General features: G+C 39.6%; 105 protein-coding genes, 2 pseudogenes and 2 riboswitches (2 of these 109 running past the window's edge). Of the genes and pseudogenes, 30 read left to right on the top strand and 77 right to left on the bottom strand.

The window, feature by feature from the left end; all coding sequences use genetic code 11:
• From RCG21_RS06500 to cax, 5 genes are all read right to left on the bottom strand, one after another.
• Positions 1-756, bottom strand: partial view of a nuclease-related domain-containing protein gene (locus tag RCG21_RS06500; RefSeq protein WP_308913004.1) — the 5' portion only. It extends 210 nt beyond the left edge of the window; the window shows 756 of its 966 coding nt (coding positions 1-756); the start codon lies at positions 754-756; its stop codon lies beyond the left edge, outside the window.
• Positions 757-1035: 279 nt separating this feature from the next.
• The gene (locus tag RCG21_RS06495; RefSeq protein WP_133337645.1) at positions 1036-2580 is read right to left on the bottom strand and encodes a fumarate hydratase; all 1545 of its coding nucleotides are present in this window, start codon (positions 2578-2580) and stop codon (positions 1036-1038) included.
• Positions 2581-2751: 171 nt separating this feature from the next.
• Positions 2752-2949 (bottom strand): SE1561 family protein, encoded by a 198-nt coding sequence (locus RCG21_RS06490; protein WP_133337591.1) that lies wholly within the window; start codon positions 2947-2949, stop codon positions 2752-2754.
• Positions 2950-3211: 262 nt separating this feature from the next.
• The gene (locus RCG21_RS06485; RefSeq protein ID WP_372512748.1) at positions 3212-3979 is read right to left on the bottom strand and encodes a YfkD famly protein; all 768 of its coding nucleotides are present in this window, start codon (positions 3977-3979) and stop codon (positions 3212-3214) included.
• 593 nt (positions 3980-4572) lie between these two features.
• Positions 4573-5631 (bottom strand): calcium/proton exchanger, encoded by a 1059-nt coding sequence (gene cax, locus RCG21_RS06480; protein ID WP_133337595.1) that lies wholly within the window; start codon positions 5629-5631, stop codon positions 4573-4575.
• 189 nt (positions 5632-5820) lie between these two features.
• Here cax and RCG21_RS06475 point away from each other — a divergent pair, with 189 nt between their 5' ends.
• Together RCG21_RS06475 and RCG21_RS06470 are read left to right on the top strand one after the other, a co-directional pair.
• Positions 5821-6999, top strand: a complete 1179-nt coding sequence (locus RCG21_RS06475) for an MFS transporter (protein ID WP_133337597.1) — start codon at positions 5821-5823, stop codon at positions 6997-6999.
• Between the two features lie 253 nt (positions 7000-7252).
• Positions 7253-9169 carry a heavy metal translocating P-type ATPase gene (locus RCG21_RS06470; protein WP_133337599.1) on the top strand — a complete coding sequence of 639 codons (1917 nt, stop codon included), beginning with the start codon at positions 7253-7255 and terminating at the stop codon, positions 9167-9169.
• 261 nt (positions 9170-9430) lie between these two features.
• Here RCG21_RS06470 and RCG21_RS06465 read toward each other — a convergent pair whose 3' ends face one another.
• A complete protein-coding gene (locus RCG21_RS06465) occupies positions 9431-10267 on the bottom strand; it encodes a YihY/virulence factor BrkB family protein (protein ID WP_133337601.1) in 837 nt (278 codons plus the stop codon).
• A 21-nt stretch (positions 10268-10288) separates the two neighbouring features.
• A complete protein-coding gene (locus tag RCG21_RS06460; RefSeq protein WP_133337603.1) occupies positions 10289-10648 on the bottom strand; it encodes a YtxH domain-containing protein in 360 nt (119 codons plus the stop codon).
• Between the two features lie 203 nt (positions 10649-10851).
• On the opposite strand from RCG21_RS06460, the gene RCG21_RS06455 reads away from it, so the two are divergent.
• The gene (locus RCG21_RS06455; protein WP_308913002.1) at positions 10852-11124 is read left to right on the top strand and encodes a DUF1128 domain-containing protein; all 273 of its coding nucleotides are present in this window, start codon (positions 10852-10854) and stop codon (positions 11122-11124) included.
• On the opposite strand, the gene map is transcribed toward RCG21_RS06455, so the two are convergent.
• Positions 11102-11851, bottom strand: a complete 750-nt coding sequence (map, locus tag RCG21_RS06450) for a type I methionyl aminopeptidase (protein WP_133337647.1) — start codon at positions 11849-11851, stop codon at positions 11102-11104. The genes RCG21_RS06455 and map overlap by 23 nt on opposite strands.
• 215 nt (positions 11852-12066) lie before the next feature.
• Here map and RCG21_RS06445 point away from each other — a divergent pair, with 215 nt between their 5' ends.
• Positions 12067-12390, top strand: coding sequence for a helix-turn-helix domain-containing protein (locus RCG21_RS06445; RefSeq protein ID WP_026573952.1), 324 nt, complete (start codon positions 12067-12069; stop codon positions 12388-12390).
• 75 nt (positions 12391-12465) lie between these two features.
• Here RCG21_RS06445 and RCG21_RS06440 read toward each other — a convergent pair whose 3' ends face one another.
• The 3 genes from RCG21_RS06440 to RCG21_RS06430 all read right to left on the bottom strand — a co-directional run bounded on the left by RCG21_RS06440 (position 12466) and on the right by RCG21_RS06430 (position 15732).
• Positions 12466-12615 (bottom strand): anti-repressor SinI family protein, encoded by a 150-nt coding sequence (locus RCG21_RS06440; protein WP_235824892.1) that lies wholly within the window; start codon positions 12613-12615, stop codon positions 12466-12468.
• A 31-nt stretch (positions 12616-12646) separates the two neighbouring features.
• A riboswitch (cyclic di-GMP riboswitch) is annotated at positions 12647-12736 on the bottom strand.
• Between the two features lie 265 nt (positions 12737-13001).
• On the bottom strand, positions 13002-13973 hold the full coding sequence (locus RCG21_RS06435; RefSeq protein ID WP_308913001.1) for a carbohydrate kinase family protein: 972 nt from the start codon (positions 13971-13973) through the stop codon (positions 13002-13004).
• Positions 13974-14670: 697 nt separating this feature from the next.
• Positions 14671-15732, bottom strand: a complete 1062-nt coding sequence (locus tag RCG21_RS06430) for a YeiH family protein (protein ID WP_308913000.1) — start codon at positions 15730-15732, stop codon at positions 14671-14673.
• A 125-nt stretch (positions 15733-15857) separates the two neighbouring features.
• Between RCG21_RS06430 and RCG21_RS06425 the strand changes: the two genes are divergently transcribed.
• Positions 15858-16748 (top strand): LysR family transcriptional regulator, encoded by an 891-nt coding sequence (locus RCG21_RS06425; protein ID WP_133337611.1) that lies wholly within the window; start codon positions 15858-15860, stop codon positions 16746-16748.
• A 547-nt stretch (positions 16749-17295) separates the two neighbouring features.
• On the opposite strand, the gene RCG21_RS06420 is transcribed toward RCG21_RS06425, so the two are convergent.
• Positions 17296-17670 carry a DnaJ family domain-containing protein gene (locus RCG21_RS06420; RefSeq protein ID WP_133337613.1) on the bottom strand — a complete coding sequence of 125 codons (375 nt, stop codon included), beginning with the start codon at positions 17668-17670 and terminating at the stop codon, positions 17296-17298.
• A gap of 132 nt (positions 17671-17802) precedes the next feature.
• On the opposite strand from RCG21_RS06420, the gene RCG21_RS06415 reads away from it, so the two are divergent.
• Complete coding sequence (locus RCG21_RS06415) at positions 17803-17961, top strand: hypothetical protein (RefSeq protein WP_165976330.1); 159 nt, start codon at positions 17803-17805, stop codon at positions 17959-17961.
• A gap of 32 nt (positions 17962-17993) precedes the next feature.
• Here the strand turns inward: RCG21_RS06415 and hutH are convergent, their stop codons facing one another.
• Positions 17994-19505 (bottom strand): histidine ammonia-lyase, encoded by a 1512-nt coding sequence (gene hutH / locus RCG21_RS06410; RefSeq protein WP_308912999.1) that lies wholly within the window; start codon positions 19503-19505, stop codon positions 17994-17996.
• A gap of 395 nt (positions 19506-19900) precedes the next feature.
• On the opposite strand from hutH, the gene RCG21_RS06405 reads away from it, so the two are divergent.
• On the top strand, positions 19901-21604 hold the full coding sequence (locus RCG21_RS06405; protein ID WP_133340457.1) for a sigma-54 interaction domain-containing protein: 1704 nt from the start codon (positions 19901-19903) through the stop codon (positions 21602-21604).
• Between the two features lie 152 nt (positions 21605-21756).
• Here the strand turns inward: RCG21_RS06405 and RCG21_RS06400 are convergent, their stop codons facing one another.
• The 3 genes from RCG21_RS06400 to pruA all read right to left on the bottom strand — a co-directional run bounded on the left by RCG21_RS06400 (position 21757) and on the right by pruA (position 24580).
• Positions 21757-22737, bottom strand: a complete 981-nt coding sequence (locus RCG21_RS06400; RefSeq protein ID WP_308912998.1) for a proline dehydrogenase family protein — start codon at positions 22735-22737, stop codon at positions 21757-21759.
• Between the two features lie 73 nt (positions 22738-22810).
• Positions 22811-22966: a hypothetical protein gene (locus tag RCG21_RS06395; RefSeq protein ID WP_308912997.1), complete on the bottom strand. Its 156-nt coding sequence runs from the start codon at positions 22964-22966 to the stop codon at positions 22811-22813.
• Between the two features lie 45 nt (positions 22967-23011).
• Positions 23012-24580 carry an L-glutamate gamma-semialdehyde dehydrogenase gene (pruA, locus tag RCG21_RS06390; protein WP_308912996.1) on the bottom strand — a complete coding sequence of 523 codons (1569 nt, stop codon included), beginning with the start codon at positions 24578-24580 and terminating at the stop codon, positions 23012-23014.
• Between the two features lie 481 nt (positions 24581-25061).
• Between pruA and RCG21_RS06385 the strand changes: the two genes are divergently transcribed.
• Positions 25062-26471, top strand: coding sequence for an amino acid permease (locus RCG21_RS06385; RefSeq protein WP_133340463.1), 1410 nt, complete (start codon positions 25062-25064; stop codon positions 26469-26471).
• Between the two features lie 25 nt (positions 26472-26496).
• Positions 26497-27981 carry a sodium/proline symporter PutP gene (gene putP, locus RCG21_RS06380; RefSeq protein ID WP_308912995.1) on the top strand — a complete coding sequence of 495 codons (1485 nt, stop codon included), beginning with the start codon at positions 26497-26499 and terminating at the stop codon, positions 27979-27981.
• A gap of 74 nt (positions 27982-28055) precedes the next feature.
• Here the strand turns inward: putP and RCG21_RS06375 are convergent, their stop codons facing one another.
• The gene (locus tag RCG21_RS06375) at positions 28056-30245 is read right to left on the bottom strand and encodes a DNA topoisomerase III (protein ID WP_133336219.1); all 2190 of its coding nucleotides are present in this window, start codon (positions 30243-30245) and stop codon (positions 28056-28058) included.
• A 157-nt stretch (positions 30246-30402) separates the two neighbouring features.
• Between RCG21_RS06375 and RCG21_RS06370 the strand changes: the two genes are divergently transcribed.
• Together RCG21_RS06370 and RCG21_RS06365 are read left to right on the top strand one after the other, a co-directional pair.
• Positions 30403-31686 (top strand): MDR family MFS transporter, encoded by a 1284-nt coding sequence (locus RCG21_RS06370; protein WP_308912994.1) that lies wholly within the window; start codon positions 30403-30405, stop codon positions 31684-31686.
• 318 nt (positions 31687-32004) lie between these two features.
• On the top strand, positions 32005-33237 hold the full coding sequence (locus RCG21_RS06365; RefSeq protein WP_308912993.1) for an aminopeptidase: 1233 nt from the start codon (positions 32005-32007) through the stop codon (positions 33235-33237).
• A gap of 561 nt (positions 33238-33798) precedes the next feature.
• Here the strand turns inward: RCG21_RS06365 and RCG21_RS06360 are convergent.
• The 3 genes from RCG21_RS06360 to RCG21_RS06350 are packed head-to-tail and all read right to left on the bottom strand — an operon-like array spanning position 33799 to position 35930.
• On the bottom strand, positions 33799-34941 hold the full coding sequence (locus tag RCG21_RS06360; protein ID WP_308912992.1) for a hypothetical protein: 1143 nt from the start codon (positions 34939-34941) through the stop codon (positions 33799-33801).
• 14 nt (positions 34942-34955) lie between these two features.
• The gene (locus RCG21_RS06355; protein WP_235824840.1) at positions 34956-35342 is read right to left on the bottom strand and encodes a DUF6114 domain-containing protein; all 387 of its coding nucleotides are present in this window, start codon (positions 35340-35342) and stop codon (positions 34956-34958) included.
• A 15-nt stretch (positions 35343-35357) separates the two neighbouring features.
• Entirely contained in the window at positions 35358-35930 is a 573-nt protein-coding gene (locus RCG21_RS06350) for a DUF6230 family protein (protein WP_133336229.1), read from the bottom strand.
• A 205-nt stretch (positions 35931-36135) separates the two neighbouring features.
• Between RCG21_RS06350 and RCG21_RS06345 the strand changes: the two genes are divergently transcribed.
• From RCG21_RS06345 to RCG21_RS06335, 3 genes are all read left to right on the top strand, one after another.
• The gene (locus RCG21_RS06345) at positions 36136-37638 is read left to right on the top strand and encodes a response regulator transcription factor (RefSeq protein ID WP_133336231.1); all 1503 of its coding nucleotides are present in this window, start codon (positions 36136-36138) and stop codon (positions 37636-37638) included.
• Positions 37639-37738: 100 nt separating this feature from the next.
• Positions 37739-38134, top strand: a complete 396-nt coding sequence (gene mscL, locus RCG21_RS06340; protein WP_133336233.1) for a large-conductance mechanosensitive channel protein MscL — start codon at positions 37739-37741, stop codon at positions 38132-38134.
• Between the two features lie 75 nt (positions 38135-38209).
• Positions 38210-38818, top strand: a complete 609-nt coding sequence (locus RCG21_RS06335) for a Bax inhibitor-1/YccA family protein (protein ID WP_133336762.1) — start codon at positions 38210-38212, stop codon at positions 38816-38818.
• A gap of 37 nt (positions 38819-38855) precedes the next feature.
• Here RCG21_RS06335 and RCG21_RS06330 read toward each other — a convergent pair whose 3' ends face one another.
• From RCG21_RS06330 to RCG21_RS06320, 3 genes are all read right to left on the bottom strand, one after another.
• The gene (locus tag RCG21_RS06330) at positions 38856-40595 is read right to left on the bottom strand and encodes an aromatic amino acid hydroxylase (RefSeq protein WP_235824841.1); all 1740 of its coding nucleotides are present in this window, start codon (positions 40593-40595) and stop codon (positions 38856-38858) included.
• Positions 40596-40672: 77 nt separating this feature from the next.
• On the bottom strand, positions 40673-41995 hold the full coding sequence (locus tag RCG21_RS06325; protein WP_133336235.1) for an oligosaccharide flippase family protein: 1323 nt from the start codon (positions 41993-41995) through the stop codon (positions 40673-40675).
• A 174-nt stretch (positions 41996-42169) separates the two neighbouring features.
• Positions 42170-43417 (bottom strand): cation:dicarboxylate symporter family transporter, encoded by a 1248-nt coding sequence (locus tag RCG21_RS06320; protein WP_133336237.1) that lies wholly within the window; start codon positions 43415-43417, stop codon positions 42170-42172.
• 217 nt (positions 43418-43634) lie between these two features.
• Between RCG21_RS06320 and RCG21_RS06315 the strand changes: the two genes are divergently transcribed.
• Positions 43635-44867, top strand: a complete 1233-nt coding sequence (locus tag RCG21_RS06315) for a sensor histidine kinase (protein WP_235824842.1) — start codon at positions 43635-43637, stop codon at positions 44865-44867.
• Positions 44868-44943: 76 nt separating this feature from the next.
• Positions 44944-45864, top strand: a complete 921-nt coding sequence (locus tag RCG21_RS06310) for a response regulator (RefSeq protein WP_133336239.1) — start codon at positions 44944-44946, stop codon at positions 45862-45864.
• 244 nt (positions 45865-46108) lie between these two features.
• Here the strand turns inward: RCG21_RS06310 and RCG21_RS06305 are convergent, their stop codons facing one another.
• From RCG21_RS06305 to safA, 9 genes are all read right to left on the bottom strand, one after another.
• On the bottom strand, positions 46109-47866 hold the full coding sequence (locus RCG21_RS06305) for an FTR1 family iron permease (protein ID WP_308912991.1): 1758 nt from the start codon (positions 47864-47866) through the stop codon (positions 46109-46111).
• Between the two features lie 29 nt (positions 47867-47895).
• Positions 47896-49188, bottom strand: a complete 1293-nt coding sequence (gene efeB / locus RCG21_RS06300; RefSeq protein WP_308912990.1) for an iron uptake transporter deferrochelatase/peroxidase subunit — start codon at positions 49186-49188, stop codon at positions 47896-47898.
• Positions 49189-50034 carry an iron uptake system protein EfeO gene (efeO, locus tag RCG21_RS06295; RefSeq protein WP_133336243.1) on the bottom strand — a complete coding sequence of 282 codons (846 nt, stop codon included), beginning with the start codon at positions 50032-50034 and terminating at the stop codon, positions 49189-49191.
• A 353-nt stretch (positions 50035-50387) separates the two neighbouring features.
• Complete coding sequence (locus RCG21_RS06290; RefSeq protein WP_133336770.1) at positions 50388-51020, bottom strand: response regulator transcription factor; 633 nt, start codon at positions 51018-51020, stop codon at positions 50388-50390.
• Positions 51013-52065, bottom strand: a complete 1053-nt coding sequence (locus RCG21_RS06285; RefSeq protein WP_133336245.1) for a sensor histidine kinase — start codon at positions 52063-52065, stop codon at positions 51013-51015. Before RCG21_RS06285 ends, RCG21_RS06290 begins: the two co-directional genes overlap by 8 nt.
• Positions 52062-52796: a cell wall-active antibiotics response protein LiaF gene (gene liaF, locus RCG21_RS06280; protein WP_026573177.1), complete on the bottom strand. Its 735-nt coding sequence runs from the start codon at positions 52794-52796 to the stop codon at positions 52062-52064. The genes RCG21_RS06285 and liaF overlap by 4 nt, the downstream gene beginning before the upstream one ends.
• A gap of 105 nt (positions 52797-52901) precedes the next feature.
• Complete coding sequence (locus RCG21_RS06275) at positions 52902-53549, bottom strand: PspA/IM30 family protein (RefSeq protein WP_133336247.1); 648 nt, start codon at positions 53547-53549, stop codon at positions 52902-52904.
• 21 nt (positions 53550-53570) lie between these two features.
• Positions 53571-53921, bottom strand: a complete 351-nt coding sequence (locus RCG21_RS06270) for a lmo0954 family membrane protein (protein WP_133336249.1) — start codon at positions 53919-53921, stop codon at positions 53571-53573.
• 138 nt (positions 53922-54059) lie between these two features.
• A complete protein-coding gene (safA, locus tag RCG21_RS06265) occupies positions 54060-54674 on the bottom strand; it encodes a SafA/ExsA family spore coat assembly protein (protein ID WP_372512586.1) in 615 nt (204 codons plus the stop codon).
• A gap of 92 nt (positions 54675-54766) precedes the next feature.
• Here safA and RCG21_RS06260 point away from each other — a divergent pair, with 92 nt between their 5' ends.
• Positions 54767-55141 (top strand): DUF1360 domain-containing protein, encoded by a 375-nt coding sequence (locus RCG21_RS06260; protein ID WP_208025379.1) that lies wholly within the window; start codon positions 54767-54769, stop codon positions 55139-55141.
• Between the two features lie 73 nt (positions 55142-55214).
• Positions 55215-55376, top strand: a complete 162-nt coding sequence (locus tag RCG21_RS06255) for a hypothetical protein (RefSeq protein WP_165976306.1) — start codon at positions 55215-55217, stop codon at positions 55374-55376.
• Between the two features lie 50 nt (positions 55377-55426).
• Here the strand turns inward: RCG21_RS06255 and RCG21_RS06250 are convergent, their stop codons facing one another.
• A complete protein-coding gene (locus RCG21_RS06250) occupies positions 55427-56566 on the bottom strand; it encodes a trans-sulfuration enzyme family protein (RefSeq protein WP_308912989.1) in 1140 nt (379 codons plus the stop codon).
• Between the two features lie 239 nt (positions 56567-56805).
• Between RCG21_RS06250 and RCG21_RS06245 the strand changes: the two genes are divergently transcribed.
• A complete protein-coding gene (locus RCG21_RS06245) occupies positions 56806-58347 on the top strand; it encodes an FAD-dependent oxidoreductase (protein WP_308912988.1) in 1542 nt (513 codons plus the stop codon).
• Between the two features lie 362 nt (positions 58348-58709).
• Here RCG21_RS06245 and ypzF read toward each other — a convergent pair whose 3' ends face one another.
• The 6 genes from ypzF to RCG21_RS06215 all read right to left on the bottom strand — a co-directional run bounded on the left by ypzF (position 58710) and on the right by RCG21_RS06215 (position 63202).
• On the bottom strand, positions 58710-58844 hold the full coding sequence (gene ypzF, locus RCG21_RS06240) for a protein YpzF (RefSeq protein WP_268884108.1): 135 nt from the start codon (positions 58842-58844) through the stop codon (positions 58710-58712).
• A 62-nt stretch (positions 58845-58906) separates the two neighbouring features.
• Positions 58907-60364, bottom strand: coding sequence for an amidase family protein (locus tag RCG21_RS06235; protein ID WP_308912987.1), 1458 nt, complete (start codon positions 60362-60364; stop codon positions 58907-58909).
• A gap of 85 nt (positions 60365-60449) precedes the next feature.
• Positions 60450-61586, bottom strand: a complete 1137-nt coding sequence (locus RCG21_RS06230) for a DEAD/DEAH box helicase (RefSeq protein ID WP_133336260.1) — start codon at positions 61584-61586, stop codon at positions 60450-60452.
• Positions 61587-61667: 81 nt separating this feature from the next.
• Positions 61668-61967 carry a DUF5658 family protein gene (locus RCG21_RS06225; RefSeq protein ID WP_133336262.1) on the bottom strand — a complete coding sequence of 100 codons (300 nt, stop codon included), beginning with the start codon at positions 61965-61967 and terminating at the stop codon, positions 61668-61670.
• 125 nt (positions 61968-62092) lie between these two features.
• A complete protein-coding gene (locus tag RCG21_RS06220; RefSeq protein WP_372512585.1) occupies positions 62093-62932 on the bottom strand; it encodes an MBL fold metallo-hydrolase in 840 nt (279 codons plus the stop codon).
• A 60-nt stretch (positions 62933-62992) separates the two neighbouring features.
• The gene (locus tag RCG21_RS06215; protein WP_133336266.1) at positions 62993-63202 is read right to left on the bottom strand and encodes a cation transporter; all 210 of its coding nucleotides are present in this window, start codon (positions 63200-63202) and stop codon (positions 62993-62995) included.
• Positions 63203-63353: 151 nt separating this feature from the next.
• Between RCG21_RS06215 and RCG21_RS06210 the strand changes: the two genes are divergently transcribed.
• On the top strand, positions 63354-64055 hold the full coding sequence (locus RCG21_RS06210) for a Crp/Fnr family transcriptional regulator (protein WP_308912986.1): 702 nt from the start codon (positions 63354-63356) through the stop codon (positions 64053-64055).
• Here the strand turns inward: RCG21_RS06210 and RCG21_RS06205 are convergent.
• Positions 64052-64303 (bottom strand): amino acid decarboxylase, encoded by a 252-nt coding sequence (locus RCG21_RS06205; RefSeq protein WP_133336270.1) that lies wholly within the window; start codon positions 64301-64303, stop codon positions 64052-64054. The genes RCG21_RS06210 and RCG21_RS06205 overlap by 4 nt on opposite strands.
• Before the next feature lie 191 nt (positions 64304-64494).
• Here RCG21_RS06205 and RCG21_RS06200 point away from each other — a divergent pair, with 191 nt between their 5' ends.
• Positions 64495-64734 carry a hypothetical protein gene (locus RCG21_RS06200; protein ID WP_133336272.1) on the top strand — a complete coding sequence of 80 codons (240 nt, stop codon included), beginning with the start codon at positions 64495-64497 and terminating at the stop codon, positions 64732-64734.
• 43 nt (positions 64735-64777) lie between these two features.
• Here the strand turns inward: RCG21_RS06200 and RCG21_RS06195 are convergent, their stop codons facing one another.
• The 3 genes from RCG21_RS06195 to RCG21_RS06185 all read right to left on the bottom strand — a co-directional run bounded on the left by RCG21_RS06195 (position 64778) and on the right by RCG21_RS06185 (position 70147).
• Positions 64778-67144 (bottom strand): WG repeat-containing protein, encoded by a 2367-nt coding sequence (locus RCG21_RS06195; RefSeq protein WP_308912985.1) that lies wholly within the window; start codon positions 67142-67144, stop codon positions 64778-64780.
• A 267-nt stretch (positions 67145-67411) separates the two neighbouring features.
• The gene (locus RCG21_RS06190; RefSeq protein ID WP_133336276.1) at positions 67412-68830 is read right to left on the bottom strand and encodes a sodium:solute symporter family protein; all 1419 of its coding nucleotides are present in this window, start codon (positions 68828-68830) and stop codon (positions 67412-67414) included.
• Positions 68831-70147 carry an aspartate aminotransferase family protein gene (locus RCG21_RS06185; protein ID WP_308912984.1) on the bottom strand — a complete coding sequence of 439 codons (1317 nt, stop codon included), beginning with the start codon at positions 70145-70147 and terminating at the stop codon, positions 68831-68833.
• A gap of 419 nt (positions 70148-70566) precedes the next feature.
• On the opposite strand from RCG21_RS06185, the gene RCG21_RS06180 reads away from it, so the two are divergent.
• The gene (locus tag RCG21_RS06180) at positions 70567-71442 is read left to right on the top strand and encodes a LysR family transcriptional regulator (protein ID WP_133336280.1); all 876 of its coding nucleotides are present in this window, start codon (positions 70567-70569) and stop codon (positions 71440-71442) included.
• A 50-nt stretch (positions 71443-71492) separates the two neighbouring features.
• Here the strand turns inward: RCG21_RS06180 and RCG21_RS06175 are convergent, their stop codons facing one another.
• From RCG21_RS06175 to RCG21_RS06165, 3 genes are all read right to left on the bottom strand, one after another.
• Positions 71493-71858 carry an SCP2 sterol-binding domain-containing protein gene (locus tag RCG21_RS06175; protein WP_133336282.1) on the bottom strand — a complete coding sequence of 122 codons (366 nt, stop codon included), beginning with the start codon at positions 71856-71858 and terminating at the stop codon, positions 71493-71495.
• 112 nt (positions 71859-71970) lie between these two features.
• Positions 71971-72990, bottom strand: a complete 1020-nt coding sequence (locus RCG21_RS06170) for a 4Fe-4S binding protein (protein ID WP_308912983.1) — start codon at positions 72988-72990, stop codon at positions 71971-71973.
• 156 nt (positions 72991-73146) lie between these two features.
• A complete protein-coding gene (locus tag RCG21_RS06165; protein ID WP_308912982.1) occupies positions 73147-74133 on the bottom strand; it encodes a Gfo/Idh/MocA family protein in 987 nt (328 codons plus the stop codon).
• 175 nt (positions 74134-74308) lie between these two features.
• Here RCG21_RS06165 and RCG21_RS06160 point away from each other — a divergent pair, with 175 nt between their 5' ends.
• Entirely contained in the window at positions 74309-75964 is a 1656-nt protein-coding gene (locus RCG21_RS06160) for a glutamine--tRNA ligase/YqeY domain fusion protein (RefSeq protein WP_308912981.1), read from the top strand.
• 755 nt (positions 75965-76719) lie between these two features.
• Here the strand turns inward: RCG21_RS06160 and RCG21_RS06155 are convergent.
• The 17 genes from RCG21_RS06155 to RCG21_RS06075 all read right to left on the bottom strand — a co-directional run bounded on the left by RCG21_RS06155 (position 76720) and on the right by RCG21_RS06075 (position 92883).
• Complete coding sequence (locus tag RCG21_RS06155) at positions 76720-77736, bottom strand: sensor histidine kinase (RefSeq protein WP_133336292.1); 1017 nt, start codon at positions 77734-77736, stop codon at positions 76720-76722.
• A gap of 12 nt (positions 77737-77748) precedes the next feature.
• Positions 77749-78201 carry a GAF domain-containing protein gene (locus tag RCG21_RS06150; RefSeq protein WP_133336294.1) on the bottom strand — a complete coding sequence of 151 codons (453 nt, stop codon included), beginning with the start codon at positions 78199-78201 and terminating at the stop codon, positions 77749-77751.
• A 15-nt stretch (positions 78202-78216) separates the two neighbouring features.
• Entirely contained in the window at positions 78217-78870 is a 654-nt protein-coding gene (locus RCG21_RS06145) for a response regulator (RefSeq protein ID WP_133336296.1), read from the bottom strand.
• A 21-nt stretch (positions 78871-78891) separates the two neighbouring features.
• Positions 78892-79548, bottom strand: a complete 657-nt coding sequence (locus tag RCG21_RS06140) for a sensor histidine kinase (protein WP_133336298.1) — start codon at positions 79546-79548, stop codon at positions 78892-78894.
• A 238-nt stretch (positions 79549-79786) separates the two neighbouring features.
• Positions 79787-80068, bottom strand: a complete 282-nt coding sequence (locus RCG21_RS06135) for a hypothetical protein (protein WP_133336300.1) — start codon at positions 80066-80068, stop codon at positions 79787-79789.
• Positions 80055-80366, bottom strand: coding sequence for a hypothetical protein (locus RCG21_RS06130; protein ID WP_133336302.1), 312 nt, complete (start codon positions 80364-80366; stop codon positions 80055-80057). The genes RCG21_RS06135 and RCG21_RS06130 overlap by 14 nt, the downstream gene beginning before the upstream one ends.
• A complete protein-coding gene (locus RCG21_RS06125) occupies positions 80359-80550 on the bottom strand; it encodes a hypothetical protein (protein WP_308912980.1) in 192 nt (63 codons plus the stop codon). The genes RCG21_RS06130 and RCG21_RS06125 overlap by 8 nt, the downstream gene beginning before the upstream one ends.
• On the bottom strand, positions 80540-81064 hold the full coding sequence (locus RCG21_RS06120) for a Rieske (2Fe-2S) protein (RefSeq protein ID WP_133336306.1): 525 nt from the start codon (positions 81062-81064) through the stop codon (positions 80540-80542). The genes RCG21_RS06125 and RCG21_RS06120 overlap by 11 nt, the downstream gene beginning before the upstream one ends.
• Before the next feature lie 11 nt (positions 81065-81075).
• On the bottom strand, positions 81076-81639 hold the full coding sequence (locus RCG21_RS06115; protein WP_308912979.1) for a 4Fe-4S dicluster domain-containing protein: 564 nt from the start codon (positions 81637-81639) through the stop codon (positions 81076-81078).
• Positions 81640-83808, bottom strand: coding sequence for a molybdopterin oxidoreductase family protein (locus RCG21_RS06110; protein WP_308912978.1), 2169 nt, complete (start codon positions 83806-83808; stop codon positions 81640-81642).
• Complete coding sequence (locus tag RCG21_RS06105; RefSeq protein WP_026573148.1) at positions 83795-84877, bottom strand: membrane protein; 1083 nt, start codon at positions 84875-84877, stop codon at positions 83795-83797. The genes RCG21_RS06110 and RCG21_RS06105 overlap by 14 nt, the downstream gene beginning before the upstream one ends.
• A 141-nt stretch (positions 84878-85018) precedes the next feature.
• On the bottom strand, positions 85019-86209 hold the full coding sequence (locus RCG21_RS06100; protein ID WP_133336310.1) for a hypothetical protein: 1191 nt from the start codon (positions 86207-86209) through the stop codon (positions 85019-85021).
• Between the two features lie 127 nt (positions 86210-86336).
• Positions 86337-87548 carry an HD-GYP domain-containing protein gene (locus RCG21_RS06095; RefSeq protein ID WP_133336312.1) on the bottom strand — a complete coding sequence of 404 codons (1212 nt, stop codon included), beginning with the start codon at positions 87546-87548 and terminating at the stop codon, positions 86337-86339.
• Between the two features lie 212 nt (positions 87549-87760).
• Complete coding sequence (locus RCG21_RS06090) at positions 87761-89005, bottom strand: ATP-binding protein (RefSeq protein WP_133336314.1); 1245 nt, start codon at positions 89003-89005, stop codon at positions 87761-87763.
• Positions 89006-89194: 189 nt separating this feature from the next.
• On the bottom strand, positions 89195-90610 hold the full coding sequence (gene bcaP, locus RCG21_RS06085) for a branched-chain amino acid transporter BcaP (protein WP_308912977.1): 1416 nt from the start codon (positions 90608-90610) through the stop codon (positions 89195-89197).
• 449 nt (positions 90611-91059) lie between these two features.
• Positions 91060-92328 (bottom strand): ATP-binding protein, encoded by a 1269-nt coding sequence (locus RCG21_RS06080; protein ID WP_308912976.1) that lies wholly within the window; start codon positions 92326-92328, stop codon positions 91060-91062.
• A 105-nt stretch (positions 92329-92433) separates the two neighbouring features.
• Positions 92434-92883, bottom strand: coding sequence for a hypothetical protein (locus RCG21_RS06075; protein WP_133336320.1), 450 nt, complete (start codon positions 92881-92883; stop codon positions 92434-92436).
• A gap of 92 nt (positions 92884-92975) precedes the next feature.
• On the opposite strand from RCG21_RS06075, the gene RCG21_RS06070 reads away from it, so the two are divergent.
• Genes RCG21_RS06070 through RCG21_RS06060 form a run of 3 tightly spaced genes read left to right on the top strand, consistent with a single transcriptional unit; the run spans position 92976 to position 94908 of the window.
• The gene (locus tag RCG21_RS06070; protein WP_133336322.1) at positions 92976-93287 is read left to right on the top strand and encodes a hypothetical protein; all 312 of its coding nucleotides are present in this window, start codon (positions 92976-92978) and stop codon (positions 93285-93287) included.
• A gap of 2 nt (positions 93288-93289) precedes the next feature.
• Positions 93290-94510 (top strand): glutathionylspermidine synthase family protein, encoded by a 1221-nt coding sequence (locus RCG21_RS06065; RefSeq protein WP_133336324.1) that lies wholly within the window; start codon positions 93290-93292, stop codon positions 94508-94510.
• A gap of 11 nt (positions 94511-94521) precedes the next feature.
• Complete coding sequence (locus tag RCG21_RS06060; RefSeq protein WP_133336326.1) at positions 94522-94908, top strand: DUF350 domain-containing protein; 387 nt, start codon at positions 94522-94524, stop codon at positions 94906-94908.
• Positions 94909-95168: 260 nt separating this feature from the next.
• Here RCG21_RS06060 and RCG21_RS06055 read toward each other — a convergent pair whose 3' ends face one another.
• Complete coding sequence (locus RCG21_RS06055; protein WP_133336328.1) at positions 95169-96263, bottom strand: ion channel; 1095 nt, start codon at positions 96261-96263, stop codon at positions 95169-95171.
• 206 nt (positions 96264-96469) lie between these two features.
• Between RCG21_RS06055 and RCG21_RS06050 the strand changes: the two genes are divergently transcribed.
• A complete protein-coding gene (locus RCG21_RS06050) occupies positions 96470-97870 on the top strand; it encodes an amino acid permease (RefSeq protein ID WP_133336330.1) in 1401 nt (466 codons plus the stop codon).
• Between the two features lie 414 nt (positions 97871-98284).
• Here RCG21_RS06050 and RCG21_RS06045 read toward each other — a convergent pair whose 3' ends face one another.
• From RCG21_RS06045 to RCG21_RS06010, 8 genes and pseudogenes are all read right to left on the bottom strand, one after another.
• Positions 98285-98737 (bottom strand): threonine/serine exporter family protein, encoded by a 453-nt coding sequence (locus RCG21_RS06045; RefSeq protein ID WP_026573137.1) that lies wholly within the window; start codon positions 98735-98737, stop codon positions 98285-98287.
• An 18-nt stretch (positions 98738-98755) separates the two neighbouring features.
• On the bottom strand, positions 98756-99517 hold the full coding sequence (locus RCG21_RS06040; RefSeq protein WP_133336332.1) for a threonine/serine exporter family protein: 762 nt from the start codon (positions 99515-99517) through the stop codon (positions 98756-98758).
• Positions 99518-99571: 54 nt separating this feature from the next.
• Positions 99572-99898, bottom strand: coding sequence for a hypothetical protein (locus tag RCG21_RS06035; RefSeq protein ID WP_133336334.1), 327 nt, complete (start codon positions 99896-99898; stop codon positions 99572-99574).
• Positions 99879-100001 (bottom strand): hypothetical protein, encoded by a 123-nt coding sequence (locus tag RCG21_RS06030; RefSeq protein ID WP_268884109.1) that lies wholly within the window; start codon positions 99999-100001, stop codon positions 99879-99881. Before RCG21_RS06030 ends, RCG21_RS06035 begins: the two co-directional genes overlap by 20 nt.
• 40 nt (positions 100002-100041) lie before the next feature.
• Positions 100042-100272, bottom strand: coding sequence for a hypothetical protein (locus RCG21_RS06025; protein ID WP_026573135.1), 231 nt, complete (start codon positions 100270-100272; stop codon positions 100042-100044).
• An 84-nt stretch (positions 100273-100356) separates the two neighbouring features.
• Positions 100357-101355, bottom strand: a complete 999-nt coding sequence (locus RCG21_RS06020) for an ABC transporter permease (protein ID WP_308912975.1) — start codon at positions 101353-101355, stop codon at positions 100357-100359.
• A gap of 2 nt (positions 101356-101357) precedes the next feature.
• A complete protein-coding gene (locus RCG21_RS06015) occupies positions 101358-102842 on the bottom strand; it encodes a sugar ABC transporter ATP-binding protein (RefSeq protein WP_308914251.1) in 1485 nt (494 codons plus the stop codon).
• 89 nt (positions 102843-102931) lie between these two features.
• A pseudogene (locus RCG21_RS06010) lies at positions 102932-104046 on the bottom strand (sugar ABC transporter substrate-binding protein).
• A 119-nt stretch (positions 104047-104165) separates the two neighbouring features.
• A riboswitch (SAM riboswitch) is annotated at positions 104166-104274 on the bottom strand.
• 630 nt (positions 104275-104904) lie between these two features.
• Here RCG21_RS06010 and RCG21_RS06005 point away from each other — a divergent pair.
• Positions 104905-106079, top strand: a pseudogene (locus RCG21_RS06005) (MFS transporter).
• Positions 106080-106113: 34 nt separating this feature from the next.
• Here the strand turns inward: RCG21_RS06005 and yfkAB are convergent.
• Positions 106114-107232 (bottom strand): radical SAM/CxCxxxxC motif protein YfkAB, encoded by a 1119-nt coding sequence (gene yfkAB, locus RCG21_RS06000; RefSeq protein WP_133336342.1) that lies wholly within the window; start codon positions 107230-107232, stop codon positions 106114-106116.
• Positions 107233-107399: 167 nt separating this feature from the next.
• Positions 107400-109529 (bottom strand): DNA helicase RecQ, encoded by a 2130-nt coding sequence (gene recQ / locus RCG21_RS05995; protein ID WP_308912974.1) that lies wholly within the window; start codon positions 109527-109529, stop codon positions 107400-107402.
• A 197-nt stretch (positions 109530-109726) separates the two neighbouring features.
• Between recQ and RCG21_RS05990 the strand changes: the two genes are divergently transcribed.
• Positions 109727-109900 (top strand): hypothetical protein, encoded by a 174-nt coding sequence (locus RCG21_RS05990; RefSeq protein ID WP_308912973.1) that lies wholly within the window; start codon positions 109727-109729, stop codon positions 109898-109900.
• A gap of 47 nt (positions 109901-109947) precedes the next feature.
• Here RCG21_RS05990 and RCG21_RS05985 read toward each other — a convergent pair whose 3' ends face one another.
• The 3 genes from RCG21_RS05985 to RCG21_RS05975 are packed head-to-tail and all read right to left on the bottom strand — an operon-like array spanning position 109948 to position 113873.
• A complete protein-coding gene (locus tag RCG21_RS05985; RefSeq protein WP_308912972.1) occupies positions 109948-111531 on the bottom strand; it encodes a fatty acid--CoA ligase in 1584 nt (527 codons plus the stop codon).
• A gap of 18 nt (positions 111532-111549) precedes the next feature.
• On the bottom strand, positions 111550-112707 hold the full coding sequence (locus tag RCG21_RS05980; RefSeq protein WP_308912971.1) for a thiolase family protein: 1158 nt from the start codon (positions 112705-112707) through the stop codon (positions 111550-111552).
• 20 nt (positions 112708-112727) lie between these two features.
• Positions 112728-113873, bottom strand: a complete 1146-nt coding sequence (locus RCG21_RS05975) for an acyl-CoA dehydrogenase family protein (RefSeq protein WP_308912970.1) — start codon at positions 113871-113873, stop codon at positions 112728-112730.
• Between the two features lie 216 nt (positions 113874-114089).
• On the opposite strand from RCG21_RS05975, the gene RCG21_RS05970 reads away from it, so the two are divergent.
• Positions 114090-115343, top strand: the 5' portion of a protein-coding gene (locus tag RCG21_RS05970) for an SGNH/GDSL hydrolase family protein (RefSeq protein WP_308912969.1). 378 nt of this gene lie beyond the right edge of the window; 1254 of the gene's 1632 nt are visible here — the first part of the coding sequence; its start codon is at positions 114090-114092; the stop codon falls past the right edge of the window.

Here is a 115343-nt window from a genome sequence, read left to right as displayed (position 1 = left end):
AGGGCACCGCCACTTTCTTCCTTTATAGTGCATAGGAAGATATAAACATTTTGGACATAGAACCCCCGGTATTAATTCTCTAGGGCAAATATTGTACATTTGGAGAATATCACTTTGAAGTGGTGTTTGTTTATTCAAAATTTGTTTTTTTATTTTTCCCATTTGTTTTGGATCAAGACAGTCCTTTTTATAAAACTTTTCATATTCAGCAATCTTCATTAAAAGGTTTTCAGATCTGCAAACTTTCTTTTCTGCCTCTATGTATCCAGGGGTAATGTGCAAAGTGGCTTTTGAGTTTGTAAAACAAACAAGATAATCTAAGGGGACGAATGGTAATTGATTTTTTTCAAAAAAATAATTTAATAAAATTTTATGGCGGGCGACTTGAGAAAGAGGATTAGAATATACCCTTTTATTTTCATTTACCTCTTGAGTCAGTTGATGACGCTCCAAAAGAAGCGAACCGGAATAGTTTTTGCTATCAATGATGAGCCCGGATTTTTCGGTATGAAGGAAAGCATCAATTTGGAAAAAGGAATCTCCATGCGGGAGTCGTATGTCGTGGAAAATGTGGTATTTTTTTGTTGGAAGCAAGCTTAAATAGTAGTGCAGGTTCTTTTCTCCTCGGTACCCCGATCTTAGATTTGTTAGTTTTTCTTCAATATCTTGCTTACTTGGATGATTTTTAACTGTTCTTCGCTCAAGGGCCTCATGTTGTGCCAGTAAAATCGGTTTGGTCAGGTCTTTTTCAAACAAAAATATCACTCCTTTGTCTTTTGAATTTAATTTTATCGAAATTTGAGGTATTTTTGCTTTATAAATTAGACAACTTTTTGACTATTTTATTTTATCAACACTTTTTGGGAGGATATCAACAATTTTTGGAATATATCAACACTTTCTGTGCCGATATCAACACTTTTTCAGCATATATCAACACTTTTTAGCAGGATATCAACAATTTCCGCCAAAACCGAGTACTCGGTCCCAATGAAAAAGGGACAAGCGCAAGCGCCCGTCCCCCAAACTACACAATTATTTAAAAACCGGTTCCTTAAACTGAGCCAATTTTTCCAATGAAGACTTATCCACATCAGCATGCAAGCTGTTTCCGTGAGAGTCCATTGTTACAACAGCAGTGAACCCTTCAACACGTAAATGCCACATCGCTTCTGGAATACCAAATTCCATAAGGTCAACGCCTTCAACAGACTTAATACAATCAGCATAATACTGAGCCGCGCCACCGATTGCATTTAAGTACACGCCGCCATGTTCTTCTAATGCTGCCAAAGTTTTTGGACCCATACCGCCTTTACCGATAACAGCACGAATACCGAACTTCTTCATGATATCGCCTTGGTAAGGCTCCTCACGAATACTTGTTGTTGGGCCAGCAGCCTTCACATGCCACTCACCTGCTTCGTCTTTTTGCATAACAGGACCGCAGTGATAAATGACTTGTCCATTTAAATCAACTGGTGCATCGTGATCCATTAAATGTTTGTGAATCGCATCACGGCCTGTGTACATCATTCCCGTAATTTGAACCACGTCACCAACCTTCAAATCGCGAATTTGATCTTCAGTGATTGGTGCTGTTAACGTAATTACGTCTTCAGATTTAGCGGCAGCCGTTTCCTTTTCCGCCTCAGCCTGAGCAAAATCAATGAATTCTCCATCTTGATACATCCACTCATTGATTTCCCCTGTTTCAGGATTTACCGCAACACCCATGCGGCGGAATGCCCAACAGTTATAAGCAACAGAAACATAGAAGCTGGCAGGAATACGGTTCATCACGCCGATTTTACAACCTAGAAGAGTTGCCTCGCCGCCGAAGCCCATTGTACCAATACCAAGTTTATTTGCATTTTCCATTACATACTCTTCTAATTTACGAAGATCTTCGTTCGGATTTACATCTTCAACTGAACGGAATAACTGTTCTTTAGCTAAATCATAGCCAGAAGAACGGTCGCCGCCGATACCAACGCCAATGAAGCCGGCGCTGCAGCCTTGTCCTTGTGCTTGGTAAACAGAATGCATGATGCATTTGCGGATACCGTCAAGGTCACGACCGGCACGGCCTAGGCCTTCAAGTTCGCATGGAAGGCTATATTGAATATTTTTATTTTCACAGCCGCCGCCCTTTAAGATCAAGCGCACATCAATATAATCCTTTTCCCATTGGTCAAACTTGATGACTGGTAATCCTGCACCAAGATTGTCACCACTGTTTTTACCCGTTAAGGAATCAACAGAGTTTGGACGTAATTTTGCTTCTTTTGTTGCTAAAACAATCGCATTGCGAATCGCTTCTTTTAATTCTAGTTGGTTCACCCCAACTGGAGTTTTAATTTTAAAGGTAGGAAGACCTGTATCTTGGCAAATTGGTGAAACTTGATCATCTGCCATTTTAATGTTGTTTGTAATCGTTGCAAGGCTCATTGCCGCACTTGTGCCGGCATTTTCCTGTTCCTTGGCAGCTTTAACTGCACGGCGAACGTCTTTTGGAAGTTTCGTAGAAGTTTCTACAACCAGCTTGTACATGCTTTCTTGAAATTTTTCAATATTCAATTCGAGTACCCCTTTCCCTTTGTCCCACTGATTTATCTTTTTTAATTTTATAACTATTCGACGCACTCCATTATACTCCTATACGCCTAAGAATTAAAGAATAAGCTTGAAATCGGTTACTTGGTATTATGAGGTAAATCGCTTAAAAACCATATAAAAATGAGTCTGCTATTAAACAGACTCATTCGTTTCACGATTATTGAATTCTCGGCATTTTGATTCCATATCATCAAGCATGGAAAGTAAGCGGTCAATATCCTCAAGGTCCGTATCTTCCGGATCAATTGCATCTAATACATCAAGGAACATATTTAATCGTTGTTTTAAAAAGGTCACTTGCAGATTTTTATCTTGTACAGGATTACCCATATATTTTTCTCTCCTTTAATGAACGTTTATATCCCGCATTAACGGGCAGTAAGCCCCCTTTTAAAGACTTAAGTACCCTTTAAAAAATAAGTGGGGCAACTGCCCGTAAAAGCCCGATTGGTTCAACTAACAATCAGTGGGGGATGGAAAACTCCCCCACTGATTGAAGTTTCACCTTATCCTACCGAAAAAAATACAGTTTGGCAATTTTTTATAAAAAAGACCCCTACCGAACCAATCTGTAGGAGTCTCCTGTGCTAAATCAACGTGGGTGTTCAGGTGCTATGAACCCAAAAGATACAAAATCTTGAACCGGAATCCACGCGCCAATGCCCTGAGAGGTAACATTTTTAACAACAATAAACTTTTTATTTCCTTTTAACATGAGATAGACTTCCCCATACGTAACTTTCCCTTTTTCACTTACCCCTGGTGCATAAGCAAATAAATAGCCTAAGCGGTTAGCTGGAATGTTATAAACATGATCATTTTTCGTTCCACCGCCAATAACCGTTTCAAACGCAAGTGGCAGGCGGGTTTTCTCCATCGCCGTGAGCAGCATCATTTTCTTAACCATTTCTGCATCCGGGATTTTAGAGGTCAAACCGCCACGGACGATTTTTTGCGATTCTTGGACATAGTGAATCTTGTAGGGTGCCTTGCCGCCACGATTATCAAAAAAGTTGGTATTGATTTTTTGATACTCCCAATTCGGCGAGGTTTCCGTTGATTCATAGTTCAGCGGCCATTGCCCTAAATAAACGATGGCACGATAGCCAATCGCAAATGGAGTACTATTAATGCTGGACTCATTAAGCATGCGAATCAAATCAGGATTTTGAATCTTGATCTTCGAAGAGTCAATTAATTTCTTTGTCAAATCACTTGGCTGTAAAAGCGGCAAATCCTGTGTCGAATTCGGATAAGTATTTTCCTTTGAGATATTTCGAACAGAGGATGGGACAGTATATTTAACTGCCTCTCTTTTTACCGTAGCTTTTTCAGCAAAAGCAGTTGGCAAAATTGTCATGATTAATAGCATTGACATAAGGACAGGGGCAAATTTTTTCACTAAAAAAACTCCTTTCAACATATCGCATTACACCGTCTGCTCATAGTTTTTTCGGAGTTCCTAAATATTATCCATTTCAAAAAATAATTTCTGGTCAAGCCTCTGAATTCCTGTTAATTTTTGAACGTTTATAAAGAAATGATACAAAAATGTAATAATCAGAACATTTACAAAATTCTATCATTCATTTATAATAAACTTAACCTTTTAATAAAGGAGGGCAGCAATCAATCTGCTAACCAATTATCATTTAAGGAGGTTGGGATCCCCGACTTATATGAATTTTCAACACTCGTGTTTTTTTCAGGTTCGTTCTTAACTAACATGAAGGTTGGTGATTGATGGTCCCATTTAAAAGCGAGATTGATTTTAGCCTAATTTAAAAATGTCACTATAGCACATGAAGTGTGAATTACCCGTACATGAGAATTAAGTAAAAAGAAGACTCTAAGTCATTTGACTTAGAGTCTTTCCTGGCTGGTAAGAAAGTATAAGTGCAACTATGCCTCATGAACCGCCTTTAAGGCTCGCCAATCGGCGAGTTTTCTTTATTAAAGAAGGAAAAATCCAATCCCCAATATCACATAGGCGGCGATTAAGGTCAATCCCTCGAACCAGTTGGATTCCCCATCATTGGAGATCACAACCATTAGCAAAACGGATGAGACCATTGCGATGAGTTCCTGCCAGCTAAATAAGAGCGGCATCGAGGTTTCAAAGAACAGCGAGATAATAACCAGAACAGGAAGAACAAACATCGCAACCTGTAGTGTCGAGCCGATTGCGATTTCTACTGCAATATCCATTTTATTTTTGAAAGCCATTAAAACTGCCGAAGCATGCTCTGCCGCATTTCCGACAATCGCAACGATGATAATTCCAATGAACATCTCTGTCCAGCCAAAGGATTCCGCCACAACCTCAAAGGTATGAACAAGATGTTCAGAGATATAGGCAACCGCAACAGTGGCAATGGCTAAAACGGCAATCGCTTTTCCTTTTCCCCATTCCGGAGCCTCTTCATCATGAACGACATTTTCTGTGTCATGTTGATAAACCCCCCGATGCGTAACGAGCTTGAAAAATAGTGCAGCTAAATAAAGAATAATCAGGATAATCGAAATTCCAACGCTTAATGTTAGTTTTTTGTCTTCATTCATGTTCATTGAAAAAACTTCTGGAATGACAAAAGCAATCATCACTGCGAACATCAAGAGTCCGGAATTATGTCGGGCATCGTAAATATTAAATTCCTGACGTTTGTATTTAAGACCGCCGACAAAAAAGGATAATCCGGCAACCAGGAGCAGATTCCCTAGTACGGAACCCGTTAGCGAGGCAAGAACAATCCCAACAAGGCCGGCCTTTAAAGAAAAGATTGAAATAATTAACTCAACTGCATTACCAAAGGTTGCATTTAAGAGGCCGCCAATTCGTGGCCCGGCCACAATCGCTAAACTTTCAGTGGCTCTGCCCATATAGCTTGCCAGTGCAATAATCGTTAAACAATAAATAATAAATAAAAGGATACTAGACCAATGTAATAGTGTGCCAATAATTGAAAGAGGCACTCCAATAAATGTCAAGAGCATAAATATTTTATTTGTCACGGCGTTCCCTCCAAATTAAATTTTCCCACAATTTCCACTATTCCCCTGTTAAAAACCCCATCAATGAGAATACACTATTTTGCATCTTATTAAAAGTTTGGATTAATTTTTTGCTTGCAAATACTGGATTTTCTCGTTACCATCATTTAGATACGATTATTTCAGATTAGTAAGTAAGAGGTTAATTTTATGCAAAAAAATCATTTTCATTTTTCGATTTTAGTTAGTATTGTTGCCATCTCCGGGTTTTCTCAAGGAATGCTGCTGCCGCTAATTGCAGTCATCTTTGAAAAAAGTGGTGTTTCTTCCTCATTAAACGGACTAAATGCCACAGCACTTTATATTGGAATTCTCCTCGTCTCTCCTTTTATGGAGATGCCATTACGAAAGTATGGTTACAAACCGGTGATTTTAATAGGAGGAGGAATAGTCGTTGCCGCACTCGCCCTTTTTCCCGTTTGGCAATCCTTTTGGTTTTGGTTTGTTTTGCGTTTACTAATTGGAATCGGCGACCATTCGCTCCATTTTGCCACCCAAACCTGGATTACTTCTTCCTCGCCACTTCATAAACGTGGAAGAAACGTTGCCTTGTACGGATTATTTTTCGGAATTGGCTTTGCAGCTGGTCCGCTGATGACCCCATTGGTTAACATAAATAAGTCTCTTCCGTTCATCGTTTCGTCTGTCCTTTGCTTGATTGGCTGGTTCTTTTTATTGGCTCTAAAGAATGAATACCCAGAACCGGATGCAGGAATCAATTCATTGTTAAGAACGATTAAACGGTTCAGCCAAGCATTGAAATATGGCTGGGTTGCCTTTTTACCCCCCTTTTCATATGGTTTCTTAGAATCATCCTTAAACGGCAGTTTTCCCGTATATGCCTTGCGGACGGACATCAATGTAGCCAGTGTCTCCATTGTGTTATCGGGATTTGCCATCGGCAGTATCTTGACCCAACTTCCTTTAGGCATGATAAGTGACCGCTATGGACGAAGAAATGTGTTAATCACCGTTCTATTTTTGGGATTTTTAAGTTTTACTGTCGCAAGCTTCCTAGAGCATTCCTTAATTGGCCTATTTATTTGTTTTCTTTTTTCCGGAATGGCCGTCGGTTCCACGTTCTCTCTCGGGATTAGCTTTATGACAGACCTGGTTCCAAAAAACCTTTTAGCAACAGGAAATTTGTTATGCGGAATCTTTTTCAGCCTGGGAAGCTTAAGCGGCCCAATTATTGGCGGCCTGTTTATCCAATTTTTCCAAAACGTTAATTTCTTCTATATTATTAGTACGATGCTCCTTGTTCTATCCCTGATTATTTATCTTTTTGGAAAAAGAACCGTTCCGATGCTGGAAGGCCAAAAAAATTAAGGAACGAATCTTCCTATATTCACGGAGCAAATTCATATCGGACGCATAGAATATGTGGTAAAATAAAGTAAATTTAGGATATCCTTAAAAATAAGTGTTCGCTGTCATCATTTGATGACAGCTTTCGTGTTTTTTAAGGGTGCTGAGTTTGATTATTCTTCTCAATAAGAAAAGAAGAAAAGCCTCGAGCGAAAATTAACAACCAAGTTTAACATAGCCAAAAATATTAATCCGGATTATGGAGGGGGAAAAGATGAGTTCAGAAGCGAAATCACTTACACAAGAAATACAAAAGGTTTCTTTCATTGAAAAAATTAAGCCTCACGCAGAGCTAATTGCCGCTGCGGTAAGCGGGCTTTTAATTGTTGCAGGGTGGCTGTTTGATAAATACGATAACGAAGTAGATTCCATCATCGCTTATTTGCTTGCTTTTGTGATTGGAGGCTTTGCCAAGGCGAAAGAAGGGATCGAGGAAACCTATGAAAATAAAGAACTGAATGTCGAAATGCTGATGATTTTTGCCGCAATTGGTTCAGCGATTATTGGCTACTGGACAGAAGGAGCCGTGTTAATTTTTATTTTTGCAGTCAGTGGTGCTTTAGAAACCTATACGATGAATAAGAGTCATAAAGAAATTTCTTCGTTAATGGAGCTTCAGCCTGAAGAAGCCCTCCTCATTAAGAACGGGGTCGAAAAAAGAATTCCAACCTCTGAGCTGCAGGTAGGGGATCAAATTCTTGTAAAACCCGGCGAGCGGATCCCTTCAGACGGGATGATCGTAAAAGGAAAAACCAATATCGATGAAGCAGCCATCACCGGGGAATCGATGCCTGTTTCGAAAGGGGATCAGGAGGAAGTCTTTGCCGGAACAGTTAATCTAACAGGTTCCATTACGGTTCAAGTAACCAAAGCAAGCAGTGACACCCTTTTTCAAAAAATCATTCAGCTTGTTCAATCGGCCCAAAGCGAAAAATCTCCTTCCCAGCTTTTTATTGAACGCTTCGAAGGAACTTATGTAAAGGCTGTTCTGGCTGTAGTAATCCTGATGTTTTTCATTCCGCACTTTCTACTGGACTGGAGCTGGCATGAATCCTTTTACAGAGCAATGATTTTGTTAGTGGTTGCCTCCCCATGTGCATTGGTGGCATCCATCATGCCTGCCACCTTATCCGCCATATCCAATGGAGCGAAGCATGGAATCTTGGTAAAGGGCGGTGTTCATCTCGAGAATTTGAGCTCTTTAGAAGCCATTGCCTTTGATAAAACCGGAACTCTCACAAAAGGAAGACCCGAGGTAACCGAGGTTATAGTAAATGATGGCTTGGATCGGGAGGATCTTTTATGGAAAGCGGCTTCGATTGAGAACCATTCGAACCATCCGCTTGCACAAGCCATTGTCAAATATGCAAAACAACAGCTGAATAGGGAACTTCTTCATCCTGATTCTCTTGAAGACCTACCTGGCTGGGGTGTAAAAGCAAGTATTGGCCTTGAACATTGGAAAATTGGGAAAGCCGATTTTGTTGGAAAAGAAATGGCAGATGCATTTGCAAATGGAAAAGCAAAAGAATTGGCCAGCCTTGGAAATACCCTTGTTTTCGTTGAAATCAATGGTGCTCTTTCCGCCATGATTGCCTTGAAGGATGTAGTCAGGGAAGAAACTAAAATAGCCATTGATCAATTAAAACAAAAAGGAATTTATACTGTCATGCTTACAGGGGACAGTCAAACAACAGCGAGCGCCATTGCTGCTGAAAGTCATGTTGATCAATTTTTTGCTGAATGCTTACCAGAAGAAAAAGTAGAGCAGTTGAAAGAATTAAAGAACAAGTTTAAAACTGTGGCAATGGTGGGTGACGGGATTAATGATGCCCCTGCCCTAGCCATTGCAAATGTTGGAATTGCCATGGGTGAGGGTACAGATGTTGCGCTAGAAACAGCAGATATTGTCTTAATGAAAAATGATTTACCAAGGATTGCGGAAGCTGTTCGCCTCTCGCAAAGAATGAATAAAATTATCAAGCAAAATGTTATTTTTTCTATATCTGTCATCATGCTTTTAATTGCTTCGAACTTTTTCCAGCTGCTTGATTTGCCATTCGGAGTAATTGGCCATGAAGGAAGCACAATTTTGGTCATTCTAAATAGCTTAAGGCTTCTAAAGTCATAAGGAAGACCGGGATGATATCCCGGCCTTTTTTTATTTGTCCAGTAAGCACCAAGATGCTTCCGCTTTTTAGTGATATCCGTTTGAACCGTTTGCAGACCCAGAAGTTTTTTGTTTTGGATGATTCTTTTTCCCTTTTTGTTTTGTTCCGCCATCTTTTTTCGTCGCTTTAGTCATGGTGTAAGCCTCCCTTAAGATTGTAGGTAACCCCCAATTATAGTTTGAGCAAATCCCACGTTTTCATAAAGGAAAAATGAGGAGCACTTAACAGTTTTTCTTACTTCTTTCACTATAAAACGCGTTAATTTCCCCACCTAAAACGATGATGAAGGCCGATAAATACAGCCATATCATTAACACAATGATCGCTCCAATACTTCCGTAGGTCAGTGAAAAATTACTAAAATTCTCAACATAAAAGCGTAATCCCATAGAAGTAACAATCCAGCCGACTGTGGCAAAGGCCGCACCCGGAAATGCGCTTCTGCACCGCAATTTCACATTCGGAGCAATCCAATATAAACCTGTAAAAATCAAGAACAAAATAATCGCACTCACAAGATAGCTTAGAGTGTCCCAAATCTTACCAAACTCGTCCGAAAATCCTACCTGTGAAAATAAAAATACGCCAATTTCTCTCCCAAAAACCGGTAAAATAATGGCAAGGAGAAAAACAAAAATCATTCCCAGAGTTAAGAGAATCGCCACTCCTCTTGCAACAATAAAGGAACGGTTTTCTTTCGCATTGTAGGCTTTATTAAAAGCCCTGACTACTGCATTAATTCCGTTTGAAGCTGACCAGATGGTACCGATTATACCAAACGATAGCAGCCCGCCATTACGGTGATTCATGATATATTTCACATTTTTCTCAATTAAATCCATTGCTTCTACCGGAGCAAAACCTTTGATCACTCCAAGAACATCTTGATGTGGGATAGGGATATATGGAAGTAATGTAAAAAGAACAATGAGGAGAGGAAACAAGGAAAGGAGAAAAAAATAGGCGAGCTGGGCACTTAAACCATTCAAATCATCTTCTTCAATCCTGTGCCATAGTAATCGAATTAAAGATGAACGAACATTTCCTCCCTTTTCCACGCTTATCCCTCCTTCATGATTTTAATCTTCTTTAATAACGACATCCATAACGTCTGAGTCTTCATGATCGATAAAGGCATCTTTTGTTTCTTTTACCATATCGGTTACCTTCGGGGTGAGTTCGCGAAGTTCCTCCACTTTCTCAGTGATATAGGAAATATCCTCGCTCATTTCCTCTACCGTTTCTTTTATTCTGATTGCTGTTTCTTTTATTTGTCCTGCAACCTCCTGCGGATGCTTTACTATATAGAGTCCTTTGCTGGAAACCTTTAAAACATTTTCCTTCATTACTTCCCTAGTATCTTTATCTAAAAGGCTGATTACACCACCCGCTAATGCTCCATATAGCATTCCTTTCCAAAATTGATTCCTCTTTGTCACTTTAAACTCTCCTTCTTTGCTACAATTTATCATCTTTACTCCCATTTTGCGATAAGCCCATTCCCTATGCAAGTTTAAATGGTAATAATTAATATTCTTTCATAAACATTCCCCTTTTGTAAAAGAACAAAACACTATTTTTATTGACATCTACCCATTATAATGAAAAGATGAGGATAAAAATTCAAAAGAGGGGGTCCGGGATGAATTTAGCAGAAAGATCGACTGAAAATGTTGAATATATGATTGAACAAATTAAAGAAAAATTAAAGGTCCTAAACTTGGGCGCCATAAAACCATCTCATTTCGATGAAGAAATGTACGAAGATCTAAAAGAAATTTATGAACTGGTCATGAAGAAAAATTCCTTCAGTCCAAATGAAATGCAGGCGCTCGTAGAGGAATTAGGAAACCTTCAAAAAAATAAAAAAGCAGACCCTGTGGGTTTGCTTTTTATTTTTGTTCTGTCAAGATGATTGGGCCATCCTTTGTAATCGCAATGGTATGTTCATATTGGGCAGAATAAGTTCCATCAACGGTTCTTGCCGTCCAGCCGTTCAAATCCATTTTTGTATGGTACATACCGATATTTACCATTGGTTCAATCGTGAACACCATTCCTTCTTTAATGCGAGGTCCTTTTCCCGGAAGGCCGTAATGTGGAACATCCGGTTTCTCGTGAATGACAGTTCCAATTCCATGTCCAATGAAATCCCGTACAACCGATAGACCTTCACTTTCAACATATTTTTGAATTGCGTGTCCGATATCTCCAATTCGATTCCCTGGAACCGATTGTTCAATTCCTTTATAAAGTGCCTCTTTTGTTACTTTTAATAAGTGGTCGGTTTCAGGAGAGACATTGCCCACAGCATAGGACCATGCTGAATCGGCCAATGCTCCATTATAGTTGACCACCATATCGATCGTGACAATATCTCCATCTTTCAAGGGTTCTTTTCTTGGGAATCCATGACAGATTTCATCATTAATACTTGCACATGTGGCAAATTCATACCCTTTATAACCCTTTTGCTCCGGTGAAGCGTTATTTTTCCGTAAAAAATCATCAACGAATTCTTCAATTTCCCAGGTCGTAATACCTGGTTTAATTAATTTGGCAATTTCTTTATGGCATGAAGCAAGAATTTCTCCCGCTTTCTTCATTGCTTCAATTTCTCTTTGTGATTTTAAGACAATCATTGTTTTCCCTGCCTTTTTATATTTTTCAGTATTCACTCTAAAAACATCTTATCTCTATCCAAGCTTTTTTTCAAAGAAGTGATTTAAGAATTTATTAATTCTTTGTTAACTTCGAGCGTATATTGTAAAAAATACGCCGTTCGTAATATGGAACTTTTTTCTCCCTTTTGGTAATATTATAATATAGATTATCTTTATTAGGTGTGTGAGATGCCATGATTGGAGAACGAGTAAAAAAACTGCGGTTAGAAAAGAAAATGTCCCTTTCCGAACTTGCTGAACAGGCAGGAGTCGCAAAGTCTTATTTGAGTTCCCTAGAAAGAAACTTACAAACAAATCCTTCTATTCAATTTCTCGAAAAAATTTCAGCAGTCTTAAATGTCCCTGTTGATTATTTAATCCATGAACGAATTGATCAAGAGGAATTGGACAGCGAGTGGATGAAGATTGTAAAAGAAGCAATGAATTCTGGAGTTTCCAAACAACAATTCCGTGATTTTCTTGAATTTAACAAGTGGCGGGCTGACCAAAATAAGTAGTATTACTTTTTAAAAAAAGAAAGCATTCCCAAAAGGATTATTCATCTTTTTAGGAATGCCTTTTTTGTATGTACCTTAACATTGCTTAACCAACTGCTCCTTCATATCATTTTGATTTAGAAATGTTCGAACTGTTTCCTTGTCAATTCCAAGTTTTTTTGCTTCGAGTATTAGAGCAATCCATTCTTCATCCATAACTTCAACGATACATTCTGTGTTTCTCAACTAAATTCACCCCTAAAATACTTATCGTATTCCAGGTAGCCCGGCCATCATAGCAAGATTCACTTACCTTAGATCCTCGGCTTTGCGTCCCTCTTTTTCAAAAGGTTTGCCTTTTTCTGATTGTATTGTTCATAGAATAAATAATTATTTATTACTTAGGACTAAATACTTAACCCTTAACGATACGTTTATTATAAATAGTTCTTTTTTAGTAGGGTGTTAGATTTTGTCAGTTTAATCCTATTTTCAAATTACTTTTTATCACAAATTATTCCTTTTTTTGACAAAAGACTGCCAATACATAAAGAAACATATCATTTATATACAAAAAATCCATATTTTCGAATAAAAAAGAGGGAATTTTTGTCGAATTCCCTCCCTTTTCCTTATCTTTGAAATGCAAAAGTAGATTTAAATCCTTTTTGCCCTGGTCCCCTGCAGAAATATCGTTGAAATGAATCCGTTAAGTTTTGATTGTTTAGTTCTGGATTTACAGTTTCTTTCGACCGAATGGTTAAATAGGAACAAGAAAGACCTATTTTGCAAGAGTCCTCTGTATTTAACCCCTTTAAATCCGCATATATTATTCCAGCAATAAGCGAATCACCTGCACCTGTTACGTCCGTAACCGGCACCTCAGGGGCAACCAATGCTCCGGCTTCCCCGTCTTTGGTAAAATAAATTAATCCCTTATCGCCTCTACTGATAACGACCTTTTTAACGCCCTTGTTTAGAATCTCTACAGCCGCCTTAAAGAAGTCCCCCTCAGTCTTTATTTTAATATTGGACAATGCTTCTGCCTCTTTTTCATTTGCAACGAGCCATGTAATTCCTTCAAGCGAACGTGGTAATTTTTCAGACTTTGCTACTGAAACCGTAGCAATGCAAATAGGAATATTTTCACTCCTGCAATGTTGAATAACGAGCTCAATGATTACTGCAGGTAGATTTGTATCAAGTAATACGATGGCTGGCCGGTCTTGTGGCCATTTTTTTTCAATAAAATCCTCTTCCACATGATCATAAATAGCCATATCAGCCAACGCGATTGCCATTTCGCCTTCTTCATCTAGGACAGCTGTATAGGTACCCGTTGACTTTCCAGGCAGTGCCTCCAAAAGGCTTACATCGACATATTCTCCTGTTGTTTTACGAAGCCATTTTCCTTCAGGGTCATCTCCTATATAGCCAAGTAAGGAACTATTAAGACCGAGACGCCCAAGGTTTTCAGCAATATTTCTTGCTACTCCGCCACAGGACATCGTACTCTTTGCAGGATTCGATGTTTTAAAGGTAAGGTGATTTATCGTTTGTATTTTGCGATCTATATTGGCTCCGCCAATACAAAGAACATTCATGGTTTCAAACACTCCTCTGGACAGGTAACTAAGAATCAGGATTCGACAAAAATCCTCTCCACTATAACTAGTACGATACAAACCTAATAAAATCCTTTGGATAAAATTGTATTTCGTTGCATTTTGTGCAAACGTTTTCCTTGAAAAGTTGATAAACCAAGGCCTCATTAGCTCTTATATTTTTTTAGGCTGTGTTAAAGGACAATGTTGATTTTGAACAACGTTGATTGGTTCAGAAGGCATGAAGACTCCTCGAAAATGCTAACGCATTTTCTTCGTGCGTGGGCGGATTCAAGGAAGCAATTCAGTGTCCTGTGGGAGCACGGGACAGGGGAGACACCGCAGGAGCGAAGCGACGATGAGGCTCCCCGAACCGCCCACGAACCGCTTGTGCCTGGAGCGGAAATCAACAACCAGGTTTAACAGAGCCTTTTTTTAATTTCTTAGACCAAAAAATTTGTCTGAATTGTGACATTTAGCATATAATGCAAATAATATATAAATATTCTAAATATTATAAAAATATGGGTGGTATAGGAAAATATGACTATTCTTCATATATTGAATTACTCTATTCCCATTGGTTTTATTGTGTTCTTTGGTTTTCTCCTTGACCATATGTGCAAACCTGGTAATCCAGAACAAAAAGCTGGCGATGAATGAAGTCTAGTCAATAGATTTCACCAAAGCCAGCTTTTTACGAGATAAAAAAGGTAACGATTGAAAGTACCACAGACGTAATCAGCATTGCAATTAGCGGGCGGGCTGCTTTTGTTCGGAGATCCCGCAGGCTAACATTTAAACCGAGACCGACCATGGCAGAAGTCAAAATAAAAGTAGTAGCCGTTGCGACCCCGTCTAACGCTGTTTTTGAAACTGGAATCGACTTACCGAAGACATAGCTTCCAAGCAAACTCATTAAAATAAAACCAATTAAAAACCATGGAAATTCAATTTTTGTATCTCCTGGATTCGAAGTATTTTTCCGTTTCATCCAATACATAAGTATAAAAGATAATGGAACTAGCAGCAGTACCCTGCCTAATTTCGCCAGTAGGGCAATCGCTAAGCCATCAGGACCAGCAGGAGCTCCTGCCAAAGCGACATGGGCAATTTCATGTAGGCTGGTACCGCTCCAAATTCCATATTCAATCGCCGATAATGGAAGAAAAGGTCTTAGGATGGTATAAACGATGGAAAATATCGTTCCAACTAATGCAATAATCCCTACTCCTATCGCGGTATCTTCATCCTTTGCTTTGATAATAGGTGAAACGGCTGCAATGGCTGCTGCCCCGCATACTCCAGTACCAACTCCCAAGAGAAGAGAAAGAGTTGATTCTGCTTTCAATAATTTTCCGAGCCAAACGGTTAATACTATAGCAAAAGCAATAACACCCACATCGCGTGCAAGTAGTCCAAGCCCTTGATGCAGTACAATATCAATATTTAGTTTTAAGCCGTACAAAATGATGGCAAAGCGCAAAAAACGTTTCGCGGAAAATTGAATACCGGCGCGCAGTTTTTCTGGATATCCGAAAAATTGCCGGTAGAATACCGCAATAACGATTGCACAAGCCAGCGGGCCAACATGATCAAAACCAGGGACTTTTGATAAAGCATAGCCAAGCTCTGCAACAACAATCGTAAAGGCGATTCCACCTAACCATAAACCGCCGGAAGGCTTAGGTTCCAGATTTTTTTGCTGAAGATCGGCCTGTTCAGTGACAGATAATGCTTTAGCATTTAGGTTCCCCATATTTATCACCTCATTTAATTTCTAATTTTAGAATACTCCTGGTTCATGTATAAGGAAAATAAAGATATATAATAGGTATGATAAGTAAATTTATATACATAAGGAACCGACGCGGGGGTAATCGGATGGATCAACATTTAGAGGTGTTTATAAAGGTTGTGGAAAAGGAGAATTTTTCGAAAGCTGCAGAAGATCTGCATATGACACAGCCTGCGGTCAGTCAATATATCAGGACTTTAGAAGAATCGGTCGGCGCTAGACTGCTTGAAAGGAGTAATAAATATGTGCGCCTCAATAAGGCAGGGGAAATTGTTTATCATCATGCAAAAGAAATTTTGGCACTTCACACAAAAATGCAATCATTAGTCGATGATCTGACCAATAAGGCAAGCGGGCAGATTTCAATTGGTGCGAGCTATACATTTGGTGAATATATTCTGCCGCATATTATATCGAGAATGCAGTGGCAATATCCCTTGATTCGTCCATCAATCAAGATTCAAAATACAAAGGAAGTGATCGAGCTCGTAAGAATGCATCAATTGGATATAGGAATAATCGAGGGTATTTTGAAGGATGATCATTTAAGTTCAGAAGTCATTTCGGAAGATAAAATGGTGGTTGTTGCTTCGCCCACTCATCATCTTTTATCGAAACTTGGTGAAAAACGAATTTCTGATTTGGTGGATGAAACATGGATTTTAAGAGAGGAAGGTTCCGGTACAAGGGAAGCTGCGGAAAACTTTTTTCGCTTACATAACTTTACGCCAAAAAAAATTATGGAATTTGGAAGTACTCAGGTGATAAAAGAGTCCGTTGAGGCAGGTCTGGGGATCAGCCTATTGTCACGCTGGGCTATTGAGAAAGAGGTTGTTCATAGCTACATCCGGATCATTCATATTGAGGGTCTGCCTTTCAAACGGAATTTTTCGATGATTACTCAGTCCGCCTATCAAACAAAAGCCTTAAAGACATTTATTGAAATTGTGAGGGAGTATTTGTCGGATTTTAGTTAGTTTCGTCTAAATAGGAGGTTGGAAGGACACTTTCTAGGGTTTCTTCTTGATTTTGTCTTTCTAACTGCTCTAGAAAGACACTTTCTCGCGTTTCTTCCGTGATTTTGTCTTTCTAGCTGCTCTGGAAAGACACTTTCTCGCGTTTCTTCCGTGATTTTGTCTTTCTAGCTGCTCTGGAAAGACACTTTCTCGCGTTTCTTCCGTGATTTTGTCTTTCTAACTGCTCTAGAAAGACACTTTCTCGCGTTTCTTCCGTGATTTTGTCTTTCTAGCTGCTCTGGAAGGACACTTTCTCGCGTTTCTTCCGTGATTTTGTCTTTCTAACTGCTCTAGAAAGACACTTTCTCGCGTTTCTTCCGTGATTTTGTCTTTCTAGTTGCTCTGGAAAGACACTTTCTACAGTTTCTTCCGTGATTATGTCTTTCTAGCTGCTCTAGAAAGACACTTTCTACAGTTTCTTCCGTGATTATGTCTTTCTAGCTGCTCAGGAAGGACACTTTTACCCATACTTTTTAGTAATTTGTCCTTCCAGCGCCTCTGAAAGGGGTTATTTCAACTTATTGTGCACCTTATGTTCATAGTTTTTGAAAAAAGAGGAATTCGTTTTAACGCCTCGTTTGGACATCATTTGATTGAATCGTAAAAGTTTTTCATTTAGCTTTTTTCTAAGACCTTCCCGCTCCCTCGGGTCATCACATTTTTTCATTAAATCCTCAATTGTCGTCAGTTCCCTGCGCAAATGGCTTTCTTCCTCGGTATACCCAGCATTTTTTAACAGTTTATAAGCCATGCGCAATTCCTCAGGAACTCCTGCGAGGTCATCGAGCGGAAGCGGCTTGCCCATCCCAGGGAGATTTTCAAACTCTCCATCCTCATATGCTTTTTTTATCCGTTCTTCTGAGACAATATGAAATAGATCCATGTTATAGCCTCCTTTTACCATACCTACTATGTAAAGTATATCAACTATCCATTTATATGCCTATCAGCCAAAATGTAATTTTTTATCTTCATTGGGGGAATGCTACAAGCGTAAACGAAAGGAGTGTTGAGTTTGGCACGCGGAGAACATTTTAATCATAAAAAGAAAAACCACCCAGGTGATTTTCCAAAAAATAGCCTGACCGCAAAACATACTAGAGAAGTCATTGAAGATGAAGAACTAATCGTCACCCAGGAGGCATTCAAAAATAGAGTCGAAGAGGAAGAATAAAAAGCGTGAGGGACACCTCACGCTTTTTCATATTACAATACTACTGATTGTGTTAATTCAGCAAAATCCATTGTTTTGAGGCCTTCTGCTGCTCTTTCAATATCCTTCGAGAAAATACGGTCCTTTGTAATAGAAGGAACAATTTCTCTTCCCTTTTCGTAAAGTCTTCTTGTTTGTGTAGCCATTTTATCCACACCACGGTATTCTACAGCCTGCATGGCACAAATCAATTCAATCGCAAGAACTCTTCTTGCATTTTGAATAATTTGATGAGCGTGTCTTGAGCCAATGGTTCCCATACTTACATGATCCTCTTGGTTTGCAGAAGATGGAATGGAATCGACACTTGCAGGGTGTGCCAATGTTTTATTTTCAGAAACAAGCGCTGCTGCCACATATTGCATAATCATCGCACCAGATTGTAGACCTGGCTCTGGGCTTAAGAAAGGCGGCAGATCATTTAATTGTGGATTGATTAACCGTTCAATGCGTCGTTCTGAAATATTAGCCATTTCCGCAACGGCAATTTTCATAAAGTCCATGGCAAACGCAATTGGCTGACCATGGAAGTTACCGCCAGAGATAACCTTATCACCATCATCAAAAATTAATGGATTATCTGTTGCTGCATTCATTTCAATTTCTAATTTTTCTTTTACATAATCAAGTGCCTGCCATGAAGCTCCATGAACCTGTGGGATACAACGAAGTGAATAAGCATCCTGCACTCGAAGCTCGCCTTGTTGGGTAGTCAGCAAGCTGTCACTTAAATAGCTGCGGATTCTTGCTGCTGTATCGATTTGCTGCTGGTAACCGCGGGCAACATGAATGTCTTCGTCAAATGCATCGATAATTCCAGTTAAACCTTCAATCGTCATTGAAGAAATAAGCTCACTTTCAAACGCAAGCTGTTCTGCTTCTAAGTAGCCGACAACGCCCATTGCTGTCATCGCCTGTGTTCCATTGATAATTCCTAATCCTTCTTTTGCCTCTAATGTAATCGGCTGAATTCCTTCGATTTGGAACGCTGTTAAAGAATCCATACGATTTCCTTGGTAAAATACCTCTCCCTCACCAACAAGTGCTAAGGCTAGGTGGGAAAGTGGTGCTAAATCTCCACTTGCGCCAAGTGAACCTTGCTGCGGAATAACAGGTACAATATCATGATTCACAAGCTTTAATAATGTTTCAATTACCACTGGACGTACGCCAGAAAAACCCTTTAAAAGTGCATTGGCACGAAGAAGTACCATTGCTTTTGCTACATCCACAGGGAATGGTTCGCCGACACCGCATGCATGAGAACGGATCAAGTTCAACTGAAGGTCTTGAACATCGTTCTGATCGATGAACACATCACTAAATTTACCGAATCCAGTTGTAATCCCGTAGATCACTCTTCCTTCTGAAACGATTCGATCTACTGCTTCCCTGCTCTTTTTTACTGCTTCCATGCTTTTATCTGATGCTTGGACCTTTTGACCACCATATAATACTTCTTTCATTTCCTTTAACGTTAAACCTTGGCCAGTTAATGTAATCATTTATTATCTCTCCTCTACCACTTTAGTATAATAAAGAAAGAGGCTGGATTCCTTTTCACTTAGTTTAGGAGTCCAGCCTCTTTAATAATCATAATAGAATATTTAATTTTTATTATTGGATGTATAAACCGTCTCATTTGTCTCATTCTCCTTTTAAAAATATAAATATTCCTATTCCTATGATAATTATTTTATGTGAAGCAAGCCCTTACTGTCAATGAAATTTTCTGAATTTTAGCACGATAACACTTTAGCACAATAATAAATGAAAGATGGTAATGGTTCTAGACTGTACCTTTTTAATTTAAACACATTTGTTTTATGATACTTTTAGTAGATAATACTGTAGAAAACATGATACATTTAAAAAAAGCACATAATGAAAGGGGTTTATTATGTTCAATATTGGGCAGATGCAATTAAATAACTCCTTTACTTTAGTTGAGCCGCATACATCTTTGATACATATAAAAAACGAACTTTTAGAGCATGATTTTGTTTTTGTTTCCGGTGAAACCTACTACGGAATCTCAAATAGTGAATACAACCTTATAGCAATAGATGAGGATTCGCTTCCTGTAATCAACTGGATTGAAAAGGTAAATTGGCTCCCTTCTAAAGTTTCTACTATCAATGAACTTTCTACATCAACAACAGATTGGAGACGGCCAGTTCTTATTAAAGATAAAGATAAGGGAGATATTATCGGGGTTGTGACTGCTAACCAATGGTTTCAGCAACTTGAAGGGGAAAATAAGAAACTCTCTTCTTACTTTTATACATTGGCCGAAACAATTAATGATGCAGTCACAGCTGTAGATCAGGAAGGAACTGTTATTTGTTGGAATTCTGTAGCTGAGAGGACATATAAAATTAAGCGAGAGAATATCCTTGGGCAAAAGATTGGAGAACATTTTAAAGCGGAATCCCTTATATTACACCATATATTAAATGAGGGACGGACTGTTCGCGGCGCCTATCATCGCCCGAATAACGATACTCACGTACTGATAAATGCTTCTCCTATTATAAAGGATAATACCATTATTGGGGGTATTGCGATCGAGCGCGATATCACTGGATTCGTTCGATTAAACGAGGAACTTGACTCGTCGCTTCCTTCGCTAATTGATCAAGAAAAGCCTTTTGATTCAATCATTGGAGTTAGTTCAGAAATTCAACAAGCATTGCAAATTGCACAAAAAGTTGCCTCTGCTGATATTCCCGTTCTGTTAACCGGTGAACCTGGTACGGGAAAAGAGATGCTGGCCCATGCGATCCATTATGGCGGTTCAAAAAACACTGGACCTTTTGTAACTGTCAATTGTTCAACGATTCCTTCAGGCCTTTTAGAGGCTGAATTATTCGGATACCAGGAAGGAGTTTTTACATCCGATCGAAAGGTCGGACAAGCCGGAAAAATCGAACAAGCATGTAATGGAACTTTGTTTCTTGAAGAAGTTGACAAAATGCCATTAGATATTCAAGAAAAATTCCTAAATTACGTGGAACATCAATCCTTTTATCGAGTGGGTGGATCTGAATTAATTACAACAAACACAAGGATTATTGCTTCTACTTCTCAACCATTAGAGTCCATGGCAAAGGATGGGGAATTTAACGAAACCCTTTATTATCGTTTAACTGTAATTAACATTGATATCCCTCCTTTGCGTAAAAGAACAGAGGATATTATTAAACTTGTTCAACAATTTATACATGAATTTAGTTCTAAGTATAAGAAACCCATTCCAGAAATTACGCCTAAGGTAATGACCCTTTTGATGAACTATGATTGGCCAGGAAATATCCGCGAGCTCCGCAATGTCATTGAACGCTTTATTATTCTTAATGATGAAAATATAATTACACTTCATCATCTTCCCAAAAATATAGTTGACACTTATTCTGGAGATAACAGCAAGGTTCCAAGCCAAAACGAAACATCACTAAAGGAACATGCACCTATAAAAGAAGAGGCATTGATCATTGAGGAAGCTTTACGGAAAACTTATGGAAACAAGAGTGCAGCTGCCAAATTACTCGGTATCTCAAGGGGAACACTTTATAATAAGATTAAAGAGTATGAGCTTAACTAAGGTAAGGTTAAAAACAAGAGATATTCCCAATTCCATGGCCGATGTTCCCGCATCGGTCATTATTTGTTTTAGATGTCTTATAAGCGGAGAAATCCAAGCAAAAAAAAGACGCTTTCTGTATTCAGAAAAGCGCCAAAAACGGAACAAAGTATTTATTTCCTTTTTTTATTACCCACAGTCAATCTACCCATAAAAAATGCTCCTGCGGCTAAGCCAACCATTGTGTTGGTTTTTTTGTTAAATACTTGTTTAGCAACAAGATTTAAGTTTTGCGGTCTTTCAGCAAGACGGCGCATGAAGTAACCGTACCAGTCTTTACCGAAAGGCACATAGGTACAGAAATTGTAGCCTTCATTTGCTAATTTTAGCTGAAGGTCTTTTCTAAAACCATAAAGCATTTGGAATTCAAAATTTTCATTCGGAATATCATTCTTTTTAACAAATTGTTTCACATGGTTAATGATTTTATGGTCATGTGTCGCAATGGATGTGAATTTTCCATTTAATAAATGCCATTCAATTAGCTTAATAAAGTTTTTATCGATCTCTTTCTTATCCTGATAAGCATATTGTTCCGGTTCTTTATATGCACCTTTTACAATACGAAGACGATAATTTTTATATTTTTCAAGATTTTCTTGTGCATTAAAGAAATAGGCCTGAATGACCGTTCCAACATTATCATATTCCAATGATAATTCTTCTAAAATATCAAAAGAAGGCTGTAGATGTCCATAATCCTCCATATCAAAATTAACAAAAATGCCATAATTGCTAGCCTGATGAACGATTTCTTTAAGATTTTCCAAGCAGAAGTTGTAATCAATATCTAATCCTAATTGTGTTGGTTTTAAAGAGATATGTGCATCTACGTTATTCTTATGAATCGCTTCGATTACCTTTAAAATTTGGTCTCTAGCGGCGATCGCCTCTTCCTTTTTAAAGACAAACTCTCCCAAGTTATCGACCGTGCAAGAGATTCCATTTGCGTTAAGCTCTTTAATGCTTTTAATCGTTTCTTCAATATTTGTACCTGCAACAACACTTTGTGCCCCTAGTTTCAATCCATACTTTTTAGCCGCGCTATTAAGAAATTGGTTTTGGGATAATCCTATAAAAATATCTTTTAACATCTCCATTACTCCTTCTTGTTGTTATATATTAGGGTATCACTTTCAACAAATTATACTTTTATTATTTGTTATTTTAGTAGGATTCAACTAAATAAGAATCATTAAAATAAACAATATTTGAAAGGATTTTATAACCTTGAATTTTCCCTAAAGCCTCATCTGCTTCTTTTTCAGTGTCAAACTCAAACATTTGAATATTGTTCTTTGAATAAGAAGTAATGATCCACATGGAATATTCCCTCCAGGTTAAATGACTCTAAGGGCTGAACCCTTCTTAAAGTGTTTCGCTCGTTGTTTTTGCCTGCATGTGAAGGATCAGATAATCAGGGCCTCCTGCCTTTGAGTCCGTTCCTGACATATTAAATCCGCCAAATGGCTGATAACCGACAATCGCTCCCGTACAGCCGCGATTGAAATAAAGATTTCCTACATGGAATTCACGTTTTGCCCGCTCAATATGTTCACGATTGTTCGTGATTAATGCACCAGTTAGGCCGTAATCAGTATTATTTGCAATTTCCATCATATGGTCGAAATCTCTCGCCTTGCAAATAGCAAGAACCGGTCCAAAGATTTCTTCCTGCATCAGACGTGCTTTTTCGTGCATATCTGCAATAACGGTTGGCTGAATAAAGTACCCTTTGGAGTCGTCCCCTTCTCCTCCTGTCATTAATCTGCCTTCTTCCTTACCAATTCCGATATATTTCATGATTTTGTTATAAGAAGACTGGCTGATCACAGGGCCCATATAGGAATTGACATCTTCCGGGTTTCCGACGGTTAGCGTGTTGGTTAATGCCACTGCCTTTTCCAGCACCTCATCATAAACATCCTGATGTACAACCGCTCGGGAGCCCGCTGAACACTTTTGTCCAGAGAATCCAAAAGCCGAATACACAATCGAAGAAGCTGCAAGATCCAAATCAGCATCTTTATCCACAACAACTGTATCTTTTCCACCCATTTCTGCAATCACACGCTTTATCCAAATTTGGTCTGGCTGTACTTTTGCAGCACGCTCATAAATTCTGCAGCCAACTTCACGAGAACCTGTAAACGAGATGAAGCGGGTTTTCGGGTGATCAATAAGGTAATCCCCCATTTCAGAACTATCTCCAGGAACAAAGTTCAGCACCCCTTGAGGCAAACCAGCTTCTTCCATGACCTCAACAAATTTTGCTGCGACAACAGGTGTATTAGCAGATGGTTTAAGAAGTACAGTGTTTCCTGCTACAATCGCTGCCGTCACTGTTCCTGCCATAATCGCTAATGGGAAGTTAAACGGTGAAATGATTATACCTACACCAAGTGGTATGTAATGAAACTTGTTAATTTCTCCGTCCCGGCTGTTAACTGGTACCCCATCTTTTAATTGCACCATCTGACGGGCATAGAATTCAAGAAAATCTATCGCTTCCGCTGTATCTGCATCCGCTTCTCTCCAAGGCTTCCCGGCTTCCTTAACAAGGTAGGCTGAAAATTCATGTTTACGACGGCGAAGGATTCCTGCTGCACGGAATAAGATGTTTGCCCGTTCTTCTGGATCATGGTTTTTCCATGTTTCAAACGTTGAAAGGGCGGCTTGCATTGCTTTTTCAGCCAACTCTTGATTCGCTTTTGAAACCGTTCCAATGACTTCTTCCTTATTACTTGGATTTACCGATATTGTTTTTTTATCCGTTCTAATACGTTCTCCTCCGATGACAAGCGGATACTCACCGCCTAATTGTGATTGGACGAACATCAATGCATCTTCAAACGCTTGCTTGTTTTCTTTTATTGTGAAATCCGTAAACGGTTCATGTTTATAGGGTGCAATCGTATTTTGATAATCTGTAATCATTTGATTCTCTCCCTTATTACAAGATTTTTAATATATTTAATATTCACATTTAACACAAATATATTATAAACACCTTTTTACACATTTGTATATTACTTTTTACGAAAATTGTATAAATTAATTTATTTTATACAATTTTGTTTAAATCGAAATAGTTTTTTAAACATAATTGTATAAAATGAAAACTCTCCATCTAAATTCACACCATAAAATCACTTTTAAATTAAAAAAGTATTCAATTTTATAATTAAAAGTTAACAAAAATGTATTGGATAATTTACAGATTGACAACCTTGGACAACAATGTATAAAATGTGTTCATATAAAAGACTATAAATTTATAATTCTCTGAAATATCAAATTGATTTATAGGGTATTTTAATTAGAATTTGGAAGGGTTTTCATTTGCCTTTTCTGCGATAAAGAAATTGAACACCTTTCAATTATTTTTGGATAATCGGTTAATTAAGGAGGATGATTAATGCATCATCAACAAACAGAGTTACAGAAAGGGTTAAAAATTCGGCATATTACAATGATTTCTCTGGGGGGAATTATTGGGGCTGGATTGTTTATTGGAAGTGGATCCTTAATTAATATGGCTGGACCAGCCTCCATCTTCTCCTATGCATTCGCAGGGCTGCTTGTGGTTTTGGTGATGCGGATGCTGGGAGAAATGTCCATAGTCAATCCATCAAGTGGTTCTTTTGCTACCTATGCCCGGGAAGCGCTTGGCCAATGGGCTGGCTACACAATTGGGTGGCTATACTGGTTCTTCTGGGTAATCGTCATTGCAGTTGAATCGATTGCAGGTGCAAATATTATCCAATACTGGTTTCCTTCTTTGCCTTCTTGGTCGCTTAGCCTTTTGCTTACCTTTTTATTAACGTTGACAAATATGTACTCTGTTAAATCGTTTGGTGAGTTTGAGTACTGGTTTTCTCTTATCAAAGTAGTGAGTATTGCTTTATTTTTGATTCTTGGCGGGGCTATTATATTCGGACTTATACCAGGGGTCGAATCCCCCGGAACTTCAAACCTTCTACATCGAGGCGGATTCTTACCGAATGGAATTAGTTCTATATTTTTGGGAATTACTCTTGTTATGTTTTCTTTTATGGGAAGTGAAATTGTCGCAACCGCTGCAGGAGAAACAAAAAATCCTGAAAAGGCTATTACTGTTGCAACAAACAGCGTTATTTATCGGATTCTCATTTTTTATCTGGGTTCAATTTTAGTGCTGGTTACGATTCTCCCATGGGATTCTCATACCCTGCTGAAAAATCCTTTTGTTTCCGTACTTGAGATTTTAAAAATACCTGCTGCAGCTCAAATCATGAATTTTATTGTGTTGACTGCTGTACTTTCCTGTTTGAATTCTGGTCTTTACTCGAGCTCGCGTATGTTGCTTACGATGGCACAAAACGGAGACGCACCCCGAATGTTTTTAAAGATCAACAAAAAGGGCGTACCGCTTCAAGCCATCTTGGGCTGTACCGCGATCTCCTATATTAGCGTAGGATTTAATTACCTTTCTCCTGATAAAATATTTCTTTTCTTAGTCAATGCTTCCGGAGGAGTTGCGCTTCTTGTTTATCTAGTAATCGCCTTCTCACACCTGCGTATGAGAAGAAAATATGAAAAAGAGAACCCTGAAGCACTGAAAATAAAAATGTGGTTATTTCCTTATTTGACATACGCTACTATTCTTGCAATCATTGTTCTTTTTATCGCGATGGCATTTATTGATTCACTACGTTCACAATTCTTTTTAACGACCCTCATCGCTCTAAGTGTAATCGGTTCTTTCTTTGTCAGCAAAAATAAAAAATCAATAGATTTATTACCAGAAGAACAAAATCAAATGTCTCTCCATTCGAAAGCGGAGTAGATGTTAAAAACAAGGGGGAAAATGTATGAACCATGAAACGTTACAATTGATCTCAATAGGGATTTACTTAGCTGGGATGCTGTTAATCGGTTGGTATGCCTATCGAAAAACCAGCAACTTGACAGATTATATGCTTGGCGGCCGTTCTTTAGGACCAGCAGTAACCGCTTTAAGTGCCGGCGCTGCAGATATGAGCGGCTGGTTACTAATGGGTCTGCCTGGCGGTATCTATGTTACCGGTCTTGCAAGCGCATGGATTGCTATCGGGCTAACCATTGGTGCTTACCTAAACTGGAAACTCGTTGCACCACGCCTGCGCTCATACACACAAGTCGCAAATGATTCCATCACCATTCCAAGCTTCTTAGAAAACCGTTTTAAAGACAACACAAAATTACTCCGGATTGTTTCTGGTATTGTTATTCTTATTTTCTTTACTTTTTATGTATCATCTGGGATGGTTTCCGGTGCTGTCTTTTTCCAAAGCTCTTTTGGGACTAGCTACCATACGGGTCTTTATATCGTTGCCGGCGTTGTTGTTGCCTACACTTTATTCGGCGGCTTCCTTGCCGTAAGTTATACAGACTTTATTCAAGGATTAATGATGCTTCTTGCCTTATTATTCGTTCCACTTCTTGGCATTTTTAAAACAGGAGGACCGGCGGAAACGTTTGAAACCATCCGCCATATTGACCCAACATTACTCGATTGGTTCAAAGGTACAACATTCGTTGGAATCATTTCTGCAATGGCTTGGGGCCTCGGATACTTTGGCCAGCCGCATATTATTGTGCGCTTTATGGCAATTAGTACGGTTAAAGAAACAAAAAGCGCCCGCCGTATTGGGATGAGCTGGATGATTATCACATTAATCGGGACAATCTTCACTGGTTTAATTGGTAAAGCTTATTTCTATCATAATGCTGCACATAAACTGGATAATCCAGAAGCTGTATTTATTTCATTGAGCCAGATCTTCTTCCATCCATTATTTGCAGGATTTGCTTTAGCCGCAATTCTTGCCGCTGTTATGAGTACGATTTCTTCACAATTAATCGTTACCTCTAGTGCGCTAATTGAGGACTTATATAAGGTTGTTGTCCGTAAAGGCGCTAAGGATAAAGAACTTGTATTCTTAGGAAGAATGGCAGTGCTAATTGTCGCTGTTGTTGCTTCCGCTCTTGCCTTCAAGCAAAATAGTACAATTTTAAGCCTTGTTGCTTATGCCTGGGCAGGATTTGGAGCTTCTTTCGGTCCAATCATTCTTTTAAGTTTATTCTGGAAAAAAATGAACAACTGGGGTGCCCTCTTTGGAATGATCGTTGGTGCCGTTACCGTAATCATATGGAAAAATGTTGGCCTTGGGGACACCCTTTATGAAATCGTTCCAGGCTTCGTCCTTAACTTTATCGTTTCTGTTATCGTCAGCTTGGCTACTCATAAGAAAAACGATGAAATTGAAAAAGAATTTGATGAAAGTGTCCGTTTGTTGAAGCAAGAATCAGCGTAATTAACCCTTACTACTTAAAATTGATAAAGGGGGCTATTCATAATCTTTATGAATAGCCCCCTTTAGTATGATACTTAATCAAACTTCAACCCTTTTAATGCTTCTGCCAATGCATTATTCAACGGTTCGTCCTCTTTGTTTTGATTTTTTAGATACTTTTGTACTGTGCGTTTATCTACTTTACCGCCAGATTCCTTTTTGCGGCGTGCTTCGAAAGCAGATAATTTTTCACGGTATCCACATTTACATGCGAAAATTTGTCCCTCGCCTTCGCCGCGTAGCTCTAATTTTTTATGGCATTGCGGGCAGCGTGCATTGGTGACGCGCGAGACATTTTTACGATGTCCACATTCACGGTCTTGACATACGAGCATTTTGCCTTTTTTCCCGTTAACTTCCAGCATTGGTTTTCCACAGTCCGGACAATTTTTTGTAGAGATATTGTCATGCTTGTATTTTTTATTACTTGCTTTAATTTCAGCCACAATCTCTTTTGTGTAGTTTTTCATTTCGCCGATAAACACATCTTTTTTCAGCTTGCCATGGGCAATTTGATCAAGCTTTTGTTCCCACTCCGCAGTCAAGGTAGGAGACTTTAGCTCTTCAGGCACTAGATCCAACAATTGACGGCCTTTAGACGTAATATGAATGTCTTTGCCACGTTTTTCGATTAAGAATGAATTAAATAATTTATCAATAATGTCTGCACGCGTAGCAACCGTACCTAATCCACCTGTCGATTTTAATGTTTCTGCCAGTTGTTTATTTTTTGTTTCCATATACTTCGTAGGGTTTTCCATAGCCGAAAGTAATGTTGCTTCATTAAAACGTGCAGGCGGATTGGTTTGACCAGATGTTTGGGCGATTAGTTTTACGTTTAATGTGTCGCCTTTTTCGATGCGAGGTAATATCTGTTCCTTTAGGTCATCTGCTGCATCCTCATCTTCAAAGCGATTTTCGTATACTTCTTTCCAGCCAGTCGCTAAAATCGTTTTTCCCCTTGCAACGAAGTTCTCATCCCCGATTTTCGCACGAAGTGTTAATTGCTCATATTCGAATGCCGGGAATAAAACGGCCAAGAATCGTTTCACCACTAAGTCATAAATTTTCCGCTCTTTATCCGTGAAGGCAGAGAAGTTTACATAGCCTTCTGTTGGAATAATGGCATGGTGATCGGATACTTTGCTGTCATCAACAAATGCCTTCGAGGCTTTGATTGGCTTGCTTAAGATTTTATTGGTTAAAGGACGATATTCCCCTATTCCACATGCTCGCAAACGTTCTGGAAGCGTTCCTACAATATCCGAAGAAAGGTAACGCGAGTCTGTTCGGGGATACGTTAAGACTTTATGTTGCTCGTACAGTTTTTGCATAATGTTTAACGTTTCCTTAGCAGAGTAACCAAAGATTTTATTCGCGTCACGCTGTAATTCCGTTAAATCATAAAGACCCGGTGAAAATGACTTCTTTGGTTTCTTCTCAATTTCTTTTACAATCGCATTTTGTTTACCTAGTTTTCCCACAATCGCATCAATTTTCTCTTTATCAAAGCTGCGGCTGTTCCCCTTCACATCTTGCCACGTCAGCTTTAAATGATCTGCTGTTTGGGCTTCGATACCGTAATAGGTTTGCGCTTTAAAGGTTTTGATTTCGTCCTCACGTGCTGCAATCATCGCAACAGTAGGTGTTTGAACGCGGCCGCAGTTTAGTTGGGCATTGAATCTGGTGGTTAAAGCCCGGGTTGCATTAAGGCCGATATACCAATCCGCTTCTGAGCGCGCGACCGCTGAAGCATATAAATTGTCATACGACTTGCCAGGCTTCAAATTGGCGAAGCCGTCTTTAATCGCTTTATCGGTAACAGAAGAGATCCATAGCCGCTTAATCGGCTTATTGACTTTTACTTTATCAATAATCCAGCGTGCGACTAATTCTCCTTCTCTCCCCGCATCTGTAGCCACGATGATTTCTTTGACATCATTTCTAGTTAGTTGGCTTTTAACCGCATTAAACTGTTTGCCTGTTTGCTTAATGACAGTCAACTTCAAACGATCCGGCAGCATCGGCAGATCTTCTAAATTCCAAGTTTTATATTTCACATCGTAGCTTTCGGGGTCAGCAAGTGTGACTAAATGTCCGAGTGCCCACGTAACAATGTATTTATCTCCTTCAAGGTATCCGTTTCCTTTTTTATTACAATTCAGCACGCGAGCAATATCACGTGCGACAGAAGGTTTTTCAGCAATAACAACACTTTTTGCCATTTTTTAAACATCCTTTCGAATTTCAGGTAAGTTAACTATAGCATACGTTTCAAATGGATTCAGGTATTCCGAAGATTCCAATACATAAAGGTATTGAAACTAATTCCAATAGGATAGTATGATGTAATGGCTTACATGAAAGAAATGGAGATTTTTTATGAGAATTAGAGATTGGGACCGAAATTTAAAGGTCCGTTTATTTGCAGAAGCAATGATGAATATTACCTTTTGGATGTTCTTTCCGTTTTTGACAATTTACTTTGCAGATGAATTTGGTAAAAATAAAGCCGGGATTTTATTGGTATTTTCGCAAGTTTTCTCGGTTCTGGCCAATCTGATGGGAGGCTATTGTGCCGACCGCTTTGGCCGAAAACGAATGATGGTTCTTTCTGCAATTGGTCAAGGTCTTTCTTTTATCATATTTGGAGCTTCCAGCTCACCGTGGCTTGACTCGCCATGGATTGGCTTTATTTCCTTTGCGATTGCCGGAGTTTTTGGTGCTTTCTATTGGCCCGCAAGCCAGGCGATGGTAGCAGATGTCGTCGAAGAGAAAGATAGAGGGAATGTCTTTGCGATTTTTTATACTTCGATTAATATCGCCGTCGTTATTGGACCGATCTTAGGAGCAATTTTTTATGTAAATTACCGCTTTCAGATTTTACTTGTTGCTGGTATTGTCTGTATTATGCTAGGGTTAATCCTGGCAAAATGGACCCGGGAAACTGCACCATTAAAGAAAACAACTTCTATTGATGTGGATGGGAAATGGTATTACTTTTTACAAAACCAGCTTCGCGACTATTCACTGATTATAAAAGATAAAACGTTTCTATTGTTTATTCTTGCAGGCGTACTGGCTGGGCAAACCTTTATGCAGTTGGATTTATTAATTCCCATTTATATGAAAGATGTTATCAAAAATCAAAGCCTGATTTCGTTCGGCAGCTGGTCCTTTTCTATTAAAGGGGAGCAGGCATTTGGGATTGTATTAGCGGAAAACGGGCTCCTTGTCGCATTATTGACCGTTTACGTTACGAATTGGATGAGCAAATACAAAGAACGTAATGTATTTATTCTTTCTTCTATTATGTATGCCATTGCGATTTTGCTCTTTAGCGGAACAGAGTGGATCTGGGGATTCATTTTTGCAATGGCGATTTTCACATTTGGTGAATTAATGGCCGCCGGACTTCAGCAAAGCTTTGTTTCCAAGCTTGCACCCGAACATATGAGGGGACAATATTTCGCTGCTGCCAGTTTACGGTTTACAATTAGCCGCACCATTGCCCCAATCTTTATCCCGATGACGGTGTGGATTGGGTATCACTGGACATTCTTCTTCCTATCGATTGTGGCTTTAATAAGCGCTGGTTTCTATTGGCTCATGTTTTATTTTTTTGAAAAACAAATAAAACAAAAACGTTCAAAAAACTTTCTATAAATTGTACTAAAATGTTCACATTCCCCTCTTTTACTATTATAATTAACTTGTAAAGGTTTTCTATTATTAAAGGCGGTGGAATGTATGGATGGATCACAATTTTTGTCTCCAACATCAATTTCAGGCATTATTACTTTTCTAGTTCTATTTTCCGCAGGGGTTTATTTTAATATAAAAGTATACGGTTCTAAACTGCAGTAGAGATGTAAAATCTTTACTGTTTTTTTATGCCTTTTGGTCAAAATGGCTGCTAGTTTCTTTTTCCAATTAAACAAGCTACAATATATATGAAGATTTTGGTAAAGGAGAATACATAATATGAGTGAATTTCAGAAGAACCTTGAAAAATATGCTGAGCTTGCGGTTAAAGTGGGAGTTAATGTTCAAAAGGGCCAAACATTAGTGGTGAATGCTTCCTTAGATGCGGCTGAATTTGTTCGTCTTGTGGTAAAGAAAGCCTATGAAGTTGGGGCATTCAATGTTGTGGTCAATTGGGCTGATGACTTCGTTTCTCGTACAAAATATGATTTAGCACCTGATGAAGCCTTTCAAGAATATCCTGCCTGGCGTGCAAAAGAGACAGAAGAACTTGCCGAAAAAGGCGCAGCTTTTATGTCTGTTATTTCTTCTAGCCCAGACCTTTTAAAAGGAGTCAATCCTGAACGAATCTCCAATTTCCAAAAAGCGGCCGGTACCGCATTAGCCAAATACCGCCAGGCGATTCAATCCGATAAAGTAAGCTGGACCGTTGTTGCCGCGGCATCTCCTGCATGGGCTGCAAAAGTATTCCCAGATGTTCGAAGCGAACAGCAAGTTGAAAAACTATGGGAAGCAATTTTTAAAGCAACTCGCGCAGATGTTGAAAATCCTGTGGATGCCTGGAAAAAGCATGACGAAAATTTACATGAAAAGGTTCATTATTTAAATGAAAAGAAATATTTGAAACTACATTATAAAGCTCCTAGTACCGATTTAACGATTGAGCTTCCGAAAAACCATCTTTGGGTTGGGGCGGGAAGTATTAATGAAAACGGTCATGAGTTTATGGCAAACATGCCGACGGAGGAAGTTTTTACGGTTCCGCTTAAAACAGGTGTGAATGGTACAGTTGCAAGCACGAAACCGCTTAGCTACGGCGGCAATATTATTGATCGCTTTTCGATTACGTTTGAAAATGGAAAAATTGTTGGCGTAAAAGCAGAAGAAGGCGAAGAAATTCTGAAGCGTTTGGTTGAGACAGATGAAGGCTCGCATTATCTTGGCGAAGTAGCCCTTGTTCCATTTAACTCACCGATTTCACAGTCCAATATTTTGTTCTTTAATACCCTGTTTGATGAGAATGCCTCGAATCATTTAGCAATTGGCAGTGCGTATGCATTCTGTATTGAGGGCGGCAAGAAGATGTCTGCTGATGAATTAAAGGAAAATGGTCTGAACCAAAGTATTACCCACGTTGATTTCATGATCGGTTCGGCTGAAATGGATATTGACGGCATTACTGCTGATGGCAAATCAGAGCCAGTATTCCGCGGCGGAAACTGGGCGTTCTAATTGAATATTTGAATGATGAAAAAATGTCCTTCGATTTTTAGTGTTGAAGGACATTTTTTCTTTAGAGTCTCTCTCGGTTACCGCTACTGCTCTTTTTTTGCTTGATTGGGCACCTAGAACCTCTCTCGATTACCGATACTGCTCTTTTTTTGCTTGATTGGGCATCTAGAGCCTCTCTCGATTACCGCAACAGCCTTTTTTTGCTCGCCCGGGCATCTAGAACCTCTCTCGGTTACCGCTACTGCTCTTTTTTTGCTTGCTCGGGCATCTAGAACCTCTCTTGGTTACCGATACTGTTCTTTTTTTGCTTGCTCGGGCATCTAGTGCCTCTTTCGGTTACCGATACTGCTCTTTTTTTACTTACCCGGGCATCTAGAACCTCTCTCGGTTACCTCAACAGCCTTTTTCTGCTCGCATGGGCATCTAGAGCCTCTCTCGGTTACCGCAACAACCCTTTTTTTGCTCGCACGGACATCTAGAACCTCTCTCGATTTCCGCTACTGCTCTTTTTTCCTTGCATGGGCATCTAAAGCCTCTCTAAGTTACCGCTCCTGTACTTTTCTACGGCCTAAACAGAATCACCCCGTCTTTCACCTTTGACACATTATCACGCATCTTTTCCAGCTGTTCCACAAGGTCATCAAGCTTTATTCTTCCCAACAAATCCAGCAACCCCAGCGATTTTAGCAGCCCATCATTCCATTTTTCAAGCCATTCCGTCTCGGTAGCATTATCAGAACAAACAGCCCCTAAAGCTACCTGCTTTTTGTGTGCTTCATCGATTAAATTCAAAGCAAGTTCTTTCGATATAACCCCTTTAGCATCATTAAGCCGTTCACATACTGATTGGACAGTCCCTTCTACCTTCTTCTTTGTATCCGTAACCACTGGTTCAACTGTCTTCACAACACGTTCCACTGGTTTAACTACTGGCTCCAACGGTTTTGTCACCGGCTCCAATGGCTTCGTCACCGAATCCACCACATCCGTCACTGGGTCCAACGGCTTCGTCACCGGCTCCAGCGGTTTCGTCCCCACACCGACAACATCGTTTACCGGATCCGTTATTTTACCGTTCTTCCCCTGCTCAGCCGCTCCTTCCTCACATGTGAGCGGCAAATGTCCCTTTGAAATCCTTTCAATTTCCTGATCCAACTTCTGTTCAGAAAGCTTCCCCAATCCTTGAAGGATTCCTAATTTACCTGGCTGAGGGCCACCTACCTGCCCCGAAATCGTATTCAGAACAAGCTGCTTTATACTGCTATCCTCATTATTCATATAGTGTGCGACCATTACCACATTTTCCATCGCTAATTTCGGAACCATTTCCGATGCTTTAATACATACACCTTGAAAAGAAATCGCTGTCGTATCAACCGTCATTCCTTTCACCGTTACCGGACCATCGGCCTTTAACGTGATGCTGACGGGACCTTTGGGACTATTCACTTGTTTTACTAAACTCATCCCATAAATGGTGGCTGAATCATAGTGGAACCTAAGCATTATTTTTCCATCATTCGTGGAGGTTTCTTGTTTTACAATGGAAGCGGTCATGCCTGTTCCAATCACCCGGTCGGCTTTAATGATAAAACCATCCGCCTCATTCGTTTCAGCTTTAACTTTTCCACTAATGGAGAATATGGTTAAAAACATGATATGGAGACATACACTGCACAAGAAAAGCCTGCTTTTCCACCACATATTTTGATTCTCCTTTAGAGTGTTTGTGCCGCTTTTTCCGTATTGCTTGGCGGTGTAACCTTCACCTTTGCAGGACCGAGCCTCCAAGCCATTAGTAAGGCCCCGCCGATAATGCCAAGAAGTGTCCCGAAGAGAAAACCGCCCAAGGCACCTATCACAGATAAAATTGATAAAAAGATTGTAAAGATTCCCAGAACCTTGGAGGCATTTGGAAAAAATAAAGCACAGATTCCTATCAATGTAATCGCCCCGCCGAACAGCAGACCAATCGTCGCAATTGATCCAGGCAGGAAGGTGCTTAAATAAAGATTTAACGGGATCCATAAGATTAATAAGCCGCTAATAATGGTAATGATGGCACCCCATAAGGGTCTTTTCTTCCGCCACTGTTTAAATCCCACCCTGTTCATCCTTTCCTACTTTTTGATTCTTTCCACTGTTAATCTCATTCCGTTCATATTAATTGTTTTTTGAAATAGGTAATGGGTTTTTAATTTTGCATGTTCAAGAGTAATAGTTGAAGAGGTTTGTTTAAATTGTTTTTGCCAATCATCACTATGATGTTCTTTAAGAGCAAGATTAGTGAATTTCGCGTCCGCTTGAATCAGACTTGCATCATGCTGCAGCCCGGTAATTTGAACTGGTTTTGATGCCGTTATTTTCACGCGGATCCATTGCCCGCCAACCTTGAAATCCTTGTATAACTGAAGATTATCAATAACAAGATTATCCATAATATTGGTTCCTTGGGGGGCAGAATCTTCACTGCTCGTTTCTCCCAATTTTGGATAAAACGTATAGCCATTTCCTACAAGTTTATCAAACTCAACATAAAAGTCTCCAACTCCCGCAATGGGTACGGCATAGGCCACCCCAGATAAACCAAAAGAAACTAGCAGCAGCCCCAAAATTAAAACCCCAGAAGCTAACGCTGACCAGAAAACTTTTTTACTCGTTGCCCCTTCTACAAGCTGAATCGAACTTTCCATTCACACGCCTCCCTATTTTTTTAATTTTTAGAAATTATACCATTTCCTTAACATTACTTCGAAAACCCTGCAACTACAATCACGGAAAATATCGTGATTATCTGACACCCCCGTCAAATGTCGGGTGAAGGTTAGTACTACGGACATATTGGAAACCCCAAAAACGAACTGTATAATAAGAGAGACCGTGCGGGGGTGTAAAATAATGGAACAAAAAGTGGAGCAGTTGCTACTTAAAGGTCTTAACATCCTATTTGAATATAAAGAACCATTTTTAAAAGAATGGAAAAAGCTTGTTTCGTCAGCGAAATTCCAGCATACCACACTTGCATCAGAATTTGACTCCATGATTCAACTTGCCATTCAGCAAGTATCCAAACAAGAAACTTCAACTGTTGACACCTTAATTCTCTCACTCCTTGATGAATGGCAGAATCGTTTTTCTTCCATCCATGATGAATATGAATCTATCTTTCTGCTTTCTTCCATAGAAAATATGTTTCATAAACTGTTAGTAAAAAATCCAATGGCAACTGAGCATGAACATCAGGCAATCCAAGCATTTTTTTCAAGAATACTTGATCATGCTTTATTAACCCATGACCTGCAGGACCGGACAGAGAAATGGTTAAAAATGATTTTAGCCACAAAGGTCATTCCGATTAAGTGGATTGCCCTTGCTAGAAAAGAAGCCCAAGATTTTCAGATTTCCAGGGTCGTTTGTTCCTCCAAATTTTCTGTCGAGGCTCACTTGCTTGAAATTTGCTTAAATCTAAAATCGAAGGAAATCAATCACCTGTCGAATGCCCTTTCTAGATTAATCGATTCAAATTCACCAGAGGCTACCATCCTGCAAATTAGCTGTTTTAATGAAACCCTACTCCTTTGTCTTCAAGAAAAAGATTTTCCGGTGACCCACCAGCAAACGGAGTTTATTAAAGGGATGTATCTCCGTCAATTAAAGCTTCACCATCTTGAAAGCAAGCTTGAATGGAAGGACGCTTCCCTGCTGTTTTTACAGAGTTTGCTTAAGTCGAGGAGTGTCGATCGTGCTGTTCAGGCGATTACAAAAGGATTAACTGATTTTATGCCCTTTAAGCGCTGCGCCCTTTTTTTGTATAATCACTATGAAGATAAAGGGATTGGGGTTTGCGGTTATAATGTAAATAATTCCTCCCTTCAGCAAATTAGGGAGACTATTTTTAAGCTGCCATTAATAAAAAAATATCTAAATTCATTAAATTATTCACAGCCTCTTTATTTTTCGAATGCGCTGGAAGTTCTGCCAAAGAGATATGTCCGCGAGTTTCGTTTAAAATCCTTTGTGGTATTGCCCATCCTTACAGCAACAGAAGGAAATTTACTTGGAATTGCCATTTTAGACCAGGGAGAGGATTCACAATTTGAGGTTTCAACCCCAACCTTAACCACGTTAATAAAGTTTGGACAATATGCGGGCGAATTACTCCATTCAATATGGGATGAAACCCTGCAGCAGTATGGCAGCAGCAATAGCGTGTTAACAACACGTGAAAAAGAAGTCTTAAAGCTGATTGCTGAGGGTGCTTCCATTAATGAAGCAGCACAAGAGCTCCATCTCAGCAGCTATACGGTTCGTGATTATGTTTCCGTAATTATTCAAAAGCTTGCGGCAAAGAATCGAACAGATGCCGCTGTAAAGGCAATTAAAATGAAGCTAATTTCATAAATAAAGAGCAGTTCATAGAGGGACTGCTCTTCTTTTGTTGGTTGATAAGGTACCAATGAAAATTGTAAAATGAGAACGAATAGATTATGGAGGTTTTTATATGTGGAATGAATTTAAACAATTTGCAATGAAAGGGAACGTCATTGACCTAGCAGTCGGTGTAATTATTGGCGGGGCCTTTGGAAAAATTGTTACTTCCCTCGTTAATGATGTTATTATGCCCTTAATCAGCTTGCTGATTGGCGGGGTTGGGTTCGATTTTACAAAACTTAAAGTTGGTACTCTTAAATACGGCTTATTTCTTCAATCCGTGCTCGACTTCTTTATTATCGCTTTTTGCATCTTCCTTTTTGTCAAATTCATTAATCGCTTTAAAAAGAAAGAGGAACCTGTAAAGGAAGTGGTAAAAGTGGACCGCTCCGAAGAACTTTTAGCGGAAATCCGTGACATTTTAAAAGAAGATAAAGATTTTTTAAGAAAAAATGAAACATCTTGACCACTTCCTCGTATTAATTAATAAGAAACTATTTTGAGGTGAAGAAATTTGTACACACAAACATCTACTGAATTTATGCCATCTGTTTTAAGGACGTTTGCACTTTCGCTTGCTTTCGCCTTTATTGGCACAATGGCAGGTGTATTTGTACCAACTAGTTTATTTTTACCTTTGTCAATCCTTGAATTGGTCATGCTTTTCGCCGCTTTCTTCTTTAGAAGAAAAAAAGCGATTTCCTATTCGTTCCTTTACATTTTTACATTTATTTCCGGGATTACCCTATACCCAATTGTCGCTCACTATATGGCAACAACCGGGGCAAATACCGTTATCATGGCCTTTGCTACCACAACGGTAGTGTTCACGGGGATTGCGATTTATGCATCAAAATCAAAACGGAATTTCTCCTTTTTAGGCGGATTTCTGTTAGCTGCCCTGCTTGCTCTTGTGGCGATTTCAATCTTTAACATCTTCTGGCCGCTTAGCACAACAGGAATGCTAGCTTACTCCTTTATCGGGGTCATGGTCTTCAGCGGTTATGTACTCTTTGATTTTAGCAGGATGAAGCATTACGGGGTAAGTGCGGAAGATGTTCCATTGATGGCATTAAGCTTATACTTGGATTTCATTAACCTATTCATCAGCATTCTGAGGATTTTTGGGATTCTTCAAAGTAAAGACTAACGATTAAAGGAGCTTGGATTACCCAAGCTCCTTTTGCTTATGATTCATTGATCAGCATTAACCCTCGTTCAATCATTTGGCTGATGGATTTTTCCCAGTCGGTATTTTTTAAGGATTCTACAACATGCGTAACAGTGGTTTCGGCTGTATTGTATTTTTTTAATAATTCCAGTATTTCTAACCGGAGAAGCCAATCATTTGGATATTGATGATCTATTAGTGTTAAGATTTCATTTATTTGTAAAAGGCTCTCTTGATTCCATTGATCCTGCTCTCGAATCTTGCGGACTTCCGCGTATAAATGCTCTAATTCTGTTAGGCTTCTCATTTCAACCAATCCCTCTACCTCTTTTTCATTCTGCAAATCAAAATAGGCATTTGGGTCGGCAGCACCGGCATATACCGATGTAATTTTTCCCCCGACCGGCATATCAAAAATGCCCCATCCTTTGTCAAATAGGACTTGTTCCTGATAGGTAACCATACAATCCTTGAAAGATATTACGATCGGGTGACCACTAGACCACAAGATTTCTTTAACTGTCCCCTCTACTTTTACCCCGCTTTCAAAGTTTAAACAAGCTTTCCCCCTTTCTACGATTTCGAGTTCTTCTAATTGCTGACTCGTGCAATTTTCAAGCAATCGGTTTCCTTCTAACACTCCAATCGGAGCACCAAATCCTTTATAATGGGTTTCCTTGCCATGACTTGGTAATTGCTGATTATTTATAGATAAGGCAGTCGGTCCTTTTGTTCGGATATACACCGCTTCCCCATTTCTATCCTTAATGATGGTCGATAAAGTCCCGGTCACCTGTAGACCGGATGAATATACTATCGTTGCAGTATAATCAGATTGAAGCGCTTTTTCAAGACTTTCTGTTCCACCCTTTCGAAATGCCATTGTGGCAGCAAACTTTTCAATTTCCTCTACTAACCCTTCAAAATTTCTGCAGACAAATAATTGCGGCTGCGGCTTTGTAACGTCATAAGAGGTTTTGATACATTCTTCAACAGAGAAAGGGATTTTCCTTACGTCATCCGCTAAACAGCTTTGACTTTCTCCAACAGAAGATAGTAAACCTGCACCATATATTTTAGGATTATTCAATTCGCCAACTAAGCCATATTCTACCGTCCACCAAAACAAGCGCGAGATATAGTCGGCCTCCGCCAAGCTTTTTACCTTTTTCCTCGCCTCAGCAACCATAACCTCTGCTAGTTTAACCTGTTCCGGGGTTGACACTGGGTCCTCTGCGACAATGGTTAACTGTCGAACAGCTCGAAAAACGTCTAGCTTTTCCTTACTTGAAAGGGCAAAGGATCCCATCATGCCGATCTTTTTTACATATTCACGATAGGTCTGATCTAACAGAATCGGGGCGTGTCCTGCCGCTTCATGCAGCATATCCGGAGCAGGAGTATAGGCGATATTCTGCAGTTTCCGAACCTCGGTTGCAATCGGTAATATCCCATTCGCTAAAAAACTGTAGAAGGCAGAGCCTGGGATTAACCCGTCAATCGAAACAGCACCCCACCCAACGCAGGCAAGGCTCGCATCCATTTCCTCTACCTTTGGAATCGATTCAGTTTTGATTCCCGATTGCGCCAGCCCATTTACATAGGCAGGGTGTGCGATTTTTTTCAAGAAAAAATGATTTTGCTTCATGACGAAACGCCATACCGCATGATCTATCGGGGTATAGCTTTTGTAATGTTGCTGCGAAATATAGGGTTTTAAATGGGCAGGGACATTCATTGTCTTTTTTCTATTCATCTGAGACCGACCTCCTTGGTATCATATTTATTTGATTCCAATAAAAATAGACCCAAGGAACGGGTCAAAATAAGCAATTATCGCTGAACTGCTCCCTTTAAAAAAACGGATATTCCAATTTTTTTGCAGATGGTTAGATAATGCATAAGCGCGAGGAGGACAGCACCTGTATTCATCCCGATGATGACCCCTTCCATTCTCCATTCCGGATAGGAGCCGAGCCAGACGATAATGGTAAATGATACAATAACAGACCAAATGATATGGAAAAAGGTATCTTTAATCATATCAAGTCCAATCAGAAAGGCCTGAAATGGCATGATAAAAAAGTGGAATAAAAAATACGGCCAGAGCAATTGTAGAAATACAGCAGGCGTCGATGATTTAAAGAACAAAGAAGTCAGTTGTGGTGCAAAAAAGTAAAAGACTCCTACCGCCGCAACTCCATAAATAAAGGTCATGAACATAACCTGCTGGAGCATTTTTTGCAGGCTCGAATAATCTCCAGCAGCATGGGTTTTCGATACCCCTGGAATTAGGACAATCATTAAGGAATGGGCAATAAAAGCAGGGAAAAAACCAATCGACATTGCCACCCCCATCAGCATCCCAAAATGCTCTGTAGCGACTGTGGCGGACAAACCGGACCGAACTAGTGCCGCCTTAATCAGAAAAGGCTGGATAGCTCCCGTTACGGCAGAAAACAATCGCATCCCCGTTGTTGGAATCGACACCGCCATTAAGTTTTTCCGGACTAATTTCCGATTTAAATTGGAAAAAGGTACCCGTTTTACGTGTTGGAACTGAACGATAAACATATAGAATAAATAAAGGAAGACGACCACCTCACTGCCAATCAAGGCCGTAATGGCAATCAACAAGGCACTTTCTGTTTTATATTGAAACAGTCGAAATAAAACAAATAGGGCTGCAAGCTGGAAAACCTTTCGCAGAAAGTTGGCGACAGCAATTTTTCCCATATGATGCATCCCCATAAAATATCCCCTTGCCACAGAGGTAAATGAAATAACCGGGATTAGTATGAGAACCAGCCATCTTACATAGGGATGATACCCATTAAAGATTGGGATAAACTGCATAATGCTAGTGGCTAAGAGTAGCAAAATACTTGTAAAAATGATGGTAATGGTGAGAGCGTGGTAAAGGATATTGCGATGGTACCTGTCCTCTTTTTCAGCAATAAATTTGGAAATGGACACCTGCAATTCGAAACTTGAGAGCAACACAATTAAAAAAATAGTCGGCAAAATCGACATATAAAGCCCTAACCCGTGACTTCCAAGTTCCCGGGCCAAAATCATATTAACAAAAAATTCAATGCCTTCACCTAGAAAAGCGGATGCCGCTAGAAAGAAGATTCCCTTGTAGTAAATAGCCATTTTTTCATTTCCCCTTCAATAGATCTCACTTCTATAAACCTATGAGACAAGTCCGTTGAATAGTAGGGAAACTTTTTTACATTTTCCGAATTACATTTTTTCACTCCGCCCAATTCCTTACCAAAAAAGGCACATCCAGCTATCCGCCAGTTGTGCCTTTTTTTGTATAACCGCCTATGCGGCTTGCTCTTCGTGATGATCTCTAACTTTGTGACCTTCCCATTTGGAAATAACAATCGCCGCAAGTGAGTTACCGACAATGTTTACACATGTACGGGCCATGTCCAGCAACCTGTCTACGCCTAAAATAAACGCTAGTCCTTCGACCGGAATACCGACACTACCTAAGGTTGAAAGCAGAACAACAATTGAAACGCCAGGGACACCTGCGATCCCTTTTGATGTAACCATTAAAATAAGAACCAATGTAATCTGTTGTCCAATGCCCATATGAATGCCATACATTTGGGCGATGAATAAAGCCGCAATGGCCTGATACAAGGTAGATCCATCAAGATTAAAGGAATAACCAGTCGGAATGACGAATGAAGTAATCCCTTTTGGACATCCGATTCGCTCCATTTTTTCCATAATTTTCGGAAGAACGGTTTCCGAACTCGCTGTGGAATAGCCCAAAATTAATTCGTCTTTCAGATAAGCTAAAAGCTTAAAAATGTTGTAGCCACAAATTTTCGCTACAATGCCGAGCACGACAATAATAAAGAAAGCCATCGCGCCATATACGGTAATAACTAATTTTCCAAGCGGTATTAATGATTCCAACCCAAATTTTGAAACGGTAACCCCAATTAAGGCAAACACCCCTAATGGAGCAATCTTCATAATCTGATTGGTTACATAGAACATCGCATCGGCTGTACCTCTAAAAAATTCAATGATCGGTTTGCCTTTTTCACCAATTGCTGCAACACCAAGACCAAACATAACGGAGAAGAAAATAATCGCCAGCATATCTCCATTTGCAAACGCCTGAACCACATTGGTCGGTACAATATTTACAAGTGTATCAATATGAGAGTGTGACTCCGTTGCTTTTTCAGTCGTAACATAGGAACTGATATCTGATTTAACCAGTTGCGAACGATCCACGCCAGTACCTGGATGAAAAATATTAGCAACTAACAGGCCGACAACAATCGCGATCGTTGTAATGATTTCAAAATATAGAAGCGTTTTGCCTCCTAGTTTCCCTAGCGATTTCATATCGCCGGCACCTGCAACACCAACTACGAGACATGAGATGACAATCGGCACAACAATCATTTTAATTAATCGTAAAAAGATGTTTCCAATTGGCTGTAAGAATTGCTCGATATGTGGATTTCCATAAAAAATGGCTCCTAAAATAATCCCAAGAATTAATCCAATAAAAATTTGCCATGCTAAACTAATTTTTTTCACTCGCTTCTCTCCCATCGATAAGTTTTTTGATTTTTGATAATATTATAGTAGGAATATAGTTTGTAAACGATTACAGTTTATATCATAACGGTTGACCTACGATAACCTACAAAAAACTACAAAGTGGGTTAAAAAAATTTTTACAATTGAAAATAATTTTTTTACTATAGATAGGGGGGGTGATCGTATTCGCGATAAAATATTAGCCTATTTGTTTATGATCATTGCCGTTCCTATAGCCGGAGAAATAAAATTTTATCCTTTAACCGGTGCTGATTTAAGAATCAGCATGAGTACACCTGTATTCTTTTTTATATTGCTATGGTCACGTAAAATCCATCCAGTTGCGGCGGGCTTTTTAACCGGAAGTGCTGTCGTTTGTTTCCGGGTTATTCTGGACAAGCTTCAAGTTGGCTCCTTTGATTTCCCTGACCATTTTCCCGTGTTTTTCTATTACATGGTCTTTGCTGCATTTTTTCATGTTTTTAAAGTAAAAAAATTATATCATCGCCCGCTGCTCATTGGTCTAGTTGGAATGGTGCTCGAAATTATGGGCAATTTTTCAGAAATGACCATTCGCCATTACACAACTGATATGAAAATGACAACCTCTGGCTTCTTAATTATTGTTGGGGTAGCCATCATTCGCAGCTTCTTTGTACTTGGTTTTTTCAATACAATTTTAGTACGTGAGACAAGGTTGGCTGAAGAACAGCAACGAAAACGGACCGAAGAGGTTTTACTTTTAGTCTCAAATTTATATGTGGAAATGTTTCAATTGGAAAAATCAGCAAAGAACGCAGAGCAACTAACCAGCGCCTGCTACACGATTTATCGAGATTTAAAAACGCTAAACAATCAAAATGAAGCACAAGCCATGCTGAAAATCGCCGGTGAATTACACGAAATAAAAAAAGATAATCAACGTATTTATGCCGGCTTGTCTAAATTAATGGCCAAAGAAAAATTAGATGATTTTATGAACATTCGCGAAATCATTTCTGTTGTAACGATCTCAAATAAAAATTATGGTGAACTGCTCGGGAAATCAATTGATTTTCAGGTAAACATTACGGGGGTACATTCGGAGTACCGTACTTTTATCCTTCTTTCCCTTATAAATAATCTTGTTGCCAACGCGGTGGAAGCCATCCGTCAGGAAGGACAGATTGTATTAACGGTTGAAAGGGTTCTGGACTTTGTCAAAATATGCATAAAGGATAATGGAAACGGAATTTCTGAGAAGAACAAAATGTATATTTTTGAACCAGGTTTTACAACAAAATTTGATCAAGCCGGAATTGCTTCAAATGGAATCGGTTTATCCTACACTAGAAACGTCATTGAAAATCTGAATGGCACAATTAACCTAGTCGAATCAGAGAAAGAAAAAGGAACGACCTTTGAAATTCAGCTTCCGGTTATAAATTTAATAAACAAAACTCGCTGATTGGCAACCCCTAAGGGCGGTTTATGAGGCGAGTTGCACTTATACTTTATTACCAGTCGAAAAAGGGGTGATTACCATGAATTTTTTTATTGTTGATGATACCGTTACTATTAGAGGAATGCTATCAAATATCATTGAAGAGGAAGGCTTGGGGTCGATTGTAGGGGAAGCAGCGGACGGGGCTGAAGTGGATGCAGAGACTCTTTCTTTAAAAGATGTCGATATCCTAATGATTGACCTGCTCATGCCTATCAGGGACGGAATTGAAACAGTCAGAGAAATTGCTCCCTCCTTTCAAGGGAAAATCATTATGATCTCTCAAGTCGAAACAAAGGATATGATTAGCGAAGCGTATTCTCTTGGAGTGGAGCATTATATCACAAAGCCGATTAATCGGCTTGAGGTGGTCAGTGTCCTTAAAAAAGTAAGTGACTATCTGATGCTGGAAAAATCACTTCATCATATTCAAAAATCATTAAGCTTTTTAACGAAGCATAATACAAACAACCGCATTCTGGAGAACACACGTCCAACTAAACAACCATCACTGATCTCCTCCGCCAAAAGTATCCTTCTTGAACTTGGGATTATTGGCAAGAGTGGTGAAAAGGATCTTTTGGATCTTTTAACGATTTTACATCAATTAGACATGCAGGGTAATCGCGACCTCCCGCCTTTGAAAGAGTTGTATGAACAGGCAGCCAAAATTCGGCTCGGTTCAGCCGCTTCACCGCAGGAAATAACTAAGGAAGGTAAAGCCGTGGAACAACGGGTCCGCCGTACAATTCAACAGGTGCTAGAGCATCTTGCCTCACTGGGTTTAACGGATTATGCCAACCCAACCTTTGAGTACTTCTCATCCAAATTATTCGACTATACCCAAGTACGAATGAAAATGCTCGAACTCGAAGGAAAAAAACAATCCGCTGCCACTACCCGAATTGATATCAGAAAATTTATCCATTCCATACTCATGGAAGCAAAAGTTAGGGGCTGACACGGTTCCATTTAAAAAAATACTTTAAACAAAGGCTTTGTTAAAGGAGAATGTTGATTTTTGAACAACGTTGATTGGAGTGGAAGGCACGTAGACTCCTGTGGGATTACGGGACAGGGGAGACCCCACAGGAGTGAAGCGACGAGGAGGCTCCCCGGACCGCCCACGGAAAGCGAAGTGCCTGGAGCGGAAATCAACAACTATGTTTAACCGAGCCTAAACAAAAAGGGCCGAAATGGCCCTTTTAAACATTTGCGGGTATTGATTTTCTAAAGAATTTTTTCTTTACCGCGTAGGTCATGAAGAAAATAATCACAAGCAAGCCGATTTGTGTTAAAGTCGTTTCCCACGTTGGGTAAAGTCCAATCCAGTCAACGTATGGAAGCTTATTAACTGTAGTGGTCGGAATCATATTTGATATTTGCAGGGCATGGACGCTGATCCCAAGAATTTTAAATGCCAATACATAAATAAGGATGGTTGCCGCTTTAAAGAATAAACGGATTGGGATTTTCACACTGTAATTGATGATAAGGAACCCAACCACAGCTAAGATTACCACTGCCAGTAATACTCCGATGACGAGCTGCTGTAAGCTGATATAAGGAGTAATCCCCGCATAAAAAATAATCGTTTCTGCGCCTTCGCGAAAAACAGACAGAAAACTAATCATTGCGAAGGAAAGAAGGCTGCCTTTTGCAATTGCCTGTTCCATCTGTTGATTAATAAATTTATTCCAGTTTCCGATGCTTGATTTATTATGCAGCCAAGCTCCGATGGTTAACATCATTAACACGGCCACAATTCCGGTAATGCCTTCGATATATTCCCTACTTGAAGCAGCAGTTAGTTTTGAAAATAGAATGTTGATGAAAATAGCAAGAATTGCGCTCAGTAAAATACCTGCACCAACCCCTGCCCATATCCATTTCTGCTTTGAAGATTTCCCCATCCTTTTAAGAAATGCAAGCAATGTAGCAACAATTAATAATGCCTCCAAGCCCTCACGGAGTAATATTAATGCTGCATCCCATAATGAATAATCGGTTTTGCTCAATAATGGAGCAAGTCTGGTATGTAAATCCTCAATGATTTCAGAAGCCTTTTGAGCGTTAACATTTTTTGAGTTTAGGATGCTGATCGCTGTTGGAACCTTTGTTTCGATATCATTATATAGCTTACTATCCCTTGTCTGAACATCCCCTTCGACCATTGGCCAAATTGTTAAAACTTCGTTCAGCTTACTGCTCGCATTTTGATAATCTTTTTGGGAAATTAGGTCTTCAGCCTTCGTTAATAGATTAGATAAATCTTGTAAACTATACGTTTCTTGAGACTTTCCTGTGTTCTTTCCAGCGAGGAAGTTTTCAATTTCTTTCGTTAATTGATCTAATTGAAGCTGTGCCTTTTTTAAATCCGGCGGGTCCTGTGTGATCGCAATTCGGACGAGAGCCGTGTATTTTTCAATATTTCCATAGGAAGAAATACTTTCATCGTGAACGAAGGTTTCATTGGCAGTCCATTGGTTCATAAATGTTTGATATTGCAATTTCACCTTTGAGATATTCCCTTGTTCGCTGCTTTCCTTCATGGTGTCAATGATTGGAAGAAGGTTTTTAACCTGTTCTTTCCCCTTTTCTTTATCAACTGGGTTTTGTTCTTGATCATATTGCACAACTGCACTTGAAAGAGCAGAGAGACCTTTTGTAATGGCTTCATTATCCGCCTTCTCTTTAAGGAGACGATTGACATCATTTAGTTTTGTGTTAACTGTTTTTGCAAGTTTACTATCTTCTTTTTTAAGAGCATTCCACTCTTTTGAAAATTGTTCCATGTTTTTCGAAACAGTGACTTGATCCCCTTGTTTTGCTTTCATTAAGCTATCGCCAATTAGTACAAAAAGCTCATCATGATTTTCGGCTGCTGCTGCAGGCTGAATCATTAGGATGAGCATGAATAGGCTGATGAATAGGGCCAGTGATAATTTTATTTTCGTCTTCATTCTTTCTCTCTCCTTTAAAGAGGAAAACATTAGCTAAATAATGTTTCCCCTATGAAACCACCTTGTTTGCATCCTGGTAAACAAGCAAAAATCGCACTTCCGCGGTGGGAAGTATATTCATTTAACTTATCCATTTTTGCCAGCCGATGCTGAATCGGGATAAATTGTTTGCTCGGTTTTCGCTGAAAACATAGAAACAACAATCCTGCATCAAAGCTCCCGGTTTTTACATCCATTCCATTTGAATAAGAATAAGCCCGGCGCAGGATCTTTTGCGTTCCATCCCCGTGCGAAAGTCTTGTATGTGAATTAACAGGAATAAAGTCTTTACCATATTCATCTTTATGATTGCAATCAAGCTTGTCGAATTCATTCTTTTGCCCGAGCGGTGCTCCGCTAATTCGATAACGTCCAAATGTATTTTCTTGTTCCTTTAATGTCGTGCGGTCCCATACCTCAATAAACATTTGGATCTTTCGGACGACAAGATAACTTCCATTAGCAAGCCAATTGGGGCCATCTCCTGGCTGTACCCAAACTTGCTCATTCATCTGTTTTTCATCGTTTACATCTGGATTGGCAGTCCCATCTTTGAAACCAAACAAGTTTCTTGGAGTTCCTTCCCTTGGATCAGCCTGTGCCGTACGTTGAAATCCTGATTGAGCCCAACGCAGAATCGCTTTCCCCCTGGCAATGCGGACGAGGTTTCGAACGGCATGAAAAGCGACTTGTAAATCATCAGCGCAAGCTTGAATACAAAGGTCTCCGCCGGTCCACTCCTCTTCTAATGCATCAAGTGGAAATTTAGGAAGATCCACTAATTCCTTTGGCTGCTTATGTTGTAGCCCAAAACGGTCTCGTTGGTCTTTTTTAAATAACGTCGGACCGACACCAAAAGTAATTGTTAACTTGGATGGCGATAATCCTGCTGCCTCCCCAGTGTCCTTTGGCGGAAGAAATTCATTACTGGTCAGCTCCCCGACCGACTTCCCTTCCGTCATTAAAGCAGCTGCCTTTGTCCAGTCCTTAAAAAGTCTAATTAAATCTTGTTTATTCGTTGTCGTTACATCTAAAGCGGCAAAATACACATGATTCTGTGTTTTTGTTGTAATTCCTTGTTGGTGTTTTCCATATAACGGGATGCTCTCACCAGAGTCTATTTGTTTTGCCTTGCTCTCCGTTATAGAGAGCAGGCCGCCTAAACCGGAAGCACCGACAAGTACCCCTACACCGCCAATTCCGGCAGTTTTGAGGATATCTCTTCGCGAGAATGTTTTTGCTATTTTAGTAGATTCATTGTTGATATTTGGGTTCGTTGACAATTAAGACGCCTCCGTTACCATTCCTATTTGAGATAGTGGTTCTGCTAATGCATCAATCGCCTGACTTAATTCTTTTACTTGTTCTTTAGACAGTTCGGTATATAACTGGTATCCGTCACCTTTTTTGTATTGATTTAAAAGGCTGTACATTTCATCAAAACGGGTTTGAATTTCTTTTGCCACATCGGCATCTTTATCATGTAAAGCTGGCTTTAAAAGTTTGTAAATCTCCTCTGCTCCCTGTACGTTCGCCACAAAGTCATACAAATCAGTATGTGAATAGCGGTCTTCTTCTCCTGTTACCTTGGAGGTTGAAACCTCATTCAAAAGGTCCACTGCTCCGGTAATTAATAGGTCAGGAGTAACCTCTACTGTTTCTACCTTAGCACGGAGCAAATTAACGTCCTTCATTAATTGATCAGCATATTTTTCATAGCCCTTGGTAGTCTTATCAACCCAAAGTCCTTTTTCGATTCGGTGGTACCCGCCCCACTCTCCTTCAGGAACATCGCCTTCACGAGCATCGATTTTAGGATCAAGATCACCAAACACTTCGGCAATTGGTTCTGCTCTTTCATAGTACATACGGGCTGGACCGTAAAGCTCTTTCGCTTTTTCAAGATCTCCGTTTTTCACTGCCGTTGTAAAAGCGTCTGTTGCCTTAACGAATTCCTCGATTTCGCCAACAGCATACTCACGATATGTATTCGTAACACCATCAAGATTAGCCGCACTGCTTTTTGGTTCTTTTACTTTTGCAGGTGCAGAGCTTTTTTCTGTATTGGAACATCCGAATAGTAGACTGCTAGATAATAAAATAACGCCTGATACCTTATATAAATTCATTCTATAAAATCCCCCGAATTTAAGATTAATAATGATAATCATTTTCATTATTATTATTTTAGCAGTTATTGAGAATAATTATCAATAGTTTTTTCAATATAACCAATGGAAAAATGTTGTTTTTGATTTTTCTTTACCTTTTTTATGCATGGCCTACTTCAAATGGCGGGTTATGAAACGCTCTTTCTTTTACCTTTTTCATTTTAAAACTCATCCTCCAGGCAATGGAACGCCTTTGCTTTTACCTTTTTCAGCAAAAGCGTACTCCTTCGGTCAATGAAAGCCTCGAATCCCTTAAAAACCAACAAAAAAAGACCTTCCAAGGACACCCTGGAAGGCAGTTTTAATATCAATCATTTCGTTAACGAATGTTTAAACGCGTAAATAACCGCTTGGGTGCGGTCCTGAACACGTAACTTGCTTAGAATATTACTAACATGAGTTTTCACCGTTTTTAAGGCAATAAATAATTCATCCGCAATATCCTGATTAGTTTTCCCTTCGGCCATTAACAGCAGAATCTCGAGCTCGCGGCTTGTCAGTTCTTCATGAGGTAAATGCTGATTTTTCTGGCGCATTTTGACCATCATTTTTCCAGTTACCTCAGGCTCAAGGACCGATTGACCATGATATGTAGCTCGAACAGCATCCGCAATTTCGCTGGCCTTAGAGGTCTTAAGCATATAGCTAGTTGCCCCAGCCTCCAGCGCAGGATACACCTTTTCATCATCTAAAAAGCTTGTAACAATAATAACCTTTGCTTCCGGCCATTGTTCGATAATCTGTTTGGTTGCCTCAATTCCGTCCATTTCCTTCATCACAAGATCCATTAAAATGATATCGGGCCGAAGTTCCAGTGCAAGCTCAACTCCCCTTTTCCCATTGTCTGCTTCCCCAACTACATCTATATCAGGCTGTGCAGATAAATAAGCGGAAACACCGATTCTTACCATTTCATGGTCATCTACAAATAATACTCTAATCACTTGTACCATCCCCATTCCTCACCACTGGAACCTTCACTTCCAGGCGGGTCCCTTTATTTTTCATACTTATCACCTTTAGTGTCCCGCCCACTTCAAGGGCGCGTTCATGCATATTCTGCATCCCATAAGATCCTGCTTTTGTTTCATCATCGACCTCAAAACCAATCCCATCATCGACCACCCTCATAATAACAAGGTCATCCCGCTTGATGAGCAGTACGTCAAGTTTCCCGGCTTTTGCATGGCGAAGTGTGTTGGATACCGACTCTTGTAAAATCCTAAATAGATGGTCCTCCACTCCTTTATCAAGCGGAAAGGCTTCAACCTTCCATTTAATATCCATCGTTACCTTCATGGATAATTCAAGTAATAGTTCTTCAATCCCTTCTTGCAAGGATTTGTTCTTTAAGGCAACAGGCCGTAAATGAAGCAGAAGTGCCCTCATTTCTAATTGGGACTGATGAATCATTTCCTCAACCATTTTCAGCTGCTTCGCTTCCCGGTTATCTTCCGAAAACTGTTTCGTTTCATTTATCGCAGACATCATCATCGAAGCAGCAAATAACTGCTGACTGACAGAATCATGCAATTCCCTTGCTAGACGATTTCGTTCCTGCTCGATAATCTCCTGTATCCTTGATTCCTGGTCCTCCACCTTTTCCGTTGCCAACCGCTGCGACAGCTTAGCCTGCTCTGACATTTGTTTGCCGATTTTCTCAATTCTACTTGCAATCGTTTGTACTTCTGTAATCGAAGGTTTTATTTTAATCTCGGCCTGCCGTCCTTCTTCTAGTTGATGTAGAGAATGATCAACGGATAGAAGCTGTCTCCTCCAGAAAAATCCAGAAACGGCACCAATCAGGACTCCTAAAGCAATACTAAAAACCGGTATAAAAATCACAATCGGAATATCCATAAAGTGCCGATCCCATAGCTCCGACCAGTTAGATAACGGGAAAACATTAATGAACACAGCCGAAACAATAATGGCGGTCAAAAAGGAAAAGCAGACACTCCAGACAATTTGACGTTGTGCTGTACTCATATCCGGCTCACCTCTAAATTCCCAACCACAAGCGAGGTAAAGATTTTTACCTTTTGCTCAGCCGTTTCATAGCCTGGTGTTTTTAAATGAATCACCTGGTTAAATACTTTTGGCTCGTGGTGATCAAAAATATTAGTGGAACCCGCCATACAAGAATGGTGGATGCTTACTTCGATTTCATATGGAACAAGGATTTGCATGTTTCCGATTATATTCCGGATAAAAATAACGGTTTCCCCTTTTGGAAGCATGGTATAGCTAAGATCAATAACGGTATCGCCTATTCCAGCCTGGATATTGATATCCTCCCACTCGTATACACCTTGAGGGGTTTTTTGCTGTCCCAAAAAGATATTTTCAAAGAGCGGCTTACTCTTGTACATTGTTTCTTCAAACGGGTCCTGCTTTGGTTCGGCAACTTCCAATTGTATTTTCTTTGGATTTTTTTTTGAAGTAATAAATTGAATAAAAAAGTGCAGTAAAATTGCTAATAATAAAAATTTGAAGGTCATCATATTGATGATGCTAATAATAAAGAAAAAAACACCGGCAATGAAAAGCACTCTCCCACGCTTTTTCCCAGCTTTTTTGCGGCCTAAATACATCAATCCACAGGAGAAAATAAGAGAGAAAATAAGCCCTCTATTAAAAAATAAAATCTCAAGCCCGAGGACGAGGGCACCAATTATAGCCAGCCAGCCAATATAATCATTTTTCGTATTTTTAAACATTGGCTCACCCTCCCCTAGTATAAAATTCATGACCCTTTTACGGAAATTCTTGATATGGTCAAAAGGCGTAGAGATCCTACGCCCTTTTAGAATACCATGATTTGGTTATAATGTGGACTTGCTTTCTTCAACTTTCATTTCTTTTTCCAATTGGGCAATTCTCGCATCAATCGTGCTGCGATAAAAGGATTGATTCACCTGATTTTCTAAACGGTCCAAATAGTTCTCAATCTCTTTGAAACGGGAATAAGATTTTTCAGAGTTAGGATTTGTGTCCAGTACAAGGTTCATCCGATGATTCGCACGAGTCATATTTTCCCGCCCCATTAATTCCATCCGGCGAATTTGCATATCTTTTAACTTATGGTTCATTTCTTGATATTTTCTTTCTAATTCTTCGAGTTGCCCTTTGATTTGCTCAAGAGACTGACTTAACCGTCCAGCACGTTCTGCATATTGCTGATGTTCAGCTGCTGCAAATTGATAAAGTTCCATTTCTCCTGCCTGTGAAGCAATCTCCGCTTGACGCTTTCTTTTTTCAGCCAGCTCCACCGCTTGAACATGTTCCTTTGTAAATTCCTCTTTGAGGGTGTATTGACGTTCAAGGAGCTTACGAACCTTTTCCGTTTCCTGTTCACATTGTCGCAGATATTGATTAAGCAGCATAATTGGATTTTTCTTTTCCTTATGATCCAGGGCTTCATGTAAATCAGCAGCGATTGTGTTTTTAATTCTTGTAAATAAGTTTGTCATTTTGCATCTCTCCTCATAGGTTTAATAATGTTTTAAGTCGTTCCATTGTTTTTCGAAATTGGCAAACGGATCATTGGAGTCCTTTTTCATTTTTGTCTGTTTGTTCTCGTTCCATTTTTTATAAACAAGATAGAGCACATAGGCAGCACCGACACCGATTATCGCCGGTGCATTATGAATAGATGCCACAAGGACGATGAATCCTAAAATACCAAGGCCGATTTTGGCACCTGTTGACTCACTCTTTAGAAACTGTTTGAAGATGAAATATAGGATCACCAGACTGAGAAGTAAACCAATCATCGGACCGATGGTTGAGAGCAGGATGATAGCTGCAATCCCTCCCGCTACTAGTAAACCGAATTTTTTCATTTCGTTTTCCTCCTTTCGTTATCTTGATATCATCTTACCTTTTTTCTTTTAATTCCATAATTGCTCCAGAGCTTGATTTTCATCTCGGTCCTAAGACGTAGAAAGGGTCAGCCCCATGGAAGGACTGACCCTTTCTAGTCACTTAGATATAAATTGCTGTACCCAATAATACCGCATGGACCCGCCTTTTGCGTAGCCTACCCCAATCCTGGTGGTACTGGTACTTAGTATATTGGCCCGATGCCCTGGACTATTCATCCAAGCATTAACCACTTCTTGTGGAGTCGTTTGTCCGGCGGCAATATTCTCTGCCGCAGCGCGATAGGAAATCCCAAAGTTCTTGATCATCGTAAATGGATCCCCGTAGGTTGGACTTGTATGGGAGAAATAATTCTTATCTCTCATATCCATTGCCTTATAGAGGGCTACCCTTGACAGCTCCCAATCAGGTGTGAACGGTTTTAATCCGTTTTTCGCCCTCTCTTGGTTTGTTAATTGAATCACCTGATTTTCAATACTTTTGGTGGCGCCTAAATCAGGAATCGTTACCTTTTGACCAGGGTAAATTAAAGCTGGATTTTTAAACTGCGGGTTCGCTGAAATAATCTCCGATAAACCAACCTGAAACCGGACGGCAATTTTCCAAAGCGAGTCACCCGGCTGTACCGTATAAATTTGCTGGGCAAATGAAACGCTTGGGATGCAGAATATTGATAGGAAAAACAGAATACTAAACCAAAATGATTTTTTCACTTTTTCGCCTCCTCCGAATATATATTTTTAATTTAAAGCTCAAAATATACAGGGACTCATAAATAATTCGTTTTGCTCTGGAGGCTAAAAATGTGAGAGACATTTCATGGATTACCTACATCATGTTAATTTTGGCAAGCTATCGTTTAACCCATTTAATTGTTTTTGATAAAATAACCGAGTTTATCCGTAAACCCTTTATGAAAAAAGTTGAAGTAGAAACAGAAGAAGGAATAAAACTTAAGGAAGTACCTGCATCGATGTTTGGGTATCTATTGAAATGTTACTGGTGTGCCGGGGTTTGGAGTGCCATCCTGCTTGGAGGTGCCTATTTACTTTTTCCAAAAATAACCTTTGTGTTTATTTTCATTTTTTCCATTGCGGGCGGCCAGTCGATTATTGAAACGTTTGTAGGAGTGAATATTAAAAAAGTCGATTATTATGGAGGACACGAGAAGAAAGAATAAGGCATTATCACTATAAATACTATGGAAAAAATGTTCCCCCCAAGGCATATAGTGTAAAAAGGGGGGATTTTTCATGGCTTTATGGTGGGCTACAGCAATTGGCTTTATCATTTGTCTTGGATTTATTTTTGGATCGTTTATTCTTGCTATGCGAAGAGCACTGGACACTGAAGACTCAAGTCGGATTGACCCCATTCCAACAAAATCAGAAGATACGCATCAGTCTCCATCTTAATAATTAATAAAAAAATCACCCTGGACATCATTTCAGGGTGATTCGCACTATTATAGTGATTTCTCAACTGCCTGCTCAAATTGAGCAATAATATCCTCGGCATGTTCAATTCCGACTGAAATTCGGACGACCTCTTTTGTAATTCCTAAGGCTTCCGCAACCTCTTGCGGTAATTCCCGGTGAGAGGTCATTAATGGGTGAGAAACAGTCGTTTCAACCCCGGCAAGAGTTGGAGCAATTTTAATCCAGGATAATGAGCGGAAAAATTGCTGAATATCTACCTTCTTTGAAAGCTGAATGGTAACCATCGCACTGTAGCCTTCAGCATCCTTATCAAATGGGTAATAAACTTTTTCAATAAACTTATTCTGAGAAAGGGCTTCCGCTAACTTTCTTGCATTGGAAGATTGTGCTCTCATCCGTAATGCAAGTGTTTTTAAACCGCGGACAGTCAGCCATGCCTCAAATGGGCTGACATTTGTCCCGAGATTGACCACCTTTGTTTTCGCCTGAGCAACTATATCCTCTCTGCCGGTCAAAACGCCAGAGATGACATCACTATGTCCGCCAATATATTTGGTCGCACTATGGACAACTAAATCAACGCCCATTAAATATGGACGGCAATGATAAGGGGTTGCGAACGTATTGTCCACCAAAGTAATCAGCCCATGCTTTTTAGCAATTTGTACAACCCCTTCTATATCCTCTACGCGCAATAATGGATTCGAAATCGATTCCGTATATAAAAGTTTTGTGTTTTCTTTAATAGCGTTTTCCACTTGAGTTTGGTCAGTAAACGAAACAAAGCTTGTCTCAATACCAAAATCATTTAATTCTTTCTCAAGCATATGATAGCTGCCGCCATATAGGTCATCTGCCGCGACAATATGATCGCCATTTTTCACAACGGCTAGAATTCCTGCAAGAATGGCTGCTAATCCAGAAGAGGCAGCAACACCAGCTGGTGCTCCTTCAAGCCTTGCAACGGCTTCCCCTAATTCATCTGTGTTTGGATTGCCTGTACGGGAATAAAGGTAGCTCCCATTGCCTTGATAAAATCCTTCGAGGTCGTCAAGATCCTTAAACGTAAAAGCCGATGTTTGATAAATAGGGGTTACTTTACTCGAAAACTTTCTTTCCCGTTTCTTTTCCTCGTGCAAAATTTCTGTTTCAAAATGTTTTCTCATACCTTTCACCCTCTTTTAATATGTATTTTCCTTATTCATTTTTAGGGTGAAAACTGCTCAAGCTTACACTTTTAGCTGTTAAGGCGCCAGAATTTATTGAATATTCTTATATAAAAATATCAATCCAATTATCCATCGTCAATCTAAATGATTTAAAAATTATCCGATGACAATAGATTATTTTTATCAGTTTAGGAAAAATTAAACATAAGCAAATTTTTGTAACTGGAGGATGGAATATGAGCTCAGCTGAAACAACCAATAAGTTTCCGAAAACCTATTGGCGTGAAATAGAATTACCCACTTTTGAAGCATTAAAAGAAGATCTATCCGTTGATGTAGCGATTATTGGTGCCGGGATTACCGGTATTACCGCAGCCTATTTGCTGTCTAAAGAAGGAGTAAAGGTTGCGCTGCTTGAGGCAGGCGGGGTGCTGAATGGGACAACCGGGCATACGACGGCAAAGGTTACTGCCCAGCATGGCATATTATATGATGAATTAATCAATCATTTTGGCGAAGAAAATGCCAAACTCTACTTTGAATCCCAGTCAAATGCGATTCAGTTTGTTGAAAAAATGGTAAATGAAAAAGGAATTGACTGCGATTTTAGCAAGCAGGATGCCTATATTTATGCCACAACCGAGCAATATAAAAAGCAGCTTGAAACAGAAATGTCTGCCTACGAGCGATTAGGAATCGATGGTGCCTTAAAGGATACGATTCCATTTAAGATTCAAACGACCGGTGCACTCGTGATGCGCAATCAAGCCCAGTTCCATCCGCTTAAATTTTTAAAGACACTTTTGGATGAGGCTGTAAGTGCGGGCTGTCAAGTGTTTGAGAATACAACAGCCGTTGATTTGGAAGAGGAGGAAACCTCTCATCCAAAGGTTGTAACCAAGGAAGGGCATATCGTTACATGTAAAAAAGTAGTGATCGCTTCCCATTTTCCTTTTTATGATAAACCGGGGCTTTATTTTGCAAGAATGTATGCTTCACGGTCATATGCGATTGGGATTAAATTAACGGAGGAATATCCGGGGGGCATGTATATCAGTGCCGATAACCCGCCACGGTCGATTCGATATACCCCGTTTAATGGAGAAAATTTACTCATTATTGGCGGAGAAAATCATAAAACGGGCCAAGGAATTGACACGCTCGCACATTATCGCGCCCTTGAGGATTTTGCAAAAGAAGTATTTGGTCTCTCTGGCTATACCTATCGCTGGTCCGCACAGGATTTAATCACTCTGGACCGAGTCCCTTATATCGGTCAGATTACCGAAAATAAGGAAAATGTATTAGTGGCAACGGGTTATAAAAAATGGGGGATGACCACCGGGATTTTTGCCGGTCATTTGCTGACGGATTATGTTCTTGAACGGGACAATCCGTATAAGGAACTTTATTCCCCATCACGGTTCCAAGCCGATCCAGATTTAAAGCAGGTGGTTTCGACCAATGCCGATGTGGCGAAGCATCTCCTGAAGGGCAAATTGGAGTTTGTGCCAAAGGATCCGGGAGATTTGCGTCCAGGTGAAGGTTCTGCTGTCATGCACAAAGGTAAAAGAGCGGGAGCCTATAAAGACGAAAATGGCAAACTTTATATCGTAGATACCACTTGCACCCATATCGGCTGTGAAACGGAGTGGAATCACGCAGAAAAAAGCTGGGATTGCCCATGCCACGGCTCGCGGTTCTCTTATTCGGGTGATGTGATCGAAGGTCCGGCGCTAAAACCGTTGAAAAATGTCGGGGATGAGTATTATTCCTAGTGGGCAGATATGCTCCCGAGAATGGTTATCAACATTTTTTTGCCGGATATCAACAATTTTTAGTTAGATATCGACACTTTTCAATGGATATACACAATTTTCAGCTGGATATCGACAATTTTTCACTCGATATCAACAATTTTTCACTCGATATCAACAATTTTTAGCTGGATATCGACACTTTTTCACTCGATATCAACAATTTTTAGCTGGATATCAACAATTTTTAGCTAGATATCTACACTTTTTCACTCGATATCGACACTTTTTAGCTGGATATCAACAATTTTTCACTGGATATCAACAATTTTAAAAAATCATCAACTTAAAACGCCTCCCAAATCACAGGGAGGCGTTCTTGATTATTTACTATTCGGACGGTTCCGTTTTATATCTTCACCTGTTGTAAATTCAACAAGTTCCGAACTGGTCTTCATCGGTTTTTTACGATTATTATTTCGTTGGGCATTCGCATTACCAAGCTTCGTTCTTCCCACACTTACCATCTCCTTTTTCAAGAAAGTCAATGATAGTATGAGTGAAATGAGGCAAACTTATTCTAACAAGGCGGCTTGCGTACAGGGAGCAATTGTTCAAAACCATAGGCTGCTTCAATAAGAACCGGCTCACGATAAGCGGTTCCGGCAAAGGTAATTCCTACCGGTTCCCCATCAGCCGTGTAACCTGCCGGGACAGCAATGGTCGGATAGCCGGCTTTAGCACTAATATGTGACCCTTCTTCCCCAGGAAAAACAATCGCATCCAATTGATAGGTTTCCAGAGCAAAATCAATTCCTTTTACAGTTGCATAATAGTCATCAAATTCTAATGCTTTGAAATAGGCCTCTTCCGTCAACGAACCGCTCGTTTCTTCTGACTCAAGCAAGACAGCTTGACCGTATTTAAGCATCGTATCCTCATTGTTCTGATTAAACTCAATCAAATCCTTCAACGTGCGGACAGATACTGATGGATGAAGTCCATTCAAATAAGCATTTACATCCGGTTTGAATTCATAAGTCAGGACATCGTACTTCCACTTGGCTTTTGCGGATGGGATCTCAATAGACTCAATCACCTCAGCACCGGAGGATTTTAAAACATCAAGGGCAGCATGAATTATTTCCCTCTTATCCTCACGAATCGCATCAATAAAGCCTTCCCATGCAATGCCGATTCTTTTTCCTTTAAGGCCATCCCTCACAAGGTGCTTCGTAAAATCGTAATTTTCAAATGGATTTGTCCCCGTAATTGGGTCTTCTTCATCTCTTCCGGATAATGCATTTAGCAGAATGGCGGCATCTTCAACCGTACGTGCCATTGGCCCTGCGGTATCCTGCGTATGGGCAATCGGAATAATTCCCCTGCGGCTAATAAGCCCTACCGTTGGTTTGATTCCAACGATCGAATTATGACAAGACGGATTAAGGATTGAACCGGATGTTTCGGTGCCCACTGCTGCAGCTGCAAGATTGGCGGCAATCGCCGCACCCGAACCGGAACTTGAACCGCCCACATCGAATTTGCCAGGGCCATATGGATTTAATACCTGCCCCCCGCGCGAGCTGTAACCATTTTTCATTCCGAGCGCCATGAAATTGGCCCATTCTGTCATATTTGTTTTACCAAGGATAACCGCTCCTGCCTTACGCAGCTGCTCTGCAACATAGGAATCCCTTAAGGCAAACGAATCCTTTAAAGCTAAAGACCCGGCACTTGTGTGCATTTTGTCCTTCGTATCAATATTATCCTTAATTAAAATGGGAATTCCGTGCAATGAGCTGCGCGGGCCAGTTTCTTTCCGTTCGGCATCGAGTGCTGCAGCAATTTGCAACGCATCCGGGTTCACTTCTAGGACCGAATTTATGACTTGATCAAATGATGAAATTCTATTTAGATACATCAAAACAAGTTCTTTAGAAGTCAGTTCTTCACTTGTTAATTTTTCCTGCATTTCCTTGATCGATGCTTCCTCAAGCCATTCATCATGTAATTTTTTCAGCTTCGGATTTTCCATACGTATTCCCCCTCTTTCCCTTAAGTATTCTTGAAAAAATAATAAAAATCCTTCCATTAAAAAACAGTGGGGATCTCCCCACTGTTTAGCGTCGTACTTTTTCTTCCTGTTCGGCAATCTGCCCTTTATAAAAAATTCGTTTATGCACAGGAACCTTTAACTCTCGGCAAAAACGTTTTAGCTCCCGTTCTTCTCTATCCGTAACGAGGGAGATGACGGTGCCGTTTGCTCCCATGCGGCCAGTTCTTCCGGAACGGTGAACATATTGATCAATGTCTCTTGGAAAATCAATATGGACAACATGAGTAACTCCTTGGATGTCGAGTCCTCTTGCTGCAACATCTGTTGCTATCAGCATCGACATTTTTCCATCGCGGAAAGCCTTTAATGTCGCTTGGCGTTCTAATTTCTTCATATCACTATGTAAAATACCGACTGATAGCTCTTTAAAATGTAATTTTTCTTTAAACACTTGAATTTCGCCAATGTCATTGATGAATGCCAAGGCTTTGATTCCTTCTAAGCGAGCAATTTTTTCAAGAAGTTTGATTTTGTCGCGCGGTTCAGCAGGGAAGTAAATATGTTCAACTTCTCCGGAGGATGCTGCTTCATCCTTCTTAATTCGCAAAACCTTTGGCTCTTTGGTTAAATCAGCGGCAAGCTTTTCTGTCTCGGCTTTCATGGTCGCCGAAAATAAAACAACTTGTCGGTCTGCCATTGTGGATTTGACTATGTTTTGAACGGTCCCAAGATGCTCAGGAATCAGCAATTGATCTCCTTCATCCAAAACGACCAATTTGACTTCATGCATTTTTACTTTTTTCTGTTTAATTAATTCGTATAATCGACCTGGTGTGGCAAAAATGATATGCGGACGCTTTTTTAATTTTTCCAGCTGTCTTTTTACGTTTGCCCCGCCAATAATAGAGGCACCGCGAATTCCGCTGCCTTCTGACCATTTTTGAAACTCTTGATAAACCTGCATTACGAGCTCCTGCGAGGAGGCAAGCACTACAGCCTGCAATGAAGATGAGACAGAGTCAACTTTATTTAAAAGCGGCAGCAAGTAAGCAAGCGTCTTGCCTGTACCTGTCGGTGACTCGGCGATGAGATCTTTTCCTTCTAAGACGAGCGGGATGGCTTCAGTTTGGATGGCAGTCGGCTCAGCAAAGCCTGATTTCTGCCATGCTTCCTGTAAGAAAGGCTTTAGTGTGTTTAGCATAGGGTACTCCTTTTTTCTTTACGTTCTTCTTATTATATTCGTCTTTGATACTAACTTATTCAATGGGCAGTGTCTAGCTAATTAGCTGGTGGTATTTAAATAAAGGAGAATCCACACTAGGTGATAAGCAAGGACGGAAAAATAGAGGATGCCGGCAGCTGTAAGCAGTGTTCTGATTTTTCCTTTAAGCGGGCGGAGGTAAAACAAGCCGATTAACACCAGCGGCAGGATGATTTTTACCAGATAGAAAAAGACCCAGCTTTTTTCGATGATCAGTTTCATCATCGGATTTCCCTCTTCAACGATACCAAATGCAATTCCAATATGGGTTAGGACGGCGTCTATTAAACCAGCAATCAGTAGAAATAAACAGGTTTTCATGTTTCCTCCTAAATAGAAATTTTCATTAGTAACCATTGTTTCTACTAATTCATATGCTGATACACCGGAAATGTTTAATTTTTTAGAAAATTAAACAAGGCTGCCTTTATGGCGTCAGCCCTATCTCAATTTACATATCGGCTATTTTTCGGCATTGCAATCTCATTAAAATTTTCTACAAGATTATGAAGGCTTTTGGTTAATTCATCCCCGGTCATTGGCAGTCCATGACCGGTTACAGCCGTCCTGGGGTTCAATGCTTCTAACTTTTTCACTGACTCAAAGGCAGCATTCCAGTCCGTTGTATAGTATCTCGGCGGGCCGCTGATTTCCTGTGTCTGGGTCATAACTTTATAAAGGGATTCTTGCTTCACGGTAACAAATGCATCACCTGCAATGAGAGCACGGTCGTCTTCGCGAAAAAGGGATATATGGCCCGGTGTGTGCCCTGGTGTATGAACCCACTTCCAACCAGGCATATTCGGAACCGATTGATCTTCTGGTAGTGCTTGGACCTGGCCGCTTATATTAATCCCGTGGTTCGGAAACATCGGGGACATTTTCGCTACAAGGCCGCTGTCGACGCTGGGGTCACCCGGAGGATAGTCTTTCTCCCCTGTTAAAAAAGGAATCTCCAGTTCATGTGCATAAACAGGCACTTTCCAATCCTTCAGCACCTCGACCAATGAACCGACATGATCAAAATGGCCATGCGTTAAAATGATAGCTTTCGGGCGGGCATTTTCGCCAAAATGATCCCCTATCATCGCTTTAATTTCATCTGCTGATTTTGGCATTCCCGCATCAATCAGCACAAATTCATCCGCGGCTCCTACTAATGCGAGATTGACAATTTTATTCGTATAACAATAGACATCAGGCAAAACAGCAATGCCAACGCCGCTTCCCACTGATGTCATTGGTAAAAAAGTATCCTCAAATTTACTATCCTGATTATGCTCCAAACAAATTCCTCCCTCTTTTTTCATAGTATTTAACGGCGAGGAAATATTATTACACTGGCACTAGTCAAATATTCTTAATGCCAATTTGTGAATACTACTTTGAATTTCATCTTGGTGAATAATAGCTTCATTGTACATGACTAGAATCATTCCGCTGCCGGGGACAATTGTCACTTTTTCAATACCATCGTATTTTTTTATCTTTTTTTTGATTTTTCCAATACAACCTGTGCAAGCCACATCATTCAATGCCAATTGGATGGTACCCATGTTCACCAATCCTTTCTTGTCTTTCTTCCAGTTTACTTGAAGAAGGGCAATATAACCTTGACCTGAATCAAGTATTTGATTTATATCACACCAAAGAAATAGGCCCCACAGTAAAATAAAAGATACTATCTACAGTTGGGAGTGATTTTGCATGTGCTGTTATCAATGCTGCTCTCATGAAGCTTCATGCTTAGTTTCCGTTCCGGTCTTTCAAGGATTGAAAGAAGACGATCTCCAGATTTTGCAGAAGGTAACGCGGAGCCACAAATTTCAAAAGGGAGAGTTCATTTTTCAGGAAGGAGAGCGTTCAGAGACACTGTTTGTTGTAAATGAAGGGGTAATTAAACTAACCAAAATGTCAGCGGAAGGAAAAGAACAAATTGTCCGCCTATTGTTTCCAAAGGACTTTTTTGGATTATATTCGCTGCTTAGGGATGAAAAACACTATGTACATGCGGAAGCCGTCCAAGAAACGGTTATTTGTTATATCGATAAAAAGGATTTTTTAAAAACAATGGAGGGAAATGCCGGTCTGTCCTACCGATTTTTAATCGCTGTCAATGACCGCCTTTATGAAGCAGATGAATCTGTAGGTCTTCTCGGTTTATTAGAGGTAGAGCAAAGACTGGCACGGGTACTCGTGCTTTTTTATCAAAAAATGAACCCGAAAGATGGAATGTTCACCTTACCCATCTCAAAGAAGGATTTAGCAAGCTATATTGGAACAACCCCAGAATCAGTTAGCAGAAAGCTGTTAACGTTTATCTCTCAAAGTCTGATTAAAATGGATGGCAGGAGAAAGATTCAGATTCTAGAGTTGGACCAATTAAAAGAAATTGCCGGCCTGGATTAAAATTCATTCAATTTTACGGCCATAAGCCTAAAATGCATTGGTTCTAATTCGTTTACAATGACGTTCATGCCTAATCCCTGTAAATTAGCAATCAGCGGTTCTGCACGGTGCGGTAAATGTATTTCAAAAAATGTTCCTACCGGCGCTTCATTCACAAAATTTAATATTTCACGTCGTGGATGCTCCCCCTTTAAAATTCTTTCGCGAACATCCATGACGGCTCTTTGATCTTCGATTTGAAATGGCATGATTTAGAGGACCCCTTTGATTTTTATAACCAAAGTTTATCAGCAGAATGTCCGAAACAAATTGATTTATATCAAGTTAGGTTGCCTTCTTTTTGAAACCTTTGTGAACAATACTGTCCAAACGATAAAAGTAGCCTTTAATGATGATAGAATGAAAACAGCAAGATAACAATATTTCGGAGTTGAATATAATGTTTAAAAAAATCTCCCAAATTTCATTGCTGTTATTTTTCCTGCTAGGATTCAGCGTATTTTCACAGTCACATATAGAAGCTTCTTCGCATAAAACATCTGAAAAAACCGAGCAGGCCTCCTTCTCGCAAAAAGCAGAACCTGAATTAAAGTCCTATATTATTCCGGGTACAGTCGGTGTCGTTATTGTTCTGGGTATTGCAAGCTATTGGTTGATTTACCGGAGAAAGCATACCTAACATTTAAAAGCAGCGTGAATGATAGAATTCACGCTGCTTTTCATTAATGAAACGATCTCCAAAAATCCCCGTTACGATTAATCATTCCCTTTAATTCTTCAAATGGTATCGTAAAAGTAGGCATACCAGCAGCATACGCGGCAATTTCATACTGGGCATAATAAATATTCAAACCACCCTCGTTGATAAAAAACGACTGATTTGGTTGAATATCTTTATATTCATTGATATTTAGGTAGGAATAGTTTTCATTATTCTTAATCTGGTTCCTGATGAGGTCACTGACGATTTTTACATAGGGTGCATCCAGCTTAAATAAGTCTTTCAGCTGATAAAATACGCCTGATTTCAAATTGACATGAGCATACTTTTTAATTGGCATCCCATGTGCCGCTCCAAAAGGATAATCATAACCGTTTACTTCAAGAACTAAGAGATTTTTCTTAAAAAAACTCACTTCAAAATCTCCAATATAACTGGAATCCAGCTGTGTATGTGCGGGAATTTCCTTTACACCTGAGAGATCTTTCAAAGTTTGATTTACATGCTCAAATTCCCCACCTTGAATTTGTGGAAAATAAACTAAATAGTCCTTATTTGGCTTGTATTTATGTTCCGTTACTGCATGCTGCTTGTTTAAAGGAATGATGGTATTCTGCTTCCAAACCAGTTCTCCTTTTTTATTAAAATATAGAAGCCGATAATCAATTTCACCTTTGATTAAGGTTTTATCCTTTTCCAAAGTACCGCTTCCCGAAACCAGTGGAAGATAATAAGCACGATTTCCATTTCGATCAATAAAAAAAGTGGATTGATCATTCGATACGGAAGCAATCCCATCCTTATATTTCGTGATATCAGAATAAATAAATCCAGTAATAAGATGGCCCTCTACATCTGCAATTGCGTATTTTGCACCTAGATAGGGCTGTTCCGGATCATTCACCTTTCCAATCTGATATCTTTCTTCCCCTAGATAGAATATTTGATAATGGTCAGGTTTCATGAGAAACTGTCCTTTTTGATTTATGACACCATAATGGTTGGAATAATCATCAGAAACATTCACAATCGCCCGGCCTTGACTAAATGCCTCTACTCCTGAAAATTGTGGTTTGATCACAACATTTCCTAGCTCATCCATATAACCAAATTTCCCATCCTCGCTCTTTTTAAACGCCAGCAAACCTTCCCCGTAGTTTCCGACGAACGCATACATATAGGAGTGAAGCACTTTCCCAGTAAGATCGATCAACGCATAGCTGCCGTTTTTTATTTTTACAATCGCTTTTCCCTCTGAAAAATCACTTGCATCCTCATAGGATGCAGGGATGATCACTTTTCCTTTTCGGTTAAGATAACCATATAAATATTCCCCTTGCTGATTGGAATCAGCAAATCGCGCGCGTCCTTCCTTAAACTCACTAATTGAGTAGTGAGCCTTCGGGGTAATTTCTTTTCCCCTTTCATCGATTATTTTGAAGCCCTTAAGATCATTGGCAATCGCCCGTCCTTCTGAAAAGGAAGTAATATAATCATATTTTGGCTGTACAATAAAATGGCCATTGGTATCAATGATTCCTGCCTTATCTGTCAATCGGACAATAGCCAGGCCATTTTCCTGAAAATCTTCAGCCTGGTCATAGATTGGTGGGAGGAGGGATTTTCCCTTTGAATTGATATATCCCCATTTGCCTCCGCCTATTTCTTTTATCGAGGCAGGAAAAAGGGCAATAGCTCTTGATTCATTGAAATCGAAGGAGCGTTGAGCGGTCTTCTTTTCAGCTTCTTCTAGATATGGATAATAAAATAAATAATCAGGATGTTCCCTAATTTTCTGTTGATAGTATTTCACTACTTTTTGAAAGTAATAGGGTTCAACATCCTTTGCGGGAACAAGCCGATCTATTTCCCAGCGGTAAACTTCTACACGGTAGGCTTCACCGGTGTCATGGGACCACAGCGCAATTTCTGCCAGTCCGTCCTTTCCGTTTTTCCCCGGCATGTCTTCTATTTCTATTTTACTAAAGGTGTAGTCCCCTTTGAGATTTAGTTCTTTTAAGCGGTTATGCTGCCATTCGTAAATGGACAATTGGGACAAAACCGCCCCAACTTGCCAGCCAACCACCAGATTTTTTGCATTCCGACTCGTAATATTTGCCGTACCAAGGTAACTTATTTGATATCCTTTCCCCTTGATTAAAGAGATTATATGCCAGTGACCATGAAAGTTATTTAAAACAAAAAGGTAAAGTTCTTGATTTAATCGATAGATACCAATGACTTCCATAAACTCATCCTGATCCAAATTCACAAATTGTAAATATGCTTTTTTGGGCTGAGTCTCTGCGTATAATAGTTCTGCGCCATATGGAAGAAATGGCAGCATCCAATGCTGGCCTCCAGACATCGTACTCCCCCAGTTTATTTTTTTATCTATAATATATGGGGGTAATGCCCCGATGTGCCGACGAATACCAAAACACTAAGGTTTTCGGTGGTGAAATGGTGTTCATCGACCGGATGAAGAACAAATCTCCTTGGGGGCCTTGTGAAATGGTCTTCATCGTTAGCTTTATAACTAATTCCTCAACTTTTGCAAAAAAAAGAGGCCCAATAGAGCCTCTGATCATCCATAAATACAGGACTTACAATTCGTGGCCAATCTTTAACTCGTTTAAGGTCTTTCCCCTTCCCCTATATTCACCGACTGATCACCAATCTCAACAGGATAACTACTAAATAGTGTAACCCCTATTAGAACAGTCGTTCCAGTGAATAACCCATAAATGATTGGAAGCGTTGAGGAAATGCCATAAACAACAAAACAAGCAAAAATAACAATGGTACTGACAACGATAGCCGAAAATGCAGCTTTACTTGTGACGCGTTTCCAAAACAGTCCCGCCACTAACGGCACGAATATCGCTCCTGACAAAATAGCATAAGCCATATCTAGGGCAACAAGAATATTTTGAATCCATACAGAGAAAAGAATCGATAATATTCCTAAACCAAGTGTCACAATACGAGAGGTTTTAATAACTCCTTTATCATCCATATCCTTTTTAAAGTACACTTTTATGATATCATTCGTAAGTAAAGTGGCAGAGGCAAATAATGCTCCTGAAGCATTTGACATTAATGCGGAACAAACACTGGCAAGAACAAGTCCTAATAATCCCGGTGGCAGGATTTTTAATGCTAAGGCAGTAAAGGCCGATTGTGATTCTCCTAAATTCGGAAGTAATACCAACGCGCACATACCCACAATACTTAGTGCTAAAGCATAGAAAAGGCTGTACACTCCCGCAGATACTGCACTGCTTTTCATAACCTTCTGATTTTTTGCGGTAAATACGCGCTGCCATATATCCTGAGAAACAATTAACCCAAAGAAATATAGTAAGAAGTATTGAAAAATACGATCCCAGCCAATATTCGTTAAGCTAAGATGGTCTGCAGGCATACTGTGGAACAAAGCCGTTAATCCACCTACACTGTTTATACTGTATGGAAACATGATAAAGAAAACACCAATTGTCATAATGACGAATTGAATAATATCTGTAAGCGTAATACTCCACATACCGCCCAGAATTGTATAAAAGAGAACAATCCCACCGCCAATCAGCATGGACGGTAAAACGGACCAGCCTAGTAAAACATGAATTACATTTCCCATTCCAATTACTTGAGTTACCACAATCATAAGCGTATAGATAGCGGTAACAATCGCACTAATCAGCTGAGTTCCTTCACCATACCGCTTCCCTAATAATTGACTGATGGTGAAGACTTCATAGCCGCTTATTTTATTGACAACGAATAGCCCTAATCCAGCAATACCAAGACCCATCATGGTGACAAACCAAAAACCGGAAATTCCAAAATCATAACCTAAAGTGGTTGAACCCATTGTCGCGGCACCACCAATAATAACGGCGGCCAAACAACCTACATGGGTAAAATATCCTAAACGGCTACCAGCTAGTAAAAAGTCTTTTTCTGACTTCGCTTTTTTAATCCCAATGATTCCTACCACAATTAACATACCAAAATAAAGTATCAGTACTGACGTATCTAGTCTATTCATTTATTCGCCCCCAATTCCGATTTCTAATTCATACTCACCGATTGCTTCATCTAATAAGTTGATTCCATAATCCAAATGTTCCCTATCTACAGTTAATGGTGGCATCATTCGAATAACCTCGCCTTTGTTACCACTTAAATAGAAGATGACTCCTTTATCAAGACTCTTCTTGAGAACTTTCATTAACCCTTCCCCGTTTGGATTTCCGGTTGCTGGATCAATAATTTCAATTCCAAGCATTAATCCAATCCCACGGACGCTACCAACGACAGAATGCCTTTCTTTAAGCTCTATTAATCTTTTCAGTGCATATTCCCCTAAAACTCTAGCATTCTCAACTAATTTCTCATCTTTTATAACATCTATGGTGGCACAACCAGCCGCACATGCGACGGGGTTGCCACCAAATGTAGTACTATGGCTTCCAATTGACCATTGCTCCATTAGCTCTTTAGAAGCAACGGTTGCACTAAGCGGTAATCCGCTTGCAATTCCTTTGGCAATCGCCATAATATCAGGAATCACCCCAAAACGATTGGCAGCAAACCAGTCCCCCGTTCTTCCAAAACCTGTCTGAACTTCATCAAAAATCAGCAAGATTTGGTGATGGTCACAAATCTCGCGAATTTTCTTCAGCCATCCTTTTGGAGGAACGATATATCCACCTTCACCTAAAACAGGCTCTAGTATGACTGCTGCTACTTCCTCAGGTGTCACCTGGTGATTAAATAGGCGTTCAAAGTCCTTTTCTACCTGTTCAGACCAGTAAATTTCCGGGTCACTTCCTTCTGGTGTTTCAGTAGGTTTTGCATAGGGAAGTTGATAGGACATATTGGAGCCGACAGGTAAATTTCTTCTGTACTTACTTTTTGAGGTAGTAAGACTTAAAGCACCCATGCTTCTTCCATGAAATCCTCCAAGAAAAGAAACAATATACGGTCTCTTGGTAACATGCCTTGCCAATTTTACTGCCCCTTCAATTGCTTCAGTCCCGCTATTGCCAAAGAAGAAACAATTTAATGGCTCTGGTAAAACCGCTTTCAATTTATTGGCTAATTGTAGGATTGACTCATAATTAATAATCCCTATTGGTCCATGGAGTAGTTTATCAACTTGATCTTTTATCGCTGCTATCACCTTGGGATGTCTGTGACCTGTATTTTCGGTAGCAATCCCTGATGTAAAATCCAAGTATTTTTTACCGTCTTCACTTATATAATACAGCCCCTCCGATTTTACAACTGCTAAATTTGGAAAGTCCTTTGCCATAGTCGGTGCTAAAAGGTCTGCATCTTTTGTTATCATCAAATCAATCATAAAAACAACTCCTCCCCTTAAATGGAAACTTAATTCCCTTGAATTTTCACACAATTTAAAAAATGGGTCAACGACGGTATATTAATAATTCTTATAGTATAAATAGAAGAATATCGTTGAGAATCCTAAAATTAAACGTTGAAAAAAAGATAACTAGGGGAGAGTCATTTAAAAAAGTAGGTATTTGAATAGGAAAAATTTAAATTAAGATAAAATATTGTTCATGACGTCGTTTATAGTATTGAAAAATTTTATAGACTTTTTCAATTTTTTAACGGATTAGATTGATAATACCACAATTAAAATTAACTGTAGATGAAAAAAATTATTGATATAATAGGCATAACAAAGCTGGATATTTGAAGTGGTGTTAGAAAAGAACTGTGGATTTTTAAAGTAAATAACAAAGAGGCGATTGAATGGAACTTAGAAATCTGAAAACATTTCAAATTGTAGCTGAAGAACTAAACATGACAAAAGCAGCAAAACGCTTAAAATATACCCAACCTACCATCACACTACAAATACAATCATTAGAAAGGGAACTTAACCATACTCTATTAACAAGAGTAGGTAAGAACACTTTTTTAACCGTCGCAGGAAGAAGACTCAAGGATCATGTAGATACCTTGTTTACACTTGTTGAAAAAATTGAATTAGATATGGAAAAATTACGTGGGCCAGCAGGAATTCTCACCATTGCTGCACCTGAATACTATTGTACACATCATCTTTCAACTATCATAAATACTTATACGGAACAGTACCCAAATGTGCGTGTAAGTCTCCTGCCGCTAAATAGTATTCATGCCATCCAAAGTATTCGAGATCATGTTGCCGATCTTGCTATTATTGCAAGTGAATGTGATGAAATGGATTTGAGGAAAAACTTTCTGGAGGAAGAACAAACCCTTTTAGTAGCCTCCACGGAACTCAGCAAAGGCCGAAATTTACAAGAGATATTATCTAGCTTTCCCTTTATCTCCTATAATAGTGATTGTAGTTTTAGTGATATTATTGAACAATATTTCAAGAAAATGGATATCAAGCCGATATCCACGATCGTGTGCGGCGGTAGTGATGAAACGATCAAACGGATTGTTTTAAACAATACTGGCTATGCCATTCTTGGAGAAAATTCTATTAAGAATGAATTAAAAGAAGGCACGATAAAAATCCTACAAAAGGTTTCCAAACCGATAAACACTTATTCTATTAACTTGAAGGTTCGTTCAGAGGAACCTAATGTTCAAACCTTTAATGATCTGCTGCAAAACGCATGGCCATTCATTTAATTTCTATAAAAATAACAAACAGGCTACTTTGGTTAGCCTGTTTGTTATTTTTATAAATGTTCTTTTACTTTATATTGCTTTAAAATATTTTCCAGCTTTAAGGCTTTGCCAATGTCGCCTTTAATTTTTAATTTCCCCGTCATAAAGGCCAACGTTCCATTCAGATTCCCTAATAAAAATTTACGGAAGTTATCGAGGGACATGATTAGTGTGCAGTCTGCAGGTGATTCATCTCCTTCTTTAACGGAAGCCTTCCCCTCTTGAAAATGAAGTTGATAGACCCCCTCCTCTGCACCGCTGATATCAAATTGATAGATAGCTGAAAAGCCTTGAACCGGTTCGGGGTTAACTGCTAATATCTCCTCAATTTTTTTCATGACTTCTGCTAAAGAATAGTCTTCAATTGTTTTGGGCATTTGACAATCCTCCTCAGAAAAGTTCTGTAGAAATTGCATTATTCTAAATTTTAAAATAAATAAATACCGTTAACAAGTAAAAAATAAGCAGCACGCCGCTGCTTTCTAGAGTTTAATGCCCAATATTATTCACTTCCGGAATCAACTGTTTCCATTCTTCATAGGAAATGATGGTATTCCAGTGGCCGGTGATTTTGGCAATTCCAACAACTAAAATAAACAGAACAAGAAAAGCAATAGGAACAAACCATTTGTTTACTTTTTTATTGGCCACCGTCATATTTAATGTATCTTTGATTGGACATGCTTCCACGCATTGCATGCAAGCCGTACAGGCTGGAGTCACGACTGCCTTTTTTGTATGTACCTTTATTCTTTGCGGGCAAACCTTTGTACACATTTCACAGTTCGTACAGCTATCCTCATTTCTCCGGACTTTTGTGATTCTTAGAATCGAACCCAGCCCGATCATCGCACCATAAGGACAAAGGAAACGGCACCAAAAGTTTTTAAAAAATATTGAAAGAACGAACATGACCAAAATAAATTTCAAAGTGAAGCCGCCGATATTTAAGAAAAATAAAAGCATTTTCATATCAGAAACTTTGTTATAGGGATCCTCCAGGAAGCCTTTGGCCACAAATGTCGGCATATCAAAGATAATCATTTTTAAAAAGAATAAGAGTAATAAATATTTTAGTGGCGCTAATAACCATACGAGCGGCTGTGGAAGGTCAAAGTTCCTTTTAAACAGCTTTTTTCCAAGCATCCCGGTCCATTCACTCACCGTTCCAACTGGACAAAACCAACTGCAAAAGGATTTACGAAAAAGATTTCCCGATCCAACAAAAAAGGTAAATAGCACAAGCCCCGCCGGGTGGATTTTATCAAAATCACCACTTGTCAGCCATACCTTCAATCCCACGAGGGCACTAATTGGCAAGAAGCCTTCAACAGCAGATGGCCGTTCAACAAAGGGCTCTTTTCCCAACGTCTCAAAGTGCAAATAAAATTGATAAAATCTCAGTCCTACATAGAGTAAAAATAATAGGAACAGAGCTTGAACAATATGTCTTGTTATTTGAACGGGCTTTTGTTTTAGCTGTTTTATATACCAGGCCTTTGATTTCATAGCGGTTCCCTCCAAAACTTTCAATATCCTAACTATAAGGAATGGATATATGAGGGGAGTGTGATAAAAATCATTTGCCTTATCTATTTCATAAAGAGTTCACAAAAGCATTCTCAAAGTAGACAAAATAAAGGCCGGGGGTTAACCCAGCCTCTCCTATTTTTCAACATCAAAAATAATCTGATTTTGTCTACGTGCTTCTTCCGTTACCTCAAGGACAATCTGACTCCAATTCTTCAACTCTTCATATTTCTCATGATTATTGGTTTCAATGATTTCAGTCAAATTAATGCATTCGTATACCATATCCTTGTCATATTGCTCCACACTCAGGATTTGGCTTTTCTTGGTATGACTGTCAAAAAACTTGATCTCTGAGATTGGTGCCGCATCCCCAAGAACGAAGGTTCCTTTCTCCCCATGGATTTCACAAGGGATCTCGGAATGAGATATTTTCGAACAAAGAATGGTACAAACAAAACCATCATACGTTAACACAAGCGTACCGCTTCCGTCCACCCCGCTATGTAGTAAAACGGGATGATAGGCTACATTTTCAGGCTTACCGAATAATCCAACCGCTAAATAAAGAGGATATACTCCTAAATCAACCAGTGCCCCACCGGAATATTCTGCCGAGAAGATATTTGGCACTTCGCCTTGTAAAAACAAATCGTAGCGAGAGGAATACTGGATATAAGGCAAAACAGTACTCCGTAGCTTTCCTGCTAAATAGAGATTTTCTTTTAAGATTGCAAAATTAGGTGTATGGATATTGCGGATTGCTTCGAATAAAAACACACCATTCTCTTCAGCTGTTCGGTAAGCCTCTTCTAATTCAGTTGTAGTAGAAAAAATTGGCTTTTCACAAATTACGTGTTTTTTATTTTTTAAAAATAAAAGAGCCTGTTCAAAATGAACAGAATTTGGTGACGCAATATAAACAACATCGATCGAAGTGCTGCTAGCCATTTCATTTAAATCTGTATAAAAATTTGCTGAATGATATGTATCTGCGAGTTGTTTTGCTTTTTGCTCCGTCCTTGAATAAACGGATGTTAAATTAAGTTTCCCACTATGTTTTGCTGCCTCAATAAATCTTGCGGTAATCCATCCTGTTCCTACTGTTCCCAGATTAAGCATAAACCTTCTCCTCTCCTAAGCCTATATATCCATTGATTTTATCTTTAATATAGTTACTTTTGCAATTTTAAAATTTATTTCCCTTCTGTTATGCTTATGATTGTCGGGAATAATGGAAAAATATCAGTATTTATGGTATTTATAGTAGTAGATACAATGAAAGAGGTTGAAAATAGTGGAACATAATTCCAATTTTATAAAAGATGTCATGATAAAGGATTTAGAATCGGGAAAACATCAAACGGTCGTAACCCGCTTTCCACCTGAGCCAAACGGATATTTACATATTGGTCATGCAAAATCAATTATTATCAACTTTGGCTTAGCAGATGATTTTAACGGAAAAACGAATTTACGATTTGATGATACAAATCCGTTAAAAGAGGACGTTGAATTCGTTAATTCTATTAAAGAAGACGTAAAGTGGCTTGGATTTGAATGGGATGACTTATTTTTCGCCTCCAATTATTTTGAAGAAATGTACAGCCGTGCTGTTCTTTTAATAAATAAAGGTTTAGCTTATGTGGATGATCTTACCGCAGATGAAATCCGTGAATACCGCGGTACACTGACAGAGCCCGGGAAGGAAAGTCCTTACCGTAAGCGTTCCATTGAAGAAAACCTTGAATTATTTGAGAAGATGCGGGCAGGAAAGTTCGGGAATGGCGAGAAAGTTCTTCGGGCTAAAATCGATATGTCTTCACCTAACATTAATCTCCGTGACCCTGTCATTTATCGTATTGCCCATGCGACCCACCATAACACGGGTGATAAATGGTGTATTTATCCGATGTATGCTTTCGCCCATCCGCTTGAGGATGCGATTGAAGGCGTTACACACTCCATTTGTACAATCGAGTTTGAGGATCAGCGACCACTGTACAATTGGGTTGTGGAGCAATGTGAAATGGAGAACACACCGCAGCAAATTGAATTTGGCCGTTTAAATATCACCAATACCGTTATGAGTAAACGCAAGCTAAAACAACTTGTCGAGGAAGAATATGTTGACGGCTGGGATGATCCGCGGCTGCCTACAATTTCCGGAATGAGAAGAAGAGGATTCACCCCGGAATCGATTCGGAATTTTGTTCGTGAAACAGGGGTTTCCAAAGGTTCAGGTGTAGTGGATTCCCAAATGCTCGAGCACTTTGTCCGTGAAGATTTAAAATTAAAAGCGCCGCGTACAATGGGTGTAATTAATCCGTTAAAAGTGGTGATTACGAACTATCCGGAAGGACAAATTGAACTCTTGGATGCCGAGATCAATCCGGAAAACCCTGAAATGGGCATGCGAAAGATTCCATTCTCTCGTGAAATTTATATCGAGCAGGATGATTTTATGGAAGATCCGCCGAAAAAATACTTTCGGTTGTTCCCTGGGAATGAGGTTCGCTTAAAGCATGCTTATTTCATTAAATGTGAAGAAGTGATTAAGGACGCGAATGGCAAGGTTGTAGAGCTGCACTGTACGTATGACCCAGAAACGAAGAGCGGTACCGGTTTTACCGGCCGTAAGGTAAAGGGAACGATTCACTGGGTGGAAGCAGCGCATGCTGTTCCAGCAGAGTTTCGTTTGTATGAGCCATTGATTTTGGATGAAGTGGAAGAAGCAAGTGAAGGGGAAGAAAAAACTTTCTTAGATAATGTGAACCCAAATTCTCTCGAGGTTTTCCAAGGGTTTGTTGAGCCAAATATGAAGGAAAGTATGCCGCACGACAAATTCCAATTCTTTAGACACGGTTATTTCAATGTAGATCCAAAGGATTCCATTGCGGAAAAATTAGTCTTTAACCGTATTGTTTCATTGAAGAGTTCATTTAAGCTTTAGAGATATGATAGTAGCAAAACACACGATTTCTAATATGAAATCGTGTGTTTTTTAATTGGTTCTCTAATGGTTATTTGGATTTGAAAGGCAAAGTTACCTTTTTGACTATGGAATAGGTGGGGTTTGAGGGACATTTTTCGCTTTATTGATCCTGGAAATGTTCTTCATTATGGCTTTGAAGGACAAAATTGGCTTTCTGATCATGGAAATGTCCTTCATCTAGGATTTGAAGGACAAAATTTGCTTTCTGATCATGGAAATGTCCTTCATCTAGGCTTTGAAGGACAAATTTTGCTTTCTGATCATGGAAATGTCCTTCATCTCAGCTTTGAAGGACAAAATTTGCTTTCTAATCAAGGAAATGTCCTTCATCTCAGCTTTGAAGGACAAAATTTGCTTTCTGATCAAGGAAATGTCCTTCATCTAGGCTTTGAAGGACAAAATTTGCTTTCTGATCATGGAAATGTCCTTCATCTCTGCTTTGAAGGACAAAATTGGCTTTCTGTTCATAGAAATGTCCTTCATCTAGGCTTTGAAGGACAAATTTTGCTTTCTGTTCATAGAAATGTCCTTCATCTCTGCTTTGAAGGACAAATTTTGCTTTCTGATCATGGAAATGTCCTTCATCTAGGCTTTGAAGGACAAATTTTGCTTTCTGATCATGGAAATGTCCTTCATCTCGCCGTTAAGGACAAAACTCCATGGGAAATCACAAAAATGTCCTTAACTAAGCTCCCTTCCTATCACAGCACTCATCATGCTCTTGAAACAGGTACCTCAAAAATAATTTTCGTACCCTTTCCTAGCTCAGAAACAATAGATAGGTCTCCGCTAACCGCCCGGGCACGCTCGTCCATGCTGAAAAGACCAACTCCACGTTGAACATTGTCTACATCAAAGCCTATTCCTTTATCTTCAATCATTACCCTGACAAGTTCATCAATTTCCCTTATCGTGACAGTTGCTTTTAAGACTTCCGCATATTTACGGATATTCGTTAACGCCTCTTGGATAATCCGATAAATTGTTAATTCAATACTGATTGGCAGCCGTTTGTTCAATACACACTCAAAAAAGACATCAATATTATAGTGCTCTGAATAACGAGAAAGAAAAGAACGAATCGCAGGAACTAGCCCGAGGTCATCCAATACAGATGGGCGAAGCTCCCAAGAAATTTCACGAATCTCCTCAATTAACTGTGTAGCCTCCTGCTGCATCTGTTGAAGCAGAGGGTGGTCCTGCTCATTAAGCAGACGATTAATCGTTATCAAATGACTGTATAGATTTTGACCAATCCCGTCATGTAAATTTCTCGACAATCGCTTCCGTTCTTCTTCTTGGACATCAATGATGGTGGTCATCATTTTTTGCAATTCCTGCTCAACGCGCTTTCTTTCCGTGATTTCATATCGAATTGCAACATATTGATAAGGTTTGCCCTTATCATTTAAAAACGGAACAATGGTAGTATCCATCCAGTAATAGGTTCCATCCTTTGCTCTGTTTTGGATTTCCCCTTTCCAAACCTCACCGGAACCAATCGTCCGCCACATCTTTTTAAAAAACTCCTGTGAATGGTATCCGGAGTTAATAATCCGATGATCCTGCCCCAATAATTCTTTCCTTGAGTATTTTGATATCAGGCAAAATTGATCATTCACATATGTAATAATTCCGCGAGAATCCGTTATCGCTACAATTGAAGATGAATCAAGAGCAAATTTATAGTCTAAAAGTTCGTTTTTAATTTGCTGCATTTCTCTTTCCATTTCTTTTCCCCCTCAAAGTAATGTATGCCCTTTTAAAATCTGCTCCAGAGCTTCAGCAGCATCCTTTACCAATTCTTGATCCTGTTCGGTAAAATGATGTGCTGCCCTATTGCCAATAAGCAATACCCCTTTAGGGACAGAATGAAAAAATATCGGCACAGCATATGCCGATACAAGTTTTTCAGCCAGCATAATCGGATAATCAGTTACCTTCCCGAGGATATCATTCGGAAAATCCCCAAGCATCATTGCAGTTCCGCTTGAAATAATTTTTCCGGCGATTCCCTTACCGAAACGAACGGTGATCCGTTCATATTTATCATTCAAATTACCTGAAACATAATGCCAACGAACATCCGGGCCAATTTCATTTTGAAAGGCAAGCCCCACAAACTCACATTTTACTGCAGCTTTCAATTGATTACATATTTCAATAACTGCCTGTAATTCTCTTAATTTTGTCATTTGTGGCGCTTCTCCTTAAAAACCATACCCTAATAACCCCTTTTTAACCGCATATTCAACAAGCTCTGGCCGGGTTTTCATTTGCAGCTTTTCCATCAGGTTCCCTTTATGGGTTTCAACCGTTTTAACACTAATCACAAGCTGCTCGGCGATTTCCTTGTTTGAGTACCCTTTTGCTATGAGGGTGAGGACTTCTTTTTCCCGTTCCGACAAAAGATTATAAGTATCTGAACTGTCATGCTTCATTCCTGTCAAATATTCTTCCATTAACCGTTTTGTAGCTGCCGGGTGAAGATAGGCATCACCTGCTGCAACGGATTCAATCGCAGCCATTAATTCATCATGGGGTGCACTTTTTAAAATACATCCGGATGCACCTGCCTGTATCGCCCGGAACAGATACTCCTCATCATCATGCATGGTTAAAATCAAAATATTAATTGTTGGCATTTCCTTTTTGAGCTCAGTGGTGGCAGTAAGCCCATCTTTACCATGGGGCATACTTAAGTCCATGACCACTACATTCGGCTTTAACCTTAATGCCTTCTTTATTCCTTCGTTTCCTTCCGAAGCCTCCCCGATTACTTCCATCTTCGGATTGGTATTAAGGAGCATCTTCAGACCCATTCTTACAACCGCGTGATCATCAACCAATAGGATTTTTATCAAAACTAACTCCCCTTTGTCCCTTTATTTCAAGGGAAGAGATATTTCTATCGAGGTTCCTTCTCCTATTTTAGAGGAAATTGAACACTGTCCGCCAGTAAGAAGCATTCTTTCTTTCATCGCTGCAAGCCCGGATAATGGACTCGTTATTTCAAGTTCCTCCGGTTGAAATCCCTTACCAAAATCGTGTATCGTTATGGTTAATTCCGTCTTTTTCCAAATAAAATTCATCTTCACATTGGAGGTATCGGCATATTTCGCAATATTGGCCAGAGCTTCTTGGCAAACCCGGAAAACTGCGATATTTTGCCGCTCAGGAATTTGCTTTTCTTCTCCTAATGATTCCAAATCAACAAGAATACCAAATGTTGAAGTATACAACTTAATATAGCTCTTAATGGCGGGAAGTAAACCAAGGGTTGTTAAGGTAGGAGGATGCAATTCTACTGAAAGCAGCCTAATTTCTTGGATGGTTTTTTCGATCAGTTGAGACATTTCACGAAGATAATGCTTCATAGCCGGTTGCTCTGTACCGGATTCAACAAACTGTAATCCTGTTAAAATACTATATAGATTTTGACCTACACCCTCATGGAGCTCTAAAGCAATTCGTTTAATTTCCTCCTCTTGGGAGTGAATAATGTAGGAACTAATCCCCTCTTTTGACGGTAAAGTTGTCATTCATCAACCCTCCTAAACCCCTATTTAATTAGTATGCTCTGTTATTGGTTGTTGATTTCCTCTTCAGGCACAAGCGGTTCGTGGGCTGACTGGGGAGCCTCCTCGTCGCTTACGCTCCTGCGGGGTCTCCCCTACCCCGTTCTCCCACAGGAGTCTTCGTGCCTTCCGCTCCAATCAACTTTGTTTAAAAAATCAACAATATTCTTTTACACATCCAATTATAAAAAAGCCAGACACTTTAGAGAGTCTGAACTTTTTTTACTGTATAATGAAGACCGCTTTCCGGATCAAATGCGGACCATTCGGTTTCCGTTTCAATAACATCGCTTGCTAGTGGTACTGCCAAAAAATAATAATCATCAAAATAAAAGCGGATATGTGTGCCATCAGGGCATGACTGCACTTTTTTTATCGTTTTGTTAACAGTTGGTGCCTGATCTCCACCCTCTGCATCATGAATTGCAATTTCAACCGGCCCGCCGGTAAATCGTTTTAGATCTTCTAAATTAATGGACTCCACAGCTATTACATCCCCTCTTTGCCGGATAGATGAACATCTTGTATCCTTGCAGATACTCCCAAAATTTCTCCCCGGCATTCTCCTCGAGAAACATAATTGTTTCTTCTTCAGAGCCCCAATCACTCATTCCTTTTATCTCTGCAACAACCATTTCAGCTTCATCCATTGTTTTTTCTTCAAGAAACCAATTCAAACGTTTATTCGCAAAAGTTTCTTTTAAAATCTGGTCTATTTCCTTAGCGAAACCGCCTGATTCTGACCGGATAAAACAAAAATCAATATACGTTTCACTAGTCATTGACCTTCACACCTTTTTTATAGATGATAAGTGCTACAGGAAATAAAATAATATTGATGGCCGCAGCAATAATGGTATTCGTGTACTTTTCATAAAAATATTGATGGACCATGTATTGGGTAAAGATAATGTTTAACATTAAGATAGCAAGTAGAAGTGCAACTGGTACGTAACTACGCTTCATAACGTTTCACCCCCACGGCATATACAGCACCGTTCTCAACTTTCACATGAATTTCAGGAAGCGGACGTCTCGGTGGCCCAGCAATTGGCTCACCTGTTTTCACATCAAATTTCCCGTGGTGGCATGGGCAGATCATTTCTCCCTCGTCTTTTTTCCAAAAAACAGGGCAGCGTAAGTGGGTACAAGCATTTTGGTAAGCTACAAATTTATTTTCTGAAAGCCTAATTAAAATCGCGCTATCGTGCTCGCCCGGGAAGGCAAAGTCTACTGCATCTCCTACCGGCAATGACTGTAAGTCAGCGATTTTATGCTTTGGATATTTTTTATCACTAAGACCTGTTAATTCTTTAGCAGCTAAAGCACCCCAAGGAAGGGAAGAAACTGCAAATACTCCTGCTGCCCCTGCAAGCATTTTCATGAAACCGCGTCGGTCTAGTTTTCTCTCATTATTACGATTGATATTATGGGTGTAATTATCTTCATTAAACGGGATTTTATTATTTTTATTATTCATGTTAATCCCTCCTAAAACAGTTTCGTGACACCCTGCAAGATACCAGGGAGATTCACTCTTACATTTGTTTCGCCTTCTAAATAAGGCATGCTTGTTACCCATTTACCGTTATCTAAATTAAATTGCATTTGTTTTGCTTCAATTTCTTCATCTGTCAGCCATTGCAATGTATTCGATGGGCAGACACTAGCACACATTGGCGGAATCCCATCCTTCGTCCGATCGATACAAAGATCGCATTTATACATTAAATTCTGCTCTGTATCAAACTTTGGTATTCCATACGGACAGGCAATCGTACAGTTCTGGCAGCCGATACATTTTTCCACAAGTGCCGAAAGCACGGCACCTGTTTCATGAATTTGAATCGCCTGTGCCGGACAGCTTCTTGCACACGCCGGATTGACACAGTGAAGGCACATAAGAGGCATTGTCTGGCGATTGACTAGCGGATTCACATCGTAAACATAGTTTCTGTTGCGCTGTTCATGCCCGCCGCACTGTGTACAAGCCGCTAAACAGGAGCGGCAGCCTATACAGTTTTCAAGTTCTAAATATAACCTCTTCTTCACCATTTATTGCACCTTCTTCATTTCTAGTTTTTCAATCTGTGCTGCACATGCTTTAAATTCCGGCATACGGGAGATTGGATCAAGCGCATCAATCGTTAATAGATTGATAGATTTATCGTGTCCAAAATGATAAGGCACAAACACCGTATCTTTTCGAATCGCTTCCGTAATTTTCACTTTATATTCTGCCTCACCTCTACGGGTAAAGAGGCGGACATATTCTTCATGTTCAATACTATATTTTGCCGCTGTTTCAGGATGAACCTCTACATATGGCTCAGGACACATATCGCGTAAGAATTGAATTCTTCTAGTTTGATTACCTGATAGGTAATGGAAAACAACACGTCCTGTTGTTAAGCGTAACGGATATTTTTCATCTGGCTCTTCAGCAGGTGGGCGGTATGGAAGGGCACATATTTTTGCCTTTCCGTCTGGATGATAAAACTTCTTATCTAGGAACATATGTGGTGTACCAGCGTCCTTTTCATCTCGGCAAGGCCAGAAAACACCATCTTGTTTGTCGATTTTATCCCATGTTGCTCCGTAATAGTCAGCATAGCCGCCCTTTGAGGCTAAACGGAATTCATCTGCCACATCTCTAGCAGTTTTTAAATGCGAGAAATACTTCCCTCTACCCAACTTTTCAGCAAGTTCCACTTGCATTTGCCAGTCCGGCTTCGATTCACCAATTGGCTCTTGCGCTTTATTGATTTTAATAATCCGGCCTTCAAGATTGGTTACCGTTCCTTCATCTTCTGACCAGGTGACGGAAGGAAGGACAACATCCGCATATTCTGCTGATTCAGATAAGTAGAAATCCGCACAAACCATGAAATCCAGGCTCATTAACGCTTTTCGAATAAAGTTTTGATTTGGAGCAGAAACGGCCGGGTTCGAACAAAGCAAGTATAGAGCACGAATTTCCTTTTGCTCCATTAATTGAAACATTTCCACTGCTGAAACCCCTGGCTTCGGCATTTCATCAGGGGTAATGCCCCATACCTGACATACTTCTTCCACATGCTTCGGATTGGTTAGCTTGCGATATCCCGGCAATAAGTCTGATTTTTGACCATGTTCGCGGCCACCCTGACCATTTCCTTGACCAGTAAACGTTGCAACACCTGATTTTGGACGACCAATTTTTCCTGTTACAAGCGCCATGTTGGTGTAACCTGAAACATTGTCGACTCCCTTATGCTGCTGTTCGATTCCACGCGCGAACATGACGATTGCATTTGGTGCTTTGCCGTAAATTTCAGCGGCACGGATAATCTTTTCTTTTGCAACACCAGTAATTTGACTTGTATATTCAGGAGTAAATTCTTTAACTAATTCTTTTGTTTCTTCAAAACCATTGGTATGGTTGTTAACAAATTCTTTATCGGCATAACCATTTTGAATCAACAGATTTAAAATTCCATTGGCCAGTGCTAAGTCTGTTCCTGGACGTAAATCTAAGTGAACATCTGCTCTTCTGGCAATTGGTGTTTCACGAGGGTCAGCCACAATCAAGTAGCCGCCTCTTTCCTGTACATGCCAGACACGGAACATCGAGGTTGGATGACATTCAGCTGTGTTACTTCCGGCAATAAACAAGCAATCTGTTTCATGGATATCGGTCCACGGTAATGTAGAACCGCGGTCCACTCCGAAGGAACGTAAGAAACCACCTGCTGCACTGGACATACAGAAACGTCCGTTATAATCGATATATCTTGTTTGAAGGGCTACTCTTGCAAACTTTCCTGTTAAATAACATTTTTCATTTGTCATCGATACACCGCTAAATACAGATAATGTATCTTTTCCATACTTTCCTTGCAGTTCGGTAAATTTCTTTGCGATTAGGTCATATGCCTCTTCCCAAGTTGCTTCACGGAAGCCTTCTTGCGTTCCTTTTAATGAAGCATCATCACGAATTAACGGTTTTAAGATTCGATCCGCATGATTCGTTTGTTGATAGGCGGTTACTCCCTTCGGACACATTTTACCAACGTTTACCGGCCAGTCATAACGAGGTTCTACCCCAATGATTTTGTTGGTTTTTGTATTTACACGTAAATTCATTCCACATTGCATTCCACAATAAGCACAATGTGTTTTTATTAACGTTTCGTTAGGGTGCCGTACATTTTCAATTTCTCTAAAAAACTTATCCCTTTGCATTCTGGTTTGCCTCCTTGACCTTCACTTGGTGGGTTGGGAATCCTGAGAATCTTGCAATCCGGTATTTTCTGCGGCATGGCAGGCACAATTCAGCAAGATTAAAACCGTCTTCCATATTAAATTCGATTTCATTGACTCCTAAAACTTGAATGACATCGTTTGATTGTTCAACTGAAACAAAATGATCTCCGCACACTTTACATTCTTTCATATGCTGTTCTCCATAATGTTCTCGGTAATTTCTTGCAAAAACGCTCATTGGACGGAAAGGAATATGAGCAAGCTTTCCGAATGGTAAATAGATTAATGTGATAATCACTGAAAATTGGTGGATTAAGGACATTTGCGGCTGCATCCAGCCATGTAATACTATGTTTTGAAAGGTTAATAACAGACCTGTAATCGAAATAAACAATAATAGGTAAAGCGGTAAGAAATCGTACATGAATTTTTGCTCTGCTCTTGCCTGCATGTTTTTTAAACGGCGGTAAAGCGCCATGCAAACACCTGAAATGACCATAATGGCTGCAATATTCAGTGCGTTATAAGAGAAAAAGGCGATAATCCCTTCAGCGGGAACCTTCATGACATTCATTCCAAAAAGCACAATATTATAATAGCCGTTGTCTTCCATCGTAAAGTACATCCAGCTAAATACGAGCGGGAAGGTCACAAGACACGCAAGCACACAGCCCCAGCCAATTAAGATATGTTGCACCCATCGGTAAATTCCCCGATTCCGGATAAAATCGTAAATCGCTAAATGACTGACTGCAGTTTTCGCTGTGCTTTTTCTAAAAAGCAGTTTTAAACCTTTTTTAATGATGATTTTGGTTGGCGGTCTTTCTCCCCAGGCAATAAATCGGTAGAAAAAGCCACCAATAAAGACAAGGGTTCCCACCATGTATCCGTATAAATTTAAGTCAATATGGGTAAACATTCTTGTTCCGATAAAGGTTAAAATCGCTAGTCCGACGACAGTTAAAAAGACTGATTTCGCAAAATGGGATGCAAACGCATCATTGACCGAGCGTTCCTGTTTTTTACTTGCTACTAGTTTCGCTTCCATTTCAAGCTCCTCCTAAAAAAAAATAACACTAACGTTTTGTCTTACCTTATTGTAAGAAAAACGTTAGTGTTTCAAATATAGGGGAACTCCCCCATCCTCAGGGGAAAAACCCTTAGAAATATGGATTTTGACAAAACTCTGTCACATTTGTGATTTTTGAAGGTATTTTCCCTTCCAGGAATTGATGAGCAGGTAAAAGAACAATGCAATCTGTAAGATGAAGAGAGTTGAATCCCAAAAGCTTATACTTGAAGGGAATGTTTTAAAGCCTGGGATTACTTCCTGTATCGAATAAAACAATTCCGGAATGAAATAAAAAATATATAAAAATACAGTTAAACCTACCCCTATAAAATATAAAATGGAATAGCTGATTACAGTCTTTTTTTCGCTTTCAAAAAGAATTTCACCAGGGGTAAGTGATTTTCCAAACGGTATAAGGCCCCTCAGCAGCCCTTGAGCATTTTCCATCAAATTATAGCAGCCCGAACAATTCTCGAAAAGGTAATAAAAATCTGTTTTCATGTAAATACAGCATTGATACACCATTCTAAAAAAGATATCTAAAACAACAATTTTCATTAGGCTTAGGAAAAACCCTAGAGTGGGGGAAAAAAACAGTTGACCTGCTAAAGCAAAAAATAGGATAACTGTATCAAAACAGATACCTGCCAAAAATAACTTATTCCGATCCTTTGCTGGTAATTTCCATACCGTGGACATATCTGTTTCTAATACTAAAAGAAATAATCGGTGTCCCACATTTATTTTTGCAGGCATATTATATGAACGTAATGCCATAACATGTCCAAATTCATGAATTAAAACAAGAAGAGACCTTAGTACAATTAACAGCGGTAAAATTAAAGACATCGAATCAAGAACGAATAAATCTTTATAGTGCGGGAACAAAGAAGGATTTATGATTAAAAGAATGATATTAACAAAAAATAAAAGCGAATAAATAAAATAAGCATACCGATTGAAAAAGATTCTCCCAATTTTTGAGGGAATCCATAGAAATCCTAAATCTTCTTTTTCCCTTTGATTACACTCAATTTTTACTCCATCAATTTCTGCTATTAGATTTAGTGAGGTTAACTGGTCAACAAATTTAATCAGGTCCACGTCTTCATTAGGATATTTCGTGCGAAGTTGATGCTCGATTTCTCCTAACGGTATTTCCTGGCTAATTAAATGAATCGCATCAATACAAATCTCCGTCATTTCATAAAACTCACTTGAAGCTTGATCTTCAACAATATAATGTTTTTTATCTCTATGAATTTCGATCGCGACCAATTTGAGCAAAGAAGAATAGCTAACGCTCATTTAACCACCCTTTTACTTTTAATCTATAAAAAAGGATGCTTAGCTAAAAAGCTAGCACCCAACATTTTTCAAGGCATAAAGATACACCACCAGCAGGTAGTTTTGATTTTTTTTAACTTCCGGATCTTCATGAGGTCACCCCCCTTACCTTTGTCTTTTCTTCATGTATGTTTAAATTATTATGTCCTAATCCATCATTCAATTTACTATGAATGGTTTTCCATTTTGGTAATACTTTTTTATATTCTTCAACTAATTCAGGATCAAACTGTGTCCCGCTTCCCTCTAAGATTCTACTATTTGCTTCTTCAACTGATAAAGCTGATCTGTACGATCTTGTTGAGGTCATAGCATCAAAAGCATCTGCTATGGCGGATATCCTTGCGAGAAAAGGTATTTCTTTACCCTTTAATTGATCCGGGTACCCCTTTCCATCCCAACGTTCATGATGGGAACGTATGACAGAAATGCTATTCTTTAAACCCACCACCTTGGAGACAGCTTCGGCTCCCACAATGGTATGAGACTTTATAATTTCATATTCTTCATTCGTTAACATACCAGGCTTCATTAATATTTGGTCTGGGATATTAATTTTTCCAATATCATGGAGTAGACAAGCATAATTAAAAGACTTCAACTCATCTTCTGAAAATTTCCCACTTACTTTTGCCAACTCTAATGCATAGCTGGCAACCCTTTCGCTATGCCCTCTTGTATAAGGATCCTTAAGTTCGAGAGTCGCAATAACTCCTTTTACAATACCCACTATTTGTTGATCATAAGAAGTTTTTATTGCTTTTACATACGATTTGAATCTATATAAGATAATGAATGAAAGTACTGAAAAAATAGCTACAATTAAAACTGGCAAAAGAACAACTGGAGATTGGATGATTATCCCATCAAGAATGTATTTTAATAATAAACCGACCGTTACCACCTTAACAAAAGTGGTACTGACAAATACTGGTGATAATAGCAGCCAAAACACTTCAACTACATTTCCTGTTTTAAAATGAGTAGGGTCCCCCAAAAAGGAAATGATTTCATTTATTAATGATACACTTGTATAGGTAATAAAATAGATATATTTTATTAGGTATACCTTTTGTCTTTTAAATAAATAGTAAGCAATTGGAATTAATGCAAACATGAATAAATAAATCCATAAACCTAGGAAATCTCGATTATCATTCTTAAATTTCGGATCATAAATTGAAATTATTCGAAAAGATAAATCATACGCAATGGAGATAAAATAAAACAATACAAGAAACCATTTTAATGTTCGGCCCTCTTCATTTCTTATGTTGGGGTCTATTAATTTTTTTTTCATATATTTACCTCACATAATGGATGCTAAAACTTATAGTAGAAGAGAGAAATCAATTAGCTGAACAACAACTAAATTCCAACACTTTTCTACATTATAAATCATTTATTTTAATAGAAGAATACAAATAAGAGATGAATTTTTGTATTTTTGTAGAAATATTTTTGAACAAATAGGATAAATTACCCAAAGACAGATATGGACTAAATTTCACCCTATCTTTTCAAATTTTGGTTAATTGGTAGAACTACTTCGACCTTTGTCCCTATACCAAATTCACTAAGAAAGTTCAGATTCCCGAAATGATCGTTAATAATTTGATTCGTAACCATCAGACCAAGGCCAGTTCCTTCCTTTTTGGTAGTGTAAAAAGGTTCACCTAAATTTAAAAGGCTTTCCTCAGAAATTCCGCAGCCCCCATCTTGGATCGAGATATGCATGCTTTCTTCCTTTGCTTCTTTTACGTTAATTTTCACCTTACCCCCATTAGGCATTGATTCAATTGCATTTTTTATTAAATTAATAAAAACTTGTTTCAACTGTTTTTCATCACATTCTATTGCTGGCAATGGCCCTTCTATAACCGTTTCAAGTATGACATTCTGGTTTTTGGCCTGTTGCTGAGTAATTGATAACGTATAAGCAATTATTTCTTCAATTCTTGCTCTGTCGAATTTAATTCTTTTTGGTTTTCCCAGATACATCAAATCATTGACAATTGAATTAATGCGGTCAATCTCTTGAATCATAATGGGGTAGTGGTCATTTGTATTTGGGTATCTCTCCTTTTGTAATTGCGTAAAACCTTTCAACGAAGACAATGGATTCCGAATCTCATGGCCTATTGCGGCAGCCATTTGACCGATTACTGCCAATTTCTCTTTTTGACGAAGTTCATTATAAACATTCGTTAAGGAATCAATATAGGAGTTAAATCTTATTAATAGAATAAAAGCAATAGCACCTATGATGAAAAACATCAAGACTGGAAAAAGCGCACGATAGTCATGCAGGATTAAACCCAAAAAAAGATCTTTTCCAATCATACTAAGAGTAACTGTCCAAAAGTATTTTTTATTAACGAAAACTGGTGAAAAAACAATGAATAGAATCTCTACAATATTTCCACTGGCAAATGGCTTTGATGTACCTAGATATGTAATAAGACAATCAATTACATCAAAAAATATATAACCGTAAATATACAGATACTTTACAATGTACGGATTTCCTTTTTTAATAAAATAAACTCCAATGAGCAACAAAGAAGATAATAAAAAATATTGCCATAATCCTAAACCATCATTAAGGTCTTTCAACTCCTTTTCATTCGAAAAAGAATAGATATAATCATAAAAAAAATCAAATGAAAAATAGATTATATAAAACAACCACAAAAATAATTTAATGGCTTTTTTCTCTTCAAATATTAACTTTTGATTTCTGAAGCCCTCTTTCATATTTGAAAATCCTCCAATGACTTAAGAAACGCGATAGATTTTGATTTATCTTTCCTACTATTCTACCATCTATTATAAAAATTACCGACAGAAATTTTAATTATACGATGATTTTCGACATATTTTTCAATGTTTAGTGCATAGGAAAAAGGACCTCTTTTTTGAGGTCCTTTCCGCAATTTTGTAGAACTAACTAACTTTTCTCATTTCCTTTACACTGCTATTCAATGTGGAATGCTTGCGTCCATAACCGAAGTAAACAGCTAATCCAATCACAAGCCACACTCCAAAGCTAATCCATGATGTTGCTGGAAGCTGAAATGCCAAGTATCCGCAGAATATGAAAGCCATGATTGGTACATATGGTACGAATGGAACGCGGAAACCCTTTGAAGCTCCTTGATTATTTTTACGTAGATATAAAATCCCGATTGAAACGGTCATGAACGCTAATAATGTTCCGATGTTAACAAGCTCAGCTAATTTACCCAGCGGCACTAATCCTGCAAATATGGATACAAGGAAGCAGGTAATCCATGAGTTCATCATTGGAGTTTGCGTTTTCTTATTAACCTTTGAGAAAACTTTTGGTAATAACCCGTCACGACTGATTGCATAAAACAAACGGGTTTGTCCATAAATCATTACGAGTAGAACCGTTGTTATTCCGGCTATTGCACCAAGTGAAATGAGGCCAGCCGCCCAATCTTGATGGATAAAGTTAAGTGCGAATGCTACTGGGTTTTTTACATCAAGTTGTTGATATGGAACAATACCCGTTAAAATGGCCGATACAGCAATGTATAAAACCGTACAAACAATTAACGAAGCGATAATTCCGATTGGTAAATTGCGCTGTGGTTTTTTTACTTCCTCTGCCGCTGTTGCAACAGCATCAAACCCTATATAAGCAAAGAAAACAGTTGCGGCACCAGTTGCAACGCCTGAGAAACCAAATGGCATAAACGGTGTCCAGTTAGATGGTTTAACATACCATACGCCGATAACGATAAATAGTACAACGACCGCAAGCTTTATAATAACCATGATCGCATTTAAACGAGCTGACTTTTTAACACCCTGCGTTAATAAGAAAGTAATAAAGAAAACAATAATAATAGCCGGGACATCGATAAATGTTCCGTTTGCCGGATCGTAGGCGCTTGTGATAGCTTTTGGAAAATGGATGCCAAAACCGGAAAGAAGCCCTTGAAAATAACCTGACCAACCACTGGCAACTGCCGATGAGGCAAGTCCGTATTCAAGAATTAAATCCCACCCTAAAATCCAGGCAATGATTTCACCAAATGTCGCATAGCTATACGTATAGGCGCTTCCTGATACTGGGACTGTTGAAGCGAACTCCGCATAACAAAGTGCTGCGAACACACAAGCTAAACCAGATAATATAAAAGAGATGATGAGTGCTGGTCCTGCATGTTCTGCAGCAGCAACTCCAGTTAATACAAATATACCTGTTCCGATGATGGCTCCAATGCCCAGCATCGATAAATCAAAGGCACCTAATTCTTTTTTTAAGGTTATATCTTTTTGTCCAACCTCTTTGATTAAGGACTGGATTGATTTCTTTCTAAATAAATCCATTGTGTTTACCTCCTCGACAAATGTCGAAATGTTCCGAATAAATACTTCGCAAAAATTTATATTGAAATAATATAATTTATTATCACAAAAAGCAATATATTTTGAAAAATAAAACAACTTGTAGATAATACCAAAACAGAATTTCCCTTTTATAAGGGTTTTTAACAGGGAATGATTGCGTTTTCACTATATTTGCTTCTATCTTCATTATATTATTATAATAATTTCTATTACCGAAATAATTCTTTTTTAGGCTGTGTTAATGGACAATGCGAGACTCCTCGAAAATGCTATCGCATTTTCATCGTGCGTGGGCGGATTCGGGGATGTAATTCAATGTCATGCGGGAGAAGCGGGACAGGTGAGCATCCTGGTGCGGAAATCAACAACTAAGTTTAACAGAGCTTTTTTATAAAAAAACTGACCTTTCATATGAAGGGCCAGTTAGACTATATAGTTACTTCTTCCTTTTTACCCGCAGGCAGTATCATTCTTACTTCGGTGCCAACTCCAGGTTGACTTTTGTAGGACACCTTCCCATTCATGGTTTCAATAATTCGTAATGAAACAGATGTACCAAGTCCAGTCCCCTTATCCTTTGTCGTATAAAATAAGGTTCCAATCCTTGAGAGCTGCTCATGTGTCATTCCCTTGCCGGTATCTGTTATCAAAATAATAGCATTTTGATGATCATGCTTGAACTGAATCCCAACCTTCCCTCCTTCTGGAGTAGCTTCAATTGCATTCTTTATCAAATTAACCAGTGCTTGCTTTAATTGATTCCGATCTGTAAACAGCGAGAAATCATTTTGGTTAAATTCACTTTTAAGCGTCACCCCTTGTTTTACCGCAAGCGGATCCAAAAGCATAACGACTTCTGAGAGAACATCTGCCAGTTGAAACTTCTCTAATTTTTCAAATTTAGGTTTCGCGAAATTTAGATAATCATTAATGATGGATTCAGCACGTCCTAATTCACTCAAAACAAGGGAAAAGTATTCATAATTTTTACCCTGTTCCTCTTTTTGCATCAATTGTAAAAATCCCTTCACAACCGTCAATGGATTCCGCACCTCATGGGCAATAGAGGCAGCAAGTTCCCCTAACGTATTTAGCTTTTCAGCCCGGATAATTTCCTCTCTCATCTTTTTTCGTTCGATCACATTTTCACTTAGCTTTGAAGTGATGATAATAGCAAGAGTATGTATAAATCCGATAAGAATAATATCTGGAATATTAAGAACTATTTTGAGTGGGGCCCCTTGAAAATAGTGGTAGGTATTAAATGAAACAAAGCAAAGCAGCAGGGGCCAACAGCCAATTACACTTGAAATAAGCACCCTTTTATTAGGAGATAATTTCCAAAACCGTTTCGCAGCTATAAATGATAGTAAAGCAGTTAATAGCGTATTGGCGAGCCCAAAATAAATGGTGTTTCCTCCCATAATGATTCGAGTCACAACAAGGGTTCCTAAAACCATCCCTCCGGCTCTCGGTCCCGCGTAAAGAAAAGAGAGGACGAGAGGGACGTAACGGAGGTCCCAATGAAATCCATAGTTTGCATGTGTAAAGATCATACAGGTTAGGGCAACTAAACTTTGCAGCGTACCGCTAAGAATAGGAGAGTTCATTTTTCTATTTTTGTCTGAAAGAACGCTATAAATTAGGACAGGTGCAATTGTGATTAACAAATTCAAAAGAAGTCTTTCCGCCAGCATCGCCGTATTCCCCCAAAAACCAACTATATTCTCAGTTATTCGACAAAAATTTCTCCATTCCTTTAAAACGAAGAAATTTTTTACATGAGGTATACTTTTTTGCGGTTAACGACTCTTGCCGGTAAAATTCCCATAGTAAATATAGCATTTTCGGTCTTCATCAATTTCTCTTGAATCTAAAGCAAATTCGAGAAACATCCCATCCGTTTGAATATAAATAAAATCCGAATGCAGGCTGGACAACACTTCTTCATGTCCCCATAATTCCTTGCTATCTAAAAGCTTTGTCCCTGATGGGTTAAGTTCTCTAATCTCAAAACCGATATAGGAATAGCTCTGCTCTGTTCCTTCGTTTACGTAATCTTCTTTTTTAACATAAAGAACCGCCATACCATCGGGATCCATGGCAGTGGCCGTTACGGCATATGTCCGGCCTTCTTTGACAAAAAAGTCACATGTCATTCTTGCTACAGTTTCCGTTATCGGTATGTCCTGGTAGCTCCATAATGCAGGATAGTTCAAATCCTGGTCGTCAAGGCGATATTCAAGCCGCATCCTCATCCCTCTTTCTTTTTTGTTTCAATTTTACCATTGTTTTCCTCACCATTCCTTCTATAATAAAAATAGATTAAAAAAGGGGTGAGACAGTGAAAAAAACACAATGGTTAATAACGGGGGTTCTTACCTCTTTAGTGGCTGGAACGGTATCCGGTTGTTCACAGGACCTGCCACCTAAACCGGATGATAATCGTTGTGCCGATTGGGATTGGGATGACAACCAAGGGGTTTGGCGCTGTGATGATACCCATTCAGGCTATTATCATCATTATTACCACGGGGGTAGTTTCTTTAAGAGCAAGTCGGCCCTACATAAATCATCTGCCTATAAATCTTATAAATCCTCCTCCAGTTTTAAAGGTGGGTTCGGAAGCGGGTCAAGGGGCGGATTTGGAGGGTAAGCATGTCCATTTATAAAGAAAAACGAAAGCAATTTTATTCAAAATTTCCTTCCTTTTGGTCAGACCTGTATGGAGGAGAATATAGTCTCTACCATATTTTCGAAATCACAGATCAAACCCACATGCTTCTTCGTGAAGCAACAGAACGGATGGGGAAGATCTTTTTCAAAACAGCTAAGCTTCTTCGTACTCTTACCGATGAACAGCTTCTCGAGCTTGGTTTCCCACATTCATGTTTGCCATTCATTCGAATGAAGACTCTTTATCCTGAATCAGTTATCGGAAGATTTGATTTTGCTTTAACCAAAAATGGATTCAAAATGCTTGAGTTCAATAGTGATACTCCGACGTTTATCGCTGAATGCTTTCAAATCAATGGAAAAGTTTGCTCGGAGTTTGGTTATCTTGATCCTAATCGCAGACAAGAAGAACTTCTTTCCTCCGGAATTACAAGGGCAGTGCTTGATGCAACAAATGGGAATCCATCAGCAAATGTGGTCTTTACCGCTCATGACGACCATATAGAGGATTGGAATACAACCCAATATTTAAGTGGACTCTGCCAAGTAAAGAATAAGATTTTGCCAATGTCAGAGCTTAGTATAACGGAAGATGCCTTACTTGATTGTGACGGTATTCCAATTGATGTTCTGTACCGTCAAACCTATCCCCTTGAACACTTGGTGGAGGACCGTGATCCAAGAACGGGCGATTATGTCGGAATTGAATTATTGCAGCTTGCCAAAGATGGAAAAATTGCAATTTTAAACCCAGTTTCGGCTTTTCTGCTTCAGCCTAAATCTATTCAAAGCTTAATTTGGGGAATTGCCGAGAATAGAGCGTTTTATACCGAAGAAGAACAATACTGGGTTAAAGAATATATGCTGCCAACCTATTTAGAACCGGACACTTTTATTGGAAAACAGGAGTTTGTCCAAAAACCATCGTTTGGGAGAGAAGGAGACACCGTGACGATTTGGGAGAAGAATTCTTCAGTTAAAGTACAAAATACTTTTCAAACCTTTGCGGAAGAATTGCCCATCTACCAAGCGTATGTACCACTTCCAACCGTTTCGCTTGAAACAGAAAAGGGCATGGAGGAACTTTCTTATGTGTTTGGGTCCTTCTTGATTGGCGGTAAACCGAGCAGCATCGGGATTCGCGCCGGCGGAAAAATCACTGGGAATGAATCGTATTTCTTACCTGTGGGAATTAAAGATTAGGGGGATTGTTTATGGTAAGTTTTTTAAGTTATTTAGCGGTTTCACTTGTTCTTTTGCTGGTGGGGCTATTTTTAATGGAAATCACAACGAAGGTTAAGGAATTTTCCTTAATGGCAAAAGGAAATAAAGCAGCCAGTTATGTGCTCGGAGGAAGACTCTTAGGCCTTGCAATTGTTCTATATTCAACTGTTGCCAATTCTATTTCCCTTACGGATATGGCTTTGTGGGGTGCAGTTGGAATATTGGCACAGATTATTGTGTTTTATTTAGCGGAATGGCTCACGCCCCGTTTCAATGTTACGCAAAGTATTGAAGAAGATAATCAAGCAGTCGGACTTTTTCTGATGTTTTTATCGGTTTCAATTGGGCTTGTGATTGCTGGATGTTTGACGTACTAGTTTTGATTGACATTTTTAATGGACCTTTTTCAATTTTTGTCCTTCCAGCTACTTTGGAAGAACACTTTTACTGGCTTGCTTCTTTTTTTGTCCTTCCACCTGCTTTGGAAGGACATTTTTACTGGCTTGCTTCTTTTTTTGTCCTTCCACCTGCTTTGGAAGGACATTTTTACTGGGCTTGCTTCTATTTTTGTCCTTCCACCTGCTTTGGAAGGACACTTTAACTAACCCGGTACATAAATTTGTCCTTCCACCTTCTCTTAAAGCTTTTGAAATGTTTTTCGATCACAGATCACAAATAACCTGGCCTCTTTTGGAATCGGCTCGTTCCATTTTTTTAGAATGTTTAAATCCTTTCGATCAGCAATAAGCTGTGCCCCCGCTTCCTTAAGGGATTCGTAAGCCTCACCGTACGTTCTCCATTCCGGTTTAACGTCTACCTCCCAAAGATCACTGCCTTCATCCCCATCCTGGCGGCTCAACAATTGCGTAAACAGATAACTTGCTCCCTTATTCTGAGCAGACTTCGCCATCAAATTAGAGACCGATTCATGCGATAAAATAAATTCATCGATTTTGACATGTTCAAAATTACCCACATGCTTTTCATTCAAAATCTCTGCAATCGTATAAATATTTTTTTCCGTGCCCTCATCATATCGTTCAATGGAAGAGGCAACAAGCAAGGTTTTCCCATCAGCCAAATCCGGATTCGTAACCCCATCCGGAGCAAATAACAAGACAGCTTTCGATTTTTCAATCTTCGCTTTTCTTAATGTCTCTTCATCCGTAGGACTTCCTTGAATATAATGAAACCGTTCATGTTCATACGGTGTTTTCTCTAACTCATCAATCAGGACAATCTCCGTTTTGGGGCCGCCTAGAAAAAGTTCTTGGATGGTATTCTTACTTTTTGTTGTCCAGCCAATAATAACGAAATGATCCTCCCCTCTGAATGCCATTCTTCCTTCCTCCTTCATTTTTTTGATTTGGGATAAGCTATCGACAATCAGCCCAATCACCGTTCCAAATAAACCAATACCCGCCGTATAAACAATAACCATTGCCCAGATTCTCCCTAAGGTGGTAGACGGATAGACATCTCCATACCCGACAGTGGTCATCGTTGTTAAAATCCACCATACGGCATGCAAAGTATTTTCAAAGGTTTTAGGCTCAATAACCCTCATAACCTCAGCGTTGATAAAAATAAAAAGAATAGTAAAAATGAGGACAGTCCGGTATCGATACCGGGAAGCTGTTAGAAACAGCCTTCGAAAAAACAGCATGTGTCCCTCTCCTTTTCCACCTAAAAAGAAGGCACTTCTACCTTCTTCTAGGATTTCTATAACCATCCACTTTCCTTATTTTTCTAAGGATATTATATCATTGGAAAATCTGCACTGGTTTTTATTTTTAAAAAGTATCTCTCCTAAGTCGCTTTAGAGGAAAACTTTTGGGTATATACAAAATATAGTTCCTAAAAGCTTATTCCTTTAAATGAAAAGCCTCATACAGGGAATGCTATCAGCGAAATATGATGTCAGAAAGGGGAGTTAATATGCACAATGATCAGGTGATAAAGCAGACGGTCGCCCATAAAAAGTTAGAAAATCAGGAAAAGGGAAAATCCTCTGAACTCGCTTGGTGGCAGCTTTCTCTTCTTGGAATTGGTTCGGTCATCGGAGCTGGCTTTTTTCTTGGAACGGGTCTATCCATTAAAACAGCCGGTCCTTCCATTTTATTTAATTACTTAATTGCCGGGTTTACGGCCTTTTTTGTTTTTAGCGCGCTTGCAGAAATGACCGTCAGGGACCCTCAGCCCGGCTCGTTTCGAACCTACGCGAAAAATGCCTTCGGGAACTCAATGGGGTTTATTTCGGGATGGATGTATTGGCTATCTGGTGTGTTTATTATGTCAAGCGAGGCAGTCGCGCTTGGAACCTTCACCCGTTTTTGGTTTCCCCACATAGCCTTGTGGATTTTTACCGTTGCCTATGTTGTCATTGCCTTTGGAATCAATTTATTAGGGGTTAAAAACTTTGGAAAAATTGAATCGACGTTTGCGATGATTAAATTATCTACGCTCGTAATTTTCATTCTTTTTGGTGCCTTTCTGTTATTTCATTTCATATCCCCGCCAACAACTCCATTAAGGGGATTTACTGACTTTCATCATATGCTGCCAACAGGAATGAAAGGAATGTGGTCTGCTTTAATCTTTGTGTTTTTTTCCTTTGGCGGAATAGAGATCATGGGAATTGCATCAAATGAATTGAAAAATCGCAAAGAAGTGCCAAAGGCCGGCAGCAGCATGCTGATCGCCCTTGTATCTGTATATATTTTATCGATTTTCTTTGTCCTTTATATAGTTTCGTGGACGAAAATCAATGAATCCAAAAGCCCTTTTGTTACTTCCTTATCCGTTTTCCATATTCCTTTTATTGATACCATTCTTAATTTCATTATTATTAGTGCTGCATTTTCAACCATGATTGGTGCACTTTTTTCCGTGACCAATATCTTGATCTCTCTTGCTCAAGATGGCGATGCACCGAAAGGATTGGCAAAGAAAAACGGGCGAGGTACTCCGGTGAAAGCATTGTTTTTAACTGGTATTGCTTTAGCCGCCTCCCTTGGTCTATCGTTTATTTTACCGGGAAAAATATACGAGTACATTACAACGGCGGCAGGTGTGATGCTGATTTTAAACTGGACGATTATTCTTTCGTCCCAAATTAAATTGCGGAAAAGCGATACCTCAAAAACATTTAAAATGTTTGGATATCCATTTACCTCCTATTTAGGAATTGCCTTAATCATTATAGCAGTCTCAGGTGGTCTTCTTCATGCCACACAAAGGATGGGGGTCTTTATTAGCCTGGGTCTAATTGGGGTGATTGTGTTCAGTTATTGGGTCACACTTAAGACAGGACTCCTATCTCATAGTAAGGCTGAATAATGGTTCCAGCAGCCTTTTTCAAATTTATATTTGACAAAAACAACATTCACCTGTAAAATAATGTCTTGTGCTTTACAAATTATGTAACTTGGAATTTAGAAAAGAACGCAATGTAAGAATTTTTTCTGGCATTCTGCTTATGTTTTAATAGAAACTATTCACACTGGATCGGCTTCGGAGCCGTAAGGATGTAAGAGAGGTAGGGCTTACGTCGTTTAGGGAAAACCATCAGTGGAACAGTAACCGCGGCAATTGGTATATAAAAACAATCATATCTAAATAAATTTTTACCTTGCGATGGCTGATATCATTGGCAACCATTCACAAGTTACGATAACAACCCCACAGAGGGTTAAAGCAAAAAAGGCAGAGGGCATTCGTCCTCTGCCTTTGCCATTTTTATAGCAAAAGAATTTATCCTCGAAGCTTCATCCTTTGAAGTTTTATTTTTCGAATCACCTGGTTTAGTACTTCTGAAAAAATCAAACCAAAAGCAATTGCTCCTGATAGCATCAATACATTGGCTGCATTTCCTAAAGCCTGGTTATAATCATTTTCCACAAAATTACGCATCGCATCATAAGCAAGTCCTCCGGGAACGAGAGGAATAATCCCGGCTACGCTGAAAATAATCACGGGGGTCTTGTAAAATTTCGCAAGTACATGACTCACCACGGCAATAAATATTGTTGCAATCCAAGTCGCTAAAACTGCATCTCCAAAATAATCTTCTATGACATAGTAAATAAGCCAGCCTCCCATGCCAATCAGACCACATTTAATTAACGTATTTTTGGGAGCATTAAAGATGATTCCAAAAGCACCCGTCGCAATAAAACTTGTAATTAATTGTGCTAAAATATTCATCCTCTGCCCTCCTTGCTTTTATAAAAATGACAGGACGATTGCAATACCTGATCCGATAGCAAACGCTGTTAGAAATGCTTCGGCCCCTTTTGATAGTCCTGACACTAAATGGCCGGCCATCAAATCTCTGATAGCATTGGTAATTAATAGTCCGGGAACCAAGGTCATAACAGAGCCAATGATAATCTTATCCAACTCATGACCGATTCCTAATTTTACAAATAAGAAGGACAGCAGACCAATTACAAAGGAAGCAAGGAACTCAGAAAAGAACTTAATGGGTACAAAACGGTGAAAGTAAATATTGCTTAAATAGCCAAGACCGCCTGCGATCATCGCCGGGATAAAATCATTCCAGCCCCCGTTAAACATAATCATAAAACAGCCGCTTGCCATGGAAGCCGCCGCCACTTGAACCATGAACGGAAACGTTAAGGTTAACGAGTTAAGCTCCTTTAGTAATTTTAGCGCTTCTTTTGGACCTATTTCCCCGCTGCTAATTCTGCGTGAAATACTGTTGACCATCGCGACTTTTTTTAAATCAGTGGATCTTTCAGAGATCCGAATAAGTTTTGTCTTCGTAGGTTCCGATCCTTCTGCTGAAAAAATGATCCCTGTTGGCGTTACATAACTATGGGAATTTTCTATTCCAAAGGCAGCGGCAATTCGCATCATGGTATCTTCTACCCGATAGGTCTCCCCGCCGCTCTGGAGCATGATTTTCCCTGCAAGAAGACATACTTCCATAATTTCATAGGTTTGTGATGCTCGATTTTCCATTCAATCTCTCCATTTATCCTTTAACATTCAGATAAATTACAGTTTAAATCAAAATTATGTGAATAAGCAATCTTCAATTCTTATGAAGGACGTTTTCACCATTTTTCCAACCATTTCGGCCTTCATCAACCTCATGAAGGACGTTTTCACCATTTTTCCAACAATTTCGTCCTTCATCCCTCTTATGAAGGACGTTTCTACCATTTTTCCAACAATTTCGGCCTTCATCCCTCTTATGAAGGACGTTTCTACCATTTTTCCAATAATTTCGGCCTTCATCAACCTCATGAAGGACGTTTTCACCATTTTTCCAGCAATTTCGGCCTTCATCCCTCTTATGAAAGTCGTTTTCACCATTTCTTCAGCAATTTCGGCCTTCATCCCTCTTATGAAGGACAGTTTTCACCTTTTCTCCAACAATTTCGTCCTTCATCCCTCTTATGAAGGACGTTTTCACCATTTCTTCAACAATTTCGTCCTTCATCGACCCCTTGCAAGACCAGCGGCTTTCCCCAGTAGAAAAGTCACTCGCCAATATTGTTTTCAAACCATTCCTGGAGCTCTCTCAAAGAATTGAAACTGAAAATCTCTTCCCCGTTCTGTCCGTTATCATCACCTGTATTCCCTCTTAAGGTAACCTGGCCTTCCTCACCGGAAACTAAAATGGCATAGGGATGGTTTACATTGATGTACCTTGCATCCAAATCATTGTCAATCCAGTTTTTACTGCGCAAAAACACCTCATAGTTTTCCACAACAATCCTTCCTATCCCCTTATTGTGCCAATTTATAAAAAAATAAGACCTCTTCGCCAACACGAAAAGGTCAAATACAATCATCTATGCTTTTTGCTTATAGTACGTAATCGCTAGCGCAAAAGCTAACACAGTTCCTTTAACGATATCCATTGCATAATAAGGAACAGACAACATAACGAGTCCGTTTTGAAGAATCCCAATCAAAACAGCTCCGATAAAAGTTCCAAAGGCATTCGCTTTCCCTGCACCAAGAACAGAAAATCCAATAAATGCTGCAGCAACCGAGTCCATCAAATATGGAGCCCCGGAATTGATCTCCGATGTCATGACACGAGAGGCAAGAACAATCCCGCCAATCGAAGCAAAAAGAGCTGAAAGCAGGTAGGCTGCCACCTTATACTTATTAACCGGAATCCCCGAAAGCCTCGCTGCCTCCTTATTCCCGCCAATTACATACATGTAGCGTCCATGTTTCGTATAGTTTAAAAAAATATGAACAACTAAAACCGCCACAGCCATGATAATAATGATCCACGGAACCTCACCAATTTTTGCAAAAAATGGACTAATGAGACCTTCTGCCATTGTGCCATCCGGCATCACCATGTTTTGCGAAACGGTTGCCCCTTTTGTATAGGTTAACGCTGTCCCTTGAATGATAAACATTGTTGCCAACGTCATCAGCATATCTGGAATCCGCATTTTTACAATCATGAAGGAATTCACGGCCCCGACCACAATAGAAGCGGCAATTGCTGAGATAATCGCAACCAATGTATTTTGTGAAAACCAAACAAACATCGAAATCACGATAGCATTGGAAAGCGATGCGACGGACCCAACCGATAAGTCAAACCCATCAACGGATAACGAGATTGTGATCCCAATTGCAATAATCGTCACAATTGAAATCGAACGAAGGATATTAACGATATTGCTTCCTTGAATAAAATTAGAATTAGCAGCCGAAAAAATAATGATTAAGGCAACAATCGTGATGATTGTTCCATATTTATAAAAAAACTGAAACAGGTCAAATGTTTTTTTCTCTTGTGGCTTTGATTGTATTTTTGCTTCCATTATTACCTGCCTCCTGTTGAATAGAATAAAAGCTCTTCTTCTGTTGTTGATTTTGTTTCCAATTCTTTTACCGCCTGTCCATCATATAAACAATAGACCCGATTCGTGATGCCGATGATTTCAGATAACTCTGATGTTGCATAAAGGATGGCTTTCCCGCGTTTCGCCAATTCCGCAATTAAATCGAAGATATCCTTCTTTGCCCCGACATCTACCCCTTTAGTAGGTTCGTCAAAAATATAAACATCTGCTTCAGCAACAAGCCATTTCCCAATCGCAACTTTTTGCTGATTCCCTCCAGAAAGGTTTTGTACCTTGGTATCCTCTGATGGCGTTTTAATTCCGAGGCGTTGGATGAATTGTTTAGCATTTTCCTTCTCTTTTTTTCGATCAACAAAACCAAATACTTTTGTAAATCGGTTTAAATTTGCAGCGGTTAAATTCGTTTCAACGGACTCAAGGACTAGAATCCCCTCTTTGCGCCTTTCCTCCGGCACTAACGCTACTCCATTTACCACTGCATCATGTGGACTGCGCAATTTCAGCTTTTTGCCATGTAAAATAATTTCACCTGTGGTCAATTTTTCCGATCCAAACAACGCCTTACACAGCTCGGTTTTTCCTGCCCCTACTAAACCAGCAATCCCGACAATTTCTCCCGATTTGACATGTAATGATAAATCGCGTATTTTATCTTGGTCTGAAAGGCTGTTTACCTCAAGTACAGTGTTTCCAATTTGAGTATGCAGTTCGGGGAACTGCTCCTCCAATTTTTGACCCAGCATTTTCTCCACAACTTTATTTTGCGTGGTATCTGCTATTCTTTCGGTCGCGACCCATTCGCCGTTTCTCATAATGGTAATTTCATCGCAGATTTCAAATATTTCCGGAAGGCGGTGGGAGATAAAAATAATCCCGACATTTTGTTTTTGCAGATCTCGGATGATTCGGAACAGCTCTGTTGTTTCGGTATGGCTTAATGGTGCTGTCGGCTCGTCTAAAATCAAAAATTCACATTGCTGGGAGATCGCCCGTGCAATTAGGACCATTTGTTTTTCCGCGAGTGTCAGTTCGCTTACTAGCTTTTTCGTAGAAATTTCAATATTCATGCCTGCTAATATTGCAGCCGCTTTTTCATGGAGCTCTGTCCATTTAATCAACTGCTTTTTACCCATGCTGTGAACCGTTTCAAGCAACATAATATTTTCGGCAACCGTTAAGTAGGAGATAAGTGCAGTATCTACTTCCTGATAAACTATTTGAATTCCCGCATCCTGTGCTTTTTTCGGCGAGCGAATGTCCTGCTTCTGGCCATTTATCGCTATTTCACCTGTATAGTGGCTGTAAGCACCGGAAAGAACCTTCATTAAAGTTGATTTACCAGCCCCATTCGCCCCGATCAAAGCATGGACTTTTCCTGTTTCCATTGTAAAATGAACATGATTTAATGCTTTTACCCCGGGGAACTCAATTGATATGTCTTTCATTTCTAGTGTTGTCTTCGCCAAAATGGTCTCCCCCTTTCAAGAAAACACTCTCTTCATCATCTGAAAAAGAGAGTGTGATCAGAACTGCATTATTTCTTGTAATGATCTTTTAGTGTCTTCATCCAATCCTCTTCAAATGCAGTAGATTGACCCCATCCAGGGATGATTTCTGCAAGATTTACCATGTTTACTGGCTGCTTGGACTTTTGCAGATCACTTTGTGATACAAGCGATGCTTCAAGGTCATATTTTTTTGGTGTTTCCTCTTTTGCTAGTTTTTTAGCTAAAATTCTCATATCGACTGCACCAATCAATTTAGGGTCAACGGCAGCAGTATATTTCCAAGCACTGCCTTGACGCTGAATTTCTTGTAAATCAGAGTTTGAAACGTCAATTCCATAGATTTTCACTTCTTCACGTCCTGCTTCTTTAAGAGCACGTGCGGCACCAATCGCGAAGGCATCCCATGTGGCAAAAATCGCATCTAATTTTCCTTTTGGATATTTATTTAACATTGCGGCAACTGCATTTTGCGTTTGGACACTTGTATCAGCAGCCGCTACACCAAAACGGTCCACTTCTTTAATACAGGATTTTTCTTAAGAACATCTTGGTAAATCTTATTTCTTCTAACCATTGCCGGGAATCCGTCGACCCAAAGATAGGCAATATTGGCTTTTCCGTTTGTTTCTTTTACTAATTGATCAAGGGTTAATTGCGCTAACTTTTCATCATCTTGAGAAGTTAACGTGACACCATCCACATCCGCAATTTTTGGATTTGAGTCGAAGGTAACAACGCTTTTCCCTTTTTCAACAATCTTCTTCACATCATTGACGGTTGCATCATCATCTCCATGAGAAATAATGTAACCATCATAGTTTTGGTCCAATGCTTGGTTAATCGCATCATGGAATTTAGCTGTATCGCCATTAGCGGTAAATACGTCGACTTGGAAGCCAAGTGCTTCCCCTTCTTGCTTGGCACCAGCTAAAAATTGTGCTGTATGATCGTCTCCACCGATTTTACGGATGACCTTAATTTTAAAATGATTTCCCTTCGCATATACAGCTGGTACACCTTTTAATGAAACATTTTTGTCTCCGCTTGCTTGCTTTGTCGTACTCCCTGAAGCACAGCCTGATAATAGTAATGTAGCTGCTAGTGCTGAAACGAGTGTACTTTTTAATAGATTTTTCCTCATCGAAATGCTCCCCCTTTTTCTATTGCTGTCCTATACCAAGATGGAGGGTCTCTTTTTTAAAATAAAAAAACCTCTCTAAAAAGAGAGGTTTAAATCACTAGTAAAAAGAGATTTCTCCTCTCTTATCTTTCAAAACAAGTAATTGTTTTGCAGGATTTAGCACCAATTCCAATTAGGAACGGTTGCTGGGCATCATCGGGCCAGTCCCTCTGCCACTCTTGATAAGAGAACGCAATATTATATGAATCTAGTTTTTATAATAAACTTATTTTAACTCCTATTACCAAATTGTCAATAGTGTTTTGAATATTTCTAATAGAATAATTTTTTACCCTCAGACTTTTGATCTTCATCCCTCCTATGATGACCTTTGCCACCATGTACCCTCAGACTTTTGGTCTTCATCCCTTCCATGAAGACCTTTTCCACCGTGTACCATCAGACTTTTGGTCTTCAACCCTCCTATGATGACCTTTGCCACCATGTACCCTCAGACTTTTGGCCTTCATCCCTCTCATGAAGACCTTTTCCAACATGTACCCTCAGACTTTTGGTCTTCATCCCTCCCATGAAGACCTTTTCCAACATGTACCCTCAGACTTTTGGTCTTCATCCCTCCTATGAAGACCTTTTCCAACATGCACCCTCAGACTTTTGGCCTTCATCCCTCCCATGAAGACCTTTCGCAAACGGTAATATGGATTTTGCCTTAGCAATTAGGACGTCCTTTTCTAATTGAATTTTAACTGTAATAAAATTTAATTCGGCACTATAATATTTAGATAAACGAAATATTTTTAGAAAGAAGTGCTATTTATCGTGTATCAACAGGAAGCTGCAAAGCGAAACCTAAGGATTATGTGGTTTGCCAACTTTTTTGTTGGCGGCAGTATGACGATGGTGTTGCCTTTTATTTCACTATATATTGAGTCGATGGGGAACTTTTCAGAAAGGTATGTACAACACTGGTCTGGATTAACTTTTGGAATCACCTTTATGTCCGCTTTTATCTTTTCACCTATTTGGGGGAAAGTTGGCGATCGGTTTGGCAGGAAAAAAATTCTCATTTATTCTGGAGTAGGTATGGGAACCTCCATCTTACTAATGGGATTTGCTCAGTCTGTTTTTCAATTATTTATGCTCCGCTTCTTCATGGGGTTTTTCTCTGGTATTATTTCCATGTCCCAGGCATACATTTCAACACAGACGCCAAAAAAATCGCTGGAAGAGTATTGGGGACACTTCAGACAGGCAGTATTACCGGCTCGTTATTGGGGCCCATGCTTGGGGGCGTTCTAGCGGATTCACTTGGATATGCAACCTCATTTAAATGGACATCTATTTCCATTTTCATATCAGCTCTGTTGGTTATTTTCACCAAAGAGTTCCGCATTGAAACCAGCAAAAGCACGAAATCTCATTACTCAAGTAAAGAGGTTTTAATGCATATCGTAAAAAACCCTGTTTTTCTTACGGTTATATTACTTTCATCGCTTGAACAGATTGCTCATTTTAGTGTTCAGCCGATTCTCTCTTTATTTGTCAGTGACCTGCATGGAAAAACAAATGTCGCATTGTATTCAGGAATTGCCTTCTCCGCTGCTGGCCTAGGAAACTTGATGATGACGAAAAGATGGGGGAAAATCTCGGACAAGTACGGATATACGAAAATCTTAATCATCCTCCTCTTGGCGGCAGGGTTCATCTATTTACCAGGGGCGGCTGTCACACAATTTTGGCAGCTAGTTTTCATCCGTTTTGTTCTTGGCGTTTTGATCGGCGGCGTTGTTCCGACCCGAATTGCTTATATCCGGCAAGAGGCACCGATTGCAATGCAAGGAGAAGTGCTTGGTTATAATACAAGCTTTCGTTTTTTTGGAAATATTATCGGCCCGATGCTCGGTGGTTTTATTTCCGGAACCTTTGGATATTCCGCCGTATTCATCAGTACAAGCGCCTTACTTATTATTAGTGGGTTGATTTTATTTGCCGCTGTCCACTATCAGCCAAAGTTTTTAAAGCATACAGCATAGGCCGCATGTGAAAACATACGGCCTTTTCTAATAGCTATTTTGCTATTTTCGCATCTAAAGTAGTAAAATCAAGCTCTTTATAATAACTGTTCTTCACTAAGATGTTCGGACCAAGGCATGAAACAGCCGGACAGTGACAATTTAATTCATTTGCGATACTTGAAGCTTGCCAAGCTTGATAGGCATCTTCAAGCCTTGTCGTTTGAATATTTCCAAGCGCCGGGGTATCGCCAAAATCTGTGACAATAATATCACCGTTAAAAATGTTTACATTTAGACGTGAACGGCCGTCAGGATCATTTCTCACGGTAACATTCTTGCTTTCGTAAAGGCGCCGCAAAAGATCCAAATCCGCTTGGTTATGACTGCAAGGATAGAATGGCAGCGTCCCAAACAGCATCCACACATTTTCATCTCTAATGTCTAGTAAATGATGGATCGCCGCCCTAATTTCATCCAGTGTTAATGTCTCGAGATTGCTTGCGAAATCACTGGGGTACATCGGGTGCACTTCATGACGTTGACAATGCATTTCCTCAACAATTTGCCGGTGGATTTTTTCTAAATGTGGCAGGGTCCGTTTATTCAACATCGTTTCCGCCGATACCATTACTCCCGCCTTTACGATTTCACGACTGTTTTCTATCATTCTTTCAAAATATTTTTCTCGTTGACTGTAATCAGGCTGCTTTTCCATTCTGGCAAAGCCTCCTTCTACAAAGTCATCTATCGTTCCCCAGTTGTGTGATATATGTAATACATCCAGGTGTGGAATGATTAATTCATAACGATCTAAATCCAATGTTAAATTGGAATTAATCTGTGTTCGAACACCGCGTTCATGAGCATATTTTAAAATTGGCGCCACATAATTTTTCACCGAAGAAAGAGAAAGCATCGGCTCCCCGCCCGTGATACTTAGCGATCTTAACATCGGAATTTCCTCTAACCGTTGCAGGAGCAATTCAAGCGGAAGTGCCTCTGGGTCCTTTGTCTGTAAGGTATATCCAACTGCACAATGCTCGCAGCGCATATTACAAAGGGTCGTTGTCGTGAATTCAATATTACTTAACAAAAGTTTTCCATATTGCTCAACATCTAAATAAGCTTCCCACGGATCAAACATTGGGGTGATTTTCTTCATATTTGGCATGATAAATCTCCTTACTATCAGTCTTTCAAAACCTTTCCCATTCTAACATAAGATATTCTCTTAGCAAGAAAACCATGACCCAAAAGGCCGCAAATGATTATTTTTGCGGCCCCTCAAATCTACATTATTTTCAAATTCCCGGGAAATATCGACAAAAAGCTATATGATTATTTTTCTTTACTCATGAAATAAAGATAGCCCTTAATCATGAAATAGCTGACTTCGTCAGGTAGAAGCTCCTTAATCGGCTTTAAGCGCTCGCGGCCTGCTTCTTCTACCGCTTTTTCCAATAACGGAACGTATTCAGGAGGAATAATCGTTGAAAACTCAACCCCTAATCCCTGCTGTGCACATTGAATTAAATGGTTTTCGATGGTACTAATAGATAAATCTCGCTGTTTTGCAATCTCTTTTAAAGATAGGTTGTTTTGATGAAGTTTAAGCGTTTCTAAATGGGAATCACCTAACGTCTTTTTGAGAGACTTTTTTGCTGGCTTCGCTTCGGTTGTGAGCTCACTTTGATATTCGGGATTCATCTCACAAAACTCACGAATTGCCTGAATAAAATCGAGACCATACTTTTGCAGTTTCATTTCACCAACACCGCTAACCTGTAAAAAAGCATCACTGGATTTCGGCACTTTGGCGCACATATCCTTTAACGCTGCATCTGAAAAAATGACAAATGGCGGTACTTTTTCTGCTTCTGCAATTTTTCTTCTGACCTCACGTAGTACTTCAAATAATGGGTCGCTCTTGGATACTTGTTTGACGGTAACAATTTCCCTGCGATGAACTTGATGTTTTCCCAAAAGAACCTCTTTACCTTTTGGCGGAACATAAAGTGTCGGAAAGGTTCCTTGTTCAATGGCAATTAAATCTTGAGAAATCAAAAACTCTATGAAATCACCGATATCTTTCACACTTTGGTCCTTCATGATTCCAAATGTAGAAAGCGTGTTAAAGCCCATATCGGTTACTTTTTTATTTTTCGAGCCTGTTAACACTTGGGCGATCAGTGTTTTTCCGAAACGCTGCCCCATCCGGATAATACATGAGAGCACCATTTGTGCTTCCTTCGTAACATCCACACTTGAACGGGAATCTAAGCAATTTCCGCATCTGCCGCATGGTTCTGTTTCGGTTTCCCCGAAATAATGTAAAATAAATTCCTGTAAGCAGTTTTCGGTGTGGCAGTAATCCACCATCTGCTGCAGTTTTTCTAATTCCCGCGTCATTCGGCTGCGGTCACTTGATTGGTCAATCAGGAAGCGCTGAATTTGCACATCCTGTGAGGAATGCAGAAGAATACATTCACTATCAAGACCGTCTCGTCCTGCACGCCCGGCTTCTTGATAATAGCTTTCCATGTTTTTTGGAAGCTGAAAATGGAGGACGTATCTTATATTGCTCTTATCTATTCCCATTCCAAATGCTGATGTTGCAACCATCACGGAGGCTTTATCCTCCAAAAATCGATCCTGCTCTTGGGCGCGTTCCACATCTCCCATCCCCGCATGGTACCGTGCAACCTCTATGTTTTCTCTCTTTAATTTTTCATAAAGCTGGTTGACATTCTTCCTGGTTGCGGCATAAATAATCCCGGCTTCCTTTTCATTCTTTTTAATATAATCAATGAGAAATTTAAAACGATCCTGTCCCTTAATAACAGAAAAAGAGAGGTTCTCCCGTTCAAAACCTGTCATCACTGTGTTCTCTTCATCAATTTTAAGCAGTGTGCAAATATCTTCGCGAACTTTTGGGGTTGCTGTTGCCGTCAAAGCAAGGACGATAGGTTTCTGCGGAAGGTTATTTACCATTTGTTGTATATGGCGATAACTCGGCCGGAAATCATGTCCCCATTGTGAAATACAGTGGGCTTCATCAACAGCTACTAACGGAATTTCCATTTGTTTAAGGTCCTCAATGAATTCCTGAGATTCCATGCGCTCTGGTGCTATATATAAAAGCTTGTACTTCCCCTGCTTAGATTCCCGAATTCGCTCATTTGCTTCGTTATAGCTTAGGGAACTGTTGATAAATGTTGCAGGAATTCCTGCCTGGATAAGGGCATCGACTTGGTCTTTCATTAAGGAAATCAGCGGAGAAATGACGATGGTCGTTCCCGGAAGCACCATTGCTGGGATTTGATAGCAAATCGATTTACCGCCTCCGGTCGGCATTACACAAATCGTATTATTTCCCTCTAATACAGAGCGGATCGCCTGCTCTTGACCCTTACGAAAGGATTTGTACCCGAAATACGTTTCTAATATAGGAAGAGCTTGTTGAAACAAACTTAGTCACTCCTTTCTATTAAAAAAACTCGTATTTCCATTATACGAGTTTTTGAGCATCGAATTCTATAGTCATATAAGGAGCTTTTTTTGGACAGCACTTGAAGTGGATTAAAGTTACAATTAATGGGTATTTTTTTTAATGAGACAATCCATTACAATATAAGTAAATCAAAGACCTAAAGAGGGCATCACAGATGAAACCATTTAAAGAAAAGAAAAAACACAAGAAAAAAATCCGTCATTATGTATTTGAAGAAATCATTGAGTGTATCTTTGAGGGGATATTAGGTCTGATATGGAGATTAATTGTAGGGCTTTTTCACCTTATAGTCCGGTCGATTACCGCTATTTTTCATCATTTCTTTTAAATCAAAGGTTGTCAAAAAGCGCAGCGACTTTTTGACAACCTTTTTTATTATCGCTGAGCTTTTCCCAAAGCCCCTTGAGCAAACAGTTCCTCTAACTTTTTCCGTAATATAAACTTTTGAATTTTCCCGCTGGCATTCCGCGGCAGCACCTCACAGAAAACATACTTTCTCGGCCGTTTATAGTTTGCTAATTTGTCGCTGTTTTTACAGTAATCATCCAACTCTTGTTCGTTGACAGCGGCATCTTTTTTCACAACAAAAGCAGTTACCGTCTCACCCCAGCGGTCATCCGGCTGCCCGACCACTGCGACATCCAGCACTCCCGTATGAGCATGTAAAATATCTTCTACCTCGCGCGGGTAAATATTTTCCCCGCCGCTGATAATCATGTCATCCACACGATCATTTACAAAAAGATAGCCCTCTTCATCCATATAGCCAATATCTCCTGAGTGGTACCAGCCCTTATACATTGCTTTTTCTGTCGCCTCCTCCCGGCCAAAATAGCCAAGCATCATACACGATCCCTGAACAATAATTTCACCAGGTTCGCCTGGAAGCAGAATATCATCCGGATCGGATGGACCATCCTCTCTTGGACGGACAACCCGAATATCATGATTTAAGCAGGCCTGGCCTGCAGAGCCCACTTTCCGCAGTTGGTCACTTTCAGATAAAAAGGAAATCGCCGGGCCCATCTCAGTCATTCCATATGCCTGTACGAGGGATATTCCCAAGCGGTCGTGGCAGGCATGGACAAGGGAAGGCGCCATTGGAGCAGCTCCATATAAACCAAGCTTCAAGCTTCTAAGGTTATATTGGCTCAAATCCTCTTGAAGAAGCATATTCCACATTGTTGGAGCAGCAAAAAATTTCGTGACTTTTTCCTGACTGATTAATTCAAGAACTTTTTGGGGATTAAATTGGTGCAGAATCACATTACGGTATCCCAAATGAACCCTTGGCAGGAAAGCGCAATGAAGTTCCGCACAATGGAACATCGGCGCGGTCACCAGCCCGACATCCATCGCTTCATATTTCTTTGCTGCAATCACCAGCATACTCTGCTCAATCATATTCCGATGACTGTGCATAACCCCTTTCGGTCTGCCCGTTGTCCCGCTTGTGTACATAATCGCATATAGATCATTTTCATCAACTTCCACCTGTACAAGTTCGGATGAAACCGCACCAAGCTGTTCATGAAAGTTTTTTGCATAGATGGGCGTATCTTCATCAATATACCAGAAGGAGATGGCTGGGAAACGGTTCTCGATGTTGGCGATGATAGGCTCTAAAGCTTTTTCAAAAAGAACAACCTTTGGGGAGGCATCTACTAAAATATAAGCAACTTCCTCAGAAGTTAACCGAAAATTAATCGGATTGAAGACGGCACCGATTTTCGCACAGGCAAAAAAGGCAGTCCCTAATTCTTCCGTATTAAATAGAAAAGTCGAGACGCGGTCGCCTTTTTTAACCCCTCCCATTATGAGTGCTTCCGCAAGGCTGTTGATCCGCTCGTTCCATTCTTTATAAGTGAAACGAACATTTTTTCTTACATCAAAAATCGCTTCCTTATTCGGAAACTTTTTAACCGTCAAATCGAAAACTTTGCCAATCGTCGTTCCCATACAATCTCCTCCAGAATATTAGTCTAATCTTTCAATAATCGTCGCATTTGCCATACCATGCCCTTCACACATTGTCTGCAGACCATAACGGCAGCCTGAACGTTCAAGCTCATGTATCATTGTCACCATTAACCGTGCCCCGCTGGCGCCCAATGGATGACCCAAAGCAATCGCACCTCCATTTGGATTCAACTTGGCCGGATCCGCACCTGTTTCTTTTAACCAGGCCATTGCTACTGGTGCAAACGCTTCGTTGACCTCAAAAATATCAATATCATCAATGGATAGACCTGATTTTTCCAATGCCTTTTGGGTGGCCGGGATTGGCCCTGTCAGCATCAAGGTTGGATCCGATCCAACGACAACACGGGTATGAACGCGGAAGCGAGGTTTTAACCCCAGCTCCTCTGCCTTTTCTCGGGACATAAGTAAAAGGGCTGCTGCGCCATCGCTGATTTGACTGGAATTTCCCGCATGAATAACCCCATCCTCAACAAAGGAGGTTTTTAGTCCGGCAAGTGCCTCTAAAGAAGTTCCTCTTCTTGGCCCTTGGTCATCCCTAATAACCGCTGATGTGCCATCAGGAAGTGTTACTTCAAGTGGAAAAATTTCACTGGCAAAATGGCCCTCGGCTTGTGCACGCAATGCCTTTTCGTGACTTTCGAGTGAAAATTGATCAAGCTCCTTTCGGGTAAAACCATATTTTTCAGCAATCCGCTCTGCAGAAAGCCCTTGGTGAATCATCTCAAATCGTTTTCTTAAATTGGGGCTGAAAGGGTCTCCAGCTCCTTTATAGCTAGACCCCATCGGCACCCGGGACATGCTTTCAACACCACCAGCTATTACGACATCCATATCTCCCGCGAGGATGGCCTGTGCAGCGAAATGAACAGCCTGCTGGCTTGAACCGCATTGGCGGTCAATCGTCGTCCCTGGGACTTCAATCGGGAATCCGGCAATCAATGCCGCGACTCGGGCAATATCTCCTGCTTGTTCACTTACCTGTGTGACACATCCAAGGATGACATCATCAATAATGGCAGGGTCTATCCCGGCTCGATTTACTAATTCTTTTAATGTAAATGCTGCCAGGTCATCTGGACGAATTTCCTTTAATACTCCATTTCTTTTTCCAACCGGTGTTCGAACTCCTTCTACAATAACTACTTCCCGCATCAATTATCGACCCCTCTTTTCTATAATCCTAGTTTTTTTGCAATAATTGTTTTCATAATTTCATTCGTCCCCGCATAAATGCTGGAAACTTGTATATCACGGAATCTTCTCGCAATCTCATATTCTTCCATGTAGCCATAGCCGCCGTGCAGCTGCATACATTCGGAGGCAATCTTCTTTGCATTTTCTGTAAGTTTCCATTTTGCCATTGAAACCTTCGTCACAACATTTTTACTCTCGATATGTTCTGCAATCAGTTGATCTAAAAAGGCCCTGCCCATTTCAATGTCGGCTGCCATCTCAGCGATTTTAAACTGGGTATTTTGGAATTGGCTGATGGACTTTCCGAAAGCTTCACGGCTTTTTACATAATCTATTGTTAGTTTTAGCATTACCTCTGCTGCTTTCTGGGCCTGTATCGCCACAACAAGCCGCTCCTGCTGTAGTTTATCCATCATATGGAGGAAGCCTTTTCCTTCCTCACCAATAAGATTTTCTTTTGGAACCTTGCAATCTTCAAAAATAAGTTCGGCAGTATCCTGGCAATGCAAGCCAACCTTGTTCAGCTTTCTCCCTCTGGAAAAACCGGGAGTGCCTCTTTCTACCATCAATAGGCTGATTCCTTTATGTTTTGGCTTGGCATTCGGGTCGGTTTTACAAGCAACTAGGATTAAATCCGATTGAATTCCATTGGTAATAAACGTTTTTTGTCCATTTACTAAATAATGACTTCCATCAAGTTTTGCGGTTGTTTTAATATTAGCCAGGTCTGAACCCGTCCCTGGTTCTGTCATCGCAATCGCTGTAATCAACTCACCCAAAGCACACCTTGGCAGCCAGCGCTTTTTTTGTTCCTCTGTTCCAAAGGCGGTGATGTAGGGAATGACAATATCGCTGTGAAGTCCAAGCCCCACTAATCCGGATCCTACGCGTTCGAGTTCCTCATTAATGACAACGGAAAAACCCCAGTCAACCCCACTCCCTCCATATTTCTCCTCTAAATCAGGGCAAAGGAATCCCTGCTCCCCCATTTTTGTCCAAAAGGAACGAGGAATAAGGCGATTCTCCTCCCACTGTTCATAAAAGGGATATGCTTCTTTGTCCAAAAACTTTCGTAAGGATTTGCGGAAAATTTCATGGTCTTCCGTTAAATATGGATGTTTCATCCCACAATCACCTCTCTAAGTTTCGAAAACGTTTCCATTCTTATTTTAACAGATAACACCGAATTTTTTTGAATATTTCGCTCTCAGAAATCACTCCCTATTACCCATGTCATAGGACATTTTGCATAATTTGTAGAATTGTAATTGTTGAATATTCAAAAAATATGAAACTATAATAGTTTTGGTAGGAAAAAATTACATAATTGGAGGGAATTTTTGTTGATTTTTAAAAAGTTGTCGATTTTATTTGTATTAATACTGGCACTAAATACCTTCTTGTCTTCGTTTGTTTTTGCCGAAAATAACGATAAAAAAACCATTGTTGCCTTAGGGGATTCGATTACATACGGATGGAATCTTCAAGATCGTTCACAAGCATTTCCCTATCTAATTGGAACTGACGAATATACGGTCTCAAAAAATATTAGTGCCCCTGGCTGGAAAACTACTGATTTATTAGCAGCATTGAGCACCGCTGAGAATATGGATGCAATTAAAAAAGCTGACTTGATTACGTTGGATATCGGAAATAATGATTTATTGTCGCTTCCGGAAGTAAAAGTAATATTAGATCAATTAAAAGCTAACCCGCCGGTACTGCCAACTCAGGACCAAATTAATGCAGCAACCGCTGCTTTATTGAATGCTATTTCAAAATTACCAGCAAATCTAGGTGCAGTAATCACAACGGTTGAAAATGTGAATCCTGATGCACAAATTATTCTTTACAACCTATATAATCCATTTGGAACCAGCGCTGGTCCTTTACATGACCTTGGTGAAAAAGTTATCCCAGCTGTTAATTCACAGGTTATTAACCCTCTTGCGCAGACCTTTGGTGCCCACATAGCTAATGCCTATTCCGCGTTTAATGGAAGACAAGCTGAATTAATCTTACCTGGAGATATTCATCCAAATACTACCGGCCATCAAGTCTTAGCTGGTTTAGCAAATGATATTTTAAAAACCTTTACACCACAGGATTTTGATATTACGCTAACACCATCAACAACAAAGCCAGCGGAAAAGGTAACAATTTCTGTTTCTTCCACGGCAAAAGAAGTTATTGCAATGAAATGGCTAAAAGGCGAAAAAACCGTTGCAGATTTCACTAACCAAGGAGAAAACATTACTGACAATAAATTTGATATAACTGAAAATAATAAATACACCGTTTATGTTAAGGATGGCACTGGGCTTGAAAAAGTGAAGGTCATCGATATCAACAATATTAAACAGGCACCTGCACCTGATTTCACCCTTGACTTAGCGGCTTCGCCAACAGAGGAAACAGATGGACCAGTGACAATCAAAGTTTCCACCAATGCCGAAGAGGTCCTACAGATGAAATGGCTTGCTGGTAAAAAAACGATTGATGATTTTGCCAACGATGGGACTGACATAACGGATAACCAGTTTGATGTTACCGAGAACGGAAGATATACCGTTTATGTTTTGGATGGTAAAGGC

Source organism: Bacillus salipaludis (assembly GCF_030938565.1).
GTDB classification, from domain to species: Bacteria; Bacillota; Bacilli; order Bacillales; family Cytobacillaceae; genus Neobacillus; species Neobacillus salipaludis_A.
Note: the sequence above shows the minus strand (reverse complement) of the source record. Positions and strands in the feature narration are given on the sequence as shown.

What these genes read in the sequence shown, in the direction of transcription:
- liaF (WP_026573177.1), bottom strand. Translation starts at nt 52,796, where the DNA reads ATGTTTAAAAATACGAAAAATGATTATATTGGCTGGCTGGCTATAATT.
- RCG21_RS06170 (WP_308912983.1), bottom strand. Translation starts at nt 72,990, where the DNA reads ATGAAATCAAAGGCCTGGTATATAAAACAGCTAAAACAAAAGCCCGTT.
- RCG21_RS06435 (WP_308913001.1), bottom strand. Translation starts at nt 13,973, where the DNA reads ATGAATGTTCTTTGTATTGGCGGAGCCAATATAGATCGCAAAATACAA.
- RCG21_RS06210 (WP_308912986.1), top strand. Translation starts at nt 63,354, where the DNA reads ATGTGCTGTTATCAATGCTGCTCTCATGAAGCTTCATGCTTAGTTTCC.
- RCG21_RS06370 (WP_308912994.1), top strand. Translation starts at nt 30,403, where the DNA reads ATGAGAATTAGAGATTGGGACCGAAATTTAAAGGTCCGTTTATTTGCA.
- RCG21_RS05985 (WP_308912972.1), bottom strand. Translation starts at nt 111,531, where the DNA reads ATGGGAACGACGATTGGCAAAGTTTTCGATTTGACGGTTAAAAAGTTT.
- RCG21_RS06235 (WP_308912987.1), bottom strand. Translation starts at nt 60,364, where the DNA reads ATGGAAAATCCGAAGCTGAAAAAATTACATGATGAATGGCTTGAGGAA.
- RCG21_RS06075 (WP_133336320.1), bottom strand. Translation starts at nt 92,883, where the DNA reads ATGCGGCTTGAATATCGCCTTGACGACCAGGATTTGAACTATCCTGCA.
- RCG21_RS06050 (WP_133336330.1), top strand. Translation starts at nt 96,470, where the DNA reads ATGCACAATGATCAGGTGATAAAGCAGACGGTCGCCCATAAAAAGTTA.
- RCG21_RS06055 (WP_133336328.1), bottom strand. Translation starts at nt 96,263, where the DNA reads ATGGTTATAGAAATCCTAGAAGAAGGTAGAAGTGCCTTCTTTTTAGGT.
- RCG21_RS06455 (WP_308913002.1), top strand. Translation starts at nt 10,852, where the DNA reads ATGAATTTAGCAGAAAGATCGACTGAAAATGTTGAATATATGATTGAA.
- RCG21_RS06090 (WP_133336314.1), bottom strand. Translation starts at nt 89,005, where the DNA reads ATGAAAGAGGGCTTCAGAAATCAAAAGTTAATATTTGAAGAGAAAAAA.
- putP (WP_308912995.1), top strand. Translation starts at nt 26,497, where the DNA reads ATGAACCATGAAACGTTACAATTGATCTCAATAGGGATTTACTTAGCT.
- RCG21_RS06120 (WP_133336306.1), bottom strand. Translation starts at nt 81,064, where the DNA reads ATGAATAATAAAAATAATAAAATCCCGTTTAATGAAGATAATTACACC.
- RCG21_RS06175 (WP_133336282.1), bottom strand. Translation starts at nt 71,858, where the DNA reads ATGCCCAAAACAATTGAAGACTATTCTTTAGCAGAAGTCATGAAAAAA.
- RCG21_RS06180 (WP_133336280.1), top strand. Translation starts at nt 70,567, where the DNA reads ATGGAACTTAGAAATCTGAAAACATTTCAAATTGTAGCTGAAGAACTA.
- RCG21_RS05975 (WP_308912970.1), bottom strand. Translation starts at nt 113,873, where the DNA reads ATGAAACATCCATATTTAACGGAAGACCATGAAATTTTCCGCAAATCC.
- efeO (WP_133336243.1), bottom strand. Translation starts at nt 50,034, where the DNA reads ATGAATTTATATAAGGTATCAGGCGTTATTTTATTATCTAGCAGTCTA.
- map (WP_133337647.1), bottom strand. Translation starts at nt 11,851, where the DNA reads ATGATTGTCTTAAAATCACAAAGAGAAATTGAAGCAATGAAGAAAGCG.
- RCG21_RS06470 (WP_133337599.1), top strand. Translation starts at nt 7,253, where the DNA reads ATGAGTTCAGAAGCGAAATCACTTACACAAGAAATACAAAAGGTTTCT.
- RCG21_RS06285 (WP_133336245.1), bottom strand. Translation starts at nt 52,065, where the DNA reads ATGAGTACAGCACAACGTCAAATTGTCTGGAGTGTCTGCTTTTCCTTT.
- RCG21_RS06245 (WP_308912988.1), top strand. Translation starts at nt 56,806, where the DNA reads ATGAGCTCAGCTGAAACAACCAATAAGTTTCCGAAAACCTATTGGCGT.
- RCG21_RS06405 (WP_133340457.1), top strand. Translation starts at nt 19,901, where the DNA reads ATGTTCAATATTGGGCAGATGCAATTAAATAACTCCTTTACTTTAGTT.
- RCG21_RS06040 (WP_133336332.1), bottom strand. Translation starts at nt 99,517, where the DNA reads ATGGAAAATCGAGCATCACAAACCTATGAAATTATGGAAGTATGTCTT.
- RCG21_RS06065 (WP_133336324.1), top strand. Translation starts at nt 93,290, where the DNA reads ATGTCCATTTATAAAGAAAAACGAAAGCAATTTTATTCAAAATTTCCT.
- RCG21_RS06430 (WP_308913000.1), bottom strand. Translation starts at nt 15,732, where the DNA reads ATGGGGAACCTAAATGCTAAAGCATTATCTGTCACTGAACAGGCCGAT.
- RCG21_RS06360 (WP_308912992.1), bottom strand. Translation starts at nt 34,941, where the DNA reads ATGTGGTGGAAAAGCAGGCTTTTCTTGTGCAGTGTATGTCTCCATATC.
- RCG21_RS06485 (WP_372512748.1), bottom strand. Translation starts at nt 3,979, where the DNA reads ATGACAATTTTGCCAACTGCTTTTGCTGAAAAAGCTACGGTAAAAAGA.
- RCG21_RS06270 (WP_133336249.1), bottom strand. Translation starts at nt 53,921, where the DNA reads ATGAAAAAATTCGGTTTACTAGTAGCGGGAGGGATTGCAGCTATCATC.
- RCG21_RS06020 (WP_308912975.1), bottom strand. Translation starts at nt 101,355, where the DNA reads ATGGAAGCAAAAATACAATCAAAGCCACAAGAGAAAAAAACATTTGAC.
- RCG21_RS06350 (WP_133336229.1), bottom strand. Translation starts at nt 35,930, where the DNA reads ATGGAAAGTTCGATTCAGCTTGTAGAAGGGGCAACGAGTAAAAAAGTT.
- RCG21_RS06150 (WP_133336294.1), bottom strand. Translation starts at nt 78,201, where the DNA reads ATGACAAAATTAAGAGAATTACAGGCAGTTATTGAAATATGTAATCAA.
- RCG21_RS06365 (WP_308912993.1), top strand. Translation starts at nt 32,005, where the DNA reads ATGAGTGAATTTCAGAAGAACCTTGAAAAATATGCTGAGCTTGCGGTT.
- mscL (WP_133336233.1), top strand. Translation starts at nt 37,739, where the DNA reads ATGTGGAATGAATTTAAACAATTTGCAATGAAAGGGAACGTCATTGAC.
- RCG21_RS06330 (WP_235824841.1), bottom strand. Translation starts at nt 40,595, where the DNA reads ATGAATAGAAAAAAGACAATGAATGTCCCTGCCCATTTAAAACCCTAT.
- RCG21_RS06335 (WP_133336762.1), top strand. Translation starts at nt 38,210, where the DNA reads ATGCCATCTGTTTTAAGGACGTTTGCACTTTCGCTTGCTTTCGCCTTT.
- RCG21_RS06375 (WP_133336219.1), bottom strand. Translation starts at nt 30,245, where the DNA reads ATGGCAAAAAGTGTTGTTATTGCTGAAAAACCTTCTGTCGCACGTGAT.
- pruA (WP_308912996.1), bottom strand. Translation starts at nt 24,580, where the DNA reads ATGATTACAGATTATCAAAATACGATTGCACCCTATAAACATGAACCG.
- RCG21_RS05990 (WP_308912973.1), top strand. Translation starts at nt 109,727, where the DNA reads ATGAAACCATTTAAAGAAAAGAAAAAACACAAGAAAAAAATCCGTCAT.
- RCG21_RS06420 (WP_133337613.1), bottom strand. Translation starts at nt 17,670, where the DNA reads ATGGATCTATTTCATATTGTCTCAGAAGAACGGATAAAAAAAGCATAT.
- RCG21_RS06315 (WP_235824842.1), top strand. Translation starts at nt 43,635, where the DNA reads ATGATCATTGCCGTTCCTATAGCCGGAGAAATAAAATTTTATCCTTTA.
- RCG21_RS06445 (WP_026573952.1), top strand. Translation starts at nt 12,067, where the DNA reads ATGATTGGAGAACGAGTAAAAAAACTGCGGTTAGAAAAGAAAATGTCC.
- RCG21_RS06395 (WP_308912997.1), bottom strand. Translation starts at nt 22,966, where the DNA reads ATGTGGATCATTACTTCTTATTCAAAGAACAATATTCAAATGTTTGAG.
- RCG21_RS06310 (WP_133336239.1), top strand. Translation starts at nt 44,944, where the DNA reads ATGAATTTTTTTATTGTTGATGATACCGTTACTATTAGAGGAATGCTA.
- RCG21_RS06015 (WP_308914251.1), bottom strand. Translation starts at nt 102,842, where the DNA reads ATGAAAGACATATCAATTGAGTTCCCCGGGGTAAAAGCATTAAATCAT.
- RCG21_RS06325 (WP_133336235.1), bottom strand. Translation starts at nt 41,995, where the DNA reads ATGGCTATTTACTACAAGGGAATCTTCTTTCTAGCGGCATCCGCTTTT.
- RCG21_RS06105 (WP_026573148.1), bottom strand. Translation starts at nt 84,877, where the DNA reads ATGGAAGCGAAACTAGTAGCAAGTAAAAAACAGGAACGCTCGGTCAAT.
- RCG21_RS06400 (WP_308912998.1), bottom strand. Translation starts at nt 22,737, where the DNA reads ATGTTAAAAGATATTTTTATAGGATTATCCCAAAACCAATTTCTTAAT.
- RCG21_RS06080 (WP_308912976.1), bottom strand. Translation starts at nt 92,328, where the DNA reads ATGCTGGCGGAAAGACTTCTTTTGAATTTGTTAATCACAATTGCACCT.
- RCG21_RS06115 (WP_308912979.1), bottom strand. Translation starts at nt 81,639, where the DNA reads ATGGTGAAGAAGAGGTTATATTTAGAACTTGAAAACTGTATAGGCTGC.
- RCG21_RS06230 (WP_133336260.1), bottom strand. Translation starts at nt 61,586, where the DNA reads ATGCTAAACACACTAAAGCCTTTCTTACAGGAAGCATGGCAGAAATCA.
- RCG21_RS06095 (WP_133336312.1), bottom strand. Translation starts at nt 87,548, where the DNA reads ATGAAAAAAAAATTAATAGACCCCAACATAAGAAATGAAGAGGGCCGA.
- yfkAB (WP_133336342.1), bottom strand. Translation starts at nt 107,232, where the DNA reads ATGCCAAATATGAAGAAAATCACCCCAATGTTTGATCCGTGGGAAGCT.
- RCG21_RS06045 (WP_026573137.1), bottom strand. Translation starts at nt 98,737, where the DNA reads ATGAATATTTTAGCACAATTAATTACAAGTTTTATTGCGACGGGTGCT.
- RCG21_RS06030 (WP_268884109.1), bottom strand. Translation starts at nt 100,001, where the DNA reads ATGAAGGACGAAATTGTTGAAGAAATGGTGAAAACGTCCTTCATAAGA.
- RCG21_RS06100 (WP_133336310.1), bottom strand. Translation starts at nt 86,209, where the DNA reads ATGAGCGTTAGCTATTCTTCTTTGCTCAAATTGGTCGCGATCGAAATT.
- RCG21_RS06155 (WP_133336292.1), bottom strand. Translation starts at nt 77,736, where the DNA reads ATGGAAAGAGAAATGCAGCAAATTAAAAACGAACTTTTAGACTATAAA.
- RCG21_RS06190 (WP_133336276.1), bottom strand. Translation starts at nt 68,830, where the DNA reads ATGAATAGACTAGATACGTCAGTACTGATACTTTATTTTGGTATGTTA.
- RCG21_RS05980 (WP_308912971.1), bottom strand. Translation starts at nt 112,707, where the DNA reads ATGCGGGAAGTAGTTATTGTAGAAGGAGTTCGAACACCGGTTGGAAAA.
- RCG21_RS06225 (WP_133336262.1), bottom strand. Translation starts at nt 61,967, where the DNA reads ATGAAAACCTGTTTATTTCTACTGATTGCTGGTTTAATAGACGCCGTC.
- RCG21_RS06205 (WP_133336270.1), bottom strand. Translation starts at nt 64,303, where the DNA reads ATGCCATTTCAAATCGAAGATCAAAGAGCCGTCATGGATGTTCGCGAA.
- RCG21_RS06165 (WP_308912982.1), bottom strand. Translation starts at nt 74,133, where the DNA reads ATGCTTAATCTGGGAACAGTAGGAACAGGATGGATTACCGCAAGATTT.
- RCG21_RS06345 (WP_133336231.1), top strand. Translation starts at nt 36,136, where the DNA reads ATGGAACAAAAAGTGGAGCAGTTGCTACTTAAAGGTCTTAACATCCTA.
- RCG21_RS06125 (WP_308912980.1), bottom strand. Translation starts at nt 80,550, where the DNA reads ATGAAGCGTAGTTACGTACCAGTTGCACTTCTACTTGCTATCTTAATG.
- RCG21_RS06305 (WP_308912991.1), bottom strand. Translation starts at nt 47,866, where the DNA reads ATGAAGACGAAAATAAAATTATCACTGGCCCTATTCATCAGCCTATTC.
- RCG21_RS06425 (WP_133337611.1), top strand. Translation starts at nt 15,858, where the DNA reads ATGGATCAACATTTAGAGGTGTTTATAAAGGTTGTGGAAAAGGAGAAT.
- RCG21_RS06130 (WP_133336302.1), bottom strand. Translation starts at nt 80,366, where the DNA reads ATGACTAGTGAAACGTATATTGATTTTTGTTTTATCCGGTCAGAATCA.
- RCG21_RS06185 (WP_308912984.1), bottom strand. Translation starts at nt 70,147, where the DNA reads ATGATTGATTTGATGATAACAAAAGATGCAGACCTTTTAGCACCGACT.
- RCG21_RS06140 (WP_133336298.1), bottom strand. Translation starts at nt 79,548, where the DNA reads ATGACAACTTTACCGTCAAAAGAGGGGATTAGTTCCTACATTATTCAC.
- bcaP (WP_308912977.1), bottom strand. Translation starts at nt 90,610, where the DNA reads ATGGATTTATTTAGAAAGAAATCAATCCAGTCCTTAATCAAAGAGGTT.
- hutH (WP_308912999.1), bottom strand. Translation starts at nt 19,505, where the DNA reads ATGATTACATTAACTGGCCAAGGTTTAACGTTAAAGGAAATGAAAGAA.
- RCG21_RS06195 (WP_308912985.1), bottom strand. Translation starts at nt 67,144, where the DNA reads ATGTCTGGAGGCCAGCATTGGATGCTGCCATTTCTTCCATATGGCGCA.
- RCG21_RS06110 (WP_308912978.1), bottom strand. Translation starts at nt 83,808, where the DNA reads ATGCAAAGGGATAAGTTTTTTAGAGAAATTGAAAATGTACGGCACCCT.
- RCG21_RS06035 (WP_133336334.1), bottom strand. Translation starts at nt 99,898, where the DNA reads ATGAAGGCCGAAATTGCTGAAGAAATGGTGAAAACGACTTTCATAAGA.
- RCG21_RS06250 (WP_308912989.1), bottom strand. Translation starts at nt 56,566, where the DNA reads ATGAGAAAACATTTTGAAACAGAAATTTTGCACGAGGAAAAGAAACGG.
- RCG21_RS06200 (WP_133336272.1), top strand. Translation starts at nt 64,495, where the DNA reads ATGTTTAAAAAAATCTCCCAAATTTCATTGCTGTTATTTTTCCTGCTA.
- RCG21_RS06490 (WP_133337591.1), bottom strand. Translation starts at nt 2,949, where the DNA reads ATGGGTAATCCTGTACAAGATAAAAATCTGCAAGTGACCTTTTTAAAA.
- RCG21_RS06255 (WP_165976306.1), top strand. Translation starts at nt 55,215, where the DNA reads ATGGCTTTATGGTGGGCTACAGCAATTGGCTTTATCATTTGTCTTGGA.
- RCG21_RS06475 (WP_133337597.1), top strand. Translation starts at nt 5,821, where the DNA reads ATGCAAAAAAATCATTTTCATTTTTCGATTTTAGTTAGTATTGTTGCC.
- RCG21_RS06275 (WP_133336247.1), bottom strand. Translation starts at nt 53,549, where the DNA reads ATGACAAACTTATTTACAAGAATTAAAAACACAATCGCTGCTGATTTA.
- RCG21_RS06385 (WP_133340463.1), top strand. Translation starts at nt 25,062, where the DNA reads ATGCATCATCAACAAACAGAGTTACAGAAAGGGTTAAAAATTCGGCAT.
- RCG21_RS06060 (WP_133336326.1), top strand. Translation starts at nt 94,522, where the DNA reads ATGGTAAGTTTTTTAAGTTATTTAGCGGTTTCACTTGTTCTTTTGCTG.
- RCG21_RS06215 (WP_133336266.1), bottom strand. Translation starts at nt 63,202, where the DNA reads ATGGGTACCATCCAATTGGCATTGAATGATGTGGCTTGCACAGGTTGT.